The 112,078-nt window shown below is 66.1% G+C and carries 116 protein-coding genes and 1 pseudogene (2 of these 117 running past the window's edge); 64 read left to right on the top strand and 53 right to left on the bottom strand.

All coding sequences use genetic code 11. The features are described from left to right. The 3 genes from AB0M22_RS31720 to AB0M22_RS31710 form a co-directional block, all read right to left on the bottom strand. On the bottom strand, positions 1–133 hold the start of the coding sequence (locus tag AB0M22_RS31720; protein ID WP_364734733.1) for a hypothetical protein. It extends 356 nt beyond the left edge of the window; only the first 133 of its 489 coding nucleotides appear in the window; the start codon lies at positions 131–133; the stop codon falls past the left edge of the window. Between the two features lie 53 nt (positions 134–186). After that, positions 187–507 (bottom strand): hypothetical protein, encoded by a 321-nt coding sequence (locus tag AB0M22_RS31715; RefSeq protein WP_364734731.1) that lies wholly within the window; start codon positions 505–507, stop codon positions 187–189. A 70-nt stretch (positions 508–577) separates the two neighbouring features. Next, complete coding sequence (locus tag AB0M22_RS31710; protein WP_364734729.1) at positions 578–859, bottom strand: hypothetical protein; 282 nt, start codon at positions 857–859, stop codon at positions 578–580. Between the two features lie 81 nt (positions 860–940). Between AB0M22_RS31710 and AB0M22_RS31705 the strand changes: the two genes are divergently transcribed. After that, positions 941–1,879 (top strand): MerR family transcriptional regulator, encoded by a 939-nt coding sequence (locus AB0M22_RS31705; RefSeq protein ID WP_364734727.1) that lies wholly within the window; start codon positions 941–943, stop codon positions 1,877–1,879. Positions 1,880–2,173: 294 nt separating this feature from the next. After that, positions 2,174–2,926 carry an LLM class flavin-dependent oxidoreductase gene (locus AB0M22_RS31700; RefSeq protein WP_364734725.1) on the top strand — a complete coding sequence of 251 codons (753 nt, stop codon included), beginning with the start codon at positions 2,174–2,176 and terminating at the stop codon, positions 2,924–2,926. A gap of 147 nt (positions 2,927–3,073) precedes the next feature. On the opposite strand, the gene AB0M22_RS31695 is transcribed toward AB0M22_RS31700, so the two are convergent. Beyond that, positions 3,074–3,529: an Lrp/AsnC family transcriptional regulator gene (locus tag AB0M22_RS31695; protein ID WP_364734723.1), complete on the bottom strand. Its 456-nt coding sequence runs from the start codon at positions 3,527–3,529 to the stop codon at positions 3,074–3,076. A gap of 111 nt (positions 3,530–3,640) precedes the next feature. Here AB0M22_RS31695 and AB0M22_RS31690 point away from each other — a divergent pair, with 111 nt between their 5' ends. Continuing rightward, on the top strand, positions 3,641–4,120 hold the full coding sequence (locus AB0M22_RS31690; RefSeq protein WP_364734721.1) for a DUF2000 domain-containing protein: 480 nt from the start codon (positions 3,641–3,643) through the stop codon (positions 4,118–4,120). 71 nt (positions 4,121–4,191) lie between these two features. Continuing rightward, a complete protein-coding gene (gene ligA, locus AB0M22_RS31685; RefSeq protein ID WP_364734719.1) occupies positions 4,192–6,183 on the top strand; it encodes an NAD-dependent DNA ligase LigA in 1,992 nt (663 codons plus the stop codon). A gap of 491 nt (positions 6,184–6,674) precedes the next feature. Here the strand turns inward: ligA and AB0M22_RS31680 are convergent, their stop codons facing one another. Continuing rightward, positions 6,675–7,643 (bottom strand): zinc-dependent alcohol dehydrogenase family protein, encoded by a 969-nt coding sequence (locus AB0M22_RS31680; protein ID WP_364734717.1) that lies wholly within the window; start codon positions 7,641–7,643, stop codon positions 6,675–6,677. 82 nt (positions 7,644–7,725) lie between these two features. On the opposite strand from AB0M22_RS31680, the gene AB0M22_RS31675 reads away from it, so the two are divergent. Next, positions 7,726–8,358, top strand: coding sequence for a helix-turn-helix domain-containing protein (locus AB0M22_RS31675; protein WP_364734715.1), 633 nt, complete (start codon positions 7,726–7,728; stop codon positions 8,356–8,358). Here the strand turns inward: AB0M22_RS31675 and AB0M22_RS31670 are convergent. Next, positions 8,339–8,992 (bottom strand): hypothetical protein, encoded by a 654-nt coding sequence (locus tag AB0M22_RS31670; RefSeq protein WP_364734713.1) that lies wholly within the window; start codon positions 8,990–8,992, stop codon positions 8,339–8,341. The two genes, AB0M22_RS31675 and AB0M22_RS31670, sit on opposite strands and share 20 nt — an antisense overlap. Before the next feature lie 203 nt (positions 8,993–9,195). Between AB0M22_RS31670 and AB0M22_RS31665 the strand changes: the two genes are divergently transcribed. Both AB0M22_RS31665 and AB0M22_RS31660 read left to right on the top strand, forming a co-directional pair. Then, positions 9,196–9,936: a class I SAM-dependent methyltransferase gene (locus AB0M22_RS31665; protein WP_364734711.1), complete on the top strand. Its 741-nt coding sequence runs from the start codon at positions 9,196–9,198 to the stop codon at positions 9,934–9,936. A gap of 154 nt (positions 9,937–10,090) precedes the next feature. Then, positions 10,091–10,444, top strand: a complete 354-nt coding sequence (locus AB0M22_RS31660) for an SRPBCC family protein (protein WP_364734709.1) — start codon at positions 10,091–10,093, stop codon at positions 10,442–10,444. A gap of 63 nt (positions 10,445–10,507) precedes the next feature. Here AB0M22_RS31660 and AB0M22_RS31655 read toward each other — a convergent pair. From AB0M22_RS31655 to AB0M22_RS31640, 4 genes and pseudogenes are all read right to left on the bottom strand, one after another. Beyond that, positions 10,508–10,696, bottom strand: a pseudogene (locus AB0M22_RS31655) (class I SAM-dependent methyltransferase); the annotation flags it as partial. Between the two features lie 54 nt (positions 10,697–10,750). After that, positions 10,751–11,422 carry a DUF998 domain-containing protein gene (locus AB0M22_RS31650; protein ID WP_364734707.1) on the bottom strand — a complete coding sequence of 224 codons (672 nt, stop codon included), beginning with the start codon at positions 11,420–11,422 and terminating at the stop codon, positions 10,751–10,753. A gap of 100 nt (positions 11,423–11,522) precedes the next feature. After that, positions 11,523–12,092 carry a hemerythrin domain-containing protein gene (locus AB0M22_RS31645; RefSeq protein ID WP_364734705.1) on the bottom strand — a complete coding sequence of 190 codons (570 nt, stop codon included), beginning with the start codon at positions 12,090–12,092 and terminating at the stop codon, positions 11,523–11,525. Then, positions 12,074–12,991 (bottom strand): helix-turn-helix transcriptional regulator, encoded by a 918-nt coding sequence (locus AB0M22_RS31640; protein ID WP_364734703.1) that lies wholly within the window; start codon positions 12,989–12,991, stop codon positions 12,074–12,076. Before AB0M22_RS31640 ends, AB0M22_RS31645 begins: the two co-directional genes overlap by 19 nt. A 121-nt stretch (positions 12,992–13,112) precedes the next feature. On the opposite strand from AB0M22_RS31640, the gene AB0M22_RS31635 reads away from it, so the two are divergent. The 3 genes from AB0M22_RS31635 (at position 13,113) to AB0M22_RS31625 (ending at position 14,990) form a co-directional block, all read left to right on the top strand. Beyond that, positions 13,113–14,042, top strand: a complete 930-nt coding sequence (locus AB0M22_RS31635; protein ID WP_364734701.1) for an NmrA family NAD(P)-binding protein — start codon at positions 13,113–13,115, stop codon at positions 14,040–14,042. Positions 14,043–14,238: 196 nt separating this feature from the next. Beyond that, positions 14,239–14,373 carry a hypothetical protein gene (locus AB0M22_RS31630; RefSeq protein WP_364734699.1) on the top strand — a complete coding sequence of 45 codons (135 nt, stop codon included), beginning with the start codon at positions 14,239–14,241 and terminating at the stop codon, positions 14,371–14,373. 104 nt (positions 14,374–14,477) lie between these two features. Then, positions 14,478–14,990: a hypothetical protein gene (locus AB0M22_RS31625; RefSeq protein ID WP_364734697.1), complete on the top strand. Its 513-nt coding sequence runs from the start codon at positions 14,478–14,480 to the stop codon at positions 14,988–14,990. Between the two features lie 28 nt (positions 14,991–15,018). On the opposite strand, the gene AB0M22_RS31620 is transcribed toward AB0M22_RS31625, so the two are convergent. Continuing rightward, entirely contained in the window at positions 15,019–15,567 is a 549-nt protein-coding gene (locus AB0M22_RS31620; RefSeq protein ID WP_364734695.1) for a class I SAM-dependent methyltransferase, read from the bottom strand. Positions 15,568–15,757: 190 nt separating this feature from the next. Between AB0M22_RS31620 and AB0M22_RS31615 the strand changes: the two genes are divergently transcribed. From AB0M22_RS31615 to AB0M22_RS31560, 12 genes are all read left to right on the top strand, one after another. Further along, complete coding sequence (locus tag AB0M22_RS31615; RefSeq protein ID WP_364734693.1) at positions 15,758–16,612, top strand: AraC family transcriptional regulator; 855 nt, start codon at positions 15,758–15,760, stop codon at positions 16,610–16,612. A gap of 56 nt (positions 16,613–16,668) precedes the next feature. Further along, positions 16,669–16,989 (top strand): hypothetical protein, encoded by a 321-nt coding sequence (locus AB0M22_RS31610; RefSeq protein ID WP_364734691.1) that lies wholly within the window; start codon positions 16,669–16,671, stop codon positions 16,987–16,989. A 118-nt stretch (positions 16,990–17,107) separates the two neighbouring features. Next, positions 17,108–17,524, top strand: coding sequence for a DoxX family protein (locus tag AB0M22_RS31605; RefSeq protein ID WP_364734689.1), 417 nt, complete (start codon positions 17,108–17,110; stop codon positions 17,522–17,524). Positions 17,525–17,719: 195 nt separating this feature from the next. After that, the gene (locus AB0M22_RS31600) at positions 17,720–18,394 is read left to right on the top strand and encodes a hypothetical protein (protein WP_364734687.1); all 675 of its coding nucleotides are present in this window, start codon (positions 17,720–17,722) and stop codon (positions 18,392–18,394) included. Positions 18,395–18,453: 59 nt separating this feature from the next. Continuing rightward, positions 18,454–18,942, top strand: coding sequence for an ATP-binding cassette domain-containing protein (locus tag AB0M22_RS31595; RefSeq protein ID WP_364734685.1), 489 nt, complete (start codon positions 18,454–18,456; stop codon positions 18,940–18,942). Positions 18,943–19,169: 227 nt separating this feature from the next. Then, positions 19,170–20,627 carry a glutamine synthetase gene (locus AB0M22_RS31590; protein WP_364734683.1) on the top strand — a complete coding sequence of 486 codons (1,458 nt, stop codon included), beginning with the start codon at positions 19,170–19,172 and terminating at the stop codon, positions 20,625–20,627. Between the two features lie 50 nt (positions 20,628–20,677). After that, positions 20,678–21,463, top strand: coding sequence for a 2OG-Fe dioxygenase family protein (locus tag AB0M22_RS31585; protein WP_364734681.1), 786 nt, complete (start codon positions 20,678–20,680; stop codon positions 21,461–21,463). Beyond that, on the top strand, positions 21,460–21,873 hold the full coding sequence (gene speD, locus AB0M22_RS31580; RefSeq protein ID WP_364734679.1) for an adenosylmethionine decarboxylase: 414 nt from the start codon (positions 21,460–21,462) through the stop codon (positions 21,871–21,873). The genes AB0M22_RS31585 and speD overlap by 4 nt, the downstream gene beginning before the upstream one ends. Further along, positions 21,870–22,295 carry an ester cyclase gene (locus AB0M22_RS31575; protein WP_364734677.1) on the top strand — a complete coding sequence of 142 codons (426 nt, stop codon included), beginning with the start codon at positions 21,870–21,872 and terminating at the stop codon, positions 22,293–22,295. Before speD ends, AB0M22_RS31575 begins: the two co-directional genes overlap by 4 nt. Positions 22,296–22,298: 3 nt before the next feature. Continuing rightward, a complete protein-coding gene (locus tag AB0M22_RS31570) occupies positions 22,299–23,528 on the top strand; it encodes an aminotransferase class V-fold PLP-dependent enzyme (protein ID WP_364734675.1) in 1,230 nt (409 codons plus the stop codon). 2 nt (positions 23,529–23,530) lie between these two features. Beyond that, positions 23,531–24,958 carry an MFS transporter gene (locus AB0M22_RS31565; protein ID WP_364734673.1) on the top strand — a complete coding sequence of 476 codons (1,428 nt, stop codon included), beginning with the start codon at positions 23,531–23,533 and terminating at the stop codon, positions 24,956–24,958. A 104-nt stretch (positions 24,959–25,062) separates the two neighbouring features. Next, complete coding sequence (locus AB0M22_RS31560; protein ID WP_364734671.1) at positions 25,063–25,779, top strand: GntR family transcriptional regulator; 717 nt, start codon at positions 25,063–25,065, stop codon at positions 25,777–25,779. Between the two features lie 19 nt (positions 25,780–25,798). Here the strand turns inward: AB0M22_RS31560 and AB0M22_RS31555 are convergent, their stop codons facing one another. Continuing rightward, entirely contained in the window at positions 25,799–26,689 is an 891-nt protein-coding gene (locus tag AB0M22_RS31555; RefSeq protein WP_364734669.1) for a LysR family transcriptional regulator, read from the bottom strand. A gap of 130 nt (positions 26,690–26,819) precedes the next feature. Here AB0M22_RS31555 and AB0M22_RS31550 point away from each other — a divergent pair, with 130 nt between their 5' ends. Further along, positions 26,820–28,064, top strand: coding sequence for an MFS transporter (locus AB0M22_RS31550; protein WP_364734667.1), 1,245 nt, complete (start codon positions 26,820–26,822; stop codon positions 28,062–28,064). A 226-nt stretch (positions 28,065–28,290) separates the two neighbouring features. Here the strand turns inward: AB0M22_RS31550 and AB0M22_RS31545 are convergent, their stop codons facing one another. Further along, positions 28,291–29,022, bottom strand: coding sequence for an alpha/beta hydrolase (locus AB0M22_RS31545; RefSeq protein ID WP_364734665.1), 732 nt, complete (start codon positions 29,020–29,022; stop codon positions 28,291–28,293). A 380-nt stretch (positions 29,023–29,402) separates the two neighbouring features. On the opposite strand from AB0M22_RS31545, the gene AB0M22_RS31540 reads away from it, so the two are divergent. Further along, entirely contained in the window at positions 29,403–29,972 is a 570-nt protein-coding gene (locus AB0M22_RS31540) for a hypothetical protein (RefSeq protein ID WP_364734663.1), read from the top strand. 137 nt (positions 29,973–30,109) lie between these two features. Here the strand turns inward: AB0M22_RS31540 and AB0M22_RS31535 are convergent, their stop codons facing one another. Beyond that, positions 30,110–30,676 (bottom strand): TetR/AcrR family transcriptional regulator C-terminal domain-containing protein, encoded by a 567-nt coding sequence (locus AB0M22_RS31535; RefSeq protein WP_364734661.1) that lies wholly within the window; start codon positions 30,674–30,676, stop codon positions 30,110–30,112. A 66-nt stretch (positions 30,677–30,742) separates the two neighbouring features. Between AB0M22_RS31535 and AB0M22_RS31530 the strand changes: the two genes are divergently transcribed. Beyond that, positions 30,743–31,990: an FAD-dependent monooxygenase gene (locus tag AB0M22_RS31530; RefSeq protein ID WP_364734659.1), complete on the top strand. Its 1,248-nt coding sequence runs from the start codon at positions 30,743–30,745 to the stop codon at positions 31,988–31,990. An 11-nt stretch (positions 31,991–32,001) separates the two neighbouring features. Here AB0M22_RS31530 and AB0M22_RS31525 read toward each other — a convergent pair whose 3' ends face one another. The 4 genes from AB0M22_RS31525 to AB0M22_RS31510 all read right to left on the bottom strand — a co-directional run bounded on the left by AB0M22_RS31525 (position 32,002) and on the right by AB0M22_RS31510 (position 35,419). Further along, the gene (locus tag AB0M22_RS31525) at positions 32,002–32,394 is read right to left on the bottom strand and encodes a VOC family protein (RefSeq protein WP_364734657.1); all 393 of its coding nucleotides are present in this window, start codon (positions 32,392–32,394) and stop codon (positions 32,002–32,004) included. 90 nt (positions 32,395–32,484) lie between these two features. Beyond that, a complete protein-coding gene (locus AB0M22_RS31520; protein WP_364734655.1) occupies positions 32,485–33,258 on the bottom strand; it encodes a TIGR03084 family metal-binding protein in 774 nt (257 codons plus the stop codon). A gap of 121 nt (positions 33,259–33,379) precedes the next feature. Then, positions 33,380–34,498, bottom strand: a complete 1,119-nt coding sequence (locus AB0M22_RS31515) for a serine hydrolase domain-containing protein (RefSeq protein WP_364734653.1) — start codon at positions 34,496–34,498, stop codon at positions 33,380–33,382. A gap of 54 nt (positions 34,499–34,552) precedes the next feature. Beyond that, entirely contained in the window at positions 34,553–35,419 is an 867-nt protein-coding gene (locus AB0M22_RS31510; protein ID WP_364734651.1) for a helix-turn-helix domain-containing protein, read from the bottom strand. Positions 35,420–35,609: 190 nt separating this feature from the next. Between AB0M22_RS31510 and AB0M22_RS31505 the strand changes: the two genes are divergently transcribed. Then, positions 35,610–37,163 carry an acyl-CoA carboxylase subunit beta gene (locus AB0M22_RS31505; RefSeq protein WP_364734649.1) on the top strand — a complete coding sequence of 518 codons (1,554 nt, stop codon included), beginning with the start codon at positions 35,610–35,612 and terminating at the stop codon, positions 37,161–37,163. A 46-nt stretch (positions 37,164–37,209) separates the two neighbouring features. Here the strand turns inward: AB0M22_RS31505 and AB0M22_RS31500 are convergent, their stop codons facing one another. Then, positions 37,210–38,679 carry an MFS transporter gene (locus AB0M22_RS31500; protein WP_364734647.1) on the bottom strand — a complete coding sequence of 490 codons (1,470 nt, stop codon included), beginning with the start codon at positions 38,677–38,679 and terminating at the stop codon, positions 37,210–37,212. Positions 38,680–39,151: 472 nt separating this feature from the next. Here AB0M22_RS31500 and AB0M22_RS31495 point away from each other — a divergent pair, with 472 nt between their 5' ends. After that, positions 39,152–39,505, top strand: coding sequence for a VOC family protein (locus tag AB0M22_RS31495; RefSeq protein ID WP_364734645.1), 354 nt, complete (start codon positions 39,152–39,154; stop codon positions 39,503–39,505). Positions 39,506–39,511: 6 nt separating this feature from the next. Here AB0M22_RS31495 and AB0M22_RS31490 read toward each other — a convergent pair whose 3' ends face one another. Further along, positions 39,512–39,910: a DUF4440 domain-containing protein gene (locus AB0M22_RS31490; RefSeq protein ID WP_364734643.1), complete on the bottom strand. Its 399-nt coding sequence runs from the start codon at positions 39,908–39,910 to the stop codon at positions 39,512–39,514. On the opposite strand from AB0M22_RS31490, the gene AB0M22_RS31485 reads away from it, so the two are divergent. Continuing rightward, the gene (locus tag AB0M22_RS31485; protein ID WP_364734641.1) at positions 39,866–40,618 is read left to right on the top strand and encodes a hypothetical protein; all 753 of its coding nucleotides are present in this window, start codon (positions 39,866–39,868) and stop codon (positions 40,616–40,618) included. The genes AB0M22_RS31490 and AB0M22_RS31485 overlap by 45 nt on opposite strands. Positions 40,619–40,678: 60 nt before the next feature. On the opposite strand, the gene AB0M22_RS31480 is transcribed toward AB0M22_RS31485, so the two are convergent. Beyond that, positions 40,679–41,626: a hypothetical protein gene (locus tag AB0M22_RS31480; RefSeq protein WP_364734639.1), complete on the bottom strand. Its 948-nt coding sequence runs from the start codon at positions 41,624–41,626 to the stop codon at positions 40,679–40,681. 337 nt (positions 41,627–41,963) lie between these two features. Here AB0M22_RS31480 and AB0M22_RS31475 point away from each other — a divergent pair, with 337 nt between their 5' ends. Beyond that, positions 41,964–43,382 (top strand): FAD-binding oxidoreductase, encoded by a 1,419-nt coding sequence (locus tag AB0M22_RS31475; RefSeq protein ID WP_364734637.1) that lies wholly within the window; start codon positions 41,964–41,966, stop codon positions 43,380–43,382. 160 nt (positions 43,383–43,542) lie between these two features. Here the strand turns inward: AB0M22_RS31475 and AB0M22_RS31470 are convergent, their stop codons facing one another. Both AB0M22_RS31470 and AB0M22_RS31465 read right to left on the bottom strand, forming a co-directional pair. Beyond that, positions 43,543–44,085 (bottom strand): YaeQ family protein, encoded by a 543-nt coding sequence (locus AB0M22_RS31470; protein WP_364734635.1) that lies wholly within the window; start codon positions 44,083–44,085, stop codon positions 43,543–43,545. 52 nt (positions 44,086–44,137) lie between these two features. Beyond that, positions 44,138–45,385 carry a hypothetical protein gene (locus tag AB0M22_RS31465; RefSeq protein WP_364734633.1) on the bottom strand — a complete coding sequence of 416 codons (1,248 nt, stop codon included), beginning with the start codon at positions 45,383–45,385 and terminating at the stop codon, positions 44,138–44,140. A gap of 177 nt (positions 45,386–45,562) precedes the next feature. Here AB0M22_RS31465 and AB0M22_RS31460 point away from each other — a divergent pair, with 177 nt between their 5' ends. Beyond that, positions 45,563–45,709, top strand: a complete 147-nt coding sequence (locus AB0M22_RS31460; protein WP_364734631.1) for a DUF1059 domain-containing protein — start codon at positions 45,563–45,565, stop codon at positions 45,707–45,709. Here the strand turns inward: AB0M22_RS31460 and AB0M22_RS31455 are convergent. After that, entirely contained in the window at positions 45,703–46,281 is a 579-nt protein-coding gene (locus AB0M22_RS31455; protein WP_364734629.1) for a hypothetical protein, read from the bottom strand. The two genes, AB0M22_RS31460 and AB0M22_RS31455, sit on opposite strands and share 7 nt — an antisense overlap. 1,042 nt (positions 46,282–47,323) lie before the next feature. Between AB0M22_RS31455 and AB0M22_RS31450 the strand changes: the two genes are divergently transcribed. After that, positions 47,324–48,175, top strand: a complete 852-nt coding sequence (locus AB0M22_RS31450) for a ParB/RepB/Spo0J family partition protein (RefSeq protein ID WP_150404937.1) — start codon at positions 47,324–47,326, stop codon at positions 48,173–48,175. A gap of 387 nt (positions 48,176–48,562) precedes the next feature. Here AB0M22_RS31450 and AB0M22_RS31445 read toward each other — a convergent pair whose 3' ends face one another. Beyond that, complete coding sequence (locus AB0M22_RS31445; RefSeq protein ID WP_364734627.1) at positions 48,563–48,811, bottom strand: hypothetical protein; 249 nt, start codon at positions 48,809–48,811, stop codon at positions 48,563–48,565. Here AB0M22_RS31445 and AB0M22_RS31440 point away from each other — a divergent pair. From AB0M22_RS31440 to AB0M22_RS31425, 4 genes are all read left to right on the top strand, one after another. Beyond that, the gene (locus AB0M22_RS31440; RefSeq protein ID WP_364734624.1) at positions 48,768–49,679 is read left to right on the top strand and encodes a hypothetical protein; all 912 of its coding nucleotides are present in this window, start codon (positions 48,768–48,770) and stop codon (positions 49,677–49,679) included. The genes AB0M22_RS31445 and AB0M22_RS31440 overlap by 44 nt on opposite strands. 191 nt (positions 49,680–49,870) lie before the next feature. After that, positions 49,871–51,427, top strand: coding sequence for a M1 family metallopeptidase (locus AB0M22_RS31435; protein ID WP_364734622.1), 1,557 nt, complete (start codon positions 49,871–49,873; stop codon positions 51,425–51,427). A 600-nt stretch (positions 51,428–52,027) separates the two neighbouring features. After that, positions 52,028–52,846 carry a DUF1460 domain-containing protein gene (locus AB0M22_RS31430; RefSeq protein WP_364734620.1) on the top strand — a complete coding sequence of 273 codons (819 nt, stop codon included), beginning with the start codon at positions 52,028–52,030 and terminating at the stop codon, positions 52,844–52,846. A 7-nt stretch (positions 52,847–52,853) separates the two neighbouring features. Beyond that, positions 52,854–53,132: an AAA family ATPase gene (locus AB0M22_RS31425; protein WP_364734618.1), complete on the top strand. Its 279-nt coding sequence runs from the start codon at positions 52,854–52,856 to the stop codon at positions 53,130–53,132. Positions 53,133–53,245: 113 nt separating this feature from the next. Here the strand turns inward: AB0M22_RS31425 and AB0M22_RS31420 are convergent, their stop codons facing one another. Together AB0M22_RS31420 and AB0M22_RS31415 are read right to left on the bottom strand one after the other, a co-directional pair. Next, positions 53,246–53,485, bottom strand: coding sequence for a hypothetical protein (locus tag AB0M22_RS31420; protein WP_364734616.1), 240 nt, complete (start codon positions 53,483–53,485; stop codon positions 53,246–53,248). Positions 53,486–53,644: 159 nt separating this feature from the next. Further along, the gene (locus AB0M22_RS31415; protein WP_364734614.1) at positions 53,645–54,409 is read right to left on the bottom strand and encodes an alpha/beta fold hydrolase; all 765 of its coding nucleotides are present in this window, start codon (positions 54,407–54,409) and stop codon (positions 53,645–53,647) included. Positions 54,410–54,522: 113 nt separating this feature from the next. Between AB0M22_RS31415 and AB0M22_RS31410 the strand changes: the two genes are divergently transcribed. Beyond that, complete coding sequence (locus tag AB0M22_RS31410) at positions 54,523–55,161, top strand: TMEM175 family protein (protein WP_364734612.1); 639 nt, start codon at positions 54,523–54,525, stop codon at positions 55,159–55,161. A gap of 328 nt (positions 55,162–55,489) precedes the next feature. On the opposite strand, the gene AB0M22_RS31405 is transcribed toward AB0M22_RS31410, so the two are convergent. Further along, positions 55,490–57,184, bottom strand: a complete 1,695-nt coding sequence (locus AB0M22_RS31405; RefSeq protein ID WP_364734610.1) for a lytic transglycosylase domain-containing protein — start codon at positions 57,182–57,184, stop codon at positions 55,490–55,492. A 523-nt stretch (positions 57,185–57,707) separates the two neighbouring features. Between AB0M22_RS31405 and AB0M22_RS31400 the strand changes: the two genes are divergently transcribed. Next, entirely contained in the window at positions 57,708–59,291 is a 1,584-nt protein-coding gene (locus AB0M22_RS31400; RefSeq protein ID WP_364734608.1) for a family 20 glycosylhydrolase, read from the top strand. 110 nt (positions 59,292–59,401) lie between these two features. Then, positions 59,402–60,550: a hypothetical protein gene (locus tag AB0M22_RS31395; RefSeq protein WP_364734606.1), complete on the top strand. Its 1,149-nt coding sequence runs from the start codon at positions 59,402–59,404 to the stop codon at positions 60,548–60,550. A gap of 81 nt (positions 60,551–60,631) precedes the next feature. Here the strand turns inward: AB0M22_RS31395 and AB0M22_RS31390 are convergent, their stop codons facing one another. Together AB0M22_RS31390 and AB0M22_RS31385 are read right to left on the bottom strand one after the other, a co-directional pair. Continuing rightward, the gene (locus tag AB0M22_RS31390; RefSeq protein WP_364734604.1) at positions 60,632–60,898 is read right to left on the bottom strand and encodes a hypothetical protein; all 267 of its coding nucleotides are present in this window, start codon (positions 60,896–60,898) and stop codon (positions 60,632–60,634) included. A gap of 30 nt (positions 60,899–60,928) precedes the next feature. Next, positions 60,929–61,954, bottom strand: coding sequence for a hypothetical protein (locus tag AB0M22_RS31385; protein ID WP_364734602.1), 1,026 nt, complete (start codon positions 61,952–61,954; stop codon positions 60,929–60,931). A gap of 389 nt (positions 61,955–62,343) precedes the next feature. Between AB0M22_RS31385 and AB0M22_RS31380 the strand changes: the two genes are divergently transcribed. The 5 genes from AB0M22_RS31380 to AB0M22_RS31360 all read left to right on the top strand — a co-directional run bounded on the left by AB0M22_RS31380 (position 62,344) and on the right by AB0M22_RS31360 (position 66,860). After that, a complete protein-coding gene (locus AB0M22_RS31380) occupies positions 62,344–62,496 on the top strand; it encodes a hypothetical protein (RefSeq protein ID WP_364734600.1) in 153 nt (50 codons plus the stop codon). Positions 62,497–62,498: 2 nt separating this feature from the next. Further along, complete coding sequence (locus AB0M22_RS31375; protein ID WP_364734598.1) at positions 62,499–63,377, top strand: hypothetical protein; 879 nt, start codon at positions 62,499–62,501, stop codon at positions 63,375–63,377. A 134-nt stretch (positions 63,378–63,511) separates the two neighbouring features. After that, positions 63,512–64,720 carry a helix-turn-helix domain-containing protein gene (locus tag AB0M22_RS31370; RefSeq protein WP_364734596.1) on the top strand — a complete coding sequence of 403 codons (1,209 nt, stop codon included), beginning with the start codon at positions 63,512–63,514 and terminating at the stop codon, positions 64,718–64,720. 153 nt (positions 64,721–64,873) lie between these two features. After that, positions 64,874–66,184 (top strand): lipase family protein, encoded by a 1,311-nt coding sequence (locus AB0M22_RS31365; RefSeq protein WP_364734594.1) that lies wholly within the window; start codon positions 64,874–64,876, stop codon positions 66,182–66,184. Between the two features lie 100 nt (positions 66,185–66,284). Then, positions 66,285–66,860 carry a hypothetical protein gene (locus tag AB0M22_RS31360; RefSeq protein ID WP_364734592.1) on the top strand — a complete coding sequence of 192 codons (576 nt, stop codon included), beginning with the start codon at positions 66,285–66,287 and terminating at the stop codon, positions 66,858–66,860. Positions 66,861–66,898: 38 nt separating this feature from the next. Here AB0M22_RS31360 and AB0M22_RS31355 read toward each other — a convergent pair whose 3' ends face one another. Further along, positions 66,899–67,753, bottom strand: a complete 855-nt coding sequence (locus AB0M22_RS31355; protein WP_364734590.1) for an alpha/beta fold hydrolase — start codon at positions 67,751–67,753, stop codon at positions 66,899–66,901. A gap of 434 nt (positions 67,754–68,187) precedes the next feature. Here AB0M22_RS31355 and AB0M22_RS31350 point away from each other — a divergent pair, with 434 nt between their 5' ends. From AB0M22_RS31350 to AB0M22_RS31340, 3 genes are read left to right on the top strand one after another with little or no spacing between them, the layout of a single operon-like run. Then, positions 68,188–69,312, top strand: a complete 1,125-nt coding sequence (locus AB0M22_RS31350; RefSeq protein WP_364734588.1) for a fatty acid desaturase family protein — start codon at positions 68,188–68,190, stop codon at positions 69,310–69,312. Next, positions 69,309–70,226, top strand: coding sequence for an EamA family transporter (locus AB0M22_RS31345; protein WP_364734586.1), 918 nt, complete (start codon positions 69,309–69,311; stop codon positions 70,224–70,226). The genes AB0M22_RS31350 and AB0M22_RS31345 overlap by 4 nt, the downstream gene beginning before the upstream one ends. 51 nt (positions 70,227–70,277) lie before the next feature. Then, the gene (locus AB0M22_RS31340; protein WP_364734584.1) at positions 70,278–70,760 is read left to right on the top strand and encodes a nuclear transport factor 2 family protein; all 483 of its coding nucleotides are present in this window, start codon (positions 70,278–70,280) and stop codon (positions 70,758–70,760) included. A 65-nt stretch (positions 70,761–70,825) separates the two neighbouring features. On the opposite strand, the gene AB0M22_RS31335 is transcribed toward AB0M22_RS31340, so the two are convergent. Next, a complete protein-coding gene (locus tag AB0M22_RS31335; protein ID WP_364734582.1) occupies positions 70,826–71,977 on the bottom strand; it encodes a hypothetical protein in 1,152 nt (383 codons plus the stop codon). Positions 71,978–72,121: 144 nt separating this feature from the next. Here AB0M22_RS31335 and AB0M22_RS31330 point away from each other — a divergent pair, with 144 nt between their 5' ends. Next, the gene (locus AB0M22_RS31330) at positions 72,122–72,355 is read left to right on the top strand and encodes a hypothetical protein (protein WP_364734580.1); all 234 of its coding nucleotides are present in this window, start codon (positions 72,122–72,124) and stop codon (positions 72,353–72,355) included. 45 nt (positions 72,356–72,400) lie between these two features. Here the strand turns inward: AB0M22_RS31330 and AB0M22_RS31325 are convergent, their stop codons facing one another. Continuing rightward, positions 72,401–75,556: an FAD-dependent oxidoreductase gene (locus tag AB0M22_RS31325; RefSeq protein ID WP_364734578.1), complete on the bottom strand. Its 3,156-nt coding sequence runs from the start codon at positions 75,554–75,556 to the stop codon at positions 72,401–72,403. Positions 75,557–76,263: 707 nt separating this feature from the next. Here AB0M22_RS31325 and AB0M22_RS31320 point away from each other — a divergent pair. The 4 genes from AB0M22_RS31320 (at position 76,264) to AB0M22_RS31305 (ending at position 82,329) form a co-directional block, all read left to right on the top strand. Then, entirely contained in the window at positions 76,264–78,165 is a 1,902-nt protein-coding gene (locus tag AB0M22_RS31320) for a potassium transporter Kup (RefSeq protein ID WP_364734576.1), read from the top strand. A gap of 246 nt (positions 78,166–78,411) precedes the next feature. Next, positions 78,412–78,771, top strand: coding sequence for a CATRA system-associated protein (locus AB0M22_RS31315; protein WP_364734574.1), 360 nt, complete (start codon positions 78,412–78,414; stop codon positions 78,769–78,771). Between the two features lie 4 nt (positions 78,772–78,775). Then, on the top strand, positions 78,776–80,488 hold the full coding sequence (locus AB0M22_RS31310) for a CATRA conflict system CASPASE/TPR repeat-associated protein (RefSeq protein ID WP_364734572.1): 1,713 nt from the start codon (positions 78,776–78,778) through the stop codon (positions 80,486–80,488). After that, complete coding sequence (locus AB0M22_RS31305) at positions 80,485–82,329, top strand: CHAT domain-containing protein (protein ID WP_364734570.1); 1,845 nt, start codon at positions 80,485–80,487, stop codon at positions 82,327–82,329. The genes AB0M22_RS31310 and AB0M22_RS31305 overlap by 4 nt, the downstream gene beginning before the upstream one ends. Positions 82,330–82,414: 85 nt before the next feature. Here the strand turns inward: AB0M22_RS31305 and katG are convergent, their stop codons facing one another. Continuing rightward, entirely contained in the window at positions 82,415–84,646 is a 2,232-nt protein-coding gene (katG, locus tag AB0M22_RS31300; RefSeq protein ID WP_364734568.1) for a catalase/peroxidase HPI, read from the bottom strand. Between the two features lie 11 nt (positions 84,647–84,657). Then, positions 84,658–85,101 (bottom strand): Fur family transcriptional regulator, encoded by a 444-nt coding sequence (locus tag AB0M22_RS31295; RefSeq protein ID WP_364734566.1) that lies wholly within the window; start codon positions 85,099–85,101, stop codon positions 84,658–84,660. Between the two features lie 115 nt (positions 85,102–85,216). Here AB0M22_RS31295 and AB0M22_RS31290 point away from each other — a divergent pair, with 115 nt between their 5' ends. Next, entirely contained in the window at positions 85,217–85,792 is a 576-nt protein-coding gene (locus AB0M22_RS31290) for a helix-turn-helix domain-containing protein (RefSeq protein WP_364734564.1), read from the top strand. On the opposite strand, the gene AB0M22_RS31285 is transcribed toward AB0M22_RS31290, so the two are convergent. Continuing rightward, positions 85,793–86,524 carry an alpha/beta fold hydrolase gene (locus tag AB0M22_RS31285; RefSeq protein ID WP_364734562.1) on the bottom strand — a complete coding sequence of 244 codons (732 nt, stop codon included), beginning with the start codon at positions 86,522–86,524 and terminating at the stop codon, positions 85,793–85,795. Positions 86,525–86,624: 100 nt separating this feature from the next. Further along, positions 86,625–87,224, bottom strand: a complete 600-nt coding sequence (locus tag AB0M22_RS31280; protein ID WP_364734560.1) for an HD domain-containing protein — start codon at positions 87,222–87,224, stop codon at positions 86,625–86,627. 152 nt (positions 87,225–87,376) lie between these two features. Between AB0M22_RS31280 and AB0M22_RS31275 the strand changes: the two genes are divergently transcribed. From AB0M22_RS31275 to AB0M22_RS31265, 3 genes are all read left to right on the top strand, one after another. Further along, on the top strand, positions 87,377–88,168 hold the full coding sequence (locus AB0M22_RS31275; protein WP_364734558.1) for a ferritin-like domain-containing protein: 792 nt from the start codon (positions 87,377–87,379) through the stop codon (positions 88,166–88,168). A gap of 93 nt (positions 88,169–88,261) precedes the next feature. Beyond that, positions 88,262–88,600 carry a hypothetical protein gene (locus tag AB0M22_RS31270; RefSeq protein ID WP_364734556.1) on the top strand — a complete coding sequence of 113 codons (339 nt, stop codon included), beginning with the start codon at positions 88,262–88,264 and terminating at the stop codon, positions 88,598–88,600. Positions 88,601–88,793: 193 nt separating this feature from the next. Continuing rightward, positions 88,794–89,048 carry a hypothetical protein gene (locus AB0M22_RS31265; RefSeq protein WP_364734554.1) on the top strand — a complete coding sequence of 85 codons (255 nt, stop codon included), beginning with the start codon at positions 88,794–88,796 and terminating at the stop codon, positions 89,046–89,048. Here AB0M22_RS31265 and AB0M22_RS31260 read toward each other — a convergent pair. From AB0M22_RS31260 to abc-f, 3 genes are all read right to left on the bottom strand, one after another. After that, on the bottom strand, positions 89,045–89,896 hold the full coding sequence (locus tag AB0M22_RS31260; protein ID WP_364735143.1) for a macrolide family glycosyltransferase: 852 nt from the start codon (positions 89,894–89,896) through the stop codon (positions 89,045–89,047). The two genes, AB0M22_RS31265 and AB0M22_RS31260, sit on opposite strands and share 4 nt — an antisense overlap. 167 nt (positions 89,897–90,063) lie before the next feature. Continuing rightward, positions 90,064–90,672, bottom strand: a complete 609-nt coding sequence (locus AB0M22_RS31255; protein WP_364735141.1) for a CatB-related O-acetyltransferase — start codon at positions 90,670–90,672, stop codon at positions 90,064–90,066. Between the two features lie 82 nt (positions 90,673–90,754). Next, positions 90,755–92,362: a ribosomal protection-like ABC-F family protein gene (gene abc-f / locus AB0M22_RS31250; protein WP_364734552.1), complete on the bottom strand. Its 1,608-nt coding sequence runs from the start codon at positions 92,360–92,362 to the stop codon at positions 90,755–90,757. A 159-nt stretch (positions 92,363–92,521) separates the two neighbouring features. On the opposite strand from abc-f, the gene AB0M22_RS31245 reads away from it, so the two are divergent. Then, positions 92,522–93,136, top strand: coding sequence for a TetR/AcrR family transcriptional regulator (locus tag AB0M22_RS31245; protein WP_364734550.1), 615 nt, complete (start codon positions 92,522–92,524; stop codon positions 93,134–93,136). A gap of 9 nt (positions 93,137–93,145) precedes the next feature. Here the strand turns inward: AB0M22_RS31245 and AB0M22_RS31240 are convergent, their stop codons facing one another. Next, the gene (locus tag AB0M22_RS31240; RefSeq protein WP_364734548.1) at positions 93,146–94,042 is read right to left on the bottom strand and encodes an NAD(P)H-binding protein; all 897 of its coding nucleotides are present in this window, start codon (positions 94,040–94,042) and stop codon (positions 93,146–93,148) included. Between the two features lie 68 nt (positions 94,043–94,110). Here AB0M22_RS31240 and AB0M22_RS31235 point away from each other — a divergent pair, with 68 nt between their 5' ends. Next, a complete protein-coding gene (locus tag AB0M22_RS31235; protein ID WP_364734546.1) occupies positions 94,111–94,935 on the top strand; it encodes a LysR family transcriptional regulator in 825 nt (274 codons plus the stop codon). Positions 94,936–94,950: 15 nt separating this feature from the next. On the opposite strand, the gene AB0M22_RS31230 is transcribed toward AB0M22_RS31235, so the two are convergent. Together AB0M22_RS31230 and AB0M22_RS31225 are read right to left on the bottom strand one after the other, a co-directional pair. Further along, complete coding sequence (locus tag AB0M22_RS31230) at positions 94,951–95,757, bottom strand: MerR family transcriptional regulator (protein ID WP_364734544.1); 807 nt, start codon at positions 95,755–95,757, stop codon at positions 94,951–94,953. A 30-nt stretch (positions 95,758–95,787) separates the two neighbouring features. Beyond that, entirely contained in the window at positions 95,788–96,603 is an 816-nt protein-coding gene (locus AB0M22_RS31225; RefSeq protein ID WP_364734542.1) for an alpha/beta hydrolase, read from the bottom strand. A 179-nt stretch (positions 96,604–96,782) separates the two neighbouring features. Here AB0M22_RS31225 and AB0M22_RS31220 point away from each other — a divergent pair, with 179 nt between their 5' ends. After that, complete coding sequence (locus tag AB0M22_RS31220) at positions 96,783–97,718, top strand: helix-turn-helix transcriptional regulator (RefSeq protein WP_364734540.1); 936 nt, start codon at positions 96,783–96,785, stop codon at positions 97,716–97,718. 9 nt (positions 97,719–97,727) lie between these two features. Here AB0M22_RS31220 and AB0M22_RS31215 read toward each other — a convergent pair whose 3' ends face one another. From AB0M22_RS31215 to AB0M22_RS31205, 3 genes are all read right to left on the bottom strand, one after another. After that, positions 97,728–98,426, bottom strand: a complete 699-nt coding sequence (locus tag AB0M22_RS31215; protein WP_364734538.1) for a Scr1 family TA system antitoxin-like transcriptional regulator — start codon at positions 98,424–98,426, stop codon at positions 97,728–97,730. Then, positions 98,423–98,560 carry a DUF6879 family protein gene (locus AB0M22_RS31210; protein ID WP_364734536.1) on the bottom strand — a complete coding sequence of 46 codons (138 nt, stop codon included), beginning with the start codon at positions 98,558–98,560 and terminating at the stop codon, positions 98,423–98,425. The genes AB0M22_RS31215 and AB0M22_RS31210 overlap by 4 nt, the downstream gene beginning before the upstream one ends. Positions 98,561–99,092: 532 nt before the next feature. Continuing rightward, positions 99,093–100,022 carry a LysR family transcriptional regulator gene (locus tag AB0M22_RS31205; RefSeq protein WP_364734534.1) on the bottom strand — a complete coding sequence of 310 codons (930 nt, stop codon included), beginning with the start codon at positions 100,020–100,022 and terminating at the stop codon, positions 99,093–99,095. Between the two features lie 111 nt (positions 100,023–100,133). Here AB0M22_RS31205 and fdxA point away from each other — a divergent pair, with 111 nt between their 5' ends. Next, the gene (fdxA, locus tag AB0M22_RS31200) at positions 100,134–100,469 is read left to right on the top strand and encodes a ferredoxin (protein ID WP_364734532.1); all 336 of its coding nucleotides are present in this window, start codon (positions 100,134–100,136) and stop codon (positions 100,467–100,469) included. 6 nt (positions 100,470–100,475) lie between these two features. On the opposite strand, the gene AB0M22_RS31195 is transcribed toward fdxA, so the two are convergent. Further along, complete coding sequence (locus AB0M22_RS31195) at positions 100,476–100,871, bottom strand: hypothetical protein (protein ID WP_364734530.1); 396 nt, start codon at positions 100,869–100,871, stop codon at positions 100,476–100,478. Between the two features lie 210 nt (positions 100,872–101,081). On the opposite strand from AB0M22_RS31195, the gene hrpB reads away from it, so the two are divergent. Then, positions 101,082–103,544 (top strand): ATP-dependent helicase HrpB, encoded by a 2,463-nt coding sequence (hrpB, locus tag AB0M22_RS31190; RefSeq protein ID WP_364734528.1) that lies wholly within the window; start codon positions 101,082–101,084, stop codon positions 103,542–103,544. Between the two features lie 343 nt (positions 103,545–103,887). Here the strand turns inward: hrpB and AB0M22_RS31185 are convergent, their stop codons facing one another. From AB0M22_RS31185 to AB0M22_RS31175, 3 genes are all read right to left on the bottom strand, one after another. Beyond that, positions 103,888–104,871, bottom strand: coding sequence for a substrate-binding domain-containing protein (locus AB0M22_RS31185; RefSeq protein ID WP_364734526.1), 984 nt, complete (start codon positions 104,869–104,871; stop codon positions 103,888–103,890). 65 nt (positions 104,872–104,936) lie between these two features. After that, positions 104,937–106,085 carry an ABC transporter permease gene (locus tag AB0M22_RS31180; protein ID WP_364734524.1) on the bottom strand — a complete coding sequence of 383 codons (1,149 nt, stop codon included), beginning with the start codon at positions 106,083–106,085 and terminating at the stop codon, positions 104,937–104,939. 54 nt (positions 106,086–106,139) lie between these two features. Continuing rightward, positions 106,140–107,720, bottom strand: coding sequence for a sugar ABC transporter ATP-binding protein (locus AB0M22_RS31175; protein WP_364734522.1), 1,581 nt, complete (start codon positions 107,718–107,720; stop codon positions 106,140–106,142). Positions 107,721–107,960: 240 nt separating this feature from the next. On the opposite strand from AB0M22_RS31175, the gene AB0M22_RS31170 reads away from it, so the two are divergent. Continuing rightward, on the top strand, positions 107,961–108,971 hold the full coding sequence (locus tag AB0M22_RS31170; protein ID WP_364734520.1) for a LacI family DNA-binding transcriptional regulator: 1,011 nt from the start codon (positions 107,961–107,963) through the stop codon (positions 108,969–108,971). A gap of 13 nt (positions 108,972–108,984) precedes the next feature. Here the strand turns inward: AB0M22_RS31170 and AB0M22_RS31165 are convergent, their stop codons facing one another. After that, on the bottom strand, positions 108,985–109,431 hold the full coding sequence (locus AB0M22_RS31165; protein ID WP_364734518.1) for a MarR family transcriptional regulator: 447 nt from the start codon (positions 109,429–109,431) through the stop codon (positions 108,985–108,987). Between the two features lie 87 nt (positions 109,432–109,518). On the opposite strand from AB0M22_RS31165, the gene AB0M22_RS31160 reads away from it, so the two are divergent. The 3 genes from AB0M22_RS31160 to AB0M22_RS31150 all read left to right on the top strand — a co-directional run bounded on the left by AB0M22_RS31160 (position 109,519) and on the right by AB0M22_RS31150 (position 111,280). Beyond that, complete coding sequence (locus AB0M22_RS31160) at positions 109,519–109,908, top strand: nuclear transport factor 2 family protein (RefSeq protein WP_364734516.1); 390 nt, start codon at positions 109,519–109,521, stop codon at positions 109,906–109,908. A gap of 274 nt (positions 109,909–110,182) precedes the next feature. Continuing rightward, positions 110,183–110,788: a helix-turn-helix transcriptional regulator gene (locus AB0M22_RS31155; RefSeq protein ID WP_364734514.1), complete on the top strand. Its 606-nt coding sequence runs from the start codon at positions 110,183–110,185 to the stop codon at positions 110,786–110,788. Between the two features lie 120 nt (positions 110,789–110,908). Then, positions 110,909–111,280, top strand: a complete 372-nt coding sequence (locus tag AB0M22_RS31150; protein WP_364734512.1) for a hypothetical protein — start codon at positions 110,909–110,911, stop codon at positions 111,278–111,280. Positions 111,281–111,284: 4 nt separating this feature from the next. Here AB0M22_RS31150 and AB0M22_RS31145 read toward each other — a convergent pair whose 3' ends face one another. Both AB0M22_RS31145 and AB0M22_RS31140 read right to left on the bottom strand, forming a co-directional pair. After that, positions 111,285–111,419 (bottom strand): hypothetical protein, encoded by a 135-nt coding sequence (locus AB0M22_RS31145; protein ID WP_364734510.1) that lies wholly within the window; start codon positions 111,417–111,419, stop codon positions 111,285–111,287. A gap of 109 nt (positions 111,420–111,528) precedes the next feature. Then, on the bottom strand, positions 111,529–112,078 hold the 3' portion of the coding sequence (locus tag AB0M22_RS31140) for a hypothetical protein (RefSeq protein ID WP_364734508.1). 248 nt of this gene lie beyond the right edge of the window; only the last 550 of its 798 coding nucleotides appear in the window; its start codon lies beyond the right edge, outside the window; it ends in the stop codon at positions 111,529–111,531.

Genomic DNA, 112,078 nt, shown 5'->3' with positions numbered 1-112,078 from the left:
TGAGTTTCGCTGCGCTCTGATCCGCCTCGGGGGAACCGGCCTCGGCGGCCTTCAGGCCTTCAAGCCGCCGACGTAACCGTTCCACCGCATCGAATCTGTTCCCGCCGGATCCCGGCACTATCGCGTCACTCACGTCCGCATTCTCCCTCAGGACGTTTACACGTGCGCCGTCGCCCACGTGACGAGTCAACGATAACCGGCGAGATCAGCGTCATACAGCCCGGCCTGCCGGGGACGGCCCGCGCCGTCAGGTGACGATGTCGGCGAGCCGGGTGATGTCGTCGAGGTCCGAGTAGGGTCGCTCAGCGCGAAGTAGGTGAGGGCGACGAGTCTCGGGCCTCCCTCGCGGTCTGCTTCCCGCCAGGCTCGACGCGCCGCTTCGAAACTCGGTGCCGTCATGGCGATCGGCAGCGAACCGCCGATGTACCCCTCGCCCCAGCGCACCATGCGGTTCAGCGTGGCCGTCATGTCACCCACTTGGTTCGGAAGCGCGATGCCGATCTGCACGTTTATTCGTTTCTGCGGTCGAGGCGAGGAAATCAGGGGTTTTCCTGAAGCGAGCGCTCGTACGATCGGCTCAAGTCCGGCGCATGAATGCCATGGTGTAGTAGACGTTCTGGATGTTCCGTTCGAGCACGGTGACCAGCTCCCAGCCCTGTGATTCGAGCAGCTCGATACCGTTGACCAGATGGACCACCGGTTCGAAGATCGCGCGCTGATAGCCGTCGGCACCGAAGACGAAACCGCCGGTCTGTGGCGAACTCAGGACCAGGTTGCGGCGTGGATAGGACCGCAGGTCCACCACGCCGTTCAATACGGCGATCACGTCGAAAACGGGTCCGGGTGCGGGAGCGTTCACGTCCCCATCGTCGCGCATGCCCGGCCCGCTCGGCACAATCGGGCTTGCGTCTCCCTCTAGGGGAGGCTGGAGGGTTGGGGAATGGACGACGACACGCTCTTGACGATCGGGGCTCTGGCCGAACGGACCGGGTTGACGGTCAAAACGATTCGGTTCTACGCCGACAAAGGGATTGTGCCGCCGACCGAGTACAGCCCCGGCGGGTACCGGCTCTACGACGCCGACGCCGCAGCACGATTGGAACTGGTACGCACACTGCGCGAATTGGGCATCGACCTGCCCACGGTGGCGCGGGTGCTGGCGCACGAGACGTCGGTGACCGCCGTCGCCACGGCACATGCCGACGCCCTCGACGTGCAGATCCGGATCCTGCGCACGCGGCGCGCGGTACTGCGAGCGGTAGCCGAACGGGGTTCCCAGCGAACGGAAATGGACCTCATGCACAACCTGATGCGCATGTCGGAGGCCGAACGGCACCGGCTGATCAACGATTTCGCCGACGCGGCGTATGGCGGCGTGGACGCGAACCCGGCCATGGTGGAGCTGGTGCGGACCAGCATGCCCGAGCTGCCGGACGATCCGACGACCGAGCAGATCACGGCGTGGATGGAACTCGTGGAGTTGGTGCAGGACAACGACTTCCGCGAGGCGGTGCGGGCGATGGCCGAGTATCAGGCGCGGGAACGGGCCGATGGTGATACCACCGGATTGCATCACGAGCTGACCGAAGCCGTTCGCGCCGAAGTCGGCAAGGCGCTCACTGACGGGGTCGAGCCCGAATCCGATACGGCCGCTGCGGTTGTCGACGCACTGACTGCTCGTTACGCCGATACGTTCGGAAAGCCCGACGACCCGCGATTGCGGCGCTGGCTGCTCGAGCGGCTCGACGTCGCCAATGATCCTCGTGTGGAACGCTATTGGCGTCTGGTCTCGGCGATCAACGGCTGGCCTGAAACGCCTGATCTGGCACCGGTATTCACCTGGCTCACCGCAGCACTTCGCGCCCATCCGGGTGACTGAATCGCGCGGCACCCGCTCGGAGGACGCTGTAAGCCGCGGAACGTGCTGAACCCGGCCGCGTCGGGGAATCCACACCGGGCGGCCGAGGAACATCTCGTAGTGGAGATCATCGGGTCCTGGGCGGAGGGTGACCGCGCCGTCGAGTCGGGTCCTGGATGCCGAGCGTTGCCTGGCACCCGCGCGCGTGCCCGGCGCTTGGCCGAACCTATGGCGCGAGGAGATCCGAGGGCTGGAGGCAACGTCCCTCAGGATCTACCGTGGATGTACGGAATATCCAGGTATGAGGGGGATTTCATGGATCTCGGTTTTCACATCTCCGATTTCGAAATCGACGGCGGCACCGCTGCGATCGCCGGCGAACTTGCCCGGATCGGTGTCGCGGCGGAGGCGTCGGGGGCGACCTGGTTGTCGTTCATGGACCATTACTTCCAGATCGCGCTGACCGGTTTTCCGACGGAATCGGCCATGCTGGAGGGATATACGACGCTCGGATATCTGGCGGCGCACACCTCGACGATCGGTCTCGGCTTGCTCGTCACCGGTGTGACCTACCGGCATCCCGGGCTGCTCGCCAAAATCGTGGCCACCCTTGATGTGTTGTCCGGCGGGCGGGCAATGCTCGGCGTCGGTGCGGCGTGGTTCGAGCGTGAGCATCGCGGGCTCGGTGTTCCCTTCCCGTCGGTCGCGGAACGGTTCGAGCGGTTGCTCATCGCCGGTGGCGGCGAACGCAAAACGCTACGACTGGTCGCACAGTACGGCGACGCGTGCAACCTCGTCGGTTCGTCGCCCGCGGACGTCGGGCACAAGCTCGACGTCCTGCGGCGGCATTGTGATGATGTCGGACGGGATTTCGACGAGATCCGCACGACCATCGTCGCCAGCAATCCGCGGCCGACGCCGGACACGTGCGATGAATTCGTGCGTGGGATGGAGGATTACGCGAAGCTCGGGGTGCACGAGGTTCTGGTCATCCCGATTGGCGGTGCGCCAGCCGCATGGATCGACGGAATGGCACCGTCCGTGCCGCGGCTCGCCGAACTGGGGTAATGCCCATCGTTGCGCGGATAGGTATCGGATTCGATCGCTATGCCGCGCATCGCGTTTCGGCCACGGCCGACTGTCTCTCGTGGCGTTCTGCGAGTAGTGCCCCCTGCGTCGAACCCCCGATTGCGGGTTCTTGCGGGAGAGGTTGGGTTAGGGGGCGGGGGCGATTCGGGTGTTGCGGACGTGCTCGTAGACAACGGAAGTGCGGACGTCGGCGACTTCCGGGCGTTCGGTGAGTTTGTCGATGACGAAGGCGTAGAGGCTGTCGTTGTCGGGGACGGCGACGTGGATGAGGAAATCCTCGGCACCGGTGGTGACGAAGACGCCGAGGGTGTCGGGCAGGCTGCACACCCACTTGCGGAAGCCTTCGATCATGGTCCGGGAGGGTGGTCTGATCCGGACTGCGATCAGTGCCTGCACCGGGCGGCCGATGGCGGGTAGGTCCACATCGATCAGCGCGCCGCGGATCACCCCGCGCCGGCTCAGTCCGCGGGTGCGTTCGAGTGCGGTGGTGGGGGAGACGCCGACCGCGGCGGCGATGTCGCGGTTGGTGCGCCGTGCATCCGACTGCAATTCCCGCAGGATCGCCTTATCAAGTTCGTCCATATCCACCGAAACACTCCTTGTGCCGTACTAAATACGGAAATGATTGCAGCATATTGAACCACTGCGTACCTTCCATCCAATCAGCCGTATGAAGTTGGGATGGTGTGGCAAATGCCGGAGCAAGCGAAAGTGGCGGTGGGTTTCGCGCCAGAGGAGGTCAGGATCGATGAACCGACTCGTGCGGCCCGCCTGAAGTGGGTGGTGATCGTGGACGCGGATCTGCCGCCGGGGCGGGCGATCAACGCGGCGGTGTGTGTCGCGGCGGCGACCGGCGCGGCGGTCGCCGGTTTGCTCGGCCCGGACGGGAAGGACGGGGCCGGCGAGGTCCATCCCGGTTTGCCCTGGGCGGGGTGCGCGATCTTGGCCGCCGGGAGTGCAGAACTCCGCGCGCTGCGCGATCGAGCTGCCGCTGGTGACGGCACGTTCGTCGTCGACATGCCGAGCCAGGCCCAGCACACCCGCGTGTACGGCGAATACCTGGACGCGCTCGCCGACACCGAACACGACGACATGGCGTACTACGCGGTGGGGATCATCGGCCCGCGTAACCGCATCGACAAACTCGTCAAGAAGCTTCCGCTGGCCGCATAGATCGCCCGCCGCCACACCGACCTGCCGATCCTCGTCGCACGTGTCGGTGGGTATCGGTACCGTCTGGTCTTGTGGAAACAGGGGAACGTATCCAAGAGCTCGCGGAGCGCATCGTGGCGCTGCGCGACGCCTATTACCAGGGCTCGCCGTTGGTCGCCGACGCGGACTACGACGCGATCGAGGACGAGCTGCGCGGTTTGATCGAGGCGCATCCGGATCTTGCGCCGGATCCGAATCCGCTCGAGCAGGTCGGTGCCCCTGCGGTGCTGCACGCGCCGATCCGGCATGCGCGGCCGATGTTGTCGCTGGAGAAGGCGACCAAGCCGGAGCAGGTCGAGGCGTTCTTCAATCGCTTCCCGGGGCAGTCGGTGGTGGTGATGCCGAAGCTCGACGGTTTGTCCCTGTCTTTGGTTTTCGAGGATGGACGGCTGGTGCGGGCCGTGACCCGTGGTGACGGCACCACCGGCGACGACGTGACCATGCTGGTTCGCGCGCTGGTCGACGGCGTTCCGGAGCGGATCGATGTCCGGGGGCGGGTGGAGGTGCGTGGTGAGGCGGTGATGCTGCGTTCGACCTTCGTCGCCTACAACACGGCGCACCCGGACAAGCCGCTGATCAATCCGCGCAACGCCGCGGCGGGCACGCTGCGGGCGAAGGATCCGGCGACGGTCGCCGAGCGCCGGTTGCAGTTCTACGGCTTCGACCTGGATACGTCGGACGGCGGCGCCGCGGTCGACCTCGGGGAGGGGCTGCGAGCGCTGGGTGTCGCCGGCGCGCAGATGCGGATCTGCGCCGACGCCGAACAGGCGCAGGCGGCGATCACCGCGATCGAGCAGGGCCGCAACGATCTGGACTACGACCTCGACGGCGCGGTGCTGCGCCTCGCTGACCGAGATGCGTACGCGGCGGCCGGAACTCGGTCGAACTCCCCGCGCGGCGCGCTGGCGTTCAAGTTCGCCGCCGAAGAGAAGACCACGCTGCTGCGGGAGGTGATCTGGGACGTCGGCAAGACCGGCAAGATCGTGCCGGTCGCCTGGCTGGAGCCGGTGTTCGTCGGCGGCACCACGGTGACGAAGGCGACGCTGGCCAATCAAGAGGTGATCAAGGCTCGCGACATCAAGGTCGGCGACACCGTGCTGGTGCGCCGCGCCGGCGACGTGATCCCGTTCGTGGCAGGCGTGCTCGATGCCGCCAAACGTACGGGCGAGGAGCGCGAGATCGTGTCGCCCACCGTCTGTCCGTCGTGTGAGCAGCCGGTGACCGAGCAGGGCAATAGTCGAGAACTGTTCTGCACCAACGTTTCCTGCCCCGCGCAGACGGTGCGCAGGCTGATCCACTGGGCGTCACGATCGGCGGCCGATATCGACGCCATCGGTGGAGTCTGGATCGAACGCCTTGCTGAGGCAGGCATTCTGGAGAGCCCGTCGGACTTCTACACGCTGACCAAGGAACGCCTGCTCGAGTTCGACCGCATCGGTGAGGTCTCCGCCGCGCGCATGATCGAGTCGATCGATGCGAGCCGCCAGGTCGGCCTGCGTCGGGCTTTGATCGGCCTGGCGATCCCGATGGCTTCCGACGGAACCGCTGCTCGCCTGGCCCGCGCCGGATTCGGCTCCCTCGAAGAGGTCGCCGACGCGGGGGAGGAGCGGCTCGTCGCGGTCGACGATATCGGCGCGAAGGTCGCCGCCTCCCTGACCGCGCACCTCACTCGCCTGCGCCCGGAACTGGAGCGACTGCGCGCGGCGGGCGTCTCCCTGGACGTGCGCGCCGAAGACCTGCCGCCGGTCGTCGCAGCCGGCGCACCCCTGGCCGGCAAGACGGTGGTGATCACGGGCGCGATCAGCGACCCACGCTCTGGTGAGAAGGTAGCCCGCCCGACCTTCCAACGCTTGTGCGAAAAGGCAGGCGCGACAGCGGCTTCCTCGGTCTCAGCGAACACCGACATGCTGATCACCGGCGCCGGAGTCGGCGACAGCAAGCTGACCAAGGCGGAGAAACTCGGCGTCGAGGTCGTCGACCAAGGCGAAATCTGGACCCTGCTGATCGCCGCCAACATCGTCTGAACCCGCCGTGCCCGGCCGTCCGCGCAATGCGACCGCCGGGCCGCTGGTGGTTACCCGGTCGTGAGTTCGTTCGCTTTGCTCGGTCGTGAGTCTGATCGCCTTGCTCGGTTGCGAGTTCGTTCGCTTTGCCCGGTCGTGAGTCTGATCGCCCTGGTCGGTCGCGAGTCCGTTCGCCTTGCCCAGTTGCGAGTCCGATCGCCCTGCTCAGTTGCGGACGTTCGCCCGCCCGTTGCGCCATACGACAGCCTGGCCGCACATTGCCGCCCTCATGTCCCCGTGATTTCGGCGCCAGCCCAGAGCGGCGCCTCGCAGTGTCGAGATCCGCGCACTCTCTCGGGATCCGCACTGGCTCTAGGGCCCTATTTCGAGTGCAGATCCCGAGTGAGGGTGCGGATTTCATCGACAGGAGCCGCTCCTGCTGTCCGGCAGGTACTCGGCCTGAACGAGCACACCACGGTCATCCCTGTGCGAGAAGCCTGGGGGACAACCGTTCACGAGGAGGGGGTGAGCGCGATCCGGCCGAATACCTCACCTGCTTCGACCTTCTGGTGTGCCAGAACCGCCTCCTCCAACGGCAGCACCTCGTGCACCACCGCTTCCAACTCACCACGACCAGCCGCAGCGAACACTTCAGCGGTCCCCGCACGTTGATCGGCCACAGGCACAGTGTCGGCACTGAAGGTGATGAACGACAGGGACTTCCGGAACGCCGCGATCATCGGCATCGCGAAGTCCGGCGCCGGGAACCCCGCCATCGCACCGACCACCACCATCCGTCCGTTCGGCACGAGCTTGGTGAAGAATGAGGGCAGGTCCGCGCCGGCCACGATATCGAAGACGATGTCGTAACCCGCCGGAGCGTCCGCGTCCCCAGCGCCGACGCGGTCGAGCACGTGCGTCGCGCCGAGCTTGCGCAGCCGATCCCCACGTTCGGCCGACGACGTCGTCACCGCCACCGCCGAAGCACCACCGCGAACCGCGAGCTGCACCGCCATGACGCCGATCCCACCGGCCGCGCCGCGCACCAGCACCGACTCGCCGCCGGTGAAATGACCGTGGCGCAAAGCGAAATGGGCCACCATGCCGGAACTGCCGAGCGTCACCGCGTCGACGCCCGACAGGCCCTCCGGCAGCGGAACGAGCGCCGTGTCCGCGACGACGGCTTGCTCGGCATAACCACCGGTCCCGTCGGTCAACGCCCACACCCGCTGACCGACCCACGCGGTATCGACACCATCACCGACCGCGGTCACGAGGCCCGCGACCTCGCTGCCGAGGATGTGACCGGCGGTCTCGCCGTAAGCGGCCAGTGTGCCGTTGCGCCGCAGCACATCCACACCGCCGACCCCGATCGCCTCCGTGGTGATCAGCACCTGCCCGGCGGCGGGCTTCGGTACGGGAAGGTCGACGACCGTGAGAACCTCAGGGCCGCCGAACGTTTGGACCTGTACTGCCTTCACTGATATCTCCGTTTTCTGTTCGATCGAAGCCGACCATCGGACCGTAACGGACGCCCCCGTCCGTTTAGCTAAAGTGAGAGCGGTGACCCCTCGTTTGTCTCACACCCTGCGCTCCGACGCCCAGGACAACCGCGAACGCATCCTCGACGCGGCCCGCGCGGTCTTCCTGGCCGACGGACTGGACGTGCCGATGCGGGCGATCGCCCGCCGCGCCGAGGTCGGTCCCGCCACCCTCTACCGGCATTTCCCGACCAAGGAGCTGCTGGTCACCGAAGCGTTCACCGACCAGATGCGGGCCTGCCAAGTCATCGTGAACGAGGGGCTCGCTGACCCGGATCCGTGGCACGGCTTCTGCGTCGCGATCGAGCAGCTCTGTGCGATGCAAGCCCAGGACAAGGGTTTCAGCGCGGCGTTCATGTCCACCTTTCCGGACGCGATCGATTTCGCGACGATCCGCACGTCGTCGTTTACCGGCGCCGCCGAGCTGATCCGCCGCGCCAAGGGCACCGGCCGCCTGCGCGCCGACGTCGTGCTGGACGACCTCATCCTCACGATCATGGCCAACAGTGGCATTCAAGCGGCGACTCCGGCGGCCCGCCTCGCGGCCTCTCGGCGGTTCGCCGCGTTGATGATCCAGGCATTCCGAGCCGCACCCGAGTCCTCGCCCCTGCCGCCGGTACCCCGGTTGATGCCGTTTACCTGGCCGGATCGCTGATGAGATGGTGGTAGGCGGTGTCGAGCGGGATGTCGACCGCGTACCAGGCCGCGGGGCGCTCGTTGTCGTGCGGACACCAGGCCGCCGCGATGCACAGCCGAGCCACCTGCGTGGTGTTGAGGCCGGGCAGGTGCCAGCCGATCCGGGCCGGATCGCTATAGCGCACACCGTATTCGGCGGTTTCGTCGTCGCTGGTCGGCAGCAGACGTGCCCAGCTGGTCGGCATCAACCGTCCGTCAGCGGCCTGCAGGGAGAGCAGTTCGGAATCCGGCCCGCCGATCGAGACCATGAAGTCCTCGTTCTCGATGCTCACCGCCGCGAGGCATTCGCCGGAGTCGCGGCCGCCGAACGCATTGCCGGGGATGTCGGTCAGCTCGGCCGAGATCACCAGCCGCGGCAGCTTGGCACGCGACTGGACCTGCCAGATTCCGGCCCACACCGGGACCGGCGCGCCGCCGTCCCAGGCCGGCACGTCGATGCTGCCGATCAACAGATCTACCGCCGCGTCGCGATGCCGCCACTGGTGCAGGTGCGAGCCGTTCGGCAAGCGCCACAAGGTATCCGGTTCGGTCGCTAGCACGTCGGATCCGAGGGTGACGGAGAAGCCGATCGTGCCGAGGGGTGTGTCGATCACAGCTGGGCGACGGTCTGCCTGGGCCAGGTGGTCGGTAGGGAGCATGCGCCCATCATGCAGGGTTGCCTTCGCCGGGAAATGACAGACCGGACTCTCCGCTGCCGAAGCTTCGCATTTCGGCCGTATCGGATGTTCTGAGCCCCAACAAGTCTGGTCTGCCAACTCGTTGGCGTCCCGCTCGGCCGGTCGGCAGGATGGCAATCATGACTGCCATTCCCGAGAAGTCTGCCGAAACCGTGGAAAACGACTACGACAGCTTCGGCGAGGGGTACACAGCCGAGACCGAAACCAACCTGATCAACGGCTACTACGCGCGCCCCGCGATCGTGAACCTGGCCGGAGAGGTGGCCGGCCGGCGGATCCTCGACGCGGGCTGCGGTTCCGGCCCCATCTTCGCGGCGCTGCGCGACCGGGGCGCCATCGTGACCGGTTTCGACGCCAGCACCAAGATGGTGGAGCTGGCCCGACAGCGACTCGGTGCCGACGCAGCCCTGCATGTTGCCGAGATCGGCAGCCCACTGCCATTTCCCGACGCCGAATTCGACGACGTCATCGCATCCCTGGTCCTGCACTACCTGGAGGACTGGACCGCGCCGCTGACCGAGCTGCGCCGCGTCCTGAAACCCGGCGGCCGACTGATCATCTCCGTCAATCACCCCTTCATCTACAAGCTGATCTACCCCGACGCCGACTACTTCGCGACCACCAAGCACTCCGAGGAATACACCTTCAACGGTCAGCAAGCCGTCCTCACCTACTGGCACCGCCCCCTCCACGCGATGACCGACGCCTTCAACGCAACCGGCTTCCGCACCGCCGTCATCAGCGAACCGCCCCCGGCACCAGGCGCCCGCGAACTCTTCCCCGACATGGTCAGCAAGTCGTCTTCCGGAGCGTTCCTGAGCTTCCTGTTCTTCGTCCTGGAGGCCGTTCAAGGACGCTGAAGCGATTGCGCCACAAGTACTACCGGCCGTAGTATTGAAGTGAGCTGTAGGGGAGGGCGTACATGGAAACCATCACTGTCGAACGAATCATTGCGGCACCGGTCGGGGAGGTCTTCGGGTGGCTTGCTGACGCGCGGAACTATCCGCGTGCGACGTGGGTTGTTTTGCGTCAAAAGTTGGCTACGCCAGGCGAAGACGCGCCTTATGGGCGTGGTGCGGTTCGGCAGTTGGTGTGGGTGGTGGGTGGTTTCGGGAGCGGATCACCTCGTATGACCCGCCATATGAGTTCGGGTATCTGGTCGAGCGGAGTTTTCCGCCGTCGCGTCACGAGGGTGGGAAGTTGACGTTCACCGAGGTGTCCGGCGGGACGCGGGTGATGTGGACGACGACCGCGGAGGTGCGGCTTCCGTTCGCGGCGGCCATTACTCGTGCTGTGGTCAGGCCCGGGGTGACTTACATCTTCGGGAAGGTGCTGGATGCTGCTGCCGCCGAATTGACGAAGTCGTAAGTGCGGATTACTCGGGGTCGTGCGCGGCTTAGCCGCCGTCACGAAGCGCGAACTGTGGAACATCGCCGTGGGCGCGGTCGGATCGAAACCCACGTCGAGCAGGGTAGCGGGCCAGTCGTCGCGCAGGTCCACCGCGACCGCACGCCGATCCGCCGACGGCTGCGCGTCGTTGTCGGTGAGCACCTGACGCTTGAATTCGAGCACCTTCGGCTGATCCAGCTCGAACACGACCGTGCCCGCCGGCCACGGCAGATGGCGATCCTACGTGCGCGGACCGAACTTCGCCCGTCTGGAACTACCAGGCCGCTACGACAGTGATCGTTCCGGTTCGGGTGCCAATGAGACTGCCGGTCGAGTGAGCATGGCGATGCCGTGCAGGATGGCCCAGATCGGCACCGGGAATGCCGCGAGGCGCTCCCACAACCCGAACATCTCCGTCCCGCCGACCTTGGCCAACGTCGCGACGAAACTGGCAATGGCGATGACCCCCAACGCGATTCCGATCCGCCCCAGGACCGGCGTCCGGCCGTCGGCGATCATCGCGACCGCGGTGAGCACGACCGCCACCGCGCCGCCCGCGATAGCGACGAACGCGCCGATGGTGTGCGGCGCGATCCTGGTGTCCTCCGGATTGAAACCGACCATCACCAGCCCGATTCCAGCCGCGGCATACAGCGCGAATCCCGCGCGCGCCGGCCAACTTCGCCCGAAGATCCGCGCCGCCAGAAGCGCGCCTGCGGTCAGGCACAACCCGCTGAGAATCCAGGAAATATTCGCGAGGGCATGCCACGGCGAACACACCCAGGTATCAACGTGTTCGCTCTGAAAACAGGTTTCGGCCCCCAGATCGCTGATCGCATTGCGCGTCCAACTGTATGGCGTGGTCCACCGCGATTGGACCACGAACAACACGACGAAATACTGCACGGTCGATACCCACGCCAGACCGGCAATCGAAGCGATCCGTGAATTACTCACCGTTTCCTTCCTCGAAGACAGCACGGGCAGGCGGCCACCACCGAGTGGAGTCACCGCAGGTCGGGGCACTGTAGCGGCAATGACAACACTCTGAAGCGGGTCAATTCCGCTTCAGGCTACCGACGCTGAGCGAACCTTTCACCGGAGTGTGGACCTCGTTCTCCACCTCGCGGACATATTCGACAGGATCTTTGTCCACGGGCTGCACCCCGGCATAATTCCGCGCTTCGAAAGCGGCGAACTCGACGGCCAGCCGATGGCGGCGCGGCAGCCCGGCCAGGCGGCGGAAATCGGTGAGACCCTCGCGTTCCTCCTCGGCCATGTGATCGCTGTTGGCCAGGTTCGCGGCCGCGACGGCGGCATACCAGTCGTCGGTGCCGACCTGATGACGCGCCACTTCGGCGATCGCGTCGCGGATCTCGTTGTGGTCGTGGATGGCGTCGAGGGTCTCGTCCTCCACCGTGCCCTTGCGCCGCGCCGCGATCCCTATCTGGAGCAGTGCGGGGTAGAAGATTTCCTCTTCCGCGAGCGCGTGCAGCTCGAGGAAGGACGCCAGCCTGCCCCAGATCGCCGACAGCACTTCGGTTTCGGCGCGATCGATCTGCTCGATGATCGCGAACAGGCGGCGCTGCTCATGATGGTCATCGAGAATCAGCTCGGCAATGTCCATAATTCCTCCCTGAGGTTCTTCAGGTCAGTTCTGAACGGTGGGGCAGGCTGGTTGTTCGGTCGCCGACCTCGAGGAATCGACGATAGCGCACCGGTATGAGTTGCCGGTTCCGCGAGTTGTCGTAATGCGTGTTCGGAGCCCGGTTCGGCCTGGTAGATCCACAGTTGCAGCCCGGGATGGTCAGGGAGGGTCAGCACGTGCTGGTGGAGTGTGAGGCGGCCTGCGGTCGGATGGTGAAAGTGCTTGACCGCGCTGCCTTTTCGGTGGATATCGTGGCGGGCCCAGAGCCGGCGGAACTTGTCGCTGCGCAGTGACAGTTCGCCGATCAGTTCGATCATCTGCGGCGGGTGCGGTTGCGGTCCGGCGGCGGCCCGGAGCGTCGCGACGGTGCATCGGGCGAGTTGGTCGGGGTCTTCGACGAAGTGGGTTATTTCGTCGTCGAGGAAGGCCATTCGGGCCAGGTTGTCTCGTAACAGTAGTCCCTCATAGAGGGCATCTGCGGGCTGGTTGCGGGCGGTGACGTCCAGCCATGGGGTGACGAGCATCGCGGGGGTGGTGATCTGGTGTAGCAGGTCGGCGAGTGTGTCCCCGAGATGCTGATCCACCCGCGCCGCGGGTGTGCTGGGAGCCGTCAGGGAACGCAGATAGGTGTGTGCGTCGTAGTCGAGTTGCAGTACTCGGGCCAACGCGTCCAAGACCTGCGTCGAGGGCTGCTTCTCGCGGCCTTGTTCCAGGTGAATGTAGTAATCGGTGCTGATGTCGGCGAGCATCGCGAGTTCCTCCCGGCGTAGGCCAGGTACCTGCCGTGCCGCACCGGGGACGAGTCCGACCTGCTCCGGGCGCACGAGCGCGCGCCGCGCTCGCAGGAATTCGGCCAAGGGACCCGGTTTCGTCACCACCGTGTCCAGATTACGGTCGCGGGCAGTTTCGGGGTGGGTGCGTCAGCACTACCCCGGGCGTGCGGATCACTCCTACCGTCGGCCACCGAGAGACGGCGCGGGCCGTCGCGAAGGGAGATCGATGTTCGTGGTGACCGGAGCGACCGGACGTACGGGGCGCGTGGTGGTCGAGGAACTACTGCGAGCGGGCTGCACCGTGCGCGCGATCGGACGCAATCGTGCAGGCTTGGCGTCGCTGGAAGCTATTGGCGCGCAGGCATTTACTGCCGAGCCGACCGACCGCGCGGCACTCGCCGAAGCCTTCGACGGCGCTGAGGGCATCTATGTGATGGTCCAACCGAACTACATTCCGGACAGCCCGAACTTCCTGGCGCACCAACGCGCCATCGTCGACGCGATGACCGCGGCACTCGCGACCGCCGGAGTCTGGCGGGTGGTGACCCTGAGTAGTTGGGGCGCGGACAAACCCGCCGGTACCGGACCGGTCGCCGGACTGCACTACCTCGAACAGCGGATCAACACGCTCGACGCCGTGGTGACGCACCTGCGGGCCGGATACTTCATGGAGAACCTGCTCGGCCAGATCGAGAACATCCGCACCGGAGTCGTCGCCGCGCCGTTCGATCCCGACATCGCGATGCCGTTCATCAATACGGCCGACGTCGGCCGCGCCGCCGCGCACAGCCTGCTCACCCAGACCGCCGCCTCGGACCTGCGCGAACTGCACGGTGAACGTGATCTGAGCATGGTCGAAGTCACCGAGGTCGTCGGCAGGCTCGCAGATCTCCCCGGACTGCGCTACGAGCAACAGTCGATCGGCGAATTCGCCGCAGCTCAGCGCCGCGCTGGAGTCTCCCCGAACGTGACCGGCCTCATGGTCGAGGTCGCCCACGCGATCAACTCGCGGCACACCGCGACGCTACAACCACGTTCAGCACGCACGACCACCCCGACCAGTATCGAAGCGTTCGTCGCCGAAATGCTTGTGCCGCAACTGCATACGGAACTCGCCGCAGGTCGGCGATGGGAACCCGGAGCGGCCAATGCATAGGTGTGGTCCTTGACCGCCTTTGCGTGAGCCGGACGCCGAGAGCCTGCGCAGATCGCTCCGAACGCCTTGTGACCAGGACCTCCGGGTCCATGCAAGCGCGGTGTACGTGTCATGACAGCGCCCGATGTGAACCTGAGGACGTGCCTCAGGAAGTACCAGAAGGAGCCATCATGTCCACTCCGAATTCGAACAGGCAATGTTCACCCGCACTGCCACCCCCACCGACGGCACCGAATTCATCGAACACCTCTTCGGCGACAACCCACCCCAAGAGCTACTCGACCTGTTCGCCCCCTTCTCTGGTGTGACCAAGGTGACAGAACGTGGTTGAGCGGGAGGTTCTGGGGTAGAGCTGGTTAATGAGGACCCGCCTGCGTCGCCGGGAACCCGACACCGATCGATCGGTGGATTTCTCAGGGGAAAGGAACGAACGCAATGACAGATACCCTCGTCGATCTCACCCCCGATGGTCAGGTCGCGCGGCCCGCTGCCCGGCTACAGCCGGCCAGGAACGGTAGAGTTTCGAGTGCCGGAAGTGTTTGGCGTGACGCCAAAACCGTTCTGGTGACCCGAGTTACCGGCCCACGGCAGTTGACCGCGGTGCCGCGACTGGTCATTCCCATCGGCGACACCCAGCTTGCCTTCCGTGTGTCGTCGCAGTCCGACGAAGCCAAGGAGTTGGCGCGCGACGGACGGGTGCTCGTTCAGCCCGGCGACCGGCGCGGCAACCCAGCGCTCGGCTCGCATCAGCGGCAAGGCCAAGCCCAGTTGGTGACCGCGGGATCGCTGCTGCCCCATGTGGAGTCGGAGATCGCCGCGAAGTACCGATGGCGAATTCCCGTGGCGCGCTTCGCTCATCGCCTCGGCCACGGCGATGCGCCCTACGCGGATATCGTCGTTCTCGTGACTGTGGCCGAGCCGAGCCCGACACCCATGTTGCCGCGCTGATCCGACCGCGCGTACCTGGATAGCCCTGTCAGCTGGGACGGGTGGCGCGGTAGTAGGTGACTCGGCCGACGAGGCGATGAGGTTGGGACGCCACCACTTCGCAGGTGAAGCCCGCTGCGCGGAGGAGCCGCGGGATGGTGTCGCCGACGTTGTCGGGGATCACGCGCTCCAGCAGCCTCCGCTGCGCCCCGAAGCCGCCGCCCTTGATCAACGCGCCGCCCACGTCGAGCAGGTGTAGCTGGCCGCCGGGGCGTAGTACTCGCCATGTCTCGGCGGCGGTCGCTGCCTTCACGCCGGTGTCCAGGTGGTGCAGCATCAACGCCGAAAGAACCCGGTCGAATTCGCCGTCGGCGTACGGCAACTCCTGGGAGTAGCCGATCTCGAAGCGAATCCCGTTCAACTCCTCAGCTTTTCGCTGTGCACGGGCCAGCGCGCGTGGGTCGGGATCGGAGCCGATGATGTCGGCGCCGGGGCGGGCACGCTTGGCCTTGATGGTGAGATTGCCGGTACCGCAACCGATTTCCAGCACGCGGTGATCATCGCGGAGGTCGGCCTGGGTGACGAGCCGGTCGTGCATTTCGGGGTGCCGAACAGTCGTGAGATCAAATCGAAACTCGGCAGCGCCGCGTGCAGGCCCGCGGCGGGCAGGTAGTCGTGTCGTTCGGGGGCGGCATCTGGAGGATATTCGGTCATAACTCTCATGATCAAGCCGAGTTCGCCAACATAATTGGCAGATTATCGGCGAAAGTAGGACTATCTTCGGTGCCATGCCCGAGGCTTCCCGCCCGGTCCGGTACCAGGCCGGCGTTCCGGTACACGGCTACCGGACCGACCCGGCGAGCTTGCCCGTGTCGGTGTGGCGGCTGGCAGCCCACGAGCTGGCGGGCGACATCGGCCCGCACATTCACGACTTCCCGGCGCTGTTGTATCTGCACCGGACCGGCGAGGTCTACGTGGTCGCCATCGGCCATGTGGTCGACCGCACCACGGTGTCCACGGTCGACGAGGCATTCGCGGTGTTCTTCGACCCCGCGGCATTGGGCGACGACGGACGGGGACCGTGGCCCGCCTGGTGCGCACACCCGCTGTTGTTCCCGTTCGTTCACGGCACCGCTGGTGGAGTACTGCGACTGCGGGTGCCCGAAGATCGTCGCGGTCTGTGGCTGGACACGATCACGGCGATCGACAACGAATCGACACATCGCCAGATCGGCCATCGGCAAGCGGCGCAAGCACATCTGACGGTCCTGCTCATCGATGTCGCGCGCTTGGCCGGCGACGTTGTCGGGGACCTGCGCCGCAGCAACGAGCCCATGCTCGCCGCGGTCTTCGACATCATCGAACAGCGCTACGCCCAATCCCTGTCGCTGCGCGACGTCGCCCGCGCGGTCAGCATGACACCCGGACACTTGACCACCGTGGTGCGCCGTCGAACCGGGCGCACCGTCCAGGACTGGATCACCGAACGCCGCATGGCCGAGGCCCGCGCCCTACTCGCCGACCCCGACCTGCCCATCGCCGAGATCGCTCGTCGCATCGGAATGCCCGATCCCGGCTACTTCGCGCGCCTGTTCCGCCGCAACCACGGCATGGCGCCGCGACGCTGGCGCAGCCAACTCTGAGCGAGGCTCGGGTGTGTCGGACTGACCGCCCGGCCCGGTGCAACCATCATGGGGGCATGGCGAATGACGAGATCCCCGACCTGACGGACGCCGAAATCGGGGCTACCCTGCGCCCCATCTACGCACCGACGCGTGAACGCGCCCGCATGGCAGAGATCGCCGAACGCCTGCGCCATACCACCGACCCGGACGAGCTCGCCGAACGCAATCGCGCCGGCACCCGCCTGGCCGAGCTGGACCGCCAGATCTGCATCATGTCGCGGGATGCCCTCGACCGAATCGGACTGTGGCACGCGGCCGGAATGATCGATGCGGCGCTCGAAGCAGCCGACCAGGAACAGAACGACGCCGACGAGGTGCTGCCAGGCTCCGACTGAATCTGCCGCTCGGTCGCCGGATGTGCCGAGCCGTTCCGATCTCGCCCTGAGCCGACTCGAACGTCCCGCGCGGCCGCGGCTCGTGTCACATTTCTGGCCGCGCGGCGGTCATGGCGGTATGGCAATTGCGCACACCTGGCCCGGATGGGTCGCGACCGGCTTCCTTTGGTTCCTCGCCCTCGAGTTCATGATGGGGGCGGTGACCAAATTCTGGCCTGGGCCAACGTTTTTCGGGCCCGCGTACGCGATCAAGTTCGCAGACTGGGGCTGGCCCAGCTGGTTCCGGTTCGTCGTCGGCGGCATCGAGGGAGTTTGTGCTCTGCTGCTGGCGATTCCGTATCATGAGGCGCGATTCCTCGGTGCCATAGCGCTCATTCTGGTGCTGATCGGTGCCGTGGTCACCCACGTGATCAACCACCACGGGGTCAAGGAAAGTGTCGCGGCTCCAGTGCATCTGGTCGTCATGGTTGTAGTAGCTCTCGCCACCTGGCCGGCGCAGTGGACGGACGTGCTTCGGCCTGGGTCGTGGTCCTAGCCGAATGTCATTGCGGGTGAATAGGATTCCCCCACCGTTTTCGATGCGGGCCGATCGCCGGGCGGGCGCAATCCCCAGTTCTCCGGGCACGAATCCCCAATGGATCTCCGGGTAGGGTCAGGTGCACTGTGATTCTTTGCCGGGGGAAAGGCGAATTCGCGAATGAATACTTTCAGAGGCTTGTCGATGATATCGATGGCATTGGTGGTTGTTGGATCGCTCTGTGGAGCGGGCCCGGTCGGCGCCGACGTGGGGCAGTCTCCGGAAAGCCCGCAGGCACAAGAGATTCCGCACGTCGAGGGGTCGAGTCAGACCCGCGTATCGGCACCTGAGCCCGGAGCCGCCCCTGCGTATACCCAGGACGGCGTGGACTGGTACCCCGCCCAGTGTGCCGCCCGCTGGTACGGCAGCGAGCTGAAAGCGGGTTGGATGGATTGGTGCTACCAATGGGGAGAAGCCAAGTATCCGGGGCAGGGCGCGCATTTCTTTGTCATCAAGCACTATGCGACGTGCGGAAATGACAGGTCCGATTTTATGGTCATCAAATGCCGGATCGGGATGGGGAATTTTCGGCCGAGTGCGTTCTGGCAGGACTGGTCGCCGAGGGGCGACATCACTGCCTCCGCGTGTCCTTCGTCGGTCTCGTTGTCCGTCGCGGTCGGCCCGGTCAGTGTAGGCGGCTCCTTCAACGCCTGCGAGAAGCTGAAGATGGCCAAATCCAATCCGGCGGTGGGCTATTCGCTGACGTGGGAGGGTGCTGTGCATCGTGGCGATTTTCGGGAAGTCTCCTACATGATCTCGCTGGGAAGCCAGGCGGCCGGGATGGGCATGGATGTCGACAAGTACATCTACGAAATCGTGGACCGCTGACTCCGGCCGCCGAGCGCGCCGGCACGAGATGCGCCAGGTTCGTGGACGCCTGATTGTGCGTGGCGGATCTCTCGTTCGTAGGGCGTGGCGGTTTGCGCTGCGCCCTTTCCGAAGCCGGTTGTCCTGAGGTCGTCGTCGCCTGGGATGCTGTAGGTTACGTGCCGCAGGAGGGCGTGACCGCGTTCGAGCCCGGAACGACGGTCGGCGCACAGTTGCGGACGGTGGCGCAGCACCACGGAGCGCGGAGTATCGAGCGGGCTTGCGCCGCAGCGCATTACCCGGCCTACGCCCTGGATCTGTTGCCGCAGCAGAATTCCGGTGGCCAGATTCAACGCGCCGCCCTTGCCGCGGCCTTGCTGCCTGCACCGCCCATCCTCATCGCCGATGGACCTACCAATTCTCTCGATCAGGAAACCGCCTATGCGGTTTGGAAATCGTTGCGCGCCATGCACGAAGGACGGATCCGGGCCGCGGGCTCGACCGCGCAACTGTCCGAGTCGGCAGATGGTTACGTTCGAACATTGCTCGAGTCCAGCTCGAAGATCTGAATACCGCTCGGTCATAACATGATCCGGCAACACCCGGCAACCCCTGAATAGCACGGGCACGCGCGGGCACAATAGCTGCGCGTGAAGCCTTGCGGAACCCAACACCAGGTGTAAAAATCTATTGGATCCTGGATCCAATTTACAAATCGGTTGGTATGCAGGGCAATCCGACCACCCCCGTCCCGACGTTGAACACTGCGTTGAGGCGTGACCGAAGGGGGGAACCTGTGGACATCGACGCTTTTCTGTCCGAACCAGGCCGTAGTGACGCCGTCAACGACGTTCGAAAGTTGATCGACCAGCTCGACATTCAGTACATCTACGTGCAATTCGTCTCGGTCACCGGCCGCGTCGTCGGCAAAGGCATGCCTGCCGCCCGCTGGGAAGATCTGGCGACCCGCGGCGTCCAGATGGTGTACGGAGCGGTGGCCAATGTCGCCACCGACCGGCGCGGCCGCTACCTCGGCTACGGCCCCGAGGCCTCGGAGCTGATCGCGATACCGGAGCCGGAGACGTTCGCCCAACTACCCTGGGACGGCCGGGTCGCGCGGGTCTTCGCCCGGCTGTTCCGCAATCGGGAGGAAGCCGAAAATCCCGGCGCCGCACTGTCTTCGGACTGCCGCGGCAACCTGGCCCGGCAGCACGCGGCGTTCGCCGAGCGGCACGACATGCGGCTGCGGGTCGGCACCGAACCCGAGATGATGTGGCTGCGCCGCAACGCCGACAACGAGCTGGTCGGCGTATCCAAACCGTACTGCTACCACGTGGATCAGCTCGAGGAACTGCGCGACATCAGCCTGCGCGTGCTGACCTACGGCCGGGCACTGGGATTGGACATGATCCAGGGCGACCACGAGGACGCACCGGGCCAGCTCGAGCTGAATTTCCGGTTCGACGACCCGCTGCGCAATGCCGACCGGCTGATCACCTATCGGCAGATCTGCCGTCAGGTGGCCCGCGAATTCGGCGTGATCGCGTGCTTCATGACCAAGCCGTTCGCTGGTCTGTCGGCGTCGGGTTGCCATCACAACCTGTCGCTCTGGCGCGGTGGCGACGACGAGACGGTTCCGATGGAAACCGAGACCACCTTGCCCGGCGTGCGGCGCTACCGTACCGGCGGCGTGAATCTGCTGACCGGCGACCGATCGACGGGCGCGAATCCGTTGCAGCTCAACGATATCGGTCAACGCATGGTCGGCGGGGTGGTCACCCATCTGCCCGCGCTGACCGCGCTCGCCGCCTCGACGGTGCATTCCTACCGCCGCCTGTGGGACACCGGCTTCTGGGCGCCGCTGACCGCGGGCTGGGGTTTTCAGAATCGGACGTGCGCGGTCCGGGTATCGGCGCCCGACCGGGTCGAATATCGCACGGCCGATTCGATGGTGAACCCCTACCTGATGGCCGCGGGCCTGCTCGCCGCGATGGACGACGGCCTGGCCAACAACCTGGATCCGGGCCCGCCGTCGAGCGCCAACAGCTACGACAGCACGCCGGACCCGCAACCCACCCTGCCGATGAATCTCGGTGCGGCACTGACGGCATTGGACCGGGACGAGGTGCTGCGCGCGGCGCTGCCCGGCGACATGTACCGGGTCTACACCGCGCAGAAACTCGACGAATGGGAACGATTTCTGGCCACGACCAGCGAGTGGGATTTCGACTTCTATCTCGACTACGTGTCGTGACCTGTCCGCTCGGTATCGACACCGAGTGGCGAACATAGAAGAGGATTACGATGACGCCTTCAATTCGAACCGAACTCTTCGGTACGTTGCCCGTCGACCGCTTCCGCGACGATCCGGTGGTGATGCTCCCCGGCCGGTCGACGGCGGATCTCCCGCCGGATATCGTCGCCGGATTGTCGGAGCTGACCGTGGATTTCGATGATCTGGCCGACGACCGCTGGCTGCAAACGGAATATTCCTTCCGGAAACGCCGGTTCAGTCTTTTCTCGGTGGACACCGTCGAGCGCCGGATCGAGCAGCTGGAGCACCGGGCCTTCTATCAGGAGGAGAAGGTCAATCCGTATGCGGGCGGATTCGAGCGGAAATTCGAGCCGCTGGCCGAGCGAACGACGGAGAACCCCTTCCTGCATCAGCTGATGTGGGATGTCCTCGCGGTACTTCCGCCGGAGCGGGTGAGTGCGTCCCGGCACTGGGAGATCGGGGTGCATCTGATCCGGATCGTGGCGCTGCCGGACAAGCCGGGATATCCGGCGCCGGAGGGCATGCACCACGACGGGCACGCCTTTACCTCGATTTCACTGATCAATCGGGTCGATGTCGCGGGTGGGCGCAGCCTGTTCGCCGATCTGGATCGCGTGGTGTATCGCAAGCTCGAATTGGAGACGCCGATCGACACGGTGGTGTTCGAGGATCCGCGCTGCCTGCACGACGTGACCCCGGTGACCGTGGCCGGCGACGCCGCCTTCGCCAGTCGCGACGTCTGTGGCTTCTCGCTGAACCCGCTGCCGATCGAATCCCGCACCGCCCGGCTGGCCGCCGCCGAGCAGGCCCGATGACCGAAATGGCCACCGCCCCTACACCACAGCTGCGGGCGGCGGGGACCCATCTGCTCGTCGATCTCATCGGGGCGAGCCGCCTCGACGACCCCGCGCTGACCGAGCGGGTGCTGCGCGAATGCGTCCGGGCAACGAATGCCACGCTGCTGTATGTCTACGTGCATCATTTCGGTGGCGCGGGCGGCGTGACGGGGATCGCGGTGCTCGCGGAATCGCATATCAGCATTCACAGCTGGCCGGAGCACGACTTCGCCGCGGTGGACATCTTCACCTGCGGCAGCACCGACCCGGAAATAGCGATCCCGGTGCTCGAAGCCAACTTTCGGCCGAAACGGGTCACCGTGCAATGGTTGAAACGTGGTCGTTCGGCGTTCACGGCCGACGGCCGGTACTCGAAGGAGAAATCATGACAGAGACCGGAAGTCGCCGCGAAATCATGCGACATGTGTACGTGGACATCTGGATCGGTGAACTCTGGAACAAGGGCGACCCGGCGGGTAGCCGCATTCTGTCGGAGAACTTCTTCGACCATCGGCCCATCGACGACTTCCCGAATACGAAAGACGGACACGTCGCCATGGCGATCGACTGGCACCAAGCCTTTCCCGACCTCACCTTCGATATCGAGGAAGTGCTCGTCGACGGCGACAAACTCGTTGCCCGATACAACTCTTCGGGAACACACACCGGTGTGCTGTCCGGAATTGCCGCGACCGGGCGTCCGGTGTCGCTGTCCGGGATCGACATCATGCGATTCGACGCGGACAACCGGCTTGCGGAGTGGTGGCACAACGAGGACATGTTCGGTCTGATGCAGCAAATAACGGAGTAGCACATGGAGCAGCGCCGATACTTCGAACAGCTCGACGCCATCGATCCACTGCGGGATATCCGGGCGCAGTTCGATTTGCCCGACGACCGCGTATTCTTCAACGGAAATTCGCTGGGGCCGCAACCGCGCGAGACCGCGCAGCGGCTCGACGAGGCCATGCGGCGGTGGCGCGACGATATGAACGCAGGCTGGTGGGACCACCAGTGGTTGCGGCTGCCGACGCTGACCGGCGATCGGATCGGCGGCATCCTCGGCGCGGCTCCCGGCCAGGTCGTGGTTGGCGAGTCCACCTCGGTCAACCTGTTCAAATTGCTGTGTGGCGCTATGGAATTGCAGTCCGCGAGCAAGCGGTCGGTGATCCTCACCGACCTCGGCAACTTCCCGAGCGATCTCTACATCGCCGATGGTGTCACCCGCTACGTCCACCGGCAGGCGACCGTGCGCCGGGTGCCCGTCGACGAGATCATCGATGAGATCGACTCGGACGTCGCGGTGGTGACGCTCAGTCACGTCGATTACCGCACCGCACAACTGCTTCCGATGCGCCGGATCAACGAGCGGGCACACGAGGCCGGAGCGCTTGTGCTGTGGGATCTTTCGCACAGTGCGGGCGTCGTGCCGCTTGAATTGGACGCCGCCGGTACCGATCTGGCGGTCGGGTGCGGTTACAAATACCTCAACGGCGGACCCGGTGCGCCTGGGTACATGTACGTCGCCCACCGGCTGCTGCCGCGCTTCGAACAGCCCGTCACCGGCTGGCTGGGGCATACCCGGCCGTTCGACTTCACCGCAGGCTATCAACCGGATCCGGGCATCGCTCGACTGACCACCGGCTGCCCGCCGCTGCTCAGCCTGCTCGCCTTGGACGAAGGCGTCACGCTCACCGCCCGAGCCGATCCCGCGGCGGTACGCGCCAAATCGGTGGCGCTCAGCGAGGAGTTCATCGCTTTGGCCGGCGCCCGGCTGGCCCGCTACGGTGTCGAGGTGACCGGACCCGTCGACAGCGCGCAGCGCGGTAGCCATGTGTCCTTGCACAGCGAATCGGCCGAGCGCCTGGCGAAAGGCCTGGCGGCTCGCGGTTTTCATCTCGAACTACGCCCGCCGGACCTGCTGCGTTTCGGGCTGGCGCCGCTCTACATCCGGCACGTCGAGGTGTTCGACTGCGTCGCCGCGATGGAACAACTGCTAGCCGAGGAGACCGCCGACACCGGCCGGCACGCCCCGCAGAAGTGACGGTGCCGCCGGAGCGGATTCGAACGGCCGAGCCGCCGACAGTTGCGACCCTCCCCGGTTCGCGGCGACGCTGGCTGGCGCTCGCGGTCGTCCTGACCGGGCAGTTCATGGCGTCGATGGACACCACCGTCGGCAATATCGCCGCGCCCTCGATTCAGCAGGACTTGCGGATCGAGCCGGGCACCGCCGCGCTGGCGGTCGCGGCCTACACGCTGATGTACGCGAGCCTGCTGATCACCGGCGCGCGACTGGGGTCCGATCGCGGCCGGCGACGGCTGTTCCTGATCGGGATCACGGTGTTCACGGTCAGCTCCATCGCGATCGGCTCGGCGCCCAACGCGATCGTGCTGATCGGTGCCCGCGCCGTCCAGGGTGCCGGCGCGGCGATGGCTGTCCCGCAGGCGATTTCGTTCATCCAGGCGGATTTCACCGGTACCGCGCGGACGCGGGCGCTGGCCGCCTACGGTGCGATGATTTCCTTCGGCGCCACTGCCGGACTTGCCTTGGGCGGCGCGCTGATCAGCCTCGACCTCTTCGGGCTCGGCTGGCGGATCGTGTTTTTGATCAATCTGCCGGTGGGCATCGCCGTGCTGCTCGGTGCCGCCCGGCTGCTGCCCGAGATCGCGGTCTCCCCACGGCAACTCGACCTGGCCGGAGTCGGGCTGCTGACCGTCGGCGCCGCCTCGATCACCGGCGCGCTCGCGCTCGGCCCGGACACCGGGTGGACCTGGCTGGGCTGGGCGGTCGCGGCGCTGGGTATCGCGGTGCTCGTGGTGTTCGTCGCCTGGCAGCGAATGCAATTGCGGCGTAATGGTTCACCGTTGCTCAACCTGCGCATCATGGCGGTGCCCGGTATGCGGCCGGGGCTGATCGCCTTGCTGCTGTCGGGGACGACGTACACCGGGGTGCTGTTCTGTGTGGCCGCCGATCTCCAGGACCATCATGGGCACAGCGCCGCGGCGGCGGGAATCGCGCTGGTGCCCTTCGCGATCGGGTTCGGCGTCGGCTCGGCGCCAGGATCGCTGGTGCCACACCGGCGACACCTCACCCTCACGATCGCGGGTCTCGGGGTGCTCGGTGGCAGCCTGATCCTGCTCGGCGCGATCGAGCACGGCGACGGCCTGCACACCGCATCGGCCGTAATGCTGCTGGCGGCGGCCGGTTTCGGCTATGGCGCCTGCTTCACGCCGTTGCTCGGATTGACCGTGGCGCACGTTCGCCCGGACCAGGTGCCGGATGCGACAGGGATCGCCACCACGACGTTCCAATTCAGTTTCGTCCTCGGCGTCGCGGTCTTCGGCAGCCTCTACACCTCCACGTCCCTCGCGCACGCGCTCGCAATAATGGGCGCGCTCGCGTGCGCCGCGATCGTCCCGGCCGCAATGATTCGCCCCGCAAATAACTTTGGGAGACAAACGAACAACGCATGACGATGCGGAAATGTTGCCCGCTCGGGCCGGGAGTGTTAGAAAATAACTGGATCATGGATCCACATGCGGCGAACACTCCAGCATAGGTAGGCGGCACCGTTCGGATGAGCGCACGACACAGACCGATCATGGCTGCGCTGGGGCACATTTCCGTACCGCAGACGCATTCCCGGTCGATTATCGAGTCGACTCTCGCGGAAGCAATACTGAATGGAACCATTCGGCCGGGAACGCCGTTGCGCCAAGAGGAGCTCGCCGAGGTTTTCGGGGTGAGTCGTATGCCGGTGCGCGAGGCCTTGATTCAGCTGGAGGGAAAAGGGCTCGTCCGGTTGCAGGCGGGCAAGGGTGCCGTCGCGATGCACATCGACCCCGCCGACCTCATGGAAACATATGACGTCCGGCTCATCATCGAACCCGCCGCGCTGCGCTTATCGATCCCGCATCTCACCGAGACCGATATCACGGAAATCCGCAGCCACGTCCGCGATATGGAATCGGAAACCGATGCGCCCACCGTGGGACGCCTGAATACCGAGTTCCACATGGCGCTCTGCCGGCGAGCCACCAACTATCGATTGCTGAAGCTGGTGCGCGCGGCGCTGGAAGAGGAGGAGCAGATCATCCGGCTCCATCTGACCGCGCTCGGGGCCGACGCGCTCGGTCAGCCCGATCATCGCGCGCTCGCCGACGCGGCCGCGGCCCGAGATGCGGTGGCGGCGACCGATATTCTGCATCGCCACATCACCGCGGCCGCGGCCACGCTGCGGGACTACCTGAGCGTGCGCGAGAGTGCTGTGCCGGTAGCCCTTTCGAACAAATAGTCGGCTGGCGGCATGGGGATCAGTTCTCCAGCGCGTCGAGCACCATGGTCGTCAGGACCTTTGCCGCCGTTCCGAGTTCCCGGTCCCGTGGTGCGGCCAGGCACATGCGCCAGGTGAGGCCGCTGCTCGCGGTGAGGGCAACGGATCGGATCGTCGAGTCCGCCCGGGCGTAGGCCTCCGGCAGGATCGCGATGCCGAGCCCCTGACGCACGTAGTCGGCGACGACGCTGCCATCGCCCAATTCGATGGAGACACTCCTGGTCAGGTCCGCTGCGGCGAAGGCACGGTCGACCACGGCCCGGCTGCCGAAACCCTGCGCCAGGTCGGCGAACGTCTCGCCCTCCAGTTCTTCCAGTCGCGCGGAACGTTTTTCGGCGAGCGGGTGGGTGGCCGGGACGAGCAGCCGCATCGGGAAGGACCGCAGTTCGGTCAGCCGGAGCTTGCGGGCGAATGGGCCGGGATCGGAAAGGATCGCCAGGTCCAGTTCTCCGGCGACGACCGCGGCGGCGAGTTCTTGTGAGCCGCCGGCGCGGTGGCTCAACCGCAGCCGCACCTCGGGGTGTTCCGCGTGCATTCGGCCGAGTACCGCGGGCAGGTCGAGCCAGGGCACCGACGCCATCAGCCCGAGTCGGATTTCGCCGCCGATCGTGCCCCGGACGCCGTCGATCGCATCGATCGTCTCGCGCACGCTGTCCAGGATCGTCCGGGCCCGGGGGAGGAGGACGGTCCCAGCTTCGGTCAGTGCGACTTCACGGGAGGTGCGCCGGAGGATCTCGGTGCGGAGTTCGCGTTCGAGCGTCTTGATCGCCGCGGAGACCGCCGACTGCACCACGTGCAGCCGGGCGGCCGCCCTGGTGAAACTGCGTTCTTCGGCGACGGCGACGAAGTACTCGAGATGCCTTAGCTCCATCGGTCAACTATCTCAAAAAGTGATAGCTAGCAGAAGAATGAATCGTTGGACGTGAACGTTCGCGGACTCGACCATGGAATCGGCGGGGCCAGTCGGACCGCCGCGATTCCGCAGAAAAGAGTGCAACGCGATGACGACTGTGTCCCTCGACCACCGGGAGAAGTCCGCCGGACAGCCGGACTCCGGCCGGCACAACACCGGCTTCTGGTTGGTGACCGTGGCCTTCTGTGCGGCGATGGCGTTCTCGACGGTGCCGACGCCGCTGTATCCGCTTTACGCGCGGCAACTCGGGTTGTCTGCGTTGACGCTCACCATCGTCTTCGCCGTGTACGGCGTCGGCGTGATCGTCAGTTTGTGCATGGTCGGGCACGTGTCGGACTGGATCGGCCGGCGGCGGGTGCTCACCCTCGCGCTCTCGATGGAGGTGCTGGCCGCGGTGGTGTTCGTCCTGCCGCCGCAGTTGCCGCTGCTGATCGCCGGGCGGCTGATCACCGGGTTGGGTGTCGGTGCGATCACCGCGACGGCTACCGCGTATCTGCACGAGCTGCACGTGCTGGCTCGGCCGCGGGACGGTGCGAAACGATTCGAAATCGCTTCTCCGGCAGCGAATATCGGGGGACTCGGGGTGGGTGCGTTGGTGGCGGGCGTGCTCGCGGAGTGGGCTCCGTGGCCGTTGCGGACGTCGTATGTGGCGTTCGCGGTGTTCATGGTTCTGGTGATCGCGGTGTTGATCCGGTTCGTTCCGGAGACCGTGTCCGTGCCGCGGTCGCTGCGACCCGCTTACCGTCCGCAGCGCGTGTCGGTCGTCGGCTCCAAGCTCGGCTGGGCGGTTGCGGCGGGCAGTACCTTCGCGGCGTTCGGGGCGTTCGGTCTATTCGCCTCGCTTGCACCGGTTTTCCTTGCCGAGACGTTGGGGCAGTCGTCGCGGCTGTTGGCCGGTGGGGTGGTGTTTCTGGTGTTCGCCAGTGCGCCCGTCGCCCAGCATGCGGCCATGGCGTTGCCGGTGTTGACCCGGCTCGTGGCGGGATTGCTCGGTGCCATCGTCGGGCTTGGCGCGTTGGTTGCCGCCATGCTGGCGGGCAATCTGGTGCTGTTCCTGGTCGCCGGCGTGGTGAGCGGTGCCGGAGCCGGTGTCCTGATCCAATCCGCGGTTGCCCGCACCGTGCGTGCGGCTGCCGCGGCGAATCGGGGTGAGGCGGTGGCCGGACTATTCCTGATCGGCAATGCCGGGTTGATCATCCCGGTGGTCGGGATGGGCATCGCCACCCAATTCGTCGACACCCGGATCGCGATGGCAGGTTTCGCGGGTGTGCTCATCGCCCTGCTGATCTGTCTCGCCGTGGGGACTCGTGGAATGCGCGGCGCCGCAGCATGATTACGGGACTCTCCGGCGGCATCTACCGGATGGCAGACCTCGAACTGACCCGGATGGTTACGGCGCAATGCAACTCGCCGACCTCGACACGATCGGTGTTGGGGCGGAACATCTTTGATCGAATGTTCTGAGTTCAACGCGCCGCCCCGGCCGGCCGGTACCGGCGAGTTGCCGGTACCGATCGCGGTCGGGGCGGTTGTGCATCAAGCGATCTGACGCTTCGGCCCTACCTCAGGTGCCGAGCGAAGAACCGGTTCGCTTCCTCGCCGGCGAACGCTGGAACGCCGGTGTGCCCACCCATGTTGGCGTGCAACGTCTTCTCCTTGGAACCGAAGGCGTCGAACAGATCCAGGGCCATTTGCCGGTCGTTTCCTTCGTCGTCCCACTGCAACAGGACATGCAGCGGAATGGTGACCTGCCGGGCCTCCTCGAACGTGCTGCGCGGAACGTAACTTCCGGCGAACAGCACGGCGGCCGAGATACGTGGCTCGACCACCGCCAGCCGGACGCCGATGGAGATCACCCCGCCCGAGAACCCGACCGGCCCGCCGATCTCGGGCAGCGCGAGGAGCGCGTCCAGAGTGGCCCGCCATTCCGGGACCGCCTGTTCGACCAGTGGGTGGATGAGCCGGTCGACGATCTCGTCGGTGACCGGCTCCCCGGCCCCGATTGCCCGGCGCAGGTCGGCGCGGGCCTGCTCGGCCTCGGCGGACTTGGGTCGGTCACCGCTCCAGGGGAGTTCGATGGTGGCCGAGGCGTAGCCCTCCGCCGCGGCCTGCCGGGCCCGGCCTGCCAGTCGGGGATACATCTTGTCCAGTCCGCCGGGATGGCCGATCAGGATCAGCGGAGCCGGCTCGGACACGGATCCGGGCGTCCACAGGATGCCGGGAACCTCGCCGAGGGTGAATGCGCGCTCGACAACGCCGTCATCGAGAAGCTGTTCGGAAGTGAATTGCATGGTCGTGCCTTTCGGGAATGCGCTCGAACGGCGCTCCCGGACGACCTATCGCCCTACCGTGGCCCCAGCGGGGAGCACCCATGTCAATACTGCGTTCACAGGTACCACCTCCTCGCTCTCCAGCCCGGTCCCCAGAAAACTAGCAGCGCGCGCCGCAGTCCGCCAACGGATTTAACGAGGGCCCGCTCCGGTGCTCGCCACCCGCTGTGGAATGGGCTTTGTCCTTAGATCTGAATCCTGTTGACCGCCATGACGAAATCCGGTCCGGACAGCACTCCGGCATCCGGTTGCGGGACCGAACCCGTTGGCGCGAACGATGGCTTGGGCATCGGCCCGAGGCGATTTGTTCGGTGTGAGCTGCGACACGTATGGTGCCTGTCATGTCCAAGCAACATAAGTTCGCCATGTCCGTGGTGGCTGCTGTGACCACAGTCGTTGCGGCCCTGACGGTTCTGGCGCCATCGGCCTCTGCTGACAGCCAGCACGGGGAGTTGATCCGGGTGCCGCTGCCGGAGGAGTACATGGATACCCCTAACCACAAGTTCAACATCCAGAAGGAATTCAAACTACAGGAAGCCTTCTGCACTTCGGAGAATTTCGGGCAGGACGTGCTGGACGCACTCGATCGCGCGTACCGCGGCGCGATGCCGGTGTACTTCGGCACCGAGGAGGAGTTCGCCGACCCCATCAGTGATGTCCGCAGGCAGATCCTCGGCACTGACGAGCTGACGAACGATTCGCGAAAAGCCTTGTGTGCGAAGGGCGTAGCGGACAAGTATTACGAAGCTCTGCGCAAACGAATCGTCGAAGTAGGCGTGTTTCCGATCGAGGACGTCCGCGATGCCCGCGGTGACAAGCGGGAGCGGCAGATTCACTACCTTTGGAAACTTCGAACGGGTGAATTTCGGGATCTCCTGTCGAAGTGGCTCGATCCTTCCTTCACCATCTGACGAATCGCCGCAGCTGAATGAGCCCGCGCTCGGAACGGCATCGCGGGTTCGTTCGGTGGTAGCGCCTGATGCCGGGCGAGCGGACATCCTTGCACGACCAATCCTGCACTTCTGCAACGGAATCGACGGTTGAGTATCTACTTGTGCTCGAGGCGGTGGGTCAATCCGTCGAGGATGAGGTTCAGGCCTGCTTCGAAGGCTGACTCGTGGTCGATCTTCGGGATGTCGGGTGCGGGTTCGTCGAGTCCGGTGTCGGCTTGCTCTTCCAGCACGGAGCCGACGGTGAACCGGCTGGCGGTCAGCATGGCGATCTGTGCTTCTTGTTCGGGTAGGCCGGATTCGAGTAGGAACGCCATCTTCTGGAACAGCTGGTCGAGGCCTGCTCCGTCTGGCCGGCTGCCGGAGTGCAGCCGGGCGCCGTCGCGTCGCAGCAGCAGTGTGCGGCGGAAGCTGCGGGTGTTCTCGAGGAACCACTCGCGCCAGTCGTCGCCGGGTGTCGGGAGGGGTGCTGCCGCGTGGGGGGCCATCGCGGCCTCGGCCATGGCGCTGAGCAGGTCTTCCTTCTTGCGGAAGTGCCAGTAGAGCGAGGGTTGTTCGACGCCGAGGCGTTTGGCCAGCTGTCGGGTGCTGACGGCGTCGAGCCCGACCTCGTCGAGTAGATCGAGCGCTTTGGCGATGACGGTGTCCCGGTTGAGCTTGGCCATATTGACAATCTATCAGTGATAGGTGATTGTTGATATTGCCTATCACTGATAGATTGGACTGAGGACATGGCATCTGATTCGAAATCCCTGGAAATCCTCATCTGCGGCGGCGGGGTCGCCGGGCAGGCGCTGGCCTACTGGCTCGTGCGCGGCGGTCACCGGGTGGTCGTCGTCGAACGCTTCCCGGCGCTGCGCGCCACGGGTGCGCAGGTCGACCTGCGCGGGCAGGGCATCGAGGCGGTCGAGCGGATGGGTCTGCTCGACGCGGTCAAGAGCAAGCTGGTGGACGAGGCCGGCGTCGCGTTCGTGAACGGTCGGGGTCAGCCGCGCGGCACGATCATGGCCAACACCTCCGGCCAGGGCCGGCAGACGCTGACCTCGGAGTACGAGATCATGCGTGGCGACCTGGTGCGCCTGCTGCACGATGTGACGAAGGACGACGTGGACTACGTCTTCGACAAGAGCGTCGAGCGGTTCGAGCGGGTCGGCGAACGAATCGTCGCCCACTTCTCCGACGGTACGTCCGGCGAATACGATCTGCTGGTCGGCGCGGACGGGCAAGGTTCGCGCATTCGCCGGGCCATCCTGCCCTACGGTTCGCCGGATCCGTACTGGCCGGTGGGCATCCACATGGCCTACTGGTTCGTGCCGCGCATCGCCTCCGACAGCAACATCCGCGACACCTACCACGCTCCGCGCGGCCGAATGATCATGCGCCGCAGCCACAATCCGACCGAGACCCAGGTCTACTTCATGCTGCGCGAAACCTCCGCGGAGGTCTCGGCCATCCACCGCGCGCCGGTCGAACAGCAGAAGTTGTTCTGGGCCGAGCGTTTTCGCGACGCAGGCTGGCAGGTCGACCGATTCCTCGACGGTATGCGGACGACCGAGGCCTTCTACTCCCAGGAGGCTTTGCAGGTCCGCACGGACACCTGGTCCAAGGGACGCGTCGTGCTGGTCGGCGACGCCGCGCACTGCGCCTCGCCCTACAGCGGCATGGGCATTTCCGGTGCTCTGGTCGGCGCCTACGTCCTGGCCGGCGAAATCAACCGCAACCCAGGTGATTTGCCCGCCGCCCTGGCCAATTACGACACCACCCTGCGCCCGTTCGTCGACGAGATCCAGGCCACCGTGAAACCGCGCCTCCTACGCCTGGGCATGCCCACCCACCAACTCGGCATCGATCTGTTCCACACGCTGACCGCCACGGCCTGCTACCTCCGCATCCCCGAAATCCTGGCGAAGCGTTCGAAAGAAGACCGCGGCGGCGACTGGCAGATCCCGGAGTACCCGGAATTCGCCGAAGCCCACTGAGCTGAAACGGATTACGGCTTCCGCTGCTCGCGCAGCGAGATCCGATTGCCATCCGGGTCGGTCGCCTCGATCCGGACCCCGAACGGATAGTCCTCGGGTTCGGCCCCCTCGAAGGTGACGCCACGCTTGCGCAAGACCTCGAAATCCTTGCGCAGATCATCGGATTCGAGGATGAGTGGCCCGGGCACGACGCGCCCATCCAACTCGGCCGGCTGTCCCGCGGCCGCCGCGTGCGACCACAGAATGATCTCCACCGCGCTGTTGGGTACCCCGACGGCAAGGAACCGCCCGTCGGGCCCCGAAAAATCGATCCGCTGCTCCAGGCCGAGCGCCTCGGTATAGAACCGCAACGCACGATCCTGATCGGTGACATACACCGTCACGTACATGATGTTGGTCAGCATCCCGTTCTCCACTCCAGTCAAAGGTGTGACGACCGTTCGTATTCGGCCGTCACACCTATGACGAGCGCCGGCGGGAGAAGCTAACCGGACTCAGAGGGAGGTGCGGGAGATTTCGAGCCACTTCTGGGCGTCTGCGCCGATTGCGGTGAGGCTGGTTTTGGCCAGAGGGCGGCGTTGGGTGACGCGGAGGCAGAAGTCGAGGGCGCTGCCTTGGACTCGTTGGTCGGCATCTTCCGGGCCCCAGGCCCAGGGTTCGCCGTCGGGGCCGGTCAGTTCGACGCGGAACGGCTCTGCCGGAGTGGGTAGTTCGGCGGCGTAGAAGGACAACTCCCGGCCGAGGATGCCCAAGTAGGCGATGTGGCGGAGGCGGCTCGTGGGGCGGCGCGAGACTCCGACGGCGTCGAAGATGTCCTGCCCGTGCGCCCAGGTTTCCAGCAGTCGAAGGGGCACCATGAGCGCCGCGGTCAGCTCCGAGTCGTACCACGGAAACGCTTGGCCCGGTGCGAGATCGCGCAGCGCCGCCGCCACCTCGATTCGACCGGCACGCCACTGTTCGAGCAGTTCCGCGCGCGGTTTCGCCGCGCCCGCGGCGGCGTCGAGATCCCGGTATCGGGGACCTTCGGTCTCCGCGTGCTTCAGTACGGCGTCGAACGCGTCCGGAGTACGGATCGCGATGAGCACGTTCTCGTCGGCCGAGGCGAGATGGGCGATCTGGTGCGCGATCGTCCATCCCACCGCCGGCGTGTCCTTGGACCAGTCGGCCTGCGCCGATACCAGCGCGTCGAGTTCGTATCCCTCGGACACCAAGTCGGGCAGAGCAACCTCTAGCTCGACACCGGACATGTCGAAGCCGTAGTCCAACATCCAGTACACCTTCACACGCGTCGACAGCGATGGGCTGGTCCGCCCAGCTCCCGAGCCTATGACCGCCGGCTAGGGCCGGCAAACACGCTGACCTGCGGGGTTACGGAAAACTGACACTCGCTCAACCACCCAGCGCCAGCTGGACGAACGCCTGCAGCGCGTGGTCGATGGGGTGCGGCTGCGGTCGCTGCGTGGCATCGATCCGATTCCACCGTTGCAGGTTCACCGCGACCGACATCTGCCGCCTGCCGTCCGCACTGGTCATGGACATCGCACCGCCACCCCAGACGGACCCGTCATGCCCCCAGTACACACCGTGCCCCTGCACCGTCAGCTTGTGCAGCCCGAGACCGTATTCGATGGTCTTTCCCTCGAACGAGATCACCGGGACCGTGCGCTGCATCTCGGAAAGCGCTGAGCGGCTGATGATTTCACCGGCCAGCAGCAGGCCGAAGAAGCGGTTCAGGTCCGTGACGGTCGAAATCAGCGACGCCGCCGGCCCCACCCAGGACATGTCGAAAACGCTGAAATCACGTGGCGGATCGAACATGCCGAACCACGCCTCGTAGTGCATCGAGTGCGGTCCGTCGAGATCCGGTCCGGTGGGCAGCTCGGTGTCGCGCAGCCCGGCCCGCTCGATGACGTTGCGGGTGATGCAGTCCTCCGCGGACGTGCCGGTCACCAACTCCAGAAGTTGGCACAGGAGAAGGTAATTGGTGTTCGAATACACGCCGGGGGAGCCACCGGGGTTGCCGGTGGCGGCCGCCGCGACGCCCAATTCGATCAGCTCGGTCGGATGAAACTTGGTGAACCTGTTGTCCGCCAAGCTCTTCGGCGTCGTTTTCGCCACGTTCGGGAACGCCGCGAGCGACGGATAGGCATACGGAAGGTATTCGGCGAGCCCACTGGTGTGGTTGATCAACATCCGCACTGTGATCGCCGCGCCCCGGTCACCGGGAACGAGTTGCGGCAGGTAATGGCCGATCGGTGTATCGAGCGCGATCTCACCGTTGTCGACCTGCTGCAACACGGCGGCAGCAGTGAACGTCTTTGTGACGCTGCCGACCCTATGCCGCATATCCACCGTCACAGGCCGCCCGGTCGCCAAGTCGGCGAGTCCGGCTGCGCCACGCCAGATTTCATCGCCGTCCCGCACTTCGGCGAAGGCCCCGGGCATGCCCGCGTGCTGAAGGTTCTCCAGCGCGGTCTGTAGTTTCGCGGGATCAAGGGTATCGGTCACGGCGGGTGTCCTCTCACTGTCGACGGGTGCCCGTTCGCACCCGAAGTGACACCACTATCGACCGGCGGCACCCGCCCGGTATTGGAAAAATTTCCCCCACGCCCGGTACCGATGCTGGGCGATCGTCGGCAGGTAATGCGCGGTCAGCGCCCCTGGCGCACGGTCGGCGAAGATCGTCACATCCCGGCTCAGATGTGCCTGATCGGTGTACCCGCAGTCCGCCGCGACGTCGGCGGCGGCCCGTCCCGCCAGCAGACCGTCGACCGCGGACCGGAACCGAACCAGCATCGCCGCCCGCTTCGGCGCCAAACCGATCTGCGACTCGAACCGGGTCAGCAACCGCTTGTGACTCCACCCGACGGTTTCGGCGAGCGCGCCGATCCGCACCTGACCACCCGAGCTCAGTATCCGATCCCAACCGGTGAGCACCTCCGGATCGGGCACCCGAATCGGCCGGTCACATTGCGCCAGAAACGATTTCGTCACCGCGAAACGCTCGTCCCAGTTCTGGGCGTCCGCGAGCCGCTCCCGCAGCCGCCGAGCCCGCGCGCCCCACAGATCCTCCAGATCGACCGCGCCTCGCCCCAAATCGGTTGGGGCGATACCTAATAGCGAATACGCCTGAATCGGCGACAACCGAACCTCGATGCACTCCGCCTGCTCACCACGCAGACGCATCGCCTCGACCGGAAGCCCGACCGCAAACCCGCCGAGCGTCCGCCGCCCGGACGCATCGTCGACGACCAGCCCACGCCCGCCGAACTCGATCAGCACGGTGATCGCCGCGGTCCCGGCCACCCGGAGATCCACCCCGGCCCCGCCCGTATCGCGGTACCCGATCATCGCCCCACCCAGCGGCGTGGCCACGGCCGGACCCGCGAAATCCCACTCCGCGTCGCGCCCGATATGCACAGCTCCCACCCGTTCAGGCTACGTAACCGGAAGAGCACCGCACAGGCGCATTTGCCCCGCGCGCGAGCTGTTCGGAAACCCATACCGGGGACGCCCCGACTGTGACCTGTCCCGCATATGGCGATCGAGTACCCGTTCCGGTGTCCACACCGCTTAACGTCGCCAAGGCACGACAGTTGGAGGGAAGGTGGCGGCGAGCGTGGTTGAAACCCAGGCGAAGCTCGATGAATTGGTCAAGATCCTGGCGATCGCTACGGAACCGGCAGGTGAGGCCGGTATTGCCAAGCGGGAGAAGAAGGGCATCCCGAGTGTCCGCGAGCGCGTGCACATGCTGCTCGACCCAGGGACGTTCATCGAGACCAGTGCGCTGGCCCGTCAGCCCGATACGAAGGACGCCCTCTACGGCGATGGACTGGTCACCGGCCGCGGATTGATCGCCGGTCGTCCGGTGGTGGTGATCGCCCACGACCAGACCGTGTACGGCGGGTCGGTCGGCATCACGTCCGCGCGCAAGTTCATGCGGGCGCTGCAACTCGCGTTCGACAACGCCTGCCCGGTCGTCACGATCAACGATTCCGGCGGCGCGCGCATCCAGGACGCGGTCGGCTCGATCGCGTCGTTCGGTGACATCTCCCGGGTGCTGGAGAAGCTGTCCGGCTATGTGCCGCAGGTGTCGATCATCCTCGGCAAGTGCGCCGCGGGTTCGGTGTACGGGCCGATCAACACCGACGTGCTGATCGGCACCAAGGATTCCTACATGTTCGTCACCGGCCCGGAGGTGATCAAGGCCGTCAACGGCGAGGACATCTCCGCAGAGGCGCTCGGCGGTGCTGAGGTGCAGGCCAAGCGCGGCACCCTGCACCACGTGGCCGACACAGAGCAGGAAGCCTACGACTGGGCCCGCCGGTACCTGAGCTACATGCCGACCAGCTGCCTCGAACAGCCGACGGTCGTGAATCCCGGTCTGGAGCCGGAGATCACCGCCAGCGATCGGGAGCTGGAGAAGATCGTCCCGGATTCCGATCGCACCGGGTACGACATGCACGAGATCCTGCTGCGGATCTTCGACGACGGTGAGTTCCACGAGGTTCGCGAGGCGATGGCGCCGAACCTGATCACCGGATTCGCCCGCGTCGACGGTTATCCGGTCGGCGTGATCGCCAATCAGCCTTTGGTTCTTGGTGGTTCGATCGACGCGAACTGCTCGGACAAGTCGACCTACTTCATCCGGCTCTGCGACGCGTTCAACATTCCGCTGGTGTTCGTCGTCGACACCCCGGGCGTGCTGCCGGGGCTCGAGCAGGAAGCCAACGGCGTGATCATCCGCGGCGGCCGGGTCCCGCGCGCGATCATCGAGGCCACCGTGCCGATCATCAACCTCGTGGTGCGCAAGTCCTACGGCGGCGCTTACGGCATGATGGCGGCCCGTCAGGTGGGCGCCGACATCAGCTTCGCCTGGCCGACCGCCCGGATCGCGGTGATCGGCGCCGAGAGCGCGGTCGACCTGATCGGCAAGCGGCAGCTGGCGGCGGTGCCGGCCGAGCAGCGGGCGGCCGCGCGCGAGTTCATGGTCAACCACTACAACGAGACCATCGCCACCCCGTGGATCGCGGCCGAGCGCGGCTACATCGACGCCGTCATCGAACCCGCGCGCACCCGCTTGGAGATCCGGCACGCGCTGCGCCTGCTGCGCGACAAGCCGCCGGTGAAGCCGGAGTTCAATCCGCGTAAGCACCCCGTGTACCCGATGTAAGTGCGGGTTCGACCGCGCCAGGCGCCACCACCTGGCGCGGTCTGTCCTACTCGACCTCGCTGCCGGCGTGCTTGGGCAAGAAGAACATCAAGCCCCACATCACCGCGAAGACGCCGCCGGCCCACCAGAGCACGCCGGTGAACGCCTCGCGGTTGGCCGCGCCGTCGAGTGACCCGCCGGTCGCGGAGAAGAACACGAGCCCGGTCAGGGCAACGCCGAAGGCGGCACCCAGCTGTAAGGCGGTGTTGAACAGGCCCGAGGCCGAACCGGCGTTCTCGTGCGGCACCTTCGCCAGCGTCAGATCGGCAATCGGCCCGCCGATCAGGCCCAGACCGAACCCGAGCAGCAGAACAGGCGCCGCCATCGCGAGCAGGGTCAGGTCGGATCGCCCGCCGCTGATCTGGAGCCCATAGGCCGTCATCGAGGCGAGGGCGATCAGGGCTCCGGTCTGGGGCAGCCGCCGCGCGAAGCGCCCGGCCGTCTTGGTCGCGGTCATCGCACCGGCCAGTTCGCCGACAGAGAGCAGCACGAACGCCATGGCTGCCAGCAGCGGGCTCATGCCGAGACCGCGTTGCAGGTACAGCGTCCAGGTCAGGAAGAACAGGCCGCACAGCAGGCCCACCATCAGCTGCGCGGACAAACCGCCGGAGAACTGCTTGCCCTTGAACAGCGACAGCGCCACCAGCGGGGCATCGTCCCGATGGCGTTGCTGATGACGCAGGAATACGCCGAGCACGAGCAGGCCGCCGCCGAACATGGCGAAACTCCACAGCGGCCAGCCATGAGCTTGGCCTTCGGTGAGCGGGAACACGATCAGCACCATCGCGAGCGCGGACAGCAGCACGCCCGCCAGGTCGAGACGGTCGGCCTTCGCCGCGGTCGACTCGGTGATGAACGTGCGCCCGAGGAGGATCACGGCGAGCCCGACAGGCACGTTGATCAGGAAGATCGGCCGCCAGGACAGTCCGAACAAGTCGGCCTCGGTGAGCACGCCGCCCAGAACCGGACCCAACACGTTGGCCATCGCCAGGACCGCACCGAAGAGGCCGAAGGCCCTGCTGCGGTTCGCGCCGTCGAAAGTGACGTGAAAGGTAGCCAGGACCTGCGGGATCATCACCGCGGCGGCACCGCCTTGCAGCACGCGGGCGGCGATCAGCATGCCGGGGTCGGCCGCGAGGCCGCACAGCAGCGAGGCGAGGGTGAATCCGACGGTGCCGAGCAGGAAGACCTTGCGCCGGCCGTAGAGGTCGCCGAGCCGGCCGCCGGTGATCAGCCCGAGCGCGAAGGTCAGCGCGTAGCCCGCGGTCAGCCACTGCAACGCGGCCGGCCCAGCGCCGAGCGACCGTTGCAGGGTGGGCAGGGCGGTGAGGACGACCGAATCGTCCAGGATGTTCATGAGTTCGCCGGTCAGCAAGACCGCGAGGGCGATCTTGGCGGCCGTCGTCATCTGTGATGACGGATGAGCCGACGGCTCAGGGGTTCGCTCGGACTCGTCGTCGAGCGCGCGGGAATTCACGGTAGGACTCCTGATTCGGAAATCGGGAAGCTCGCCGTCGCCGCACCGGGCCGGAAACACGAAACCCGGGGCAGCTGGCAGAGCCGCACCCGGGAAAGGACAGATGGGTGACGCAACTCAGGCCTATGCGACGTCCGTTCCCATGCACGTTGAACGTGGGGAATGCAGACGACTACACGACCTGGGAGATACGTCACCACCTCGAATCCACTACCGAAGGAACAGGGAGCCCGAGCCGCCGAAGGATCTTCGGGGCGGGGACTCGACCACGATACGGCACTCTCCGACCTGCGCGCACGCGGATATATGCAGGTCCGCGACCATGACGTCGGGCGTGATCCGAAAGCTGCGGAGCCGCACCGTCTTCCGATCCGGGCACCGGCGGATTACGGTACAACCGTGCAGATCGCCATCGTGCTCTACCCGCGAATGACCGCTCTCGACGCGATCGGGCGGATGAAGTGCTGACGAGATGACGAATCGTTGGGTGGGCGTGACGATCGACTGCGTCGACGTGGAGCGGGTCGCGGACTTCTGGAGCGCGCTGCTCGATCGGCCGCGTGGACCGTCCCGGCCAGGATGGGTCTACCTCGGCGACCGTGATGACCCGCAGCCCCGTTTGGTGTTCCAGCCCGTGACCGACCCGAAGCGCGGCAAAGTGCGCCTGCACCTGGACATCGCGGTCGACGACATCGATGACGGCATCGCCCAGGTCGTGTCCCTCGGCGGTCGGCCCACCGGCGAACGGCACGATTACGACCAGGGCGTGGTCGTCGTGATGGCCGACCCCGAGGAGCACGAATTCTGCCTGGTCCAGTACTACTGAGCGAGCTTATTCGGTTGCCGGAGCTGTAGTTTCGTGGACCAGCCGCCACAGGTATCCATGGTCCGCACTGAGCAGGATCGCGGTGACCAGACGGCGGCTGCGGACATCACCCTGGCGGTTCTCCGCGGTGAAACGCACGGTGAGAATGGTGCCGCTCTGCGCGACCTCTTCGATGTCGCTGATCTCGATGGTGAACCCCGGCTGCGCATTTCGCGCCGACCACACACCCGCCAGCAGCGTGTCCCGGTCGATGACCTGCCCGACCGTGGTGACCGAGGAGAAATCGTCGTGCAGCGCGTTGGCGAACCGGTCGAACACCTTGGGCGGCGCGTTCGAACCCATCCACTCGGCCAGGTCCGAGTGCAGGGCCTCGATCACGTCGGCGAGGTCGGGGAATTCAGGCATAGCGGCAATCTCGGTCTCGGTCGGCGTAATCGGCCCGTGCTGAAGATCATATCCAGCGTGCGGTGCACCAATAGGATCGTCGAGATGGTGGGAGACGAAAAACCTGAAAGTGGCATGACCAATCGACGTTCGGTCATCGTCGGATCCGCGGCGGCAGTCGCGGGAATCGGGATCGGGGTGGCGGGCGCGAAGGTCACCGAGTCGGATTCGGACACGTCGACCGTGTCGGGTTCGTTCACGGTGGTCGATCGGCGCGGCAAACAGCGGTTCCGGCTGGGCACGGAGAAGCCGCCGATCATCCTGGGCGGCAAGACGTATCCGGCGGCGGAGCGGGGCGGTCCGGACGGCTCGTACCTGATCTTCAACGACGAGAACGGCGACGAGAAGGGCGGCATCATCGCCGCCAGCAGCGGAGCGCTGGTCTCGCTCGACTACCCCAACGGCGACGCCATCCACTTGCAGACCATGTGGCAGGACAAGATGGGCGGCGCGGCGCTGACCATGACCCATATCGGGGATCCGACAACGCCGCTCGACGAGGCGAAACATCCTCCGGGCGTGCAACTTTACGCCGACACCGAGAACGGAACGGGCCTGAATTTATGTGATACGCAGGGTCTCCCGCGAATTCAGCTGCGCGTCGCGATGGACGGCACACCCTCCATTGCGATCCTCGATGAAAACGGCGTGGTCGTCAAGCAATTGTGAACGCGAGTGGGATTGCCACCGGCGGGCCGAGCCGATGGCAATCCCACTCCACCCCAGATATCAAGCAGTGCAGTTCTTTTGGGCGTCGGTGCGCACTTTGCGTCCGGTGAACTCCTCGAGAATCGAGATGTTCTCCGGTGCGTAGTTCTTCTCGGTGATCTTGTCGGCGTTGGGCCCGCCGAGTTTGCCGGAGTACGGTGCGGACTTCTCCAACCAGTAAGCGGTGCGCAGGAATTGGGTCAGCACCCAGTCGCGCAGCTTCGGCTCGTTCTTGATCTTCGCCCAGTAGTCGGGGTGCTTGTCCTTGGCCACGCGCAAGTACAGCAGCAGATACCGGAGGTTGGTCGCGGCGATATCCCGGGAATTGCTGGCGCCGATGCCCTTGATGTACTCCTGCACCACGGTGACCGCGGGCAAACCCATCAGTCCGGCGTTCAATTCCGCTGTCACGCCTTGCAAGTGGTAGTCACCCTGCTGCTTGTCCCGCAGATAGATGCCGTCCATGTCGTCGCTGAGCTTGTCCTTGATCAACGGCAGGATTTCCTTGCGCGGGAAACCGGCGTACAGCGGGATGTTCGTCATCTGCTGGCCGGCATTGATCCAGGACGCGGTGTACTTGTCCCACTCGGTGCGCGACCCGTCCAGGTCCCACATGTGGGTTTCCTCGTGAATCGCCACCATCATCGACTCGGCGAACGCCTCGAAACTGCTCGTCTCCACGAACTGATTCCAGTACTGATCCTTGGCCTGCGCGATCGCCAGTTTCTGCCCGCTCGGCCAACGCCGCTGGTACATGGCCTGTAGGGTCGGCATCCAGTTCGACCGGGTGAACCGCGCCTTCAGGTCGCTGATGTCGGCCTGTGGGGTGGAGGGTTCTTCGTAGCAGAACGGCGCGGCCGCAACCGGATCCGCAGCCTGGACCTCGGGTGCCGCCACCGCCACCGAGCCCGGTCCGATCGACAGGACTAAGCACGCGGTGACTATGGGTAATAGACGTTTACGGTTCATGAGAATCTCGCTCGGGTGTGCAGGGGTAGGGCGGGTGCTGGACAGTTGGACGAACCCGATACCGCGGCGCTGTGCACTTTGACAATTGCTCGCCGAGATCTGTTGCGCGAGAGGCTGTCCCAGCGAACAGCCGCGAGGTACGCCGCCATTTCTGAACAACTGTTTGAATAGTGACATGAAAGACATCACCCAGATCTCCCCAGTGGAAGTGGGGAGAATTGCGAGAATTTACAATTGAATTATCCAGCCCCGCCGGCAGACTCGGCGAACGCGAGATTGCATTAGCCCAATCCCGAACTCCGCCAGCGCATACCGCGTGCTGCGCTACGGTGGCTTGGTGAATCTCAGGGAGCAGGGCTCTGTGTTGGATCAACGGCCACTGACCGGCTGGAGCCGGACGGCGTCCACGGTCGCCCGGGTGTTGTCCACGCCGGATATCGACACGGTCGCGAAGAGCGTGCGCGAGGCAGGCCCGCGCGGCGTCATCGCGCGCGGACTCGGCCGCAGCTACGGCGATCCGGCGCAGAACGGCGGTGGTCTCGTCGTCGATATCACGGTGTTCGACCGCGTGTACAGCATCGATCCGGACAGTGGCGTGGTCGACGTCGACGCGGGCGTCAGCCTCGACGCGCTGATGCGCGCCGTATTGCCGTCCGGCCTGTGGGTTCCGGTGCTGCCGGGCACCCGGCAGGTGACGGTCGGCGGGGCGATCGCCTCCGATATCCACGGCAAGAACCACCATTCGCACGGCAGTTTCGGCAACCACGTGCTGTCGATGGACCTGCTGACCGCCGACGGTTCGGTGCGCACGATCACCCCGGAAGGCGTTGACGCGGAACTGTTCTGGGCCACGGTCGGCGGAATGGGCTTGACCGGCATCATCGTTCGGGCCCGGGTGCGGATGAAGCACACCGAGACCGCGTATTTCCTCGTGGACAACGATCGCACCGACAACCTCGACGCGACGATGGAGCTGCTGACCGGCGGTTCCGACGAGGGCTACGAGTACTCGATGTCGGTGCCCGATACGATCAGCACCGGCGCGAAGGTCGGCCGCGCGGCGTTCAGCCGAGGCTCACTGGCCAAGCTCGACCAACTGCCGGTCAAATTGCGCCGGGATCCGCTGAAATTCGATGCGCCGCAACTGTTCACCGTGCCGGACATCTTCCCGAACGGGATGGTCAACAACCTCACCTCCCGGATCGCCGCCGAAGCCGCCTACCGCGTGTACCCGCAGCAGGCGCGTGGCCGGATCCAGAACCTGACGCAGTTCTATCACCCGCTGGATCTGCTGGGGGAGTGGAACCGCGCCTACGGCCGCCGCGGCTTCATGCAGTACCAGTTCTCGATGCCGTTCGGCGCCGAAGACCAGCTCGCCGACACGGTGCGCGCGATCGCCCACTCCGGGCACCGATCGTTCCTCAACGTGTTCAAGCGCATGGGCCCGGGCAACCAGGCGCCGCTGTCCTGGCCGCACCCCGGTTTCATGCTCAGCCTGGACTTCCCGCTCAAATCCGGCCTCGGCGAGTTCTGCGCGGACCTCGATCGACGCGTCCTGGCCGCCGGCGGACGCCTCTATTTCGCGAAGGATTCGCGCACGACCCCGGAAATGGTCCGGGCGATGTACCCACGTCTCGACGAGTGGCGCCGGATCCGCGATATCGCCGACCCGGAGCGGGTTTTCGTCTCCGACCTGGCCCGTCGCCTCCGTCTGGTCAGCGACGAGCCGGTCGTCGGTCGTCGGTCGGGTTACTAACGCCCGGAACCGCTTTCGGGGAATTCACGGATGAAGCAGAGCGGGCAGATCGGGTCGAACGGTGCCGTGATCGGTTCAACAGATCCTCCACGTTGATGAGATGAGCCGTGACGGTAGCAAGCTGGGCGGCCCAGGTCATGCCCCGAATTCCGGACCGGCGTCAGACGAGTGAGTGCTCTTCGACCGGTGCGCTCAGGTTTGTTCCGTTGAGATCCAGGTACAGCGAACGTTCGGTGATGGACAGCGTCGCGGTGTTACGGCGGTCGATCGCGGCGACCGCGGCATCGATGAAGTCGCGATCGAAGCTGTAGAGCGGAATCTCCTCGGCCCGGTGAATGCGCTTGCCGGCCAGCTGCGCCAGCACCTTCGCCGGGTCGCGATGGGTGTAGATGGCGGCCCGCCCGGCCAGCTTGCTGCCGCGGTGCAGCCGCTCGGCGTCGGGTGCACCGACCTCGATCCAGGCCGTGAGCCGTCCGGTCATGTCCCGGACCAGCACCGCGGGCTCATCGGTGGAGGAGACCCCGCCCTCGCTGAACACGATGCCTTCCTGATACTCCAGGCAGTACGCGAGCAGCCGGGTGATCATGAACTCGGCGGTCTCGGACGGGTGGCGCGCGACCCGCAACTCCAGATCTTGGTAGACCTCGCGATCGACGTCGGCCAGCTGGACGGCGAAGTTGTGCAGTGTTGCGGGAAGGGCCATAAGACCAGGAGCTTAGGTGACTCCCGCTGGCCGCCGTGCCGCGCGACCTCGGTCAGGGGATCAACCGGGTGTCCGGATGCCGCGGATTGTTCCCATCGAACAGGTCGGTGCCGATCTGCTTCAGGTGCAGATCGAAGAACGCCGCGATGTAGTCCTGCTGCGCGTCCACCGACCGAGCCGGATGAATCGTGCCGACCTGCTGCTCGCGCAGCTCCGGCGTCAGCAGGCTGGCACACTGCGGCACCGCGACCTGGAGATCGGTGAAGCTCAGGTGCGCCGCGCCGTCGAAGTGCAGGTCCCGCTTCCACCCCGGCTGATTGGCCCAGAACTGACCCCAGCTCGGGTCGAAATCGTCCACGTGCGAATGCTCGAACTTGCGCCCCGTCTGCGGATTCATGCCGTCCGCGCCGACCAGCATGAACGGCCGATCCACCCCGTGCTGGGCGATCTCGCCGGGCTTGCCGACGCTCATGCCACCGTCGAGGTTGATCCCCGCGCCGATGCGCCGATCGCGATACATCGTCTCGCCGGCCGCGTAGCCGCCCAGCGAATGACCGAACATGCCGATCTTCGACATGTCCAGCGCACCCGCCAACCCCGCTGGGAGCGTGCGTTTTTCGGCGTCCGGATTCTCACCGCGTTGCAGCCGGTCGAGCTGGTCCAGCACGAACTGGGTGTCCGCGACGCGGGTATCGACCGCGGTCGCGAGGAACGCGGGGTCCGGCTTCGCATCGCTGGTGACGATTCGCCCACCGGGAAACTCGACCGCCTGCGCGTCGTAGGTATGGGAGATGGACACGACCACATAGCCGTGACTGGCCAGATCGTCGGTGCGCACCGAATTGAGCTCACGCTCCACCCCGAAGCCGTGCGAGAACAGCACGACCGGCCAGGCGCCGCCGGTACGGTCCACTTCGACGGAGGTGCTCGCCAGGCGTTTGGTGCCGCCCCAGTCGATGGTGCCTGGCGCCAGCCCCTGCTCGGGATCCGCGGTCGCGATCCGATCGATCGCGGCCGCCATGCCCGGCGACATCCAGGCGGCGCGTTCCCCGGTGCGCTGCGCGGGGTAGGTCACGGTGACCATCAGCTCCCGCTTGTCGGCCGGATGCCAGGGATCCTGGCGCGAATCCACCAGGTGCAGGTCCGTTGTCCCGACCGGATAGCGCCCGCTCAGCGGCGGCAGGGTGATCTTCGCCGCGGTGGCGATCGGCTCGGTCTTGTCCTGCCCGCACGCGGTGAGCAGGACGGTCGCGGCCATAGCGGCGGTCAGCGCCAGCGCGCAGCTGCGCAATGTGAACACTTCGGTGGTCCTCCTCGACGTTCGGCTCGGCGTCATCATGGCAAAACTCGCCTTACCTGCGCGTCACCCCGGCGGAGGAGTCGATGTACCCCGAGATGCGTAGGGGAGTACCCCCAGAGGACCAAGCCGCCGTGGACTCGTCCCCCTAGACTGTCGATCGAGAGGAAAGGACACCTGATGAAGCGAAACCTGAACTGCCCCTGCGGAGAAGCCATCGTCGGCACCGATGAGGACGATCTTGTGCAGAAGACGCAGGCCCACCTGGCCGAGAACCATCCGGGTCACGACTACTCGCGCGACGAGATCTTGTTCATCGCTTACTGATTCGGTGATCGGTTCAGCTCCGGCCAGAGCACCTGATCCGGCTGGCACAGGCTGGCTGATCGGGTGCTTGGCACCGGGCCGGTGCCGGGGGTGAAGACCCACTGGGAGATCGGCCCGGCCGCCTTCCAGCGCAGCGCGCCCGACGCATCCGAGATCACCTCGTAGACCGACTCATTGCCGCCGACGAGCTGGGTGCCGACGCAGTAGTCGTTGTATTCGGTGCCGGGTTGTTGTGCGCCCGCACTGAAGTTTCCGGTCGGCGCCGTGGTGGCGCCGGGGTTCGCGACGGTGCTCGAACCACGGGCGTCCGCGCCCCGGATCCAGCGCGGTGCGCCGAGTTGATCTGTTGCACAGGTGAATGCGCGGCCGCCGGCCGTGACCGCCGTGCCCTGTGCGTAACCCGTTCCCGCCCAGAGGCACTCGCCGGCCGGTGCGGCGCTCGCGCTGCCCGCCGCCGCGCCGACCAGTCCCGCGGCGGCCACCGCGGCCGCGGCGAGGGCCAGCCCGCCGCGCCACCGGGTGGAACGCCCGGAGGCGTCGTGAGCAGCTGATTCGCGTTCGTTGTCGATCATGTCTCGACCATAGAAATCGGTTGCCCGACTGAGCATCACGCCGCAGCGCTATTTGCCGTCGGTACCGCAGTGCTAGGGGTGATTCCGCATCGGATGGGGCTCGGACTCCGGGTGGCGAAGGGGCGCTCACGGTGTCCGATTCGGCCAGTGATGTGTTGTGTCACAAGGACGCCGACGCTGTGCTGTGCGGTTGCACGGCCGGAATCCGGCGCGACCTCGGCGATCGACCCACTGACAAGTTTTCGGCCGCGCCGATCACATATCGCCGAAACATGCTCTGCTGTATGGTCTCTCGGAGGGTGAGCTAACCCGGAGGATTTCGTCCGTCGCCCTGCTCGGTGGGAGGTCCGATGATAGGATGGGTCGGAACTGAGGGATGTTCGGGCAGATGAGTTCCTCGGCTGAAATCGTTGAGAACAAGGCGGGCTCCGCCTTGTTCGTCGTGTGCGAGAGGGGACTTGGACACGTACTCCCAATTGGTGTGCCTGAGGCACGTGGTGTAGGTCGAACGGTTATTCCTTCGGTTAGGAATACCGTCGGTTTGTTGTGTCCTGATTCGAATTGTTCGGGATTTCATTTGTTGCCATCGTGGCGACCGGTCGGTCGTCGCGCTTCGAGACTTGATCACGCCATATATGTTGGCCTACAAGCACGTCCGGCATCGCCTTCGGGGCCGGCGTCGAAGTCCAACTCTTAAGCGTATCCGCGCTGCTGCCTGTTTCGGGCTGGAACTGGTAGGTTCCGAAATGTTTCCGAAAGGTGACGCGTTTGATCTCGGGGTTAACACCATTCACAAATAACGCCACGAATCACGCTGGCGATCCGCAGATTGCGAATGCAGGGGGCTTTCGACACCGTATCGTTGCCGGAACTCTGCCAATGTGAAATATTGCTGTCCGCGCTAGTTAGTCACTGCTGACCCGGCACAGCGCCGTGCCTACCGCATCGATTCGTCCCGCTTGTTGTGGTGGTTCGGATCGGTACTGGCAGCGGGGCGAAGTGTGCTACGGAATGATCTCGGCTTCGACGCAGGAGTACCGCCGTGAGTGAACACAGGTTGAACGTGGACGACGATGCGAGAGTCGGAGTTGCCGACGTAGTCATCGAGATTCCTATCGAGTCGATAGACATCAGCGGCGCGCTGCGCGTGCGAGCTGAGGACTCGGCGCATACGCAGGTGCTAGCGACGACGGAGGCGGAACTGCCGCCGATCCTGGTGCATCGAGAAACCATGCGGCTGATCGACGGCGTGCACCGTCTGAAGGCCGCGAAATTGAAGGGGGACACCGTCATCCGGGCGCAATTCTTCGACGGCACCGAGGAAGAGGCGTTCGTGCTCGCGGTGCAGGCCAACATCGCGCACGGCCTGCCGCTGTCGATTCTCGACCGCAAAGCCGCCTCGCTGCGCATCATGCGGATGTATCCGCTGTGGTCGGATCGCAAGGTCGCCGAAGTCGCCGGGCTGGATCACAAGACGGTCGGCGCGGTGCGCAGGCAGTCGTCTGGGGATGTTCCCCAGACGAGGCACCGACTAGGGCGCGACGGCCGGATGCGCCGCGTGCGTCGTCCGGACGTCGAACACCAGCGCCGGAAAAAGCCCTGTGACGGCAGCGACGGAGCGCCGCTCGCACCCGATCCGGCGCCGCCCGAACGGGTTTGCCCCTCCTCGGTCTTACAGAGCCTGCGGCGCGATCCCTCGCTGCGGCTCACCGAGACCGGACGAACGGTGCTGCGCTGGCTCGACGCCAGTCCGCGGACACCCACGCAGTCGCTCGATCTGGCCGACCGCATCCCGGAACACTGTCTGAATCTCGTGCTGGATATGGCCAGGCAGAACGCGGCGAACTGGCAGGACTTCGCGACCCGAATCGGCGATCGGCTGCACAGTAAATGAACGACGGATTTTACCTCGGGAGACGGTGCGTGACTTGCGAATCAAATTAATTTGCAGGTCGCGCACCGACGAACCTTCGGTACCGCGATTCACCTCGCCGACGCTTCCGAGCGTCGGCGTTTTTTCGCACCGGGTGCGGACCGTGTGCCGCGGGACGGGTGGATCGCGGCACCGAGGGTCCGCCGGCGGACACCGTCGCGGGCGGTGTCCGAGTGGCGTCGGTACGGCTCGGCGGCCGCATAATTCGTCGCACTTGCGCCGAAAGCCCGGTTGTCCGAGCGCAACTGCGGGACACTTCGCCGGATTAGCGCTACGGGCGAATTAATTAACCCGTGATACGAACTCCCCAGTAACTCCCCAGTCGAAAATATCGCCCGCGGTGTGTTTCTACTTGGATATGAAACACCCACATCGAAGGGCGGCTCGCTTCACCGCTACCGCGGTGTTCGTTTTAGCGGCAACGGCTTTCACGACCAGCTCCGCTGCCCTCGCCCAGCCAACGACAACCACACCGCCGGCAACCCCTTCGACGTCGTCGCCGACCACCACGCCGACCGATCCCTCGACCACCACGTCGACCGATCCCACGACGTTGTCGCCGACCACCTCGCCGACCGACACCTCGCCGACCACCACGTCTACCGATCCGTCGACGAGCACCTATCCGTCGACCGAACCGACGACCTCGGCACCGACCACACCTCCGTCGCCGACCACGTCGACGACCACCACCCCGCCGACCGCGACGACCGTCGTTCCGACGTCGCCCACCACGCCGGGCATTTTCCAGCTTCCGACCCTGCCGAAGAATCCGTTCACCGATCCCGACGGGATCGTCGCGCAGGTCATCTTCAAGAACCCGCTGCCGAAGCCGTCGGGCACCCCGTCCGAGGCCCCAGCGATCGCGCAGGCGCAAGCGCAGACCGTCCAGCAGGCATTGGCCGCCGAGTCGGCCGGCAGCCTCGTGGTGGACAAGGCGTTCCAGGCCGGCCAGGGGGCCACCGTCCGGCTGCGGCAGCAGATCGACTCGGTGCCGGTCTTCGGCGCGACGGTCGCGCAATCGCTGGCCGCGGACGGCTCGCTCACCTCGGCCAGTGGCGCACTGTCGCAAAAGGTTCAGGGCAAGTACCCGGCCGGGGTGAGCACGCCGCCCGCCGCGGTCGCCGCCACCGCGTTGCGCGCGCTCGCCACCGAAACCAAGCAGTCGCGGGACAAGCTCGCGGTCGGCGCGACGGTCGCCATGTGGTACGACCCCAAGCTGGCCGCCAGGAGCTCCGCCGCAAGCGTGGCGGTACCGGCGTACAAGGTCACGGTCAAAAGCCAAGGTGCGCAAGGTAAGCAGCCCGTGCAGTGGGTCGTGTTCGTGGACGCCAACAACGCCGGACGCGTGCTGGACGGCTGGCGCGAATCCGAGCATCCCGAGCGCGACGTATGCGAGGCCGGTCGGACACCGGCCGACCCCGACGGCAGGCCGGAAACACTGGCGTCGCGCTGCCGTCGCTGAAACGTGTGCCGCGCAGCGGCGCACCGCTTTACCGGGATCGGACGGCGCTGGTGCGCCGTCCGAATTCCGGAGCAGTACCTGCGGAATGCCGAGTTGGCATTGCCCGCAGTCGATGACAGATCCGTTCGGGCTTCGACACGTGCGCGCGACCCAGCTCGGTCCCGGATCGCCTACCACAGAGGTTGTGCACCATGCGAATTCAGAAATGGTCTGACAGAGGCAATCCGATTCCCGTCGCGCTCAGAGCCCGGCCGGTCGCGGTGTCCGCGTTGGCGCTAGCGTTGAGCCTCACGGCCGGCGTGGCCGCGGTGGCTGCCGCGCCGCCGGATTCGCCGAACGGGGCGGCGGCCAGCGCGGCCGATCCGACGCCGGGCTCCGACGGACTAGGCGATCCGTATTACCCGAAGGACGGCAACGGCGGTTACGACGCGACCCACTACGACGTCGCGATCGATTACAACCCGCCAACGCACAACCTCAAGGGCAAGGCCACCATCACGGCCAATGCCACGCAGAACCTTTCGGCGTTCAACCTCGACTACGCCGGTCCCGCGGTCAGTGCCGTGGCCGTCAACGGTCAGGCCGCCACGTTCCGCAAGACCGGCGAGCACGAACTCGTGGTGACGCCGAAAGCGGCGCTGCCGCAGGGGCAATCGTTCACTGTCGTGGTCGACTACGCGGGCACGCTGCCCAACAGCAACGGTAACGGCTGGACCTACTCGCCGTCCGGCGGCGCCTTCGCCGCGGGCGAACCGCATTCCGCGACAACGTGGTACCCGCTCAACGACACCCCGCTGGACAAGGTCACGTTCACCGTGAAGGCCACCGTGCCGACCGGCTGGGACGTGGCGTCGAACGGAGTGCGCGCCTCGGACGTGCCCGCCGGTACGGGCAAGCACACCGTCACCTGGGAGGCCAAGGATCCGATCATCGGGTATCTGACGACGATCGCGATCGACAAGTTCACCCGGCTGAATCAGCGGGCCGGGAATACGCCGCTGGAGAGTTTCTTCGCACCGGGCGGAGCGCAGCAGAAGAAGGAACTGGAAAAGAAGCTGCCGGGCGTGATCGCGTTCGAAGAGGGGCTGTACGGTCCCTATCCGCTCGAGGCCGGCGGCGGCATCTACGTGGACACCAACCTGCAATTCTCGCTCGAAACGCAGACCCGGCCCATCTACGCGCCGTGGACGGACCTCAACACGCTGATCCACGAGAACGCGCATCAGTGGTGGGGTGATTCGGTCTCGGTCAAGGACTGGCGCGATGTCTGCCTGAACGAATGCTTCGCCAGCTACACCGCCGACATCCTGTACCCGGAGCGGGTCAATCATCAGAATGCCGATCAGATCTATCGCCGGGCACTGTCCAGCGCCGATCAGCAAGGCGTCTGGTCGACACCGCTCTACGATCCCGGCAAGGGCAACGAATTCACCGTGGTCTACAGCCGCGGCCCGCTGTTCCTGCACGCCCTGCGTCGCTACATCGGTGATGATGTCTTCTTCGCCGCCGTCAAGGATTTCGCGCAGGGGCACAAGGGTGGAAACGCGTCGATTCCGGAGTTCCGGCAGTTCGTGCAGTCCCGCACCAGCAAGAATCTGACCGGTTTCTTCGATGCCTGGCTGAACGGACGCAAGCGCCCCGCGAGCGAGTACCTGTACCCCGGCAGCCTCAGCAACCAGGGTCTCCAGGAAGCTCCTGAGGCGCCGGGAGCCGAGCCGTGGCCGTTCGGTCGCGGAGATCGGAAATGACGTCCGTCTCCACGAAATCGGAGTTATCGCAGCGAATCAGGACCTTCGTCGCCGCGGCAGCCATTGCTCCGTTCATAGTGGCTGTTCTCCATGCGGTACCGGATTCGGATGCCCGCGGGCACGTCTCCTCGCCGCACAGTCGGCTGGCGAAATGCGCGCAGGTAGATCCGGAAGCGTTTGCGGGACAGCGCAATTGCAGTTCCGATCGCTGGGCCTACCCTGGTAATGGCACAGCCACTCCGGCGGGCACCAAGGGTGTGTTCAAGAAGAAGCCTTCGTACGTAGAGGCTTGACGATATCCCCTGGGCCGCTGCGCAATTCGCGCAGCGGCCCAGCGTCGTGTCCGTACCTCGCCGAGAAGCGCCGCCGATCCCCTCCGCCTGCGGCGCTCCGGACACCACGTCAGGTTCGAACCAGCGCGTCGTCGCGCAGGTGCGGGCCTGCCGGTGCGCTGCCATCATCACCGGCGGTGCGGGTGGGTGGCTTGGACGAATCTGCTGTTGTCGGGACATGGCGGTTGGTCGGGCGAACACGTCGGGGTTGACCTTCGGGCTACCGTGGGGGTGGCATCTCGACCGTTCCACCCATGTTGGAGGCTTCTTGCGCACCCTCGCTCGCGTACTGCTCGTGCTGCTGGTTCTCGCCGGTGGGACGGCCTCGATGGTGCCGGTGGCGCTCGCTGAGCCCAACGTGCCGCCGGTGATCATCGATGGGACCACCATGGAGAAGATCGACGCGGGACTGGCGGTGCGCAATGGTGCGCCGGCCGGGCAGAGCAAGGGGGAGTTGCTCGAGTTGGTGTCGCGGCAGTTTCTCGGCACGCCCTATGGCGCCAATATGCTGATCGGTTCCGCGACGCAGCGCGAACAGCTCGTCGTCGACTTCCGCCGGGTGGATTGCTTCACCTATCTCGATTACGTCGAAGCGCTCAGTCGATCGGCCGACCGGGATCAGTTCCTCGCGAACCTGGTCGAAACGCGCTACACCGGTGGGCGGGTCGATTTCCTCCAGCGCAAGCACTTCTTCAGCGACTGGGTGAGCACGCCGAGAATTGCCGCCACCGACGTCACCGGTGCGGTGAGTACCGGCGCGATCACCGTCGCCAAGCGGCTGAATGCGAAGGATGACGGCGGAACGTACCTGCCCGGGCTGCCGGTCGTCGATCGCAACATCACCTACATTCCCAGCGCCGCCGTGAACGACAGCGTCATCGGCGGACTTCGCACGGGCGACTACATCGGTGCGTACACCGACGAGCCCGGGCTGGACGTCACCCACGTCGGAATCTTCGTCATGGCCCCGAGCGGACCGGTCTTCCGCAACGCGTCCTCGCTCGCCGCGAACAACAAAGTCGTCGACTCACCCTTCTCCGACTACGTCCAGTCGGTCCCCGGCATCGTGGTCTACCGCCCGCAGTAGTCGCTCGATGAGTTTCCGCGGCTCGCCAGACCAGGACAAGGTCCGCCCGGCGCTGCTCGTCGTCATCCGAGGCAACTCCGCGTCGGGGAAGTCGACCGTCGCGACAGCGGTGCAGCGTCGCTTCGGGCGCGGTGAATGCGCGGTCGTCGCCCAAGACACCGTGCGCCGCCAGATGTTGCGGGAATTCGACGAGCCCGGCGCATTCAACATTCGATTGATCGATGCCATTTGGACCATCGAGGAGACCATCGATCGGATCCACGGGGACATCGCAAGTTGTCAGTGAGGCGAGTTGCATGAGGTCGTAATTCGTTGTGCTGTGCCAGAATCCACGGATGCGTACGGCCGTGATTCGTCTATTGTGCGCCGAACTGGTTCGGTAGTCGGCAAGTTCGTGCGCTACGGATCTGGGGTGGGGTCTTCGGGGGCTTGCTGTTCCAGCTCTGTGCGGGCTCGGCGGGCGCTGTAGAAGGCGGTGATTGCGGCGAGGCCGGCGAGGACTGCGCCGACGGAGAGGTAGCTGGTCAGGGCGCCTGGGATTTTGAAGGACAGGCGGGCCAAGGCGAGGCCGGCGGCGATCATGATGAGGACGGTTATTTCGAGGATTCGAACGTACTGGGGCGTCGGGGGTTGGCGCATCCAGGTCCTCCTTGTGGGTTGAGCTGCGAGTTCCTGGGTCTGTGAAGGGACGGGGGATGTAGCTGATGGGTAGCTTACAATTGAAAGATAGCAACGGTCGATGAATCTGACAAGATGAATTACCGAATTAGGTGCGTGGTGAAGTGGGGGCGAGATGGCTCAGTTGGCTGCGAGAGTCCGCTGTAGGAAAGTGGTCAATGCTGCTGTTGTCTCGGCGGGACGCTCGAGATTGGGCAGGTGCGCTACTCCGAGAAGTTCCAGGTGGTGGGCGTTCGGGAGCAAGGCGGGGAGTTCGGCGGCGAAGTGGCGGAAGTCTGGCAGGTCTAGTTCGCCGGAGACGGCAAGTGTTGGTGCGGTGATCGCGGACAGGTCGAATTCGGTTTTGGTTCGGCCAGGAGCCTCGGCGGCGGCCAGTTGAAGGCCGAAGGCGCGGCGCTGCATTTGCCGCACGGCCGCTCGCGTTTTCGCGTCCGCGGCCTGACCGAGCCAAGTGTTTACGTTGAGTTCCACTGCCCCCTCGATATCGCCGGCCTCCAGGAGGGCGTCCTCGCGTGCGTCGAACGCGTGTAAGGCGGCGCTGGGATTGTGTTGGGGCGCAGCGGAGCACAGTAATGCCAGGGCAGTGGTGCGTTGCGGCCAGCGGGCGGCGAATTCCAAGGCAACTTTTCCGCCGTAGGAGGAGGCGATGAATGCGGCCTGCCTGATGTCGAGAACGTCCAAGAGCCCCAGGACATCTTCGGCATCGTTGTACAGATGAGTTGGCACCGGAGCATCGCCGAAACCGCGGAAGTCACAGCGCACCGACCGATATCCGGCATCGATGAGGGCGAACCACTGCGGATCCCACATCCGCCGATCACACACCCCCGCATGCAGCAGAACTACCGGTGGACCGTCGCCTGCCACATCGTGGGGGAGAGTCATCACTCGGACGCTAGCTGGCACCGGTTGCCCGCGCATTCGAATATCGCGGCGGTTGTTTTCGCATGGCGCGAAATTTCCGACGCGCTCGGTAGTCTCACCCGATGACTGACCCAGTGACCGGCGATGCGCCCAGCCCCATCCGCACGGAACGGGGACTGGAGCGGCTGATCTTCTTCAGCGATGCCGTGGTGGCCATCGCGATCACCTTGATCGTGTTGCCGCTGGTCGACAGTGCTCGAGAGGTCGCGGACACATCGACGTCGAAGTTCTTGTCCGACAACAGCTATGGGCTCATCGCGGCCGGAGTCAGCTTTGTCGTGATCAGCTCATTCTGGCGAGAACACCATCGCCTGTTCGAGCGCGCGACCGGCTACACACCCCTGCTCGTGCGCCTCAACATGCTCTGGCTACTCTGCATCGTCGCGTTGCCGCTCGCGACAATCCTCGACGTCTACTCCCATCGAGGCGACCGCGTCGCCATCGGCATCTACCTGGGAACGATGATCGCCGCGATGACCCTCAGCCGATTGTCGGAATTGGTGCTCTATCGAGCAAACCTCCTGGCAGACGCGCATCAGGTGACGACCATCGACATCGCGGTCCACTGGATCTCGGTAGTAACGGTATGTCTCGCCCTGCTCATCGCGCTAGCGGTCCCGTACGTCGGACTGTGGTCATTGCTGCTGTGGATCGCCGTGGGGCCAGTCGAGGGCGTAGTGAAGCGGCAGTGGAAAGCCCGCCAAACCACCTGAGCCGCAGTCAAAGCCCAAACGCCGCGGGCCGTGATCGCCCACGGGACACGGTTGAGGGGAAGCGCGAGTAGAGGCTCCATCACGTCCCGTTGGGTACGGAGTGGTCGCGGTTGCTGCGGATGTGACGGTGTCGCCGGCAGGGAGATTTCCGGGCGCTGGTGCCAGCGGGAGGTTGATCGATCCAGCTGTGCCGCAGTGAGTGCCCGAACGGGTGGGGCTCTGATCGTCAGAGGGGCATGGTTGAGGCGGAATGCGAGTGGAGGCGCCGCCATGCCCTGTTGGGCGTGGAGTCGTGCCAGGTGCGGTGCTGTTCGCCGGAGGGGTAGCTCTAGGGAGCGGGTGGGACTGGGGGCCGGGTGGTGGTGGGGGCCGGCTGGGCTGGAACGGGTTTCGTGGTGGGGGCGGCTGGTTTCTGTTGGGGTGCGGGGGCTGCGGGTGGTTGTTTGGGGGCTGGTGCTGGTTCGGCAGGTTTGGGGGTGGGGGCGGCTGGTGCGGCGGGCTGCGGCTTGGGAGCTGGTGCGGCCGGCTGATTGGGGGTGGGGGTTGGTGCAGCCGGTTGTGGCTTTGGTGCTGGTGCGGCGGGAGCTGGTGCGGCTGGCTGGTTCGGAGCCGGAGCCGGAGCCGGAGCCGGAGCCGGTGCGGCGGGAGGTGGTGTGGCTGGTTGTTTGGATGCGGGGGTGGTTGGGACTGGTGTGGTCGGTTGCTGTTTGGGGGCCGGAGCCGGGGTGGTTGGGGGTGGGGCGGCTGGTTGCTGGGTGGTGGGTGAGGTTTGGTTGGGTTTGGGGGCTGGTGGTTTCGGCGTTGTTGTGGGGGTGGTCGGGGTCGGTGGTTTGGGTGCTGTTGTGGCGGTAGGTTGTTGGGCCGGCTTCTGCTCAGTTGTTGTGGGGACGGGCGCTATCGGCGGTTGGTTGGGCTGCGCCTGTGTTGATGGGGTGGGTGTGGGCCGGACCGGTGTTGGTGTGGTGGTTGGGGGCGTGGTGGGCGGAGGGGTGGTTGAGCTGGGTTGTGGTGTCGTCGTGGGGGTTCGAGTGGTTGTGGTCGGAATTGGTGTGGTTGGCGGGATGGTTGGGACCGTGGGGATGGTGGGGGTCGGGGGTGGGCAGAAGACGCCGCAGGGGATCGGTGCTCGGCCGGGGATGTTGATCATCACGTGGATCTTGAGTTCCAGTGTGCCCGTGGGGCGTTGTGGATCCGTGGTGGTGGGCGCGTCCGTTGTGGGTAGCGGGTCGACGGTCGAGTCGGGTGCGGGGGCGTCCGGCGGGGCGGCGGGATCTCCGGGTGCGGAGGGGTCGGCGATCGTGGCCGTCTCGCCGACGCTCATGCTCGAACCCGCACCGTCCGGCATGCCGCCGCTGGGGGTGCTGTCCGGAATGGGGGCGAGTTCACCTTGTTGCGGTGCGCCGCCGGTCTTGTACGCGTTGGACCAGCTGAGCACCTTCGACGCGTAGTCGAGCGAATTGTTGTAGCGCAGCACGGCGCGTATCTCTTGCTTCGGATCGCGCATGTCGAGATTGCCGGAGCACAGGTACTTGCCGGCGCCGAGCACGGCGTCGTAGATGTTGTTCGGGTCGGTCTTGCGGTCGCCGTTGCCATCCGCGGCGTACAACGTCCATGTACCGGGCAGGAACTGCATCGGGCCGACGGCGCGCACGTAGTTGCCGTCGGCGGCCTTGATGATCTCGTTGCCGGGCAAGGTGCCGTCCAGCGCCGGACCGTAGATGATGCCGCGGGTGGTCCCGTCGGCGTCGGTGCGCCCGTTACCCGCGTGGTTGGACTCGATCTTCCCGATGCCGGCCAGCAGGTGCCACGGCATCCCGCAATTCGGCGTCGACGCCTGTAAGGACAGCTCGGCATTGCGATAAGCGGCGAGCGCGACCTCCGGAATGCCCCGAGTCGGCACATTGGGCAACCCGACATCGTGCAGTGGGACGGTCGGGTCCGGCCCCGGATCGCTCGGCGGATCTGCTTGCAGCCGTAGCGATTCGCTGGAAGTCGGCACCACGGTGACCGATTGATCGGCCACTTGATCATTGGGCGTGATCGCAGACGCCAGGACCCCATCGGGCACGTGTTTACTCGCGACCGAACCGGAAATCAACAATCCGGCGAATACGAGCGCGGATGCGGTAATAGGACCGGAGATTCGCATCGGCACACCAAATCCTTCATCGACGTCGACGGCGAACTGCACGGTATCGCCACGTTTTTCGATATCGCGCCGACGAACTGTCCACCGCGACATCTATTTCTCACCGATCGACCGCCGATGGGCGCGCGGGCGAGCGTGAGACCTGTTGTACGAGTGGATGTCACAGCACAACGACCAACCACCAGCCGTCAAGTTCCGAACAACCGGCGCAAGCATGACACGAGAGAACCCGCTCGAGATCCCCAGTAGAAGTGGGGAATTCGAGAAGTTCATGTCCGGTCCAGGAGCGAGTGATCGGTAAATAACCGCATATCCCCAGTTGAGAAGGTCCCCACTCATATCTTGCACGCTGATCCATACTTCTGGATGCCCCCTAAAGTTGTACCGGAGGTACGCTATGCGAAAGTTTCTATACCCCTTGGCATTCGGCGCCGCCGTGGCTTTGACCACGCTGGTGTTACCGGGCCAATCCGGTTACGCCGCCGATAACCCGCAAACAACCGAGCGCGGTGTCACCGATATCGTGCCGGTTCCCGTGGAAGCCAAGGCCGATCCCGGCGCGAACTTCAAACTGACCGCCGCCACGGTGATTCGCGCCGAACACCAGGCGAAAGACGTCGGGGAATACCTCGGCGGGCTGCTCCGGCCCGCCACGGGCTTCCCGCTGCCGGTGGTGGATCGATACGACCTGGCCAAGCCGGGCATCACCCTGGAGCTCGGCGACGCGGGTAACCGGGTCGGCGATCAGGGCTACCAGCTCACCGTGGCCAAGTCCGGGGTCACCCTGAAGGCCAACACCACCGACGGATTGTTCGGCGGTGTGCAGTCGCTGCGCCAGCTGTTCCCGGCGGCGATCAACAAAACCTCAGTGCAGAAACAAGATTGGCTTGTCTCGGGCGGCAAGGTAGTCGACTACCCGCGCTTCAAGCAGCGCAGCGCGATGCTCGACGTGGCCCGCCACTTCTTCAAGCCCGACCAGGTCAAGCGCTATATCGACCAGATCGCGCAGTACAAGGTGAACACCCTGCACCTGCACCTCACCGACGATCAGGGCTGGCGCATCGAGATCAAGAGCTGGCCGAAGCTGGCCGAGATCGGCGGCCTGACCGCGGTCGGCGGTGACCCGGGTGGCTACTACACCCAGGAGCAGTACAAAGACATCGTCAAATACGCTGCGTCCCGGCATATTACGATCGTTCCCGAGGTCGATATGCCCGGCCACACCAATGCCGCGCAGGCGTCGTACGGCGAATTGAATTGCGACGGAAAGCCCGTGCCGCCGCGCACGGACATCGAGGTCGGCTACAGCTCGCTGTGCATCGGCAGCCCGATCACCTACAAGTTCGTCGAGGACGTCATTCGCGAACTGTCGGCGATCACCCCCGGCAAGTACATCAATATCGGTGGCGACGAGGCGCATTCGACCTCGCCGGCCGACTACAAGACCTTCTACCAGAAGGTGACGCCGATGCTGGCCACCTACGACAAGAAGGCGACCGGCTGGCACAACATCGTCGTGACCAACCCGCCCACGTCGGCCGTCCCGCAGTACTGGGACACCGCCAACACCAATGCCGATGTGGTGGCCGCGGCCAAGCGCGGCAACAAGATCCTGATGTCGCCGGCCAACAAGGCGTACCTGGATATGCAGTACAACAAGGATTCACCGCTCGGCCTGCACTGGGCCGGCTACGTCGAGGTGCAGGACTCCTACAACTGGGATCCGGCCACCTTCCTGCAGGGCGTGACGGAGAACCAGCTGGCCGGCGTCGAGGCGCCGCTGTGGTCGGAGACCCTGCGGACCAGCGCCGATATCGAATACATGGCCTTCCCTCGGCTCGCGGGGATCGCCGAGATCGGCTGGTCGCCGCAGGCGACGCACAACTGGGACAGGTATCGGGCGCGGCTGGCCAAGCAGGGCCCGATCTGGACCGCGCAGGGCATCAATTTCTATCGCTCACCGCAGGTGGACTGGAAATAGCTGACGCTGCGCAATAATCCGGAGGTCACTTCGGAAATCGAATAACCATCGCAAGTTCGGTGTGTCCGAATTACAGGATCGTCCCCCATGCGATCCGGAAGGAGTCCGAGGTGTCGCCTTACAGAAAAACTCTGATCGCTTCATTCGCGCTACTGACCGGGCTGGGGGCGTTTCTCACCCCGGCGACTGCCGTGGCCCAACCCGAGGCCGCGGCGGTCGACACCGACGGTGACGGATTGTCCGACGTGTGGGAAACGAACGGATACGACGCCAACGGCGACGGCAAGATCGACGTCGATCTGCCCAAGATGGGCGCGAATCCGAAGCACAAGGACCTGTTCGTCGAGATGGACTACATGAACGGGCGACTGCCGACCGCCGCGGCGCTCGACCGGGTCGTCGGGGTATTCGCCGATTCCCCGGTGACCAACCCGGACGGCCGCAACGGGATCACCATCCATCTGGACGCGGGCAACGCCAGAGGCGCCAAATATGATCTCGGCGGCGGCAATCAGGTGCCCTACGACAGCAACCTGTCGCCGGTGGACGATCAGGTCGCGGCGATCAAGCGAACCAACTTCGCCTCGGCCCGTTCACGCATTTTCCACTACATGATCTGGGCGGACTCCTACGACAACGGATGCAGCAGCGGCATTTCGCTGGGCATTCCGGCGGACACCTTCATCGTCGCGCTCGGCCCGCAGTGCAACTGGAATCCGGGCGACAATGGCAATGTCGGCACGTTCATCCACGAACTGGGGCACAACCTCGGCCTGAAGCACGGTGGCACCGACCACGTCAACTACAAGCCGAACTACCTGAGCGTGATGAACTACAGCTTCCAGTTCGGCGGTGTCCCGAAGGTGGACGGCACGGCGAACTTCGGTTACTCGAGCGTGAATCCTCCTGCCCTGAACGAGAATTCGTTGCAGGAGCGGCAGGGGCTCGGGGCCGTGGCCGCAGGGTGGCGGACGGAGTACTTCTGCCCGGACAACACCCGCAGGCGCACCACCGGATCGGCCGATCAGCCGATCGACTGGAACTGCAACGGCTCCATCCAGACCGGCACGGTGCGGACCAGTGTCAACAACGACCGGAACTACAACACCCTGCAAGCCCAGAACAATTGGGCCTCAGTGGTATTCGACGGGGGCAACGTCGGACCGGTCGGTGTCGAATCCCGGCAGCTGCCGGAACGGTCTCCGGAGGAGATGACCAAGGCGGAATTCGACCGGCTGCAATCCAGCCTGCACGAATAACGTTCGACGCCTGAACGATTCCCGGCGGCGCACCCTCCACGAGAGGGCGCACCGCCGGGATTCGTTGTGCCGGAACGAAATCTACCGGTTGACCGTCTCCTGATCGCGATTCTTCGCGAACATGGCGATCACCGCGGTCAGCACCGCGCCGACCACGCCGCCGCCGGCCACCTGGCCGATGACCTGCCCGAGATCCAGGCCCGAGCCGGTCGCCGCCTGGATGATCGCGCCGGTGACACCGCCGCCGACCGCGCCCGCCGCGCTATTTCCGACCAGGCCGAAGCCCTTGCCCGCACCGGCCATGTTCCCGCCGACCAGTCCACCTAGTACGCCCAATAGCCATTCCATTGTCGTTCCTTTCGAGTGGTCGTCAGTTGTCTAGCCGCGGGTGCGCGGTGCGTCGCGATGCATGTCGTGCGCGCCCGCGACCGTCGCGGAACCGCGCTGCGCGGCAGCGGCCGAGGCGGCGGTGGCGTCACCGCGCGGCGGCACGACGCCCTGCCGATTACCCGTCGTGGTCGCCGACGTGCGGGTGGTCGGCGTGACCGGCCCCCGGGTCGAGTGGGTCGGGCCCGACCGGCGACGGCCGATCATCGCGAGCAACCCGCCGACGACGGCCGTGATGGCCAAGCCGATCGGGATGCCCCACCACCGGTTGATGCCCGAACCGCTGGAATCGTCGGTGGCCTCGTTGTCCGGGTTCGGCACCGGATTCGGCACCGCGACATCATGCGCGTTCGCCCGGAACCCCGGCAGGGTCGCGGCTAGCTCTGGCGGCATGGTCGCCAGTCCCTCGCTGTCGGACCACTTGATCTCGGTGCCCGCCGGGCCCTCGAAGTTCGCGGTCGCGACACCGTTGTCGACGGTCATGTCCGAGCGTGGGTAACCGAAAGGCCCGGTGATTCCGCCACTTTCACGCCACGCGTCGAGCACCTTGCCCTTGATCGTCCAGGCGCCCAGCTCCGGCTTCCAGTAGATCGCGGCACCGCCGGACTCGGAGAAGTCGTTGAAGCGGCCGACGCCGTCGCCCGCGCCGGTCTCGTCGTTGGTGGGGAAGCGCAGCGGTCCGCTCGGCCCGCCGAGCGACTTGTACTTCACCAGAATCTCGCCGTACACCGCCTTCGCCCCGGTATCCGGCGAGAAGTAGATGACGCCGCCCTGGTAGGCGCGTTCGGCACCGCCGGCCACCTCGGTGGCCGGGCCGAGCGGGGCACCGAGGAACGATCCGGCCCCGCCGAATTCGTTGTAGTGCGCGTCGATCGCATTGGTGGCCTCCGCGGACGGATCCGCCACCGCGGCCGGCGCCGTGGCCAGTAGCCCGGAGGCGAGTAGAGCCACCGCGTTGACCGCGAGGGTTGTGCGACGGCGGGTCTTTCCTCGATGGATATCCAACAGTTCAGGCATGATCTCCTCGATTCGTCAGTGCGATGCGCGAGCCGCAAAAGATGAGGTCGCGCTCGAGTACAGGCGCGGTCGATCAGCTACAGGCGGGCAATTCCCCGGTTTCCGCAAGATCAAACACGGATTCTCCTGGAAATCCGCAGTCGGCAGCTGTGAAAGTGGGGAATCTGTGATCGGCTGCCGGTAGATCAGCTATTTACGAGCCGACGCAGCGTCTGTCGGACGTTCAGTGGATACCCCGCCCGCCGCACGGGGGTGAGCATTGCAGGATGGTCAGACCACGCAAGGATGCGAACTCCTTCTTTTGTTTCGGGACGCAACGTTCCCCTGATCGGGTTGCCGCGAGTCCGCCCGCGCAGATCTCGAATTCCGCACGGGGAGCGTGACTTTCGATGGATATCGTGGTCGTGCTGGTCACGCTGGCGATCGGTGCGATCGTGATCTGGGGCGCGATCAGCGTCTGGACCGAGGACACCCACAAGCGCAACCACCCGGACCGCACGCCGTGCGGGTTTCGTGGTGACGATGACGAGAGCGGCCGATAGGGATGGATGTCGTCATCGGACTGCTCATCGCGTGGTCGCTGGGTAAGGCTCGCCGAGTAGGCATGCGGGTCAACGGTCTCACCGATCAGGCGCTGGATCTCGCGGTCGATCGCGTGTGGAACGTGGTCGCCGCGAAGCTCGGGACCGACCAGACGCTCGCCCGGTTGATCGCCGAAGGGCGCACCGGGGTGGTCTCGCCGGAAACCCGCGCCGACGCCGAACGCACGCTCGGCGCGGCCGCGGATTCCGATCCGATGTTCGCCGCGGCGCTGGTAGAGGCGGCGGCCGGGCCCGGGGGCGCACCACCCGTGCTGAGCACGCAGCAGTTCGCCGGAGTCTCGTTCGGCTCGATCGACTCCGGTGGCGGCTCGGTCGATATCAGGAACGAAAGCAAGATCGTCAACTATGCCCGGCAGCATCCGGCGATCGCAGTGATCGCGGTGGTCGTCGTAGTGATTCTGGCGGGGTTGCTGGTCGGGCAGCTCGCCGGAAAGGGGCCGCCCACGGCTGCTGAGCCGGCGACCGGCGACGTGACGACGGCCGTTGCCCCGAGCCCCGAACCCGCGCCGAAGGCCAACCCGCGCGTCGACGCCTCGGCCATGGTCGGCACCTGGTCGGCCTCGGACGGAACGGGCACGAAGACATTCAACGGCAGCGGCGGCTCCTGCGACGGCCTCTACTACCACCAGGGCAAACCCCTCGACATCGGCGGCCCGTCGACCTGCGTGCTCTCCGGCAAACCCGACGCCACCGGCCGCTACACCCTCGTGGTCACCCAGAGCGTCAACCGCGCCAGCTACAAAGTCGAGTTCACCAGCGCCGACCACGCCCTCGTCTACGATTCCGCCGGGACCCGGCTCTACGAGCTCGAAAGGTTCTGACCTGGGTGATGCCTTGACGGCGAGGAATCCGGCAGCCGCGACTGAAGGTCTGCTAAATTGGCGTTACCGGCGGTACCGGGTTCATTGAACCTCGAACGGCCGGGCGGTACCAAACATCGTCGTTGGGAGTTGCCGTGACCAGAGCGGGCACCGTGGCCGCGTTCGACCGCACGACCCGCCGGGTCAGCACCATCGAGCGGTTGCTCGCGGATGCGATCGCGTTGGTCGGCGGCTTCTCCACCCAATCACCGATCTACGACGTGCTGCCCAGCTCGCTGGTCGACGCGGACTTCGTGCCGGCCGCCGAGCTGAATGTGCGACTGTTCTTCCGGTTCTGGCTGGACGGCAACCAGCCGACCGAGGACGACACCCGCCCGCTGGTCGACCGCGCCGTGTCGCTGCTGCACGACGGGATGCCGCTGGACGAGGTGCTGGGCAACTATCGGGCCGGCGTCGATTTCCTCTGGTCCCAGCTGCCGAGCACGGCATCGCCGGCCGCCCGGGCGGCGCTCGCCGAGATCGGCAGGCCACTCTCGGAATACCTGTCCCTCATGACCGCCCGCATCGCGATGGCCTGTGTCGAAGATGCCCGACGCCGGCCGTCGGACGAGCTCGAACGCCGGCGCGGGATCGTCGACGCCCTGCTGGCCGGGCGGGATCCGGGCGATTGGCTCGACGATCCGGCGGTGCCGGTCGCGGACGCGTTCGTGGTCGCGGTGATCCGCCCAGGAGACCCCGGCCCCGGCACGCTGACCGATCTGCGACACCGGATCCACGACCTCCCGGGCGCCTTCCTGCGCCGCGATATTCGTGGCTGGACGGCCCTGATCCCGATCGATTCGGGCGACGACAGCACGGCGGTCATCGAGAATCTGTCGAGCCGTCTGGCACCCGGAATCGGCACGGGCGCAGCGCCTTTGCTGTGGATCGGGGTATCGCCCGCAGCGACCCGCGCGGCCATCCCGGCGTCCTTCGCGGAGGCGCGGGTCGTCGCCGAACTCGGCCGCTGCCTGTCCCGCAACGAGGTGATCTGCCGTCGGCAGGACCTGCGGCTGGAGTACGCGGTGGCGGTCGACGGATCGGTGCGCAAGGAGCTGGCCTCGGTGCTGGAGCCGCTCGCGGATCAACCGGTGCTGGCGGAGACGCTCGGCGTGTTCTTCGCGAACGAGTGCAACCAGAACGCCGCGGCACGCCTGCTGTTCGTGCACCGCAACACCATCACCTATCGACTGACCCGGATCGCCGAACTCACCGGATACGACCCGCAGCGCCCGACGGAGGCGATGACCTTGTCGGCCGCGCGGACCGCACAACTACTGGAAGAGAAGGCGTTTTCGGCCTGATTCGCGCTCGTGCGGCCGAATTCTATGGATGTGCACAACTGTCCGGGACAGGAGTCTGTCTGTTTGTCGATAGCGAGCGGGTCGGGCGCGGGGTGTACTGACACCAGCTCGGTCGTCGCATGACGCCGATCACAGTTGACGAGATGAGGGTGCATGTTCGGGGAGCGATTCACCTGGGCGGCGGTGCCACTGACGGCACTCTGCCTGGCCGTGTCCAGCGCCGGTATCGCGGCCGGCGATCCGTATCCGGCGTTCCCTCCGGATCAGAATCAGTTGCCGCAGTTGCCCGCCGAGCCGCAGATCTACGACCTGCTGCCCATCCCGGTGCCCGCGGAGGATCCGTGGTACGCCGACCCGGACGATCTGGCGTCCTACGCGCCGGGGCAGATCATTCGATCGCGCACTGTGCAGACCCGGATCCTCGGCATCCCGTTCCCGGTCGACACCAAGCAACTGTTGTTCCGCAGCAACGACATTCACGACAATCCGATCGCCACCGCGACCTCGGTGATCACTCCGGGCATTCCCTGGACCGGCGGCCCGCGGCCCGTGGTCTCGTTCCAGGAGGCGATCGATTCGACCAACTCCGCGTGCAACCCGTCCTATACGTTGCAGGTCGGCACCATGAAGGAAGCCGCGCTGGCGGTGGGCTGGCTGGCGCAGGGCTTCGCGATCAACGTGCCCGACTTCGACGGTAAGTTCAACACTTTCAACACCTTCGACGAGGGCAAGATGGTGTTGGACAGTCTGCGCGCCATGAAAAATGATGCGTCGCTGGGACTTACGGATTCCGGGATCGGCATGTACGGCTACTCCGGTGGCGGTTCGGGGTCGATCCGCGCGGCCGAGATGCGCGAAAGTTACGCTCCCGACGTCAGATTGCTCGGCACCGCAATCGGTGGGACGCCCGGCGACCTGCGCTTGCAGGCGCGGTATGCGACCCAGCAACAACCGGGGCTCACCGGGATCAGCAACTTCACCATGTGGCTCGGTTTCGCCGGGTTGTCGCGCGAGTTCCCCGAGCAGTTCGATGCGACGAAGCTGCTGACCAAGGAGGGGCAGGCGATTCTGGCGGATATGCAGAGCCGCTGCGTCTACACCGTGGCGCTGTCCGGCATGTACCGGCCGATCAGCGACTATTTCAATCCCGGTATGACGTTGGAGAACGCGCCGGGCGTCATGCAGGTGTTGCAGGAACAGAGCCTGGGGCAGCACATTCCGGACAGCCCGATCTTCTGGTTCCACGGGATCTGGGACGAGCTGATCCCCGCGTCCGTGGTCTTGCCCGCGGTGAACGACTATTGGAACCGGGGCGCGGACCTGCGGTTCTACACGATGCCGCTGCCTGAGCACGTGGTCAACGCGGGAGCGGGATGGCCGCCCGCGGTGGCTTGGATCAGCGCGGTACTGCGCGGGCTGTCGCCGGGGCCGCGATTCAAGGCCGATTTCCAGTTGCCCGGTTAGCCTGCACCGGATTTTCGGGGCTCGCGCTCGGACTCGGCGGCCGCTTAGCATCACCTGGTCAATCCGTGGCAAAACGGTACGAACTTGGTGAGGACGATCCGTGTTTTCGTGGCAACGCACTATCCGACTGGGCGCGACGGCCGGCGTCATGATGGCGGTCGTCGCGGGCTGCTCGACTGAACCCGCGACGGTTGCCGGGCCGGCGTCGGCTGCCGCTGCGGCGGCTCCCACCGCCGTCACGCGGCTGGCCGCGGAGCAGGACGCGGTCCTGGGTCCGGTCGGTTACGACGGAATCGACCTGGGCATGACCGTGGCGCAGGCCAGGAACACCGGGAAGATCGCCGAGATCAAGGGCCCGGACGAAGATCTCGGCTGCCGGTCGTTCACCACCCGCGCCGGATGGAGCGGCTATATCAACGAAGGCAAAGTCGTCTCGATCATTCCGCAGAACGTCCCGCGCACTCCGGAGGGGATCACCGCGGGTTCGACGGCCGCCGACGTCCGCGCGACCTATCCGGACCTCAAGCTCGGGGTGAACTGGAGTTCGGCGACAGTGCTCGGTCATCCGGCAAACCGCTACGGATTCATGGGAATTCGTCAGAGTGACTCCGCGGCACCGCAGGCGGTCACGTCACTGTTGCTGTTCTCCGCCGACACGAATGTCTGCCATAACTAACGCCTCGGCACACTGCATTCGGTAGGCAACCCGGTCGCCTACTGCTGTGCCGATCCGACACCGATTCCGCAGGGGACCGGTGCCTTGTGTTCCGGGTCTAATGCGTTGAGCACCAACTGGATTGCGACCGGATCGGAGGTCATTGCCATGTGCTCGGAAAAGTCCCCGGGGCAGACGTCCTGCAAGGTGATGTTGTCGACGTCTGGGCCGTTGAGGAATCCGGTGGTGTACGGCGTCGCGAATTCGTCGTATTTGGAGGCGATTACGGTGTAGCTGACGCCGGGTCGGGTTTCGCCGCCGCTGTTGAGCTGCGTGATGAAGTCCGAGGTCGGCAGTTGTTCGGTGCAGGACGGGCACACCAGGTCGGTCGCCGGTGGCACCAGGGTGATCGGCACGCCGACCAAACCCCAAGTGGTGCCGTGATTGTCGGGCGCGAGGCCGATGAGGGTGTGCACCTTCGGAGCGCCGCCGAGGTTCTTCAGGTAGTACCTCGGCAGCAGGCCGCCTTGGGAATGACCGACGATATCGACCTGCTGCGCACCGGTTGTCGCGAGCACGCGGTCGATGAAGTCCGAAATCTCTTGCGCGGATGCGCGCATCGGGCCGACGCCGGACACTGTGCCGCCCAGGCCGCGGCCGAAGTCGAGCGCGTAGACGCAGTAGCCGGCCGCGACCAGCCTCGGTGACATGGCGAACCAGTTGTCCAGGCGGTTCTCGAAGGTGCCGTGAGCCAGGACAATCGGCCGCGGGTGCGCGGCATTCGGTTGGCAGGACCAGTTGTTCGCGCTGGGCGGGGGCGGCACGACGTCCACGTCGGCGCCGGCCGTGGTGGTCGACAGCAAGGTGAGCGCTAACGCGCTCAGTCCGGCCGCATAGATTTTGAAACCGCGCACAAAAGCTCCTCATATCCGGTTCGCCGGTGGAGGGTGGCCGCCGGCCGAGTCGGGTTCTTGCTGGTAGCGCGGTGCCGAGCCTAGCTCGAGCCGCGTTGACCAGCATCTTGTGCGTCGGGAGCTGCGTCACACCGGCTATGGCGGCAGCTGTTCCGCGAATTCCTGGCAGTCGCTAGAATGGCGTTCGACGGAATTCCGGACACTTTCCTCCGCTTTCCCCAGTTGAAATCCGAGACCCGCGCCGTGCCATTCGATGTAGAATGCCGGATTTTGCACAATTCCCATTGTCGATACCTCGAAAACCGGCCAGTCGGAATTACTTTACACACCAGAAATAACGTCGCGACACGCATTCAATCGGCCGCTAGCATCGTGATCCGGTAGGTCCAGTCACGGTGACCGAATGTGTTGTTTCCGTGCGGTAGTTCAACGGGGTGTATGCGGTAATGCCACAAAAGGACCGGGTTCAGCAGCGGTGTCGAGCGTCGAGACCACCGGTTGGCGGTTTCAAACGGGAACTTTCGCCCGAGGTCAAGGAAGCCGTCAAAGATATTCACAACAGCAGGGACAACTGGCACGGTCCGCTCGACCTGTTCGTCGACTGGCTGGTCATCGTCGGTGTGGCCGTCGCCGTCGTGAGCTGCGACTATCAACCTGTCGTGTACGTGCTCGGCGTGCTCGTCGTGGGCGGTAGGCAGCGCGCGCTGCGTAGCCTGATGCACGAGGCCAGTCATCTGAAGCTGACTCGGCATGGGCCGCTCAACAAGTGGCTTGGTCGAGTCTTCATCGCCTGGCCGGTTTTCTCCGGGCTGTCGTCGTACACCTGCGCGCATTGCGAACACCATCGTCACCTGTGGGACGATCGCCGTGATCCGAAATTGCTCGGCTATATGCGCCTCGGATTGGTGAATCCGCGTGACATGAAACAATTCGTCCGCCGGCACTTGATCAAGCCGCTATTGCTGGCGCACGTGCCATTTCAGGTGACCGCGGATCTTATCGGGCGGGACGAGGACCGTAAGGAGACCCGCCTTCGGATTCTCTTCCTGGTGATTGTGTCCGCAGGTTTTGTACTGACCGGTTTCGGTCTCGACTTCCTGCTCCTCTGGGTGGTGCCGTATGCCACCTTCTATCAAGTGCTGCGGTACTGGAGCGATATCGCCGATCACGCCGGTCTGCGCTCAGACAATCCTTGGCAGGCGACGCGCAGTTGGGATGCGTCCTGGCTGGTTCGCCAATTTCTCGCACCGCACAATTCCAACTGGCACCTGGCCCATCACCTGTACCCGGCGGTGCCGCACTACCGAATCCACCGCCTGCATCAGACCTTGCAGGCGGCACCGTCCTATCAGCAGGCGCACCACTGCGATGGCTTCTTGTTCACCCGCGGTCAATGTCATCCCTCGGTGGTCCAGGACGTGCTCCGGCCGGAGCGGTTGGCGGAGATCCGATCCCGTCACCCAGACGCCTGTGAACATCGCGGCACGGTGCTGTCCGACTGCGCCCAGAGCTGCCCGGTGACCGCGCTGCGTCCGGTCGAAGCGAGCGAAATCGAATGAGCCTCAGCGTAATCCGGGGCACCGAGCAGCGTTCCGGCGTCTGGTCCGGCGGCCTGCTCGCCCTGGGCTCCAGCGTGGCGGTCGGTTCCGCGATCGCCGCGACGACGGCACTGACCACGTTTCCCATCATGACCGGGCAAGCGGTCAGATACGGCATCGCCGCGGCGCTCATGTTCCTGTGGTTCCGGCGGCAGCTTCCCCGGGTCACGAGGCCGCAACTCGTCCGAATCGGCGTGCTGGGCGCGACCGGCCTGGCCGGCTTCAACATCTGCCTGGTGCTGGCCCTGCAACGGGTCGACGCGGGGGTGGTCGGCGCGGTCGTCGGTGCGGTGCCGGTGGTGCTGGCCATGTTCGGCCCGCTCATGGCCCGCCGCTCGCCGTCGGTGCGAGCGGTGGTCGCCGCCGGAATCGTGACGACCGGCGCGATCGTCGTGCAATGGTCCGGTTCCGCCGACGACCCGGTCGGACTGCTGCTCGCTGCCGGTGCGCTCGCCGGTGAATGCGCGTTCTCCCTCGTTGCCATCCCGCTCGTGCGCGAGATCGGCGCGAAGGCCACCGCCACCTACGCCGCGACGGCAGGCGCGGTCCTCTGCGGAATCGTCGCGCTGGTGATCGACCTGCCGACCTTGCGCCTGCCCACGCTGTCGGAATCGGCGGCAATCGGCTACCTGGCCGTCGTCGCCTCGGCGGGCGCGTTCCTCCTCTGGTACGCGGCGCTGGACCGAATCCCCGTCGAGACCGCCGGCGCGTTCGCCGGTGTGGTGCCCGTCTGCGCGTTGCTCACCGGAATGGCGCTCGGCGTCTCGGAAGGTTCGTTCGTGCGTTTCGTGGGAGCCGGAATCGTCGGAGTCGGGGTGGTGATCGCCGCCCGCGGACCGCGGCAGCCCAAGCCGCACGGATCAGAAACTGCGTGATGCCCCGAAACGCGCTCGCCCGCCCCGCTCGCCACCTGATACGACATTCCTATGGGAACTGACTCCGATGCACTGGCCGTGATGATCGCTGAACGATCCTGTGAGCGCCTGATCATCGAGTTCGTCCGGCGGCTCGATCTCGGCGAACCCTCCACTGTCGCAGAGCTGTTCACCCCGGACGGGGTATGGGAATGGCCTGCGGGCGATCGCCGGGTGCAAGGGCGCGAGGCGCTGGGCGACTACTTCGGCTCTCGACCGGCCGACCGGCTCTCTCGCCGCCTCTGCACGAACATCCTCGTTACCGTCACCTCTCCGGAAACAGCCACCGCCACAACCTATTTCACTACCTACCGCACTGATGGCCACTCCGACGGAATGATCCCACCGCAGGCCCCGGTCAACGTCGGTCATTACGAAGACACCTTCCGCAAAGTTGACCAGACCTGGCTACTGGCCAAGCGGACCACCCACATTGCCTACGGCGGACCGACGGAACGACTCACGACGCCCGGCCCGACGCCATCGCACCACTGAACCTGGCCCACGTGGTGATCTATTGCCCAACAGGCGATCTCGGCCGCGATTGATCGATGCTGTGACTAACCACCGTTGAGCCAGCGTTGTTTCAAGGCGAGGTGGTTGTCCCACCAAGCGCGAACAACCGCGGGGTCCGATCCAGAGGGCGGTGGTGGGGACTCGCCGGGGAACAACCAATCCCCGTTCGGTGCAACGACGGTGGTGGAAGTCGGCGGGAGGGTTGGTTCAGGGGAGATCGAGGAGGCCGGCGGTGGCGGGTCGACTCGATCGGTGGTGGTGCGGGTCGGTGGTCTGGTAACCGGCGGCACCCACGTGGGTTCGTCCGGTTCGTCGGCGATCGGTGGTTGCGCCGGTGCAGGTGTGTCCGAGGTGATCGTTTCTGGGAGAGCCGGTTTCGTCGCCGCTTCGAGGACATGGACGACCGGTGTGTGCTCGGTGCGTAGCTGCGCGATGGTGAATGACGAAGCGCCGAGCAGGGCGGCGAGGGCGGCGGCGGACAGCAGTAGCCGGCGTGGGCGGTGGTGCCGGCGCGGTGCGGGGACAGGCTCGTTTCGGAGCTGTTCGGCCGCGACCAGTGCGGCGCCGAGGGCCGCCGCGTTGGCGAAGTCCGGTAGTCGGCGCACCGGAACTGCGAATGCGGTGTCCAGCACCGTGGCTATCTCCGGGTCGGCAGCCGCCGCACCGCAGAGCACGACGGCGTCGGGCCGCACCGAGAGCGCGTCCAGCACCGGCCAGAACTGGGCGACCGCGCGGCCTGCCGATTCGGCGTCGTGCATACCGGCCGTCCACGAGTCCGACGCCAGAATTCGCGCCCGATCCGGTCCGACGATCGCGCAGCAGGTGCTGTCGCGGAGAGCCTCGACGACCAACACCGTGTCGAACGCAGCCAGCTCGGGCGTGCACTGCACCACCGCGAGCAGCGCCGACCGAATCGAAACCAGCGACGCCGACCGCCATTTGCGCGATGCGAGGTAGGTGACGAGGGCCCGTCGCTCGTCCGCCGTGCGATACAGCACGGCCACATCGTCGATGTGCGGCCCGGCCTCGCCGGTGAGGCGATCGAGCACAGCGACGATGACCTCGGTGGACGGCTCGCCGCCGACCTGCTGGTCGACGTGACGCAGCAGGTTGGGCCGCATCCCGGCGGTGAACTCGCCGGAGAGCAGCACCCCCCGCACGACTGTCCGTTCAGCTGATATTCCGACTGTCGCCATAACCATCACACCTCGAACTCGACAAACCTCTCCGCTGAAGTTCGTCACGGGTAGGCCCAGCGATTGGTCCGAGCGGCCACCAATGTTCCGGCAAGGCAAGTGCAGCCATGGTGGACCGGCTCGCCCGAGCGGCTCGGGTGTTCTGTGCCGCCCCTGCGACGATGGTTCGCGGTCGCGGCGGTGGCCTCGGGCACGCCGGGCTCGACCGAGGCGGCCACCGCGTTGAACACCGCGATGTTCAACCTGGCGATCGCGCTCGGCGCGCTGTTCGGCGGCATCATCGCCGACAATGTCGTGCTCTCGGCGGTCCTGTGGTTCGGTGCGGGGCTCAGTGGCCTTGCGTCCCTGGTCGTGTCGACCAGCCGTACCGCACGCTGAGGTCCGGTGGTGCCCTGCCTGTCCGAGGGGTCAGGCAGGGCACTGTCACATTGTCCGAACCGGTTGTGCGGCAGGCTTGTTCACGGCCTCGCTTTCGAGATGTGCGAGCACTGACCAATCGCCGGCATAGAGGGCGCCCCGCGCGGTGACCGGCACCGGCAGTCGATTGCTCAAGGCCTGTCGCGCCGCCGCCAGATCGCCGGGATGGTGACCCAGGACGGTCGCTCCGACGACCCGTCCGTGCGACAGGATCAAGCGCCGGTAAGAGTCGGAGCGGTCCAGGACGATCACCTCGTCGCCGAACTCCGGGTCCACCTTTCCGGTCGAGAACAGTTCCAGACCAACGCCTTTCAGGATCATGGCGGGCGCGGCACCGGCGAGTGGCCGATCGCCGCCGAGCGCGTTCACGGCGGCGACCTGCGCCTGCTCGGCCGCGATCGGCCACAGCCCGAAGATCTGCCCGTCGAGTTCGGCGATGTCGCCGGCGGCATAGACGTCGGGGACGTGGGTGCGCATCCGATCGTCCACCAGCACACCGCGTTCCACGGGCACACCCGCGCTGCGTGCCAGTTCGATATTCGGCCGGATCCCGGTGGCGGTCAGGAAGAGGTCGCAATCGATCTCGCGACCATCGCGTAGTACCACTCGGCGAACCGCCGGATCACCGGTGACGCTGACCGTTTCGGCATGCCGCAGCACCTGGATGCCGGTCCTGATGAAATGGTCGAGCACCAATTGAGAGCAGCGAGCATCGATCTGCTTGGCCAGCAGCCGATCACCACGATCGAGCACGGTGACATGCAGTCCCAGCAGGTGCAATGCGTGCGCGGCCTCCAGCCCGAGCAGCCCGCCCCCTGCGACGACCGCGGTGGCGCACCGGAATTGCTGCGCGTAGGAGCGAATCCAGATCGCGTCACCGGCCTCACGGAGCACGAAACAACCTGGCCGCGAGAGTCCTTCGATGGGCGGCAGTGCGCTGCTCGCACCCATCGCGAGGATCAGGCGGTCGTAGGGGAGCGCTTCGCCGGTGCCGAGGAAGACCCGTCGTCCGGCCAGATCGATGCTGGTCGCCAGGGTATTCAGCCAGGTGGTGATCTGATGGTCGTCGTACCACTGCTCGGGTAACAGGTGCAGGCCCTGCATGGCCGAGCGTCCGTACACGAGTCTCGAGATGCCCATCCGGTTGTAGAGCGGATGCGATTCCCGCCCGACGAGGTGGATTTCGCAATCGGGGTGATTGCGCCGCAGGAAGTCCGCGGCCGTCACGCCCGCGATGCCGTTGCCGATCACCGCGACGCTGACGATGGACCGATCGAACCGCGTCGGCCGAAGCCGGTTCGTATTCCCGGGTTCCGGCGTCAGCGAAACCTCGACCGCACCGCTGCTGATCCGTGCGCAGCAGGCCATCCGGGTGTTGTCGGCGAAACCCAGTCGCCGCAACGTATTCCGCTCGTCCTGGCCCGGCGGCGACAGGCACGACATCCCGACGAGCACCGCGACCGGATCGGCGCCGCACACGCCCATCCGGCAGCCCGCCTCGATCTGCTGTTTGCCGCGCTCGGCGACATCGAGCAGGCTCATCCCGCTGTCGGCAGCCACCTCGACGCCGTCGAAGCTGACCGAAGCCGCGGGCGCACTGGGCTTTTCCACATCCTTCGGCCGAACCTTCGGCAGCGCCAGTAGGACCGGTTCGGTGCGGGTTCCGGTGCTCAGCGCGAATTGCAGTTCGACGACCCGGGTCCGGGCGATCCACACGATCGTGGCGAGCAGGATGAACGCGCTGATCGGCCAATGTAGCCATGGCGCGCTGAGCCCGGTGACCGTCCCGAACGAGCGAGCGAGCGTCGCCGCGGCGAACCAGTAGAAGATATTGAGCGCCAACGCCGAATAACCGACACTGATCGTCGCGATGCTGAGCGGCGTCATCGCGTCCAGGGCGAAGAACAGGCCCACCGCGACCACCATGAACAGCGCGAGCACCGAATACCGCTGCCCCAGGCCGGTTTCGGTCCGTCCGGCCAGGGTGAAGAAGCCGAGGACGAAGCCGGGCAACGCGGCCGCGAACAGTTTGCGCGGCGCGCTCCACGCCAAATCCGGGTCGGTCAGATCCGATTGATAGGCGGACCGCGGCTTGAGGTCGAAGCAATTCTTCGCGCAGCCGACACACGGCTCGCAATGACTGTTGGGCACTGTGACGAACGGTGTCTGCCCGTACGCGCGTTGCAGCGGGAACAACGGGCAGATGCTGCTGCACCAGCCGCTCTTGCCTTTGAACAGGAAGCCGCCGGTGAAAGCGGCGACGAGGACCAGCAGCAGCACGGTGCCCGCGGCGACTCCATTGCGATCCAGGCCGGCCAGCCTGGCACCCGCGATACCGAAGAACAACGTGGTTGCCCCGAGATAGCCTCGGGCATATAGCCAATCGGGCGGATTCTTGCCACGGGTGAAGCGCAGTACCCGGGGGATCTGATTCGTCGCCGCCAACGGGCAGCTGTTGCGCCACAGCCCCGGCGCGATCAGGAACAGGCCCGGCAAGAGCGGCACCACCACGCCGAAGAAGACGAACAACCCGCCCGCCGGCCGGACGAACATCGCGACGATCATTTCCAGATAGACCGCGATGCTGGCGATGCGCACCAGGTGCCACATCTTCCGCGGCATTCGACTGGGTATTTCGGTGGACGCGGGGAACAGATTTCGCCTTCCGTCCGGGTCGAGCTCGAGGATCCGGTTGGCGAGGGTGAACCATCTGGGCGGTGGGGGAGCGACCGGCGGTGGGGCAGTGGGCGGTTCGCTCGGCGCTTCCTCGTCGATCCGGGCCAGCGGTTCGGTGACCGGGTCGTAGAGCACGATGATTTCGGTGTCGCCGAGTTGCACGGTATCGCCGGAGGTCAGCGCCGTGCGTCCGGTGAGCGGGACACCGTTCACGGTGGTGCCGGTGCGGCTGCCGAGATCGACCACCGAGAGCGCGGTGGGGCTGGGTACTAGTCGTAGGTGACGCGGCGAGATAGCGGTATCGGCTAGTTGTTCGTTGTCGCCGTTGCGGCCGAAGGTGACCGGGCCGCTGAGCATCAGCCGCCGGGCTTCCCGGCCCGGTTCCCTGATCTCGATCAGCGGCGGCCCGCTCAGCATTCCCGTGCGTCCGCCGAATCTTCGGAATCCATTGTGCCAGTTCGCTGTTCGATCAGGTGGCGCGCTCATCCGCGACCTCCATCCGGCAGCGCCCGATGCCCGCTGCCCTGATCCCCAACCCACCGGCGCCACGCATCAGCGCGCGCTTGTACCCGTATGCACATCCGGTTTGACCTCGATCGTCACGTAAGTCAGGCGCCAGCATGCACGCAGCGCTGACTACCTGTTATCCAATGGTGATGAACTAGCGACCGATCCGCGATAGGACTTGTGTAAAAGGGTACGTGAATTCATATGTCAATGCTGTGAATTCGCCGCCGCTTCAACCGATCCCGGCCTACACCCCGTTAAGCCCGCCTGTAGACCACCGCGCGCGGTGGGTGCGGTTGACCAGCTTTCGCTTCTGATCTTCTCCGGTGCCGCAACCCCGACCAGCGCAGATACCGCACCGTGTTCGGCTGCGCGACAGGTCTTCTCGGCCCTGCCCAGACCTCGGTCCCAGCCGCAGCAACGTCAAGGGGGATGGTCATTTGCCAGCGAGTTGTCACAGCGCGTGTCGAGGCCACCTCGAGCAGTTACCCGGCTTCGCTGATCGCGCCTTGATCTTCTTTAGCGGAAATCGACGGCCGACGCCGTGGATTGTCTGCGTGGCGGGAGATCGACTCGCCGCGTAGTTACAGTGACGTGGCGGCAAACCACGGCACGATGGGTGCGGGCCGGGTAGCGAGGAGGCGTCATGGATGCAGCGGTCGAGGTGACTCCGGCGGTTTCCGCGGGTGGCGGGGGGGCGGAAGGTGCGGGCCGCGGTCGTGATCGGGGCGCTGGGTGTGGTGTTCGGCGATATCGGGACCAGCCCGATCTACACGATTCAGACGGTGTTCAATCCCGGCGATCCGCATCCGGTGCCGATCAGCACGGACAACGTGTACGGGGTGGTGTCGCTGATTTTCTGGTCGGTGATGATCGTCGTCACGCTGACCTACATCTCGCTGGTGATGCGGGTGAACAACGACGGTGAGGGCGGGATCATGGCGCTCATCACGTTGCTGCGGCGGTTGGGCGGTGGGCGTGGCGGCCGGGCCGCGACGCTGCTGGCCGGGGTGGGGATCTTCGGTGCGGCACTGTTCTTCGGCGACAGCATGATCACCCCGGCGATCTCGGTGCTGTCCGCGGTGGAGGGCCTCAAGATCGTCCAGCCGGGCTTGGAAGAGCTGATCGTGCCGATCACGGCGGTGATCATCATCGTGCTGTTCACCGTGCAGCGGCGCGGTACGGCGGCGGTCGGCCGGCTGTTCGGTCCGGTGATGATTCTCTGGTTCGGCACGATCGGGGTGCTCGGCATCTCCGGCATCGCCCGGCATCCGGAAATTCTGAAGGCGCTGTTGCCGACGTATGCGCTCGGTTTCATGTTCGGGCACTTCGGTATCGCGTTCTTCGCGTTGGCCGCGATCGTGCTCGCGATCACCGGCGCGGAAGCGCTGTATGCGGATATGGGGCACTTCGGCCGAAAGGCGATCACCCGCGGCTGGCTCGGACTGGTACTACCCGCCTGCGTGCTGAGTTATCTCGGGCAGGGCGCGCTGATTCTGGGTGACGAAAGCAATGTCGGCAGCCCGTTCTTTCTGCTCGCACCCGGCTGGGCACGGTTGCCCCTGGTGTTGCTGGCGACCGCGGCAACGGTGATCGCCTCGCAGGCGGTGATCACCGGCGCGTATTCGGTGGCGTCACAGGCGGCGCAGCTCGGTTATCTGCCGCGGCTGCGGATCGCGCACACCTCGGAGTCGACCATCGGGCAGATCTATGTGCCGTGGATCAACTGGGTGCTGATGTTCTCGGTGCTGACGCTGGTCTTCGCGTTCCGCAGTTCGGCCGCGCTGGCCTACGCGTTCGGTATGGCGGTGACCGCGACGATCTCCATCACCACGCTGGTGTTCTTCTATCTCGCCCGGATCAAATGGAATACGCCGCTGTGGCTGGTCCTGCTCGGCGCGGTCCCGCTGCTGGCGGTCGACGCGCTGTTCCTGGCGGCCAACATGACCAAGCTCGTGCACGGCGCCTGGCTACCGCTGCTGATCGGGCTCACCGCGTTCACCGTGATGAGCACCTGGGCTCGCGGTCGCGACGTCGTCACCCGCGCGCGGGAGGAAAAGGAGGGCCCGCTGCGCGAGTTCATCGATGGATTGCAGTATCACGAGCCACCTTTGGTGCAGGTTCCCGGTACCGCGGTGTTCCTCAATCGAGGCATGGAGACCGCTCCGCTGGCCATGCGGGCCAACGTCGAACACAACCACGTGCGGCACGAGCACGTGGTGATCATGTCGATCAACACCCTCCCGGTGCCCCGGGTGGCGGACGCGAACCGGACCGAGATCGACGCGCTCGGCTACTCCGACGACGGAATCATCCACGTGACAGCGCATTTCGGCTATATGGAAACGCCGAACATCCCGGACACCCTGCGGCTGCTCGACCCCGAGCAGACCGAAGGCCGGATCTCGGTCGACGGCGCCTCGTACTTCCTGTCGAAGATCGAGCTGAAGCGCGGGACGGAGCCGACGATGGCGGACTGGCGTAAGCGGCTGTTCATCGCCACGTCCTACATCACCGCCGATGCCGCCGAATACTTCGGGCTGCCGGGGGAGCGGACCGTGATCATGGGCGAGCGGGTCGAGGTGTAGTCCGCGAAATCCGACAACTGTAGGTCGTTCGGCGGACACCGGATTCGAGCCGGCGTCGATACGCTGGGATGGACTATGGCGCGGCACAGGTCTGTCGTCGTCGCGCCGCCCAGGGCGCCGAGGCCTGCGCGTACGCCCTCGTCGCGGCGCTCGCTGTACGTCGTTTGGTGGACATCGCGCTCGTTCGTGCATCGATAAACTCTTGGTACGCAATGAGTTTCGTGATGCACAGCGAATGGTGATCCCATGAGTGAGTCCGTCGACGGCCCCCTACCGCCCCTCCGGTGGGAGACGCAGCTCGATGCGGAGACGCGCGACGACCTCCTCGAAGTCCTCGGGGATATCGCGGAATGGCATCTGCCACCGCCACGCTGGGCACACGTGGTGGATTCGGTCGAAGCCCTCGCCGTAGCGCTGGCGAACGGCGACACGCTCGCTGTCCGGGAGTCCATCGGCGAGGTCGAACTGATGGGTCCGGTCCGGGCCACCCGCATCGGCACCCGCGACCGCTCGCCGGCGCCGCATCGGGTGCTGGACCGACTCCACACCCTGGTGCATTCACTGGGCGGGGACCCGGTCACCCCGCGGACGAGCACGAGTAGGTGACCCGATGGACGAGAACGGCTTAGTCGACCAGGAATTGGTGGCGCACGTGTTCGCGCCGCTCGACGGACCGTGGGCGGCGACGGCGGTACAGCAGGTGCGCGCGCTCTGGGCCCGTTGCGCGGATCAGCTCGGCATCGACCGGCCGGTGGAAACCTGTGATCTGCCACCCGCGCTGCCCGAGGGCAGAATTCGCAGTGGCGCCGCCACGGCGCTGGCGCTCGCGGAAAACCATACCGGTGACCTCCAGATGATCGCCCGGCGTGAGCACGACATCCTGAACTTCTCTGTGGTGTTCGCCGCTCCGATGGACACCGAGCAGCGCAGGCTGCGCATCGGATCGGCGATCGCGCCCGGCTGGCGGGAATTCGACCGCTGGTGGCGGCAGCTGTCGATCGACGGCGTACCCGCCTTCCTCGGCACCGCCGTGCTCTATCAGGCGCAGCTGCCGGACGACGCGACCGTCGCGCTCGCGCCGATCATGCAGTCGGCGTTGCCGTTTCGGCTGACCGCGGAAACCTGGCTGCGGCAACCGAGCCCGGAAGGGTCGGCGCTGGCGATGTGGGAGTTCGGTTCGGCCGACACCGACCCGAACCGCATCTTCGTGGTCGGCGCACCGGGCGGGCACGCGGCCGAGTTGAGCGCGTGGACCTGGAGCGCCGGCGGCCTGGCGATGCCGCCGTTGGCCCGGTACCTCATGCACGCGGCCAACCTCCGGCACGCGGCCCGCGTCGTCGGTGACGGAGCGCAGTTGCACGAGTTGCAGCAGCAAGCCAGAGACCGGGTCGACGGATTCGCCATGTTGGTGGCCGCCCCGATCACGGTGACGGCGGCCGCGAATCAGATCCGCGGTCTGGCGGCCGGCGAAATGACATTGGTTGCCACGCTGAATGATTTGCAGGACATGCGATACACCGTCGAGATCGCCGAGCACAATATGAAACTCGCGATGGCCAGGCCGTGTCCCGCCGATCACGCCCTCACCGAACTGCTCCCGCAGCGCGTCGGCGAGGCGACCCGTCTGCTACAGACGGCACTGGACCGAGTGCAGCATGTGCGAAAGCTGCTGGCAGACTGGAACATCGGTCCCCAAGGTGTCGTAGGTCAGCCGAAATCTGTTCTGGCCGAACAAGGTCCGAACGGAAGTGCGCCCCCGCGCAGCGATCGGACCGAACTGCGCCTCGGCTTCGCCGTGGACATCGCCGGATACCGCCGCCGTTGCGCCGCGGCACAGAACGATGTCCAGCATCGGCTGGCCGCTCTGGTCCGCGAGGTGGTGCGCACGCTCGGGTTCGACCTCGACGAAATCGATCGGGCAGGCACCGGCGACGGGATGACGGTGATTCTTCCGCCGACCGACGAAATACCTACTGCGGTAATGACCTTGCTGCATACCCTGCGCGATCGACTCGAACTCGACAACCAGCACTCGCGCGATCGCATGCGGCTACGTGCCTCGGCCGCCGTCGGCCTGCTCGGCCCGGGCGAGATCGGCTGCACCGGTGCGGCGGTCGTCGAGATGGCCCGACTGCTCGACAGCACACCGCTGTACGAAGCCCTGTCCGAAAATCCGGATTCCGACCTGGAGTTCATGATCTCGGGCTGGCTGTACGAGGTCATCGCAACCCCAGAGCACCCACTGCTCGACTCGCTCCGATTCGCGCGCCGCCGCGTGCGAACGAAGAACTACGACAAGGACGGATGGTTGTGGACCAGATGACCGGGGTGGTTCGGGACGTGTTCAAGCGTAAGAAGAACCGTATCGACCCGGCGCTGGCCGAACGGGTGGAGTACCTGAAACAACGCGTCGCCCTCGCCGAGGAGGCCCGCACGCCCGACGAGGTGCGCGCCGCCCTCGCCGAAGTGAACCTGTTCATCCTGGAGTTCGTGCCGACGTCGGGCGCCGATCTCGGGAAGGCCTTGATCGCCACGGACGTGCTCCGCTGGGCGATCCTCCTGGAATCGGAACTGCCGGAGTGTAATTGGTTCCGAGTAGCGCTTAACTCGACCATGCACGCGCGCGCGTACGCGCACGTGACCACCCAGTTCTGGCAGAACGACGAGGCGCAGATGCCCCTGCGTGCGGCCAACCAGATCGCCTTCGAGCTCGGCGCGTACGCGAACCATCGCTGCTCGATGCCCGCGTTCGCGCCACTGCTGCTGGAGAACGTCTCGGGCAGCCTGTACAGCGCGACGCAGACCATGACCGCGATCCGCGCGGTCGAACCCGATCCGCAGAAGCTGATCGAACTCGCCCAGGAGAACCAGCGCTGGGGTGCGGACACCAAGTCCGAGGAATTCTGGGATCCCGGCGACCGGGACGCCCGAATGATCAACCGGCGGCTCGAAGAACTCCGGGTCCACCAGGTGAAGACGGTGGAAGGCGCTCCCGCCCAACGCATCATGCTCGAGGCCGACGTGCGGCACTGCGTCACCGAGCTGGCCGCCATCCGCTCGGCGCGCGACGTCGTCTACGTCGTCGCCACTCCGCTCGGCGGCGTCGCCTTCCGCACCTACGGCGATGCCGCGCGCCTCGGCCGGACGGTCAGCATCGACCTGCCGCGGTTCACCAGCCAGCGGGTTTACGCGTGGCAGGCCCGGATCGGCGAGCTCTACCGCCGTCGGGAGAGCGACGGTCCGGCTGCCGCCGTCCGGCACGACGAACTCACCGAGATCCTGACCGAACTCGGCGATGCGAGCCTCGCCGCCTTCCGGGTGCAGTGGCCCGACCTGGCCGCCTTCGCCCTCGCGCCGGTCGGCGCCGCCGCCACGCTGCCGCTCGGCGGCGCACTGGTGGACGGCCGGCCCGCGCAGCTGCAATTCGACCTGACCGTCGTACCCAACGCCGGCATCTTGCTCTCTGCCACATTGCATTCCAGACCGACCTCGCGCAATGCGGTTGTCGCGGTGGACCCCTCGACCGGCGCGGACTTCCTGCCCATGGTCGGGCCGGAAGGCGACGCGATAGCCGCCATACACGGAACGCCGGCGGTAAACCTGAGATCGGACGGCGCTACCGCGAATGAACAGGAAACAGAACGTATTCGGGCGATGTCAGCGAGCAGGCAACGCGAAATCATCGACGACCTAGCCCTGTACCCGGCCGCACCGCACCCCGACGGCGGCATCCTCGACGCCATCGAGAACGTGGCGGTCGTGCACCTCGCCTGCCATGGCGTGCTGGTGGAGGAATCGGTCTTCAACTCGGTACTGCTTCTCGGCGAAAACCCGGTCTCGCTCAGCGAATTCCTCATCCGCCCGGTCGCGCCCGGCGGGGTCGTCGTGCTGTCCGCCTGTCATGTCGGCGGAGTCGTGACCAGCCTGCCGAACGAACTACTCGGCTTTCCGGCCGTGTTCCTGTCGGCCGGCGCGCGCACCGTAATCGCCTCTGCCATACCGGTTGTCGACTCCCGCGAGACGGTCGCCTTCCTGGAAGACCTGCACCGCGGCCTGTATGCCGGCGAAGAAGGCCCCGTAGCCCTCAGAAAAGCGATCGCGGCATCGTTCGACCGCGGCGACCGAAGCGTCACCTGGGCCGGATTCACCGCTTACGGAGCGTGATACAGCGCGGCACCCCGCGAACCGAAACGATTCGCGGGGTGCCGCACCTGGTGACCGACCCGGCAGCCGGTCACCGCGGGATCGTTCAGACCAGGTCGAACCGATCGAGGTTCATCACCTTGTCCCACGCGGAGACGAAGTCCCGCACGAACTTCTCCTTCGCGTCGTCGGTCGCGTAAACCTCGGCGAGCGCGCGCAACTGGGAGTTGGAGCCGAAGACCAGGTCGACCCGGCTGCCGGTCCAGGTGGTCGCGCCGGTGCCGCGATCGACACCGGTGTAGGTGCCCTCATCGGCCGACGGCTCCCACTTCGTGCCCATGTCGAGCAGGTTCACGAAGAAGTCGTTGGTCAACGACGCTGTGGCAGAAGTGAATACGCCCAGCGACGACTGCTGGTAGTTCGCGCCGAGCACGCGCAGGCCACCGACGAGGACGGTCAGCTCGGGCGCGCTCAGCGTGAGCAGGTTCGCCTTGTCGATCAGCAGGTACTCGGCCGGCAGCTGGCTGCCCTTGCCGAGATAGTTGCGGAAGCCGTCGGCGCTCGGCTCCATCGCGGCGAACGACTCCACGTCGGTCTGCTCCTGCGTGGCATCGGTGCGACCCGGAGTGAACGGCACCTCGAGCTCGAATCCGGCCGCCTTCGCGGCCTGCTCGACCGCCACGCAGCCGCCCAACACCACGAGATCGGCGAAGGACACCTTCGTGTTGCCGGTCTGCGCGGAGTTGAACGACTCCTGGATTCCCTCCAGCACGGGCACCACCAGCGTGAGCTGATCGGGCTCGTTCACGTCCCAGCCGCGCTGCGGCTGCAACCGGATGCGGCCGCCGTTGGCGCCGCCGCGCTTGTCGCTGCCGCGGAACGAGGAGGCCGCCGCCCACGCGGTCGAAACGAGTTGCGCGACAGTGAGTCCCGACGCCAGGATCTGGCTCTTGAGCGAGGCGATCTCGGCCGCGCCGATCAGGTCGTGCGTCACCGCGGGCACCGGGTCCTGCCACAGCAGCGTCTCCTGCGGGACCAGCGGGCCGAGGTAGCGGACGATCGGTCCCATGTCCCGGTGGGTCAGCTTGTACCAAGCCTTGGCGAACTCCTGCGCGAGCTCCTCCGGGTGGTCGAGCCAGCGCCGGGTGATCTGCTCGTAGATCGGATCGACGCGCAGCGACAGGTCGGTGGTCAGCATGACCGGGGTGTGCGTCTTGCCGTCCACGTGCGCGTCCGGCACGGTGCCCGCGCCGCCGCCGTCCTTCGGGATCCACTGCCAGGCGCCGGCCGGGCTCTTGGTCTTCTCCCACTCGTAGCCGTAGAGGGTCTCGACGAAGCTGTTGTCCCAGGTCTTCGGGGTCGGCGTCCAGGCGCCCTCCAGGCCGCTGGTGATCGCGTCCTTGCCGACGCCGGTGCCGAACGAGCTGCGCCAGCCCAGGCCCTGCTCCTCCAGCGGGGCGGCCTCGGGCTCGGGGCCGACATGATCGGCCGGGCCCGCGCCGTGCGTCTTGCCGAAAGTGTGGCCGCCGGCGATCAGCGCCGCGGTCTCGATGTCGTTCATCGCCATCCGGCGGAACGTCTCCCGGATGTCGGTGGCCGCGAGCAGCGGATCCGGATTGCCGTTGGGCCCTTCCGGATTCACGTAGATCAAGCCCATCTGCACTGCGGCGAGCGGGTTTTCGAGGTCGCGCTTACCGGAGTAGCGCTCGTCGCCGCCGAGCCAGGTGTGCTCGGGACCCCAGTAGACGTCCTCCTCGGGCTCCCACTGATCGACGCGACCGCCGCCGAAGCCGAAGGTCTCGAAGCCCATCGACTCCAGCGCGACATTGCCGGTGTAGACGATGAGGTCGGCCCAGGACAGCTTCTTGCCGTACTTCTTCTTCACCGGCCACAGCAGGCGGCGGGCCTTGTCCAGGCTCGCGTTGTCCGGCCAGCTGTTCAGCGGCGCGAACCGCTGCATGCCCGCACCGGCTCCACCGCGGCCGTCGTTGATCCGGTAGGTGCCCGCGGCGTGCCAGGCCATCCGGATGAAGAACGGTCCGTAGTGGCCGTAGTCGGCGGGCCACCAGTCCTGCGAGGTCGTCATCACGGCCTCGATGTCCTGCTTGACCGCGGCCAGGTCGAGCGTCTTGAACTCGGCGGCGTAGTCGTAGTCCGCGTCCATCGGGTTGGCGACGGCGGGGTTCTTCTGCAGGATCTTCAGGTTGAGCTGGTTCGGCCACCAGTCACGGTTGCTGCCGCCCTCGGTCGGGTACTTGAGGCGAGCGGTCGCTACGGGGCATCCGCCGACAGCGGGCTCCGTGTTGGCCTCTCCGATGGGCGGGTGGTCCTCGGGCACGGCAATTCCTTTCACGGGTGGAGAAGCGGCGCCGGTAGCGCCGCGCAGGCTGGGCATTGGCCCCAATAGATGACCTCGGCCTCGTCGAGGACGAAACCGTTGTCGTTGGCTGCGGTCAGGCAGGGCGCCTCGCCGACGGCGCATTCGACGTCGACGATGACCCCGCAGGTCCGGCAGACGAGGTGGTGATGGTTGTCCCCGACGCGGGTCTCATACCGCGCCACGGTGCCCATCGGCTGGATGCGCCGGAGCAGACCGGCGGCGGTCAGTGCCCGCAGCACGTCGTATACCGCCTGGTGGGAGACCGCACCGAGGGTCTGGCGCACGTGGCCGAGGATGGTGTCCGTATCGGAGTGGGGGTGCGCGTGCGCCGCGGTGAGCACCGCCAGTCGCGGCGCGGTCACCCGCAGTGCGGCGCTGCGCAGCATCCGCTCGAATTCGGCTTGGTTGGACACGTTCCGAAGTATTACTCATTCAAGTCTAGGGCGAAGCGGTTTCGGAAAACTGGTCCGGCGGCCTGATGAGACATATGTCTGTGACAAATGTCTAAGACGCTGGTAGTCTCGCGGGATGGGAAATCGCGAAGACCTGTTGGCCGGAGCGCGCAAGGCGGTGCTCGAGCGCGGCCTCGCCAAGACCACCGCCCGCGACATCGCCGGCGCCGCCGGAGTGAGCCTGGCGGCCATCGGTTATCACTTCGGCTCCAAGGATCGGCTGATCACCGAGGCGATCACCGAGTCGATGGGCAGCGACATCGGCGACGGGATGGAGGCGGCGATCCGGGCCGGCGGGGACGGGCGTTCGCTGCGAGATGCGTTGGCGCCCACCTGGTCCGGGCTGCGCGAGGTGATCGAGAACAATCACGAGGCGTTGCTGTTGAGCGCGGAGAACGCGCTGCTGGTCGCGCGGGCGCCGGAGTCGCAGGAGTTCATGGTGCAGGCCACCGAGGTCGCGGTCAGCGATCTCACCGCGACGTTCCGGGAGGTGCATCCCGCGTTGTCCGACGAGCAGGCGCGCGCGGTCGCCACGCTCTACTTCATGCTCTTCCAAGGGCTGGCGATGACGCAGTTGATCGCGCCGGCCGCCGCCGCGGCGGTGGATGGCGATCAGCTCGCGCTGGCCGTGCAGACGTTGCGCGACATGTGATTACGCGGCCAGCAGCGCGAGTACTTCGTCGAGGTGCTCGGTGAGGAAGAAGTGTCCGCCGGTGAAGACCGTCATGTCGAAGCGGCCGGTGGTGTGTTCGGACCAGGCGCGGGCCTCGTCGAGGGTCACCTCGAGGTCGTCGGCACCGGTCAGCACGGTGATCGGGCAGGTCAGCGGCGGGCCGGGGCGCATGCGGTAGGTCTCGACCGCTTTGTAGTCGCCGCGGAAGGCCGGCAGGATCATGCGCAGCATTTCCGCGTCGCCGAGGACTCGGGGGTCGGTGCCGCTCATGCGGCTGATCTGGTCGATGAGGGCGTCGTCGGGGTAGCGGTGGACGTGCACGTCGCGGTGTCGTGACGGGGCCATGCGGCCGGAGGCGAACAGCGTTCGAGGTTGCCCTCCCGCGGCTGATAGTCGTTGCGCCACTTCGAAACCCAGTGTGGCGCCGAGGCTGTGGCCGAACAGTGTGATCGGCCTGTCCAGCCATGGGCCCAGTTGCTCGACCACCAGGTCGGCCAGTTCGTGGATGTCTTCGACACAGGGTTCGTTGCGGCGGTCCATTCGGCCCGGGTACTGGATCGCGAGCACGTCGATTGCGGGGGACAGCGCGCGGGCGACCGGAAAGTAGAAGGCGGCCGCGCCGCCGGCGTGCGGAAAGCAGATCAGTCGGGTCGGGGCGTCGGGGGACGGGCGGAATCGCCGGATCCACGCACTGGTTTGCGCCGTGCCCATTCGTCCTCCCTCCGCGCGCTTCGATTCAAGCCGAAGCTGCGGCTGCGGGTCTACCCCTACTCCGGCACGGCGTGTCGCGATGCCGGAGTAGGGGTTTCGCTTACTCGCGGTCGAGCGGGTTCGCGGCGACTCGTTCGGCCATTCCGCTGCGCAAGGCGGCCGCGGGTGAGGTGTGCGGTTTGCGCTCGGCCTGGGCGCGGAAGCAGGCGAGGAATTCCGCGGGCAGGCCGAGTCGGGGGTGTCGTTCCAGGACGCTGCGGCGGAATTCCGGTGGCACCGCCTCGGCGCCGCGTCCCGAGATATCCACCGATGTCGCGTATTCCAGCAGATGACTTTCCGGATCGAGCATGACGTCGACGCTGTCGCCCATGTGCTCGACGATCACCTTGGCGACGTGCGCCCGCCGCTGCACCGGCCAACCGGACGCGGCGCCGAAGACCCAGGCCAGATGGCCGCCGGAAACCTCGAACGCGAGCCCCGCATTGTCGAACTCCTCGACCAGGCCCAGGTCGTGCAGCAGCGCCGCGACGTAGAGCAGTTCGGCGTCGAAGCCGATGTCGTTGAGCTTCGCGTGCCCCGCGGCCCACAGATACGAGCGGACCGAATGGTTGAACAAGGCGGGCGTGCAATAGGCCGCCGCTACCTCGGTGGCGGCCCGGCAGGCCGCGGAATCCGGGATGGTCACATCGTCGAGGTTCACCGGCTCATTGTGCCAGCGGAGAGTCCGGATTCTCTCTGCACAGGATCTCCACGTTCGACGCCAGGAACCTGCACAACCCTTGTCTAGGTTTGCCTGCACGGGGCAACCCGGAAGCCCGCCGTCGCGGCGGGCCGACGAGTACGGAGGTCGGTATGCAGGATGTGGACGAATTCTCCCGGTGGGTGGCCGAATTCGAGGCGAAGCAGGTCGCGCGGGTCGCGACGGGGGATCCGGATTGGGCGCGGGGAGCGAATCTCGATGCGGCCGTGGCGCGCAGCGTGCAACGGTTCCAGGTCGGCGAGAGCGGGGACGGGGCGAATCTGATCGCCAAGGCCGAGGCCGCCGGTGATCCGCAATACACCGCCGCGGTGCGATTGTTCGTCGCCGAGGAAATCAATCATGCGCGGATGCTGGAGTTGCTGCTGAATGCCGGTGCGTGGCAAACCATTCGCGCGCATTGGAGTGACGTGGTGTTCGTCCGGCTTCGGCGGGCTCTGGGTTTGCGGCTGGAATTGATGGTGCTGATGGTCGCCGAGGTGGTCGCGCTGCGTTATTACCGCGCCTTGCGCGACGGCACCGACGATGCGTTGACCACGCGGGTCGCCGGGTTGATCCTGAACGACGAATTGCGGCATGTGCCATTTCACTGCCACCGGTTGCGGGTCGCGTTCGCCGGTTCGTCCCGCGCGGCCCGGTTGATTCCGGTGTTGCTGTGGTGGGTCGTGTTGATCGGCGCGACGGTGGTGGTCGCCGCCGACCACGGGCCCGCGCTGCGGCGATTGGGCGTCAGCCGAAGCGGATTCGTGCTCGATGTGATCGCGTTGTTCAAAGTAATTGTGCCGACCGCCGTTTCGGGCAATTCGGTCACGGTGACCGGTGGCGGGCCGGTTCCGCTGCGGGCGGCGCTCGGTTTGGCGAGGCCGGTAACCGGGTCGCGGTCCTGATCGGCAGGTCAAGCGCTTGCTTCACTGAACGAGATGCCCCGTCGCGCACCGGTTTTGGTTCATCAGTCGGTCCCATCTGGCAGGGTGTCAGGTGTGACCGAGTTCAGCGACAGGGGCAAGCTGATGTACCTGGTCGAAATCTCCGAAGGCGACCGAGGGAGCACGCTGTGGTGGCAGGTGACCAATACCGGTGGCGCCGCGCAGGTGGCGGCGGCATTGGTCGAGATGGCGGTACGTCTGGAACTCGAGTTGCCATACCACCCGAGTGAGGTCCGCTGCTGGTATCGCTACGAAGTGAGCTGGCCGGACGGGGCGATATTGGAAGGGTTCGAGGGTGCGGTCGAACCTTTGCTCATCCCGGACGACCTACGTGCGCTCGCCCGCTCGGTAATCGCGGTAACCGTTCGTGATCGGCGACGCCGAACCGAATAGGCGATCCCCGCTTTGCATCCCATCATCGGATGAATGGGACTACCTTGCCTGGGCGGCCAGGTAGTCCGTCGCGCAAACTACAGGTAATCGGTACTCGTGCTGGGTCGCGGCGACCGGTGGATGCTGACTCCTGCTCGATACTTTGTAGCTGGAGGTGCCCGCCGTGGCCGCTTTATGGATTCGCACGCGCCGAATGACGCTGCCCAACACATTCCGAAATATCAACGACCTGAAGGCGAGCATCGTGCCCGTGCTGGTCCAGAACGCGTTCAGTCACGTCGTGAACACCGACGGTGAGGTGGCCGGAGACCGAGGTCCGATCCGCCTCTCCGTCGGGTATCTCCCCATCGCCGGCCGCGACTTCTACCAACAGATCATTGCCGCCGGCGACAACGCGGACGTCACCTTGGCCGTCGTCGAGGACATCCAGCGGCAGATATCCATTTAGCGCCGGGACTGTGCAACGTATTTCTCGATAAGGTCGGCTGCGCGGCGGGTGCCGCCTTCGGCCTGGGTGTCGAGGCGTAGTCGAGCAGACCGCTCGGCTACCGCTGGATCGGTGGTGATGTCGATCAAGGCCGCTCGTAGGTTTTGGGCGGTGGCTATGCGCCGGGCCACTCCGAGTTCGACGAGTTTGTCGGCGTTCATGAATTGTTCGGCGCCCTGGGGTACGGCGATCATCGGGACGCCGGCCAGCAGTCCTTCGCCGCAGCCACCCATTCCGGCGTGGGTGACGAAGGCGTCGGCCTGTTCCAGGATCGTTCGTTGCGGAACCCAGGAGTGCACTTCGATATTGGGTGGGATGTCGCCGAGTTCTGTTGGGGCGGTGTACTTTCCGATCTGGAGGATGACGTGCCAGCCGGGGAGGTTGCCGTAGGCCTGGAGGCATTGGCGGTAGAACTCCGGTTGGCGGGTGTAGGCCGAGCCGAGGGAGATCAAGAGGACCTTGCCTGCTGGACGGGCCCAGCTCTCCGCTGCGCTGTGTGGATTGAAGCAGGGGCCGACGAATGTCACTGTGTCGACGTCGGTTTCGTCGGCGTGTGGTTGCATCGCCCGGGGGATCAAGGCCAGCGCTCGGTCCGGCATGCCGGAGAAGGCGTCCACGTCGGTGGTGGTCGTCTCGCAGTCGGCAAGCCATCGCGTGAACTTCGTTCGGTAGGCCGTCGCGCCCGGCAGCTGCCGAATGTGTGCTGCCACATCCTGTTCGTAGCTTTTCCACGCCACGAACGACGGCGACAACTGCACGATCGGACGACGCTGCGCTTCGGCGAGCGCCCGCCCGGCGTAGGCGCCGATGTCGTACAGGTAGAGGTCCGCGGGGTCGTCGTCGTAGGCGGCGCGATGGCCGCGCGATGGCCGCGCGCCACCAGCTCACGGATGATCGCCAGGCTCGGCAGGACATGACTGACGATCGGGATACCGACCATCGCGATATGGGTTGGGGGAGTGCGCATAGAGGTCCCTCATTTCAGTTCTGCGGCCGCAGCTTCGAGGTCGGCGATGTTGCCCGACATGATGTTCCGTACGTGGGCGGTGATGTGCTCGACGGGCCACTCCCACCAGGCCACCGCGAGCAGCCGGGCAATGTCGTTGTCGTCGTAGCGAGTTCGGATGAGCCGGGCCGGATTACCGCCGACGATGCCGTAATCGGGCACATCGCCGGTGACCACGGAGCCGGTGCTGATGATCGCGCCGTGGCCGATTCGCACGCCGGGCATCACCGTTACCCCGTTGCCGAACCAGACGTCGTTGCCGACGACGGTGTCGCCGCGGTTCGGCAGGCCGGTGAGCAGGTCGAAGTGCTCGGTCCACGAGCCGCCCATGGTGGGGAACGGGAACGTCGACGGGCCGTCCATGCGGTGATTGGCCCCGTTCATGATGAACCGGGTCCCGGTGCCGAGGGCACAGAACTTGCCGATGATCAGCTTCTCCGGCCCGTAGTGGTACAGCACGTTTCGGGTTTCGAACGCGGTCGCGTCGTCCGGGTCGTCGTAGTAGGAGAACTCGCCGACTTCGATCAGGGGCGAGGTGAGCAGCGGCTTCAGCAACACCACGCGCGGCTGGCCGGCCATCGGGTGCAGCACGGTCGGGTCTGCGGGAACAGCGTCGGGCACGGCGAATCTCCTTCGGTGCGTGGGTGATCGGGATCGAGCGTCAGACGGAGGCGGATGCTCGCAGGTCGAGATGGGCGCCGCGCCAACGCGAACGCAGCCGGCGGTCGTGGCTGACGATCACGAGGGCGCCCGGATAGTCGGCCAGGGCGTTTTCGAGATCCTCGACCAGGCCGGGCGATAGGTGGTTGGTCGGCTCGTCGAGCAACAGCACATCGACGGGCTCGATAACCAACCGCGCCAAGGCAAGTCGTTGCCGCTGCCCGGTGGACAGGTCGGCCACGCGCGTCGTCAGCTGGGCACGGTCGAACAGGCCGAGCGACATCAGCCGTTCGGCATGCTGATCGGATTCGCCCGAGCGTCCACGGGCGAAGGCGGCCAGCAACGTGTCTCCGGGTTCGGCGGTCAGCGGTTCCTGCGCGAGGTAACCGACTTTGCCGCCACGGGTAACCGTGCCGCTGTCCGGCGCAATCCGACCCGCCAGCACGCGCAGCAGGGTCGTCTTACCCGCACCGTTCGGCCCGGTGATCAGCAGCCGCTCGCCCGCGGCGACGGTGAGACTGGTCCGCTCGAGCCGGCCCGATACCGCGATGTCGGTGGCGTCGAGCATGATTCCGCGCGCTCGGCCGGCCCGCAGGCTCGGCGCGAAACGCAGCGGTTCCGGCGGCGCCGGCACCGGGTCCGCGAGCAGCCGGCGCAATCGTTCCTCGGCATTGCGAACCCGGCTGGCCAACGACTGCTGCACCCGCCCACCGGCCCGGTCGTAGGCCATCTTGTTGTTGTCCTTCATCGCCCGGCCCGGAGCGACCTGACGGGCCGTCGTGGCGGCGGTCTCGCGGAGTTGGCCGATGTCGTTCTGCCACTGGGCGTAGGCCTGCACCCACCGCTGACGTGCGGCCGCCTTCTCGGTCAGGAATCCGGCATAACCGTTGCCGTAGCGGATGATTCGCCGCCGGTCCGCGTCGACCTCGAGCAGGCTCGTCGCGACCCGCTCGAGGAAGGCCCGGTCGTGGGAGACCGTCACCGTGGTACCGCGACGGGTGCGCAGGTGGTCTTCCAGCCAGGTCAGGGCGTCGTCATCGAGATGGTTGGTCGGCTCGTCGAGCAGCAACACCTCGGATCCCGCCGCCAGTACGGAGGCCAGCCGCAGCCGGACCTGCTCGCCACCGGACAATCCGTCGACCGTGCGCTCGCGGTCGACCAGGCCCAACCCGAGTCCGTGCAGCGCACGCTCTACCCGGGCGTCGGCGTCGTAACCGCCGCGAAGTTCGAAAACCGTGGTCAGCTCGCCGTATTCGGCCAGCCCGGACTCGTCGCCGGCCGCCATCGCGACCTCGATGCGCCGCATCCGGTGTTCGATCGAGCGTAGTTCGCTCAGCGCGCGGTCGATGACCTGCTGGACCGTCATCCGCGGCGGCAACTGCTCGTCTTGCGCGAGATAGCCGACGCCACCGTCGGCCTGCACGACGATTTCGCCGTCGTCGGGCACTTCCCGCCCGGCGAACATGCGCAGCAGGGTGGTCTTGCCGGAACCGTTCTCGCCGATGATTCCGGTGCGCTCACCAGCGGCGAGCGAACAGCTCACCTCGTCGAGAACGAGCCGGCCGTTGAAGGACTTGCTGACCGCGAGCGCGGTGATCTGGGTTGGCATATGCACACTCCGAAGCATTCGAGGACGACGCGGTGATCGAGGACCGCAGGGCCGGGTGAACACTTCGAATGAGCATCGGCATAACCTCACTTAGTGCGACAACTGTCGCATTAAGATAGCGCTACCGTCCCACCCCGTCAAGCAATCGGATGCCCGACCATGAATTCCGCACCGTCCCCCGACCAGCTCCGGCCCCGGCCGGGCGGTCGCACCGCCCGAATCCGCGATCAGGTCCTCGACGCCGTCCGCGCGGAGTTGACCGAACACGGTTATGACGCGCTCACCGTCGACGCGGTCGCCGCGCGCGCCGGGGTGCACCGCACCACGGTGTACCGCCGCTGGCGTGACGTCGGCGGCCTGATTACCGACGTCTTCGCCGCGGCGAGCGACATGGAGTGGCACCCCCGGGACACCGGCACGCTGCGCGGCGACCTGGCCGCACTCAATCAGGAGATCCAGGATTCCTTGACCGAGGAATCATCCATCGCTGTTGCGCTGATTGCGGTTTCGTTCCGCTCGGCGGAGGCCGCGGGTGCGCTGCGGAGTCTGTGGGAGGACCGCTACGCGCAATCCGAGATCATCATCGAGCGGGCGATCGGCCGCGGGGAACTCGCACCGCACATCGACGCGCGTGCCCTACTGGTCGCCGCGACCGCCCCGCTCTACCACCAGTTGGTGCTGCTGCGCACCCCGCCCGACCCACAACTCGCCAACCACGCGGCGGCTACCGCCACACTCGCCGCGCAGGCCGGTGCCTTCGACAACCCGGCCTGACCTAGAGGTTCACCTCTGGACGGCCGGTTTCAGCGCCACCTCGCACCACTCGCGGAAGGTTGTCGGACTCGCGGTCTCCGGGGTGCGCTCGACATCGTTGTCGAGTCCGTCGTCCTTGGCGCGCATCATGTCGACGAGGCCCGTCACGAACGCGTCGCTGCTGCCGTATCCGGTCGCCGCGGCGCGGAAGTCGTCGACCGATTGCCGTTCGTAGCGCACCGGGCGGCCGAGCACGTCGGACATGATGCGGGCCAGGTCGTTCGACGAGAGATCCTCCGGGCCGAGCACCGGAACCTCGCCGAACCCGGTCCACGATCGGTCCAGCAGCAGTCCGGCGGCGGCCGCGGCGATGTCGCAGGTGGCGGTCGTCGGCGCTTTGTGGTCGGGGTCGACGATATCGGTGAATACTCCGTTGTCGCGGATCGAAACCACTTGCCGCAGTAGATTATCCATGAACGACGGGTTCGCCAGCGCCCGGTAGGCCACGCCGGTGCCTGCGATGAGGTCGTCCATGGCCAGTGATGCGGTGACGTGCCCGGCGTGGGCGGCCACGGGGGTGCCGCGGCCGAGTGCCGAGACGCCGACGACGTGTCCGATTCCGTTGGCGGTGAACGCTTTTGCGGCGGGGCGGGTGAATTCGGTGAACGCGGCGTCCAGGCTCGGTGCCCGCGGGTTCGGCGGAATCAGCCAGAAGACGGCGTCCGCGCCGGTGCAGGCCCGGTCGACGACCTCGGCGTCGCCGTGCGAGCCGGTCACGACGTCGACGCGGGCCCGGACCGCGGCGGGGAGCTTCGCGGGGTCGCGCGCGATGACGCGCAGTTCCTCAGTGCGAGTGGAGTTTTCGTCGAGCAGGAGGTGCAGCAGGTGGCTGCCGATATTGCTGGTCGGCGCGGTGATGACGATCATGGTTCGAGTCTCGGGCCGGCTACCCGGTGCCGTCCAATACCCTTCCCGACAATTGATACCCTAAAGGTATGGATCTCGATCTGCGCAAACTCCGCTACTTCGTGGTGGTGGCCGAGCAGCGGCACTTCGGCCGGGCGGCCGAACAGCTCTACATCGCCCAGCCCGTGCTCAGCCGGCAGATCCGGGCGTTCGAGCAGGAACTGGCCTGCACCTTGTTCGTGCGGAGCACCCGCAGCGTGGAGTTGACCGCCGCCGGACGGCAGCTCTACGAGGATGCGCAGGGGATTCTCGCGACGGTCGACGCGGCGGTGCGGCGGGTGCACGACGTCGAGCGGGATGTCCGGCGGATCGTGGTCGCCTTCTCCGCGGGATTGCATGTGTCCGAAGCGATTCGGGCGTTTGCCGAGCGCCATCCGGAGGTGGTGACCGACGTGATCCCGGCGCGCTGGTGGGATCCGGCCGCGCCGCTGCGGGACGGGCGGGCCCAGATCGGTTACCTGCGAAGGCCGTTCGACGATTCGGGGTTGCGCGCCATCCCGATCGGGCGCGAGTCCCGGGTCGCCTGCATGCCCGTGACACATCCGCTGGCGCCACGTCCCGAGCTCACCCTCGCCGACCTCGACCACCAACAGATGCTCGACGTACCGACCAGGCGAACGGGCTCACTGGAGGAGAAGTTCGAACTCATCGCCTCCGGGCGAGGAATCGCGCTCCTCCCGCTGACCGTCGCCGTCTCCTACGCCCGCCCCGACCTCGTCCACGTCCCGGTCACCGACGCCGAGCAAATCGAGACGTGCCTGGTCGTTGCCGCCGACCGGCGCGACAAGGTGCTGCGCGACTTCCTGGAGATCGCCACCGCGACGCTGCGGGCAAAAGGCGCTGCGGCCCTTTAGAACACGCGGCTCGGCTTATCGGGGTTCTCCTGCATCGGATCGCGGCGGAAGGTCCGGCTGCGCGATTCGTTCGAGCTTGGTCCAGCCGGTCCAGCCGCGTTCGTTGAGCAGTTCGATGAGCCGGCGGGCCGGGGGTGCGGTATCGAATGTCAGGGTGTCGAGCAGTTCGGCCAGGGATGGTTCGATGGCGCCACCGACGTAGTCCTCGCCCTGTTCGTCGGCCAGTTGCGTGAGGTAGGCGGCGATCTTGTCGACCAGCTCGATGAGGAGGGGGTCGCTGTCGGTCTGGTCGAGGGCTCGGCTCAGGGTGAGATAGAAGTCGCTGAGCGGCCGGTGGGTGATCTGTTCGCGTTTGCGGGCGATCAGCTCCGGGACGCGCTCGGGTGCGTGGGCGGCGAGGGGGATCCAGCCGTCGCGTTCGACCTGGACGATGCGTTCGTCTACGCCGAGCGCCCGCAGGTGATCGAGAAACTCGACCACCGCGGGCGGTAACGCGAGGCTGTCTCCGGCGGCGAGGCGGGCGATCCGCTCGCGGTGCTGTTGTCTTTGCCGGATCTCCGCCCGTAACCGCTTGTCGATCTCCGCGACCGCCGCGGCGAGCTCGTCCGCGTCGGCTTCGAGCAGCTCGTGCACGCGCGCCAGCGGGACCCCGGCTTCGGCGAGCGTGCGGATCTTGATCAGCTCGACAACCGCGGCGGCGTTGTACCTCCGATAGCCGGCGTGGTCCCGATCAGGTTCGGGCAGTAGACCTTTGGCGTGATAGTGCCGAATCGCGCGCACCGTTACTCCGGCATAGGACGCCAGTTCGCCGATGGTCAGCATCGGACCAGTCTTTCGGGAAACGGAAGCCGCTCAATCGGTCCGGGCATGTGCGCTCCGGATGATCTGGGCGATTTCTCGAGCGTGGGTGATGACCAGGGCGTGCGTGGCAGCGAGCGAGGTGCTGGAGATGTCCGGCCGTTCGCGGAGGAGCCGGTCGAAGCCGGCTTGCCAGAGGCGATTGTGGCGCGGTGCCCGGCCCTCGGCGTTGTCGCTCGCCATTGACGCCGCCTGGATCAGGTGGATCGGGCAGTCGATCTTCCGGTAGCGGTCCAGGATTCCGGGTCCGACCACGTCGATGTCGAGGTCGATGCCGGATCGGAGCACGTCCAGTTCGAGGTTGAGGGCGAGGATTTCCGGTGCGGTGAGCAGCACCTGGCTCGGGGTGCCCCTCTTGGTCATCTGCGTCGTGTACTCCCACAGCGCACGGAATTCCGGCAGGTCAGCCGCGGTGATGAAGGGTGCGGGTATCGGGTTCGCGCCGTCGATGACCACGAGTTCGCCGACGGTGCCGGGATGTTCGGCGGCGTAGTGCACGATCAAGTCGGCGCCGTAGGAGTGGCCGGCGAGCATCGGCGCGGGCAGATCGAGCGCCGCCAGTACCGCGGCGAGATCGTCGAGGAACTCCGCGAAGGAGTATCGGTCGGCCGCCGACGAAAGACCGTGCCCGCGCAGGTCGAAGCTCAGCACGTCGAAGTCGCGCCGCAGTAGCTCGATGAGTTCGTGCAGCTCCGCTTGTGTCGAGGTCAGGCCAGGACAGAGCACCAGCGGTGCCCCCTCGCCACCGCGCGACACCGGGATCGAGACGCCCGCCCGGCGGACGGTGAACTGGTCGGTATCTATGTTCATGCCGCCCATATTGGACGATTGACCCAGCGTCAGGGTCAACCCATGAATCTGTATTGTTGCGGCGCAGTTCGATTGATCTGGCGGGATTGGGCGATACCATCGAAATGGACGGGGTGTAGTTCGCGGCGGTAACGTCCGCGGCTCCCGCCGGTCGACTTCCAAGTTCGGAGAAGAAGCTCATGGTCGCAGAAGCGCGTCGGATCAGCGTCGACTCGAGTGTCGCGGAACGCGGCCCGACGGCGCTCCGAATCGCGGTCGGCGGCCAATTGCGCAAGCTGCGCGAGGCCTGCGGTATCACGCCGCAAGCCGCAGGCGAACACATTCGCGGCTCACACGCCAAGATCAGCCGGCTCGAACTCGGCCGGACCGGGTACAAGGAACGCGACGTCGTCGACCTGCTGAATCTGTACGGGGTCATCGACGATGAGCAGCGCACGATGTTCCTCGACCTGGCCCGCAAGGCCAACGAACCCGGCTGGTGGCATCGCTACAACGACCTGCTGCCGGCCTGGTTCGAGACCTACCTCGGCTTGGAAGGCGCCGCGCGCACCATCAGAACCTTTGAGGGCCAACTGGTTCCGGGCCTGCTGCAAACCGAGGACTACGCCACCGCGGTCGTCGCCGTGGCCTACGAGAACTCGGAGATGGCGCGCCACTTCGAGCAACGTAATCAGCACCAGAGCATGGACCTGCAAGCCGCCCGCCGCGTCGAGCTGCGTACCGAACGCCAGAAGATCCTGAACGTGCGCGGCGGCCCGACCCTGTGGGCCGTCCTCGACGAGGCCGTCCTGCACCGCCCCGTCGGCGGCCCGAAAGTGCTGCGCGCGCAACTCGAACACCTCGTGGAGATGTCGAACAAGCCGCACGTCACCATCCAGGTCCTGTCCTACCGCTCCGGCGGCAACGCCGCCGCGGGCAGCTCCTTCACCATGCTCCGCTTCGCCGAAGCAGAACTCCCCGACATCGTCTACCTCGAACAACTCACCACCGCCCTCTACCTGGATCGCCGCGAAGACCTCCACCTCTACCGAGAAGTGATGGACCGCCTGGCCGTCCAAGCCGAAACCCCCACCGCCTCCCGCATTTTGATGATGGAAGCGGCAGCCAGACTGTAATTCCGCACCTCACCGCCTGCGCCTGTCGATTTCGGTCCTGAGCAGTATTCGTGCTGCGTCACCTGTCATGGACTGACGGGCCAGGATGTCGAATGCCTTGCCATAGAGGGCGATCTCACGTGGCTGGGTCACCTTCAGCTCTGCGGAGACGCCCACGTCGTTGCCGGCTACACCGGTCGCCAGCGCTTGCGCGCCCATCAGGATGTGGAATCGTCGGCTCCCGTGATACAGAATTTGTTGTCGCTGAAGCCGTTTCGCGATCCCATCGTCGAGATCTTCTGGGATTCCGTAGAAGTCGATAGCCTGTCGCAAAATCGCCTCGGCGTATTCGGCGGTTTGCAGCAGGCCGGGCACGACATACGGCTGATAGATCCGCATCAGCTTCGTTCGCTCGGCAAGCTTTGTCAGCGTGTGTTGTCCTCGCCGGGTGCCCGCGCTGAGGATGCGCCGCCACTCCACATATGCGCTGTCGATATTGCGGACCGTGGCGAGCAGATCCGGAAGTTGTTCGGGTGTGCCGAGGATGTCGCAGTAGGTTCGAAGATCGGACTCCGAGGGTGGGCGGGTGCCGTGCTCGAGTTTCGATACCTTCGATTCATGCCAGCTGGCAAGTTCGGCGAGGTTGCGCCCGGACATGCCGGCGGCTCGGCGTAGCTCCCGAAGCCGTTGCCCGAGCGCCTCCCTTGCTTCTTGGAGACTTCCGGTCACTTCACCGTCTGGGTAGCAGCGTTGGTCACGTACTCGGCGTACGGTGTCGCGAGAGTCCAGAGGCGTTGTCTGACGGACCGGCAGTACGCAACCAGTCCAGGATCGGTCGATATCGCCACACCCGCCGACTTCATTCGATCATCGACCAAGATGCGGTATCTCGACCGTGCCGTGCCGGCCGGTCCGCCAGCCCTGAACGACGTATCCCCGTTCGGTTACGTACAGGCTCGGGCACTCGTTCACCTGTGAGCCGCCCTTGCCGAGGAATGTAAGGCACATGGTCCTGCCCCCTGTTCGGCGATCTGCGCCGATTGGCGGCGCACAATCATGGTCCTGCTCCGGGCAAAGGTTTCGCTACATATTCGTCCAATCTGGGAAAGTTCGGCCAAGTTGTAGACCGCGTGGATCGACGTTTCATACCGTCGTGATCAGTGCTCGGAGCTGGAAGGTATTCCGTCTGAGTCCGGCCAACGACGAAGAGGAGTCGAGATGACTTGGCGTACAAGGCTTGTGAACTTCCCTGGCGGCATGCTCGAGATTCGTGATTACGGAGAAGCGTCCAGTACCGATGACGACGCGGATGACGACGGGCCATCCCCGCTTCTCTTGCCGGACCAGCCGTCCGTGATGGCCGACGGGGCATGATCCGGGAGGGCCTCGGCAGAGCTAGTGCCTGCGGGTGCGGGCGGATTCTATGCGGGCGGCGAGGTCTACGAGGTCGGCGGCGGGGCCGTTGGGTGGGGTGCGGCGGTGCCAGATGGCGCGGAATTTGCGGGTGAGGGGGAGGGTGGTGGCCAGGGGGACTTCGTGGAGGGTGCCTGCGCGGAGTTCGTGGGCGACGATGAGGCGGCTGACCACGGCGGGGGCGGCGCCGCTGCGGGCGGTGGTGAGAATTGCTGCGGCGGAACCTAGTTCGGCTGCGGGGTGGGCGGGGGTGGTGTGGATTTCGAGGGCTTCCCAGACCGTGTCGCGGGTGCCGGAACCCTTCTCGCGCCACAGGAGTGGGGTGTCGGCGAGTTCGCGCGGGGTTATCGGGCGGCGGCGGGTGGCCCAGGGGTGGGTGGGGGCGACGACCACGACGAGTTCGTCGGTGGCGAGGATGCGGGTGCCCAATCCGGTTGGGGGATGGGGGCCTTCGACGAAGCCGAGTTCGGCTTCGCGGTCGCGGACGGCCGCGGTCACCTGGCGGGAGTTCGCAACGTCCAGTGCCACTGCGAGTTCCGGGTGAATGTTGCGTAGTGCGTTGAGCCAGTGCGGAATTCGATGGTCGGCAATGGTTGTCGAGGCCATGACGCGCAGGCTCGGCCGGGTGGCGCGGTGCAGGTCCGCGACGCCGTCGGTGAGCGCGCGTGCGGAGGCGAGCACCGGGCGGGCGAGTTCGACGACGGTGTGACCGGCGTCGGTCAGTGACGAGCCGGTGGGTCCGCGGTCGAGCAGCCGCAGGTGTAAGCGCCGTTCCAGCGCGCTGAGTCGCATGCCGGCGGCGGGCTGGCTGATGCCGTGGCGGCGGGCGGCCGCGCCGAGGCTGCCCAACTCCGCCACCGAAACGAGCAGGTCGAGCACCTCGAGGTCAGGCGTCCCCGGCGGCAAGGTCATAAGGACAGCTTATGAGGTGATGCGCTGTGGACCTCTACTTGCGCACGTCGGCGGGCATAAGGATCAGACGTATCCCGGCCGGTGGGTCGAGAACGACAGAGGAGAAACACTGTGACGTATGTGATCGGCGCGGCCTGCGTGGACGTCCTGGACAAGGCCTGCATCGAGGAGTGCCCGATCGACTGCATCTTCGTCGGCGACCGCATGGCCTACATCCAGCCCGACGAATGCGTCGACTGCCAGGCCTGCGAACCGGTGTGCCCGGTCGAGGCGATCTACTTCGAGGACGACATTCCCGCCGGGCAGGAGCAGTTCGTCATCGAGAACGCACGCTTCTTCGCCGAGCCGCTACCCGGCCGGACCACCCCACTCGGGCACCCGGGCGGCGGCACCGTGGTCGGTTCGCTGGGCGTCGACACGGTCTACGTGCAGGAATATCAGCCCTGAGGTAGTTCAGTCCCAAGCGTAGAAATAGATCCGGCGGGTGCTGGTGCCGACCAATTTGCCGCTGGGGTCGCGGAGTTCGGCGACGCCCACGTTCTGCGCGTCGCGGCTGGCGAAGAAGGGGGCGTTGTCCGGGCGGACGGTGATCGGGTGCTGGCGCCACTGGGTTTCGCCGTCGCAGGCCACCGGCGAATTGGTGGTGGTTCCGGTGGCCGTCGGCCGGCCTGCTTTGACCGCGGTGAGCCGGACGGTCAGCGTCCAGCGCTGCTGTCCCTTCGGGCAGTGCACGTCGATGTAAGCGGTGGCTTTGCCGCCGGAGACGTAGCTGTCGTCATGCAGCCAGACCGGGTCGACCGGTACGGTCGGTGCTGCCCAGAGCAGTCCGGCGACGAGTAGAGCAGTCATGGAAGTCATCGAATCAGCCCTTCGGAAGCGCGTCACCGGGCGACGAACGGTGTCTATCAATTGTCGGTCACAGCAACTGTTTTCACGATGGAGACGTGTTTCGGCAGCAACTGGGGAGCGGCATTCGAGTGTGCCCCGGATCGCCATGTTCGACGAATCACGTCACGGCCGATGTCGGCGTTCGGACCCGAGGTTGCAGACTGTTCGGTAATGAAACTGCCTGAACTTCCCGATCTGCCGGTCCGCGGCGCGCTCGATCGAATCGTCGCGACCCTGGCCGAGCACGAGACTGCCGTGCTGGTCGCGCCGCCGGGGACGGGCAAGACGACCCTGGTGCCGCTGGCGTTGGCGGCGGGGACCAGCGGGCGGGTGCTGGTGGCCGAGCCGCGCCGGTTGGCGGCCCGCGCCGCGGCCGGGCGGATGGCCGCGTTGCTGGGGGAGTCGGTCGGTGAGACCGTCGGGTATTCGGTTCGCGGGGACCGGCGAGTGGGGAAGGCGACGCGGGTCGAGGTCGTGACGTCGGGCTTGCTGGTGCGCCGGTTACAGGGCGATCCGGAGTTGGCGGGGGTGGATGTGGTGGTGCTCGACGAGTGCCATGAGCGGCATCTCGACGCGGATTTGTTGCTGGCGTTGCTCCTTGATGCCCGGGCCGGGTTGCGACCGGATCTGCGGGTGCTCGCCACGTCGGCGACCGTTGCGGCGGAACGGCTTTCGGTCCTGCTGGGCGGAGACCGAGCGGCACCGGTGCTCGAGGTTCAGGGGCGGGCGTATCCGGTGGAGATGACCTACGTGCCACCTTTGCCACGAGAGCGGATCGAAGCGCAGGTAGCCCGCGCCACCCGCGCGGCGCTCGCCGAAACCACTGGGGACGTACTCGTCTTCCTGCCCGGGGCAGCCGAAATCCGCCGGACAACAACGTTTTTGGCCGATCTGAACGGCGTCGATATCGTTCCGCTGCACGGCAGGCTTTCCGCCGTGGGGCAGGACACCGCTTTGCGGCCGGGCACGCGGCGGCGAGTGGTGCTGTCCACGGCGGTGGCGGAGTCCAGTTTGACGGTACCCGGAGTCCGAGCCGTAGTGGATTCGGGACTGGCCCGAGTCCCCCGCATCGATCGCGGACGAGGACTGTCCGGCCTTGCGACAGTTCGCGTTTCGGCGGCGGTGGCGGCACAGCGCGCCGGTCGCGCCGGACGCGAGGCCGCCGGTCAGGTGTGGCGCTGCTGGCCGGAATACGAGCACAGCACGCTGCCCGCCTATCCGGAGCCGGAAATCCGGACGGCGGATCTGACCCGGCTGGCATTGGAACTCGCGTGCTGGGGCACCGCGGACGGTCACGGCCTCGCCTGGTGGGATTCCCCGCCACCCGGCGGTTTGGCCGCCGGCCGGGATGTGTTGCGCGCGTTGGGCGCGGTGGACGGCGACGGCGCGGTGACCGACCGCGGCCGGGCCATCGCCCGGATCGGCCTGCATCCCCGGCTGGCGCGCGCATTGCTCGACGGGGCGCCCGAGGTCGGCGCGCGGGCAGCGGCAGAGGTGGTCACCGTCCTCGACGACGACACCCTCATCGCCGGAGTCGATCTCACGGCCGGTCTGCGCACCCTGCGACGCGAGCGACCGGCCCGCTGGCGGAAGGAGGCCGACCGACTGGCCCGACTGGTCGAGCCGGCGGAGGGCATCGATGACCCGGCTTTGGTTGTCGCACTGGCACATCCGGAGCGACTGGCCCGCCGGCGCGGACCGGGATCCACGAGCTATCTGATGGTCGGCGGAACCGCCGCGACGCTGCCGCACGGCTCCGGACTGGGCGACGCGGAGTGGCTGGCAGTCGGCGTGGCAACCCGCGATCCGGGCCGCTCCGACGGATGGATCCGGTCGGCCGCGGTCGCCGACGAACAACTGGCCCGCCGCGCCGCATCGAACCTGGTGACCACCGTCGACGAGGTTGCCTGGACCGACGGCGACGTGGTCGCCCGACGAGTCGAACGTCTGGGCGCAATCGTGCTGTCGGAGAAGCCGATTCGCAACCCGGACCGCGAGTTGCTCAGCGCCGCGATACGCGACGGACTGACCTCGTCCGGTCTCACCCTCCTGCGCTGGAGTCCCGATGCGACCGCTCTACGCCAGCGCCTCGATTTCCTGCACCGCACCCTCGGCGAACCGTGGCCCGCGGTCGATGACGACTCGCTACTTGCCGCAGCCGACAACTGGCTCGGCCCCGAACTGGCCACCGCCCGCAAGCGCGCCGATCTCGAACGCATCGACGCGGGACAGGCTTTGCGCCGCCTACTGCCCTGGCCGGACGCCACCCGTCTGGACGAACTCGCCCCGGAACGCCTCCTGGTCCCGTCCGGCAGCCACCCCCGCCTCGACTACTCGACCGACCCGCCGGTCCTCGCGGTCAAAGTGCAAGAGGTCTTCGGCTGGACCGACGCCCCACGCCTCGCCGACGGCCGCGTCCCCATTGTGCTGCACCTACTCTCACCCGCCCAACGCCCCGTCGCGGTGACCGCGGACCTGGCTTCCTTCTGGCGGACCGGCTGGCTCCAAGTCCGCGCGGACCTACGCGGCCGCTACCCCAAACACGCGTGGCCGGAGGATCCGACCACGGTGCCCGCCCACCGCGGTACTGCCCGGAACGCGGGTCGCGGTCAGCGATTCGGCCTGCCCGGTTGACCGGGCTGGCATCTCGGATCCGGGGGTGGCGGTTTGATGACCGGCAATGTGCAGATTTGCCATTGCGGATTCGGTGCCGGGTCGTCGAATTGGAATAACACCATCCCGCCGATGACCAGCACCAGGGCCGCCACCATACCGAGAAACGGTCGCCAGAATTGGTGGCCGAGCAATCGGTGCAACAGCACCAATCGCCACAGTCGCCCGATCCACCACAGCTGCCCTAATCGCCACGGTTGCCGTTGTCGCAGTTCATACATGGCACAGTCCCGTCGTCGCATAAGTTCAATCGCGCTGGCGGCCAGCGTGTTACGCAACTACGCGGAGACCGGGATCGTCGGAGTTACTTGCCCAACTTGTCGGACATGTCGTACTGCTGATAGATCTGCGCGGCATTGGCCGGCGTCACCTGCACCGTGTCCAGGACCTGCTTCTTTTCCACCGGCTGCTGGTGCAGCAACTTCTCCAGCGTGGCGACCGCCTGCTCGGCGCCGGTCGGATACACGAACGTCGTCAGCAGCTGACCGTTCTGCACCGCGCGGATTCCGCCGGTCGGAATGGCGAGCCCGTCGATGCCGATGATCTGAATCGAACCGGCCTTGCCCGCACCCTGAATGGCGAGCTGGGCGCCGAGCGCCATATCGTCGTTGTGCGCGTAGACGAGGTCGATCTTGTCACCCTTGGACAGCCATTGCTGAGTCACCGTGGTGGCGTTGGCCTTCAACCATTTCGCCTCCTGGTCCTCGATGATGGTGAGGTTGTGGCCGGCGATCGCGTCCCGGAAACCCTTGTCGCGGTCGATCTGTGGGTGGTCGGACAGGATGCCGCGCAGTTCGACGACATTGCCGCCGTTGGGCAGCGCCTGCACCGCGGCCTCGCCGGCGAGCTTGCCGATGAGGTAGTTGTCGCCACCGATGAACGAGTCGAAGCAGTCGGTATTGACGTTGCGATCCAAGATGATCACCGGGATCTTGGCATCGCACGCCTGCTGCACGGCGGCGGTGAGCGGTGCCGGCTCGTTGGGCGAGACGATGAGCGCGTTGACCTTCTGCTGGATGAAGGTCTGCACCTGGCTCACCTGAGTCGCGCTGTCCTGATGCGCATCGGTGATCGGGAGCAGTTTGAAATCGGGGTGCTGCTTGGCGAAGTACTGCAATTGCAGGTTGAGCTGCGCCCGATAGGGCTCGGCATTGTTGGATTGCGAATAGCCGATGACGAATTGGCCGCCGTCCGACGGGCTCGGCGGGTTGGACGCGCAGGCCGCGGCGGCCACGGCCGTCGTACACAGCGCGACCGCGGTGAGAACTGAGCGGCGAATGGATCGCATTTTCACTCCTGGAAACAGGTGGTGGGCAACGACTTCGGCCTCGCGGCCGCGGTCGCGAAACGGCATCAGGTGCCGCTGCTTTCGTGCGGGCGGCGATCGCCCGGCCCGCGGGGTAGCCATCGGGCCAGCGGTCCGGTGAGACCGCGGAAGAATCCTGGCCGTTGCAGAACAACGGCAACCACGACGATCAGGCCCTTGATGATCAACTGGGCGTTGTCGCTGACCGCGTTCAGGCCGAGCACGTTGTCGAGCAGGGTGAGGATGAGCGCGCCGACGAAAGTGCCGGTGATTGCGCCCTTTCCGCCGGCCAGGCTGGCCCCGCCGATGACCGCTGCGGCGATGGCGTCCAGCTCGTAACCGGTGCCCGCCAGCGGATCTCCGGACGCTCGATAGGCGGCGTCGATCGGTCCGGCGAATCCGGCGAGCATGCCGGACAGGGTGAAGACCGCGATGATCACCAGCGTCACGTTGACGCCGGAAAGCCTTGCGGCAGTGGGATTGCCGCCGACCGCGTAGATGTGCCGCCCGAACGTCGTCTTGGACAGGACAAGCTGGGTGACGATGCAGACGGCGACGAAAGCGAGTACCGGATAGGAGATTCCGGCGGTGCCGAACAGCGGCAGCCAGGTGCCTTTGAACAGTGTGTGGCCGGGGGTGCCGAGCAGCGCGAACTCGGACGCGGTGGGCGTGAGATGCCCGTTCTCGTCGTAGACCGCCGTACCGACGGCGACATTGCCCGACACCTGTCTGTCTATGCCGCGGACCACCGACAACATGGCCAGGGTCATGACGAACGACTGGATCCGCAGCACCGTGGTGCCGAGTCCGTTGCACAGCCCGAAGAACGCGCCCACCAGCGCACATGCCGGGACGATCAGCCACGGGTCGAGACTGTGGTGGACCAGCAGCATCGCGGCGGTCATCGAGCCGATGCCGAGGATCGAGCCGACGGACAGGTCGATGCCCGCGGTGATGATCACCAGGGTGACGCCGACCGCGAGGATGCCGCGGGAGGAGAACGCCGTGATCGCGTTGGTGATGTTGGTCTGGTTCCAGAAGTACTGCCCCTTGGTGCTGATGCCGATCAGAATCACCAGCAGCAGACCGATATAGCCCTGTGCGGCACCCAGATAGGGCGTCAGCCGGGTCACGCGTGACCACATCGCCGACGCCACGGAACGCTGATCATCGGCGGGAGTTCTGCTGTCCGTCATTCTCGATCCTGGTGTGTCGCACTGCGTCGGCTGGGAGGTCGTTTCGGTTCGGCCTCACCCGGTTTCGCGGCGCACGCCGGTGGCGGGCGCCCTGGCCATCGCGGCCGCGAGGATCGCCTCCTGGTCGAACGGCGCGCCACGGGCCGGATCTCGATGGAACTCGCCGGTGAGCCTGCCCTCGCACAGCACGAGGATGCGGTCGCACATGCCGATCAGTTCGAGCAGTTCCGACGACACCGCGAGGATCGCCGCGCCCTGCCGGGCCAATTCGTCCATCAGCGCATGGACTTCGGCTTTCGCACCGACATCGATGCCGCGGGTGGGTTCGTCCATCAGCAGCACCGACGGATGGGTGAGCAGGCACTTGGCGAGGACGACCTTCTGCTGGTTGCCGCCGGACAACGTGTCGACGATGGTGGTGAGCGACGCTGTCTTCACCTTCAGCTCAACGACTTTCGCCGTGACCGCGGCGCGCTCTCGTTTCGCGTCGACCGTTCGCCAGGGACGCAGGTAGCGATTCAGCGAGGCCAGCGAAGCGTTGAATCGCACGGTGTTGGCCAGCATCAGGCTCTGTGCCTTGCGGTCCTCGGCGACGAGCGCGATGCCGCGGTTGATGGCGTGCTGCGGACTGCGGGGCCGGTAGCGGCGACCCGCGAGGGTGATCGTCGCGCTGACTCCGGTGGCCGCGCCGTAGAGGGCCTCGAGGACTTCGCTGCGCCCGGCCCCCATCAATCCGGCCAGCCCGACGATTTCGCCCTCGGCTACCTCGAATGACAAGTCGTGCAACGGAACTGCGTCACTGTCGATGGCCGGCGTGGTGGTCAGATGCTCGACGGTCAGGCGCACCTGCCCGCCCGCGTGTTGCTCGGCGCTGCGTGGGAACAGCTCACCGAGCGGACGCCCCACCATCAACTGAATGAGTTCGGTCCGCTGTGTGCCTTTCATCGGCCGCTGCGCCACATAAGCGCCGTCGCGCAGCACGGTGACGGTGTCGGCGATCTCCTCCAACTCCTCGATGCGGTGCGAGATGTAGATGATGCCGACGCCGTGCCCGGTGAGGTTCCGGATGACGGCGAACAGCCGGTCCACCTCCGCCTCGGTGAGCGCCGACGTCGGCTCGTCCATCACCAGGATCTTCAGGTCGTGGTTGAGCGCCTTGGCGACCTCGATGAGCTGTTGCTCGGCGAGGCGGCATTGCCGAACCAGCCTGCGCGGCTTGAGGTCCAGACCGACCCGAGCCAGCAGTTCGCTGGTGCGCGCGTCCATGTCCGCGCGCGCGAGGGTGCCCCAGGCGGTGCGTCGTTCCTGGCCGAGGAAGATGTTATCGGCAATGGACAGCTCCGGGACCAGGTTCAGTTCCTGGTGGATCATCGCGACGCCGTGCCGGGCGGCGTCCTTGGGGGAGCGCAGATGTACGGGGCTGCCATCGATTTCGATGGTGCCCGCGTCGGGGGTGAACACACCGGCCAGCACGTTCATCAAAGTCGACTTGCCCGCGCCGTTTTCGCCGAGCAGTGCCAGTACCTCGCCGGTGCGCAGGGTGAGTTCCACTCCGCGTAGCGCTTTCACCCCGGGGAATTCCTTGACGATGCCGCTCATGGCGAGCAACGGCGCGTGGCCATCGGTACCGGTCACGGGGCTGGCTCCCCCCTCGTCAACGAGTGGCTGCCGCGAGCGACTGATCCACGTGGTGTGACGTCGGTCTCAGAAATCGATTTCTGTCACCCTAAATTTCGAGTCATCGAACCGTCAAGCCCGTTGAGCGCGCAATCTTCTCGGCTACAGTTGCCACCAGCAATTCTCGACCGCGTCGTGGGAAATCGTTTTCCCACGCTCGCGGAGTCGGGCACTGGATCGAAGGGTGGTGGCCCGCTGATGGCGACGGTGACGATCCGCGACGTCGCGGCCCTGGCCGGGGTGTCACCGGCGACCGTCTCGCGGGTGCTCAACGCCGATCCGCGGGTCGCGCTGGAACTGCGCGAGCGAGTGCAATCGGCGGTCGAGAAGCTCAGCTATCGGCCGAACAGTCAGGCCAGATCGTTGCGCACCCGGGCGACCAGGGTGCTCGGTTTGATCATCGCCGACATCCAGAATCCGTTCTTCACCGCGCTGGCCCGCGGGGTGGAAGATGCTGCGAGCGAACGGGATTACTCGGTGGTGCTGGCCAATTCCGATGAGAGTCTGGACAAGGAGCAGCGCTACCTGGAGGTCGCCGCCGCCGAGCGGATGGCAGGGGTGGTGCTGGCTCCGGCGTCGGCCGCGCACAGCCGGATCGGCACGCTCACCGACCGGGGTATTCCGGTGGTCGCGATCGATCGGCGGCTGCGCTCGGCCGACGTGGACAGCGTGACCGTCAACAATCAGAAGGCGGCCAAGGAAGCGGTCGACCATCTGATCGCGGCCGGGTGCAAGCGGATTGCGATGATCACCGGACCGTCCGACGCGTCGACGGCGACCGGGCGGCTGAGCGGGTATCGAGCCGCGTTGCGCCAGGCCGGAATCGAACTCGACCCGGATCTCGAACTGCGCGGCGACTATCGCATCGAAGGTGGACGGGCCGCGGCGCGAGCGATTCTCGCGTTGCCGGACCGGCCCGACGGGTTGTTCGTCGGCAACAACTTGATGATGGCCGGTGCGTTGCATGCGCTCGCCGATACCGGTGTCACGTTCCCCGGAGACATCCTGCTGGCCGGGTTCGACGAGATGAGCTGGGCGGGGTTCGCGCCGCCGATCACCCTGGTCGAGCAGCCCAGTTACGAAATCGGCAGGCAGGCAACCGAATTGCTGCTGCGGCGGATCGCCGGTGCGGAGTTCCCGGTGCAGCGGGTGGTGCTGCCTGCCCGATTGCGCGTCCGGGAAAGTACCAGCCGGATCGTAATCGCCTGAGCGGCAGGCAGGTTCAGCCGAAGGGTTCCTCGCGGACGAAGCGGGTCAGTGCGGCGGCGAACGCGCGCGCCTCTTCCTCGGGCCAGGTGGCCAGGTGTTGATCGAACCGTCGCGCGAGCCGATCGCGCATCACCTCGACCGCGCGTTGTCCTTCCTCGGTCAGGGTCAGCAGGGTCGCTCGCGCGTCGTCCGGATCGGGGGAACGTCGCACCAGGTCGGCCCGCTCGAGCCGGGTCGCGTGCCGGCTGGTCACCGATCGGTCCAGGCCGATTTCGGCGGCTAGCGCGGCCGCGCTGCGTGGGCCGAAACGGCCGAGCGCACTGAGTACCGGGTAGGTCGCCGCGTCTACCTCGGGGCCGAGACCCTCGGTGAGCTCGGCATAGATTCCCTCGCGAGTCCGCCGCCGCAGCAGCTCGGCGATCGCCTCGGCGACGTGCGCGCCGATTCCCTGTTCTGTCATGGGTCAAAGAATAGCGTGCATCGAGCACGCATCTGTTGTACTGTCATATGCGTGCACGATGCACGCAAGGATTCGAAGGAGACAGACATGACCACCAACATCGCCGCGGCCCTCAACGACCTGCTGTTCGACCGGCAGCTCGACGTCGACGCCGCCGTCACCCGGCACTTCGCCGACGACTACCGGCAGCGCACCGACGGCGCGTGGAGCGACCGCACGGAATTCGCCGAGCACATCACCCACCTGCGCGGCGTCCTTGCCGACGGTCACGTCGAGGTGCACGACGAACTGATCGACGGCGACCGCTACGCCGATCGGCACACCGTCCACGTCAACAAGATCGACGGCAGCACAGCTGCGCTCGAGGTTCTGGTGTTCGCCGAATTCGCCGCCGACGGCCGCTTCCAGCAGATCATCGAGACCACCACCGTGCTCTCCGGGCAAGCGGACGATCAGCACCTCGGCAGCGCGCGCTGACCGTCGTGATCGGCCGCGCATCCCCAATTCCGGCGCGGCCGACAACGCTGGTCTAAGGAGTACGCTGAAGGTGCTCACGGGGGTGGCTCGACGTGAGGTCCCTATGTGAGTGCGGCACTTAGGAATTCGTTCAAGGGGGGATGACGCTTTGTCATGTTTTGGCGAAATGACTATTCGGCCCGGTGTTTTGTCTTATCGGGGCGGACTGTCCGAGGCGAAGATGCACGCTCACCATTCGGTTCAAGTATTGATTGCCCGATGTGGTGAGTTCATCGTGGCGGATGCGGCGGGGGCGCGGGTCACGTGCCGGGCGGCGGTGATTCCGGCCGATGTCGCACATGCGGTGGTGCAGGGGGTGGTGGCGGGCGAAATGGTCCACCTGGCCGCCGAATCCGATGATGCTGCCGCATTGAGCCGGACCGTCGCGCGGCCGTACTCTGCGGACGCGTGGGTGGCCGCGGGGGACGCACTGGCCGCCCGGCTCGGCGAAGGCGAATGGTGGGCCGACGGGTTGCCGTATGCGCGATCGACGGTGCGGCCCATGCGGCATCCCGCGCTGGCCTCGGCGCTGCGGTTGCTACCCGAGCGGATCGAGGAAGGGCAGGTTCGGTTACGGGAGGTGGCCGGCACGGTCGGACTGTCCGAAAGCCGGCTGGCGCATTTGTTCGCCGAGGAGATCGGGCTCGCGTTCCGGCCGTATGTGCGCTGGTTGCGGATGTGCCGGGCGATCGATCAGATCGCGCTCGGGCACAACCTGACCGATGCCGCGCACACCGCCGGGTTCTTCGACGGCGCGCATTTCACTCGCGTGTGCAACAAGACCTTCGGCATGTCCCCGGCGATCCTGACCAGTGACATGCAGTTCAGCGTCGATTCGTAGCAGGTTTGTCCAAGCAGTCCCGCGCACCCGCGCCGGACCATGAGGGTGTCGGTGCGGGGGCTGCCGACCGAGGGGGCGGCAGTTCGCATGGGTGGTCACCGGCCGCGCAGGGGAGGGCGAATGACCGAGAGATATACCGCCGAACAATTACGTGAGTTGCTCGAAGGCGGTGCGTTGATCGCCGATTCGATCGCCGATCGCGCGGCTATTCATCTGCTGGACGGTGCGGACCTGATCGGGAAGCGGTTCCTCGACCAGCACATCAGCATCGAGTCCGTGGAACTGGGTGGTGAGCAGGTGACCGTCGCGTTCATTCGCGATTGGTCGGCGCTGGCGCGTCCGGCGGACTTTCCGTTTCTCAGTCCTGGCGAGCGGCGCTGTCTCGAGCTGGCCGCTTGCGTCGCGCAAAGCGACATCTGCCGAACCACTGCCCGCGGTGTTCGGGTCGAACCACCACTGGGGATCCGCGTCTGTCACCGGTGGCGGCGGTAGCGGGTCAGTACGGGAAGGCGGCGGTGAGTGCGCAGAAGAGGCCGAATGCGCCGATCGTCACCATCAGCAGGACGGCCAGCAGCGCGCCGTGCATGTTGTCGATGAGAGCGGGTTGGGTGGCGGTGCGCGACTGTGCCATTTCGAAGCCTCCGGTAGATGGGCGCTGTAGGTAGCACCGCGATTCCCGGTTGTGCGGGCGTCAAACACGGGCGGCGGATTTTCGTTCTGCGGAGGGGTGTGATCTGCGACTATCGGTCGGACGGAGGTTGCAGGCTGATGCGGTCGGCGAGGGAGTCGACGGCGTCCGCGTCGGCATATGCCTCGGTGGTCAGTTCGAGGAAGGCGGCCCAGCGGTCGATCCGCGGCGTCCAGCGGGCGACGAAGGCGTTGGCGTGTTCGATCTCGGCCGGGGAACCGTCTCGCCGCGCGCGGGCCGCCGCTTCGGTGGCGGCCTGCACGGTGTTCTGGGCGAGCGCGAGTTGCTCCCGGCAATGGTCCGGGTCGGGGACCTCCTCGCGCACGGTCTCGGCCTCGACGCGAAGATTGAGAATGAGGGTGCCGAGGCGGGGATCGGCCGGCGCCGATCGCGGAGCCGAGGTGCCGGCGGCAATGGCCTTGTCGCGCCGTTCACGCCGCCGCTGCTCGTGTTTCTCGGCCAGCTCGAGCTGCTTACGATAGGTGTCGAAGTCCTCGACCGTGATCACGGGATAGGTCAAAGCCGCTGTGGTCGAAAGCTTTTCGACTCCCTCACCGTCTCGCACGACCAGGGTCAGCTGCTCCAAGGGCGGGACGGGATCC

Source organism: Nocardia sp. NPDC051756, assembly GCF_040681495.1.
In the GTDB taxonomy this organism is placed as follows: domain Bacteria; phylum Actinomycetota; class Actinomycetes; order Mycobacteriales; family Mycobacteriaceae; genus Nocardia.
The sequence above is the reverse complement of the archived record's forward strand: the minus strand, read 5'-3'. Positions and strand labels throughout refer to the sequence as shown.

Excerpts from the sequence above, each read along its gene's own strand:
- AB0M22_RS31530 (WP_364734659.1), top strand. The coding sequence starts at position 30,743 with ATGGCATCTGATTCGAAATCCCTGGAAATCCTCATCTGCGGCGGCGGG.
- AB0M22_RS31455 (WP_364734629.1), bottom strand. The coding sequence starts at position 46,281 with ATGATCGACAACGAACGCGAATCAGCTGCTCACGACGCCTCCGGGCGT.
- AB0M22_RS31605 (WP_364734689.1), top strand. The coding sequence starts at position 17,108 with ATGGCAATTGCGCACACCTGGCCCGGATGGGTCGCGACCGGCTTCCTT.
- AB0M22_RS31220 (WP_364734540.1), top strand. The coding sequence starts at position 96,783 with ATGGTCGCAGAAGCGCGTCGGATCAGCGTCGACTCGAGTGTCGCGGAA.
- AB0M22_RS31690 (WP_364734721.1), top strand. The coding sequence starts at position 3,641 with ATGCCGGAGCAAGCGAAAGTGGCGGTGGGTTTCGCGCCAGAGGAGGTC.
- AB0M22_RS31255 (WP_364735141.1), bottom strand. The coding sequence starts at position 90,672 with ATGGCCGGCCAGCCGCGCGTGGTGTTGCTGAAGCCGCTGCTCACCTCG.
- AB0M22_RS31170 (WP_364734520.1), top strand. The coding sequence starts at position 107,961 with ATGGCGACGGTGACGATCCGCGACGTCGCGGCCCTGGCCGGGGTGTCA.
- AB0M22_RS31275 (WP_364734558.1), top strand. The coding sequence starts at position 87,377 with ATGCAGGATGTGGACGAATTCTCCCGGTGGGTGGCCGAATTCGAGGCG.
- AB0M22_RS31425 (WP_364734618.1), top strand. The coding sequence starts at position 52,854 with ATGAGTTTCCGCGGCTCGCCAGACCAGGACAAGGTCCGCCCGGCGCTG.
- AB0M22_RS31460 (WP_364734631.1), top strand. The coding sequence starts at position 45,563 with ATGAAGCGAAACCTGAACTGCCCCTGCGGAGAAGCCATCGTCGGCACC.
- AB0M22_RS31620 (WP_364734695.1), bottom strand. The coding sequence starts at position 15,567 with ATGCACGACCGGCTCGTCACCCAGGCCGACCTCCGCGATGATCACCGC.
- AB0M22_RS31520 (WP_364734655.1), bottom strand. The coding sequence starts at position 33,258 with ATGTTGGACTACGGCTTCGACATGTCCGGTGTCGAGCTAGAGGTTGCT.
- AB0M22_RS31535 (WP_364734661.1), bottom strand. The coding sequence starts at position 30,676 with ATGGCCAAGCTCAACCGGGACACCGTCATCGCCAAAGCGCTCGATCTA.
- AB0M22_RS31185 (WP_364734526.1), bottom strand. The coding sequence starts at position 104,871 with ATGCGATCCATTCGCCGCTCAGTTCTCACCGCGGTCGCGCTGTGTACG.
- AB0M22_RS31470 (WP_364734635.1), bottom strand. The coding sequence starts at position 44,085 with ATGGCCCTTCCCGCAACACTGCACAACTTCGCCGTCCAGCTGGCCGAC.
- AB0M22_RS31335 (WP_364734582.1), bottom strand. The coding sequence starts at position 71,977 with ATGGCGACAGTCGGAATATCAGCTGAACGGACAGTCGTGCGGGGGGTG.
- AB0M22_RS31245 (WP_364734550.1), top strand. The coding sequence starts at position 92,522 with ATGAATTCCGCACCGTCCCCCGACCAGCTCCGGCCCCGGCCGGGCGGT.
- AB0M22_RS31265 (WP_364734554.1), top strand. The coding sequence starts at position 88,794 with ATGACGCTGCCCAACACATTCCGAAATATCAACGACCTGAAGGCGAGC.
- AB0M22_RS31645 (WP_364734705.1), bottom strand. The coding sequence starts at position 12,092 with ATGGACATTGCCGAGCTGATTCTCGATGACCATCATGAGCAGCGCCGC.
- AB0M22_RS31150 (WP_364734512.1), top strand. The coding sequence starts at position 110,909 with ATGACCGAGAGATATACCGCCGAACAATTACGTGAGTTGCTCGAAGGC.
- AB0M22_RS31575 (WP_364734677.1), top strand. The coding sequence starts at position 21,870 with ATGACAGAGACCGGAAGTCGCCGCGAAATCATGCGACATGTGTACGTG.
- AB0M22_RS31700 (WP_364734725.1), top strand. The coding sequence starts at position 2,174 with ATGGATCTCGGTTTTCACATCTCCGATTTCGAAATCGACGGCGGCACC.
- AB0M22_RS31290 (WP_364734564.1), top strand. The coding sequence starts at position 85,217 with ATGGGAAATCGCGAAGACCTGTTGGCCGGAGCGCGCAAGGCGGTGCTC.
- AB0M22_RS31315 (WP_364734574.1), top strand. The coding sequence starts at position 78,412 with ATGAGTGAGTCCGTCGACGGCCCCCTACCGCCCCTCCGGTGGGAGACG.
- AB0M22_RS31550 (WP_364734667.1), top strand. The coding sequence starts at position 26,820 with ATGACGACTGTGTCCCTCGACCACCGGGAGAAGTCCGCCGGACAGCCG.
- AB0M22_RS31145 (WP_364734510.1), bottom strand. The coding sequence starts at position 111,419 with ATGGCACAGTCGCGCACCGCCACCCAACCCGCTCTCATCGACAACATG.
- AB0M22_RS31585 (WP_364734681.1), top strand. The coding sequence starts at position 20,678 with ATGACGCCTTCAATTCGAACCGAACTCTTCGGTACGTTGCCCGTCGAC.
- AB0M22_RS31340 (WP_364734584.1), top strand. The coding sequence starts at position 70,278 with ATGGGAACTGACTCCGATGCACTGGCCGTGATGATCGCTGAACGATCC.
- AB0M22_RS31615 (WP_364734693.1), top strand. The coding sequence starts at position 15,758 with ATGCCCGAGGCTTCCCGCCCGGTCCGGTACCAGGCCGGCGTTCCGGTA.
- AB0M22_RS31365 (WP_364734594.1), top strand. The coding sequence starts at position 64,874 with ATGTTCGGGGAGCGATTCACCTGGGCGGCGGTGCCACTGACGGCACTC.
- AB0M22_RS31525 (WP_364734657.1), bottom strand. The coding sequence starts at position 32,394 with ATGCTGACCAACATCATGTACGTGACGGTGTATGTCACCGATCAGGAT.
- AB0M22_RS31180 (WP_364734524.1), bottom strand. The coding sequence starts at position 106,085 with ATGACGGACAGCAGAACTCCCGCCGATGATCAGCGTTCCGTGGCGTCG.
- AB0M22_RS31325 (WP_364734578.1), bottom strand. The coding sequence starts at position 75,556 with ATGAGCGCGCCACCTGATCGAACAGCGAACTGGCACAATGGATTCCGA.
- AB0M22_RS31415 (WP_364734614.1), bottom strand. The coding sequence starts at position 54,409 with ATGACTCTCCCCCACGATGTGGCAGGCGACGGTCCACCGGTAGTTCTG.
- AB0M22_RS31385 (WP_364734602.1), bottom strand. The coding sequence starts at position 61,954 with ATGCCTGAACTGTTGGATATCCATCGAGGAAAGACCCGCCGTCGCACA.
- AB0M22_RS31310 (WP_364734572.1), top strand. The coding sequence starts at position 78,776 with ATGGACGAGAACGGCTTAGTCGACCAGGAATTGGTGGCGCACGTGTTC.
- AB0M22_RS31225 (WP_364734542.1), bottom strand. The coding sequence starts at position 96,603 with ATGAACATAGATACCGACCAGTTCACCGTCCGCCGGGCGGGCGTCTCG.
- AB0M22_RS31695 (WP_364734723.1), bottom strand. The coding sequence starts at position 3,529 with ATGGACGAACTTGATAAGGCGATCCTGCGGGAATTGCAGTCGGATGCA.
- AB0M22_RS31345 (WP_364734586.1), top strand. The coding sequence starts at position 69,309 with ATGAGCCTCAGCGTAATCCGGGGCACCGAGCAGCGTTCCGGCGTCTGG.
- hrpB (WP_364734528.1), top strand. The coding sequence starts at position 101,082 with ATGAAACTGCCTGAACTTCCCGATCTGCCGGTCCGCGGCGCGCTCGAT.
- AB0M22_RS31630 (WP_364734699.1), top strand. The coding sequence starts at position 14,239 with ATGTTCACCCGCACTGCCACCCCCACCGACGGCACCGAATTCATCGAA.
- AB0M22_RS31375 (WP_364734598.1), top strand. The coding sequence starts at position 62,499 with ATGGATGTCGTCATCGGACTGCTCATCGCGTGGTCGCTGGGTAAGGCT.
- AB0M22_RS31195 (WP_364734530.1), bottom strand. The coding sequence starts at position 100,871 with ATGACTGCTCTACTCGTCGCCGGACTGCTCTGGGCAGCACCGACCGTA.
- abc-f (WP_364734552.1), bottom strand. The coding sequence starts at position 92,362 with ATGCCAACCCAGATCACCGCGCTCGCGGTCAGCAAGTCCTTCAACGGC.
- AB0M22_RS31495 (WP_364734645.1), top strand. The coding sequence starts at position 39,152 with ATGACGAATCGTTGGGTGGGCGTGACGATCGACTGCGTCGACGTGGAG.
- AB0M22_RS31600 (WP_364734687.1), top strand. The coding sequence starts at position 17,720 with ATGGCATTGGTGGTTGTTGGATCGCTCTGTGGAGCGGGCCCGGTCGGC.
- AB0M22_RS31480 (WP_364734639.1), bottom strand. The coding sequence starts at position 41,626 with ATGAACCGTAAACGTCTATTACCCATAGTCACCGCGTGCTTAGTCCTG.
- AB0M22_RS31285 (WP_364734562.1), bottom strand. The coding sequence starts at position 86,524 with ATGGGCACGGCGCAAACCAGTGCGTGGATCCGGCGATTCCGCCCGTCC.
- AB0M22_RS31560 (WP_364734671.1), top strand. The coding sequence starts at position 25,063 with ATGAGCGCACGACACAGACCGATCATGGCTGCGCTGGGGCACATTTCC.
- AB0M22_RS31380 (WP_364734600.1), top strand. The coding sequence starts at position 62,344 with ATGGATATCGTGGTCGTGCTGGTCACGCTGGCGATCGGTGCGATCGTG.
- AB0M22_RS31610 (WP_364734691.1), top strand. The coding sequence starts at position 16,669 with ATGGCGAATGACGAGATCCCCGACCTGACGGACGCCGAAATCGGGGCT.
- AB0M22_RS31635 (WP_364734701.1), top strand. The coding sequence starts at position 13,113 with ATGTTCGTGGTGACCGGAGCGACCGGACGTACGGGGCGCGTGGTGGTC.
- AB0M22_RS31210 (WP_364734536.1), bottom strand. The coding sequence starts at position 98,560 with ATGAAGTCGGCGGGTGTGGCGATATCGACCGATCCTGGACTGGTTGCG.
- AB0M22_RS31400 (WP_364734608.1), top strand. The coding sequence starts at position 57,708 with ATGCGAAAGTTTCTATACCCCTTGGCATTCGGCGCCGCCGTGGCTTTG.
- AB0M22_RS31625 (WP_364734697.1), top strand. The coding sequence starts at position 14,478 with ATGACAGATACCCTCGTCGATCTCACCCCCGATGGTCAGGTCGCGCGG.
- AB0M22_RS31490 (WP_364734643.1), bottom strand. The coding sequence starts at position 39,910 with ATGCCTGAATTCCCCGACCTCGCCGACGTGATCGAGGCCCTGCACTCG.
- AB0M22_RS31165 (WP_364734518.1), bottom strand. The coding sequence starts at position 109,431 with ATGACAGAACAGGGAATCGGCGCGCACGTCGCCGAGGCGATCGCCGAG.
- AB0M22_RS31390 (WP_364734604.1), bottom strand. The coding sequence starts at position 60,898 with ATGGAATGGCTATTGGGCGTACTAGGTGGACTGGTCGGCGGGAACATG.
- AB0M22_RS31305 (WP_364734570.1), top strand. The coding sequence starts at position 80,485 with ATGACCGGGGTGGTTCGGGACGTGTTCAAGCGTAAGAAGAACCGTATC.
- AB0M22_RS31435 (WP_364734622.1), top strand. The coding sequence starts at position 49,871 with ATGCGAATTCAGAAATGGTCTGACAGAGGCAATCCGATTCCCGTCGCG.
- AB0M22_RS31230 (WP_364734544.1), bottom strand. The coding sequence starts at position 95,757 with ATGCTGACCATCGGCGAACTGGCGTCCTATGCCGGAGTAACGGTGCGC.
- AB0M22_RS31160 (WP_364734516.1), top strand. The coding sequence starts at position 109,519 with ATGACCACCAACATCGCCGCGGCCCTCAACGACCTGCTGTTCGACCGG.
- AB0M22_RS31420 (WP_364734616.1), bottom strand. The coding sequence starts at position 53,485 with ATGCGCCAACCCCCGACGCCCCAGTACGTTCGAATCCTCGAAATAACC.
- AB0M22_RS31545 (WP_364734665.1), bottom strand. The coding sequence starts at position 29,022 with ATGCAATTCACTTCCGAACAGCTTCTCGATGACGGCGTTGTCGAGCGC.
- AB0M22_RS31205 (WP_364734534.1), bottom strand. The coding sequence starts at position 100,022 with ATGACCTTGCCGCCGGGGACGCCTGACCTCGAGGTGCTCGACCTGCTC.
- AB0M22_RS31665 (WP_364734711.1), top strand. The coding sequence starts at position 9,196 with ATGACTGCCATTCCCGAGAAGTCTGCCGAAACCGTGGAAAACGACTAC.
- AB0M22_RS31705 (WP_364734727.1), top strand. The coding sequence starts at position 941 with ATGGACGACGACACGCTCTTGACGATCGGGGCTCTGGCCGAACGGACC.
- AB0M22_RS31555 (WP_364734669.1), bottom strand. The coding sequence starts at position 26,689 with ATGGAGCTAAGGCATCTCGAGTACTTCGTCGCCGTCGCCGAAGAACGC.
- AB0M22_RS31540 (WP_364734663.1), top strand. The coding sequence starts at position 29,403 with ATGTCCAAGCAACATAAGTTCGCCATGTCCGTGGTGGCTGCTGTGACC.
- AB0M22_RS31235 (WP_364734546.1), top strand. The coding sequence starts at position 94,111 with ATGGATCTCGATCTGCGCAAACTCCGCTACTTCGTGGTGGTGGCCGAG.
- speD (WP_364734679.1), top strand. The coding sequence starts at position 21,460 with ATGACCGAAATGGCCACCGCCCCTACACCACAGCTGCGGGCGGCGGGG.
- AB0M22_RS31570 (WP_364734675.1), top strand. The coding sequence starts at position 22,299 with ATGGAGCAGCGCCGATACTTCGAACAGCTCGACGCCATCGATCCACTG.
- AB0M22_RS31240 (WP_364734548.1), bottom strand. The coding sequence starts at position 94,042 with ATGATCGTCATCACCGCGCCGACCAGCAATATCGGCAGCCACCTGCTG.